We start from the raw sequence: 80,901 nt of genomic DNA on the forward strand, positions 1-80,901 counted from the left end.
ACTTTAGTATTATTAATATTAAATCCGGCCGCTTGTTCGCCTGTCGCAGGGTAATTGGTGTTGACATGGGATGCATCCCGTACAAACCCGCGCGGCCTGTTTTAGAATTATTTGATTATAATTTCATTCTTATTTTACGATTGCTTTTACAGCTTCTTCGCCTTCGATAGCTACAACTACTACACCGGCAGGTGCAGCGATTACAGCGTCGCTTGAAGTAATGACTGTGTTAGCGATTGTCTGGCCCAAGATGTTCGTGATAACAACCTTCTTGCCTTCAGCGTTAGCGATTCTTACAGCACCCTGTTGAGCGATAACTGTTACTTCAGAAGTAGCAATTTGTTCGTTGTCAGTAGCCATATCATCTTTGTTACCCATTTCAACGTTGAAGATCAGCGCATCGTCAGCACCGGTAATCTGGTCGAATGTAGATTCCGAACCTGGCAGAGAACCGGACAATACGATACAGCCGTTCTGCATCTTCAGCCATTCACCTGTAGTCGGAGCGATTTCGCGATCGATACCCTGAGATTCCATCAAGAATGCACGGTCTTCTTCTGCTTCGTTTGCAGCATTTTCAGGATCAACAAAACGCATTGACCATGTTACAAGTTTATGTTCGTCACCTTGCAGGTCTACAATATACTCTTCAGCATATTTCTTGTCCTTAACAGCTTTGTGGATTGCAGCAGTGTCGAAAGTAGCAGGAGTTACATCAGCAAACTGACCAGTCAGGATATACAGGCTATCACCCATGTGAACAGCTTTCACGAAACCGGCACGTGTATAACCCTTCCAACCGTAATCAGCACTCTTAGCAGCATGATCTACAGAATCAGCGAAGTTAACCAGGTATTTACCATAATGGAAGCCAGCTGTTGCCGGAGTTGCATGTGAACAAGACCATTTGTCAAGCGGTTTGCCATCTTTGTCATAACCATGATTGTGTTCCAACGGACACGGTTCAGCGTCTTTACCCGGAGCATCGTTGCGATCGATAGAGATCAGATACTGAGGTTTGATGTTACCGCTCCAACGGTTTACGAATGCAGTGTCAACGATGAACGATTTGCCGTCTTTCGTGAAGTCCGGAGTATAGATACCTAAGAAGTCGATACCCTTAACCTTGAAGTTTTCGTTAGCTTCAACCTGCAGGTATTCTTTACGATACTTTTCTACGAAACGCAATGTATCGGCAGCATCACCTGCGTTGCCTTCCAACTTCATTGAGTTGAAACGACGGTACAGAGGAGCATCGTATTTACCGATGTTGAAAGCAGATGTTCTCTGTTCGCTCATTTTCTGGTCTTCCAGGATAGCGGAAGCGTCGATAACACCGACTTTAGTGTATGATTCAGAAGCAAGAGTACCCAGAGTTCCATCAACAGCTACCAATGCATGATAATGTTTGTTGTTTGTCAGGTCGTTTTCTTCCTTGAACAAGAAAGTAGAAGGAGTGCCGTAATCCGAAACTGTAAACATATACTTGTTTTCAGCATTCTTTGACAGGTAAAGTTTGCCCTTTGCTGTCGGAAGATATACCTGGTAAGCCTGTCTGCGTAATTGTTTCAAGCCAGCGATACGTTCTGCGATAGCAGGAGTTACTTCATAACCATAATCATAAATAGCACCTTCTGCTTCAATTACAAACGGCTGAGTTCCATCCGTAGCCTGAGCCAAAGAGTCTTTTGCAGATTTAACGATATACTTGCTGTCTGCATAGTCGTGCAGATAGTTGAATGTATAACGGTTTACCAACAGAGAGTCTGCCTCGAAGTTCTTATAACCTAACAAAGTATCTGACAGGATAGCCAGGTCTTCGATCTGAACGAATTTCAGTGAGTCGCCATCCAGACCTAATTCTGTAGAAGCTGTGTATAGGCAGCTTGCTTCGTCTTTCTGGTTCAACTGAACAGCTGCATCCTTAACACCTGTAAATTCGCGGTTTGTAATTGTAACCGTAGAAGTCTTTTTAGCTGTTTCAGAATAGATCTTATCCTTCAAAACAACCCACTGGTAAGCCGGCATATGAGCCACTTCCTGCAAACCACCGTTTACAGTTACCCATTCAGCAGCAGAAGTTGTTCCGTTTGTAGTGTTATAGATAGGAGCAGCCAGGAACTGACCTGCTTTGTTCTTGATGTAGTACAGACCGTCTTTTACAGAAGTAGCGGTGCTTTCAACAAGTGCGCCGGATACGTAGAACGGAATATTATTATCTTGATCAGCCTTATCTAAAGTAAGAACGTTAGCATCGTTCAATTTCTGATAAGAAAGAGTGATATAATCCGCAAGAGTGCTATTTGCAGTATGCCAATAAGTCTTCTTTCCCCAAACCTCAACAAGGTTGTCTTTTTTCTCCATCAAACCTGCAGCCGGAACAGTTACGATTACACTATCTTTAAATAAGTCACGTGTAAATGTAAACTCAAATGCCTTTTGAGTAAGACCTCCTTTGCGAGCCAAAGAGTCCAAAGTAACAATTGCACCATCACCATCCTTTGTCACTTTTCCTTCTGCCACAGCAAACTCATACCATTTATTCTCATTTTCTGACACACCAGCCCAGAAAGCGGTATCAACATGAGCAAACTTGAAAGAAGGTTTATCACTTTCAATCTTATTCAAAACAACAGCACCAGATGTTGCTGCAAGTTTAGTTGAAGTTGTATTATTAGCAGCATATTGAAAATCATTTACATTAGTAGAACTTCCACCAGGAGCGAGAATATCTTGTGCTTGCCATTTTGTGTTTGCAAAGATATTGCCTTTCAATGTCTGGCCTGCATCAATAGTAAAGTACTTGTTAGCTCCTGTACCCAATACGTTCAAATCTTTAGCTGTAAGAACTATAGTTGCAGGTTGAACTGCCTGAACTTTAACTTCTGTTGCATTAGTAATTGTTGGGGTAGCTGTATTCGCATATTTTACAGCAAATACATTTCCTGTTCCCGTTACTTGATACAACTTCATTACAGAGTCCTTATGAAAATAAGCTGCAAGGCCTGTAAGTTCAGCAAGTTCTGTATTTGCATCCTTAGTCGTAACCCAGCTCCATTCTGTTTCAACATCTGTCAGTTGTGATGCATTTGTTACTGCATCAGCATTACCAACTGCTGTTGCATCCAAGGAAGCAGTAGAAACATCAATCGCATTTGCAGGATCAAAAGAAAGAGTCATACCTTCCGCCTTGTTTGTGAAGACAAAACGGTTAGCACCGGCAACAGCATTAACCTTAATGCTCCAAAGTTCCTTGTTGACAGCAGTGTTGTCAGAAGTAGTAACCTTTACATCTGCACCATCCATAGAAACCACACTTGTAGCAGCACCAGAGCGCTCAACTTTGGCAGTAGACAGCACATAATAACGAGAACCATTCGTCAACTGCTCAATCTTAGTGGCGACATCAACATTGATGCCTGTAGCATTCGCAGCAACCGAACCGACCAGCAGAGCGCCGGTCAAAAGCGTAGAAAACTTTTTGTTCATAATTTAATAATTTAATTAGTAATAAAACTTATGTGTTATATAATGTATATCACCTCGTGAATGTTAACAATTGTATTTTGACTACAAATACGTACGTTTAAATTCGTCATTTTTTGAGGGGTTCTCGGAGTTTGTCGTGAAAAGCGGTATTTTCGTCCTCGTTTAGCTATCTAATTGATAAGAAAGGACATAGAAAAAGAAAAAAACTTTAGGAAAAGGATTGCAGGTTTAAAAAGTATGCGTAAATTTGTGACGAATTTAAACGTACGTTTTTTTTCGTCATTTTGCTTTTGCCTCCTATCTTTTTTATTCCCAATTAGTTACAAGTCAAAAACAGGTCGTTTTTACCCCTAAAAAACGGGCTTTTTCGCGTTCTCCCGTCTTCACCCATATATTTCTTATTTATAATCACTTACACCCTTTTCATTTAAGTAGTGCTTGATGTGTAAATTTGTTGTTTTTGAAGGCATAGGGCGAAAAAGGGGAGAAAAGAGGGAATATTGGCTTCTGGACCAAGAAGCCAATTTCTGAAAATAAATTTGTAATATTGCAGACCATAAAAAACGAATCGCAATATGGACCTTTATACCCGTATATCCATCCCCAAAGCTCCGTTTGCATTTTCCTATACGGAACAAACGGTTTTGCTGGGTTCCTGTTTTGCCGAGAATATCGGGAAGAAGTTGGAGGAGAATAAATTCAAGACGGACCTGAACCCGTTCGGCACGCTCTACAACCCTTCCTCCATAGCCGAAGCGATCCGTATGCTGTTACATCCGGAACGTTTTACGGGCGACGATCTTTTCCGGCACGAAGGCGTTTACCATAGCTTCAGCCACCACAGCCGCTTTTCTTCCCCGTCGGAAACGGAATGCCTGGAAAACATCAACGGGAGACTGTTCAGTTCAGCCGAAATAATCAGGAAAGCACGGCGGATGATCATTACGCTCGGAACGGCTTGGGTGTACAGGCTGAGAAGCACGGGGAAAATCGTTTCCAACTGCCACAAACTGCCGGAGAAAATGTTCGATCGCCAAATGCTGTCGGTCGACGAGATTACGGCGGAATGGAAAAGCATCCTTCTCTCGCTATGGGAACAGAATCCGGAACTGAAAATACTGTTTACCGTCAGTCCGATCCGCCACTGGAAGGACGGGGCGCACGGAAACCAGTTGAGCAAAGCGACCCTGTTGTTAGCCGTCGAACAACTGCAAAAGGACTTTCCGGAACAGACTGCCTACTTCCCCGCCTACGAGATCATGATGGACGAATTGCGGGATTACCGTTTCTATGCGGACGATATGCTGCATCCCTCTCTGCAGGCGGTCGAATATATCTGGGAACGGTTCACGGAAACGATGCTCTCCCGCGAGACACAGGCAATCCTTAAAGAATGGAAGGATATACAAAAGGCCATTAATCATAAGCCTTTCCAACCGGAAAGCGAAGCCTATAAGCACTTCATCTCGCAAACTTTGTTAAAGATGGAACGACTTAACGAGAAATTCCCTTACTTTGATATGACAAATGAGATAGCAGTGATTAAAAAGAAGTTCTAAACCTAATTATAGAGATAGAAGAATGGAATACTCAATAAAAGAAATCGCCGGAATCATCGGAGCTGACGCCAAGAAGTTACATGACGACCGCATCAGCATCTTGCTTACCGATAGCCGTCGCCTTTCATTCCCGGAACAAAGTCTTTTCTTTGCCCTCCAGACTAAAAGCAACGACGGGCACAATTATATACAAGGATTATACAAACTGCGCGTACGCAACTTTGTTGTCAACGAGGTATTGCCGGAATTCGAGTCGATGCCCGAAGCAAACTTTCTTGTTGTGAAAGACACGATGAAAGCTCTCCAGAAGCTGGCAATCCACCACCGGAAACGTTTCAACATCCCGGTGATCGGCATTACCGGAAGCAACGGCAAGACGATTGTAAAAGAGTTCCTCTACCAGCTGTTGCATAATGAGTTCAACATTGTCCGTTCACCCCGCAGCTACAACTCACAGTTGGGTGTGCCGCTGTCCGTATGGCAGATGAACGACAAAAACACGTTAGGCATTTTCGAGGCGGGTATCTCGCAGCCGGACGAGATGGAACGCCTGCAACCGATTATTGCGCCGACCATCGGTGTGATCACGAATATCGGGGAGGCGCATCAGGAGAACTTCATCTCTTCCACACAGAAATGCCTGGAGAAACTCATGCTGTTCAACGATTGCGAAGCTATTATCTATGATGGAGACGACGCCTTCATAGCCAACTGTATCGAATCGGCTTGCTTGTCCCATAAGGCAATCACCTGGAGCCGGAAAGACTCGGAAGCCCCGTTATACATCGAATCGATCAAGAAGAAGGAGTCGGAAACGATTATCCGCTGCACTCTCTTAGGCTTCGACCGTACTTATACGATCCCGTTTACGGATGATGCTTCCATCGAGAATGTGATCCATTGCATGGCCGTGATGTTGTATCTGAAACCGACCAGTGTAAACGACGCCGAGAAGTTCAAGCAACTGGAACCGGTCGCCATGCGGTTGGATGTAAAGCAGGGCATCAACAACTGCCTGTTGATAAACGACACTTACAATTCGGACATCAACTCACTGGACATCGCGCTCGATTTCCAACAGAGCCGGCGCGTAGGCAAAGATATGAAATGCACGCTGATCCTTTCGGACATCCTGCAGTCGGGCACATTGCCCAAATCCCTTTATAAGAAGGTAGCGGACTTGGTAGGCCGGAAGAAGATCGACCGTATCATCGGCATCGGACGCGACCTGAAAGAATACGGGAACGTGTTCGATATAGAAAAGGAATTCTACCTCTCGACAGAGGACTTTATCCAATCCGCGTCGTTCAAGAAGTTCAAGAACGAACTGATCCTGATAAAAGGCTCCCGCCAGTTCCATTTCGAACGCATCTCCGAACTGTTGGAGAAGAAGGTGCACGAGACGATTCTGGAAGTCAACCTGGACGCCATCGTCCATAACTTCAACTATTACCGTTCGAAGCTGAAGCCGGAGACTAAAATGGTCTGCATGGTGAAAGCTTTCGGCTATGGAGCCGGCTCCTATGAGTTGGCCAAGACGTTGCAGGAGCACCGTTGCGACTATCTGGCTGTTGCCGTTGCCGACGAAGGGGCGGAGTTGCGCAAAGAGGGAATTTCTATCCCTCTTATCGTGATGAACCCGGAATTCAGCAGTTTCAATGTCCTGTTTGAGAACCAGCTCGAACCGGAGGTGTATAGTTTCCGCCTGCTCGACGCAATGATAAAGGAGACGGAGCGCAGAGGCATTACCTCCTACCCGGTCCACATCAAGATCGACACCGGCATGCACCGCCTGGGATTCCAGCCGGAAGACGTGCCCGAGATATGTGAACGCCTGAAGAAACAGAGCGGTGTTGTAGCCCGCTCGGTATTCTCGCATCTGGTGGGCAGCGATTCATATGTATTCGACGATTTCACTAAGAAGCAGTTGGAGACATTCACCAAGGCTGCGGCCGAGCTTGAAGCGGGCTTGGAATACAAGGTAATCAAACATATCCTGAACTCGGCCGGCATCGAACGCTTTACCGATTATCAGATGGATATGGTGCGCCTCGGCATCGGCCTGTACGGTGTCAGTGCGTCCGGCCAGAAAGGGTTGCGCAATGTCAGCACGCTAAAAACAACCATCCTGCAGATACAGAACGTTCCGGCGGGCGACTCGATCGGCTACAGCCGGATGAGTTACGTGAAACGCGACTCCCGCATAGCCATCATCCCGATCGGATATGCCGACGGACTGGACCGCCATTTCAGTAACGGAGGCGGAGAGGTTTCGATCAACGGGCAGCGTTGCCCGATTATCGGCAATATCTGTATGGATGCCTGCATGATAGATGTCACCGACATCGATGCGAACGAAGGCGACACCGTTATCATTTTCGGCGAGGAACTTCCGGTCAGCGAACTGTCTGACAAGCTGAAGACTATACCGTATGAGATACTGACCTCGATATCGCCCCGTGTAAAGAGGGTGTATTACAGAGAATAGTTATTTGATTCTCGCCCAAGGATATTTACGAAGGAAATCAAAGTCGACTTTACAGCAGGCAAAGCGATCGTCACCGGACTCTTGTTCAACCACCAGTTCTTCGAGGCCCGATTGCTTTGCCAGCGCAAACAAGGCATCGAAATCGACATCGCCCTTTCCCAACTCGCGACTACCGGAGTTTATCTTATGGTCAGTCGCGTGCCAGCAGGTAAAACGGCCCGGATATTTCTTCAGATAAGCGACACAATCGGCGCCAGCCTCCAAGGCATGTCCGAGGTCGAACTGGAAAAAGACAAGGGAAGGATCGGTGTTCTGGATCAGGTAATCGAAGATAACATTTCCCTCGACCGTCTTCATCTCGGCGGAATGGTTATGGTGTCCGAACTTGATGCCCGACTTCTTGCAGACTTCCCCTACCCGGTTGTAATGGTCGGCCAGTCGCTTCAGATCGTCCGTCGTTTTTGTTGCCGGCAACCAGGACTGGATGGCGCGTTTTCCTCCCGCAGCCTTCAGCTCGTCACAACATTTCTTCCAGGAGTCCCATTCTTTGGCTCCCGTATCAGCAGAAAGGATAGCCGACCCAGTATGGGTTCCGGACAGGGTCATTCCCATCCCGTCCAGGATAGAAGAGACCTCTTTCAGCCTTTTCCCTAAGAACTGGTTGCCGTCAAAACCGTATGTTTCGACAGAGGAGAAGCCGATGTCCGACAGTTTCTGCAGGCTGCCGGTGAAGTCTTTGGCAAGGTCGTCTTTGACACTGTACAGCTGTATGCCGACCCGGTTACGGTTTTTCTTCATCGATTCATTCACAACCGGCATCGCCGACAACGGCAACTTCTGCAATAAACAACAGGAAGCAAAGAGGGAAGCACCTTTCCCGATAAAATCACGTCTTTTCATGGTCTAAATAATTATTTAATATATGGATAATGTTGTATTAGAGACGACTGTACGAGTAGACAAATATAAAGAATTATTTGGAAACGCGCTTTCTCAAGCCGTCGAAATAAGGCAAACCTTTGTGTATCTTGCACATTTTGCGTACTTTTGTGCCGTAATATATAAATAAAAGGTATGAGTCATAATTTATTGAAAGGCAAGCGAGGCATCATATTCGGAGCACTGAATGACATGTCCATCGCCTGGAAGGTGGCTGAAAGAGCCGTAGAAGAAGGAGCGACAATCACGCTGAGTAACACGCCTATCGCTGTCCGCATGGGACAGGTGGACGCCTTGGCTGAAAAGTTGCACGCCGAAGTTATTCCGGCAGATGCTACGAGCGTAGAAGATCTGGAAACTGTATTCTCTAAATCAGTAGAAATATTAGGAGGTAAAGTAGATTTCGTTTTACATTCCATCGGTATGAGCCCGAACGTGCGCAAGAAACGGACGTACGACGACCTGGACTACGGAATGTTGGAAAAGACGCTGGATATCTCCGCCCTCTCTTTCCACAAGATGTTGCAGGTGGCCAAGAAGCAGGATGCCATTGCCGAATACGGTTCGGTAGTCGCCCTCTCTTATGTGGCTGCCCAGCGTACATTCTTCGGATACAACGACATGGCGGATGCAAAGAGCCTGCTGGAATCTATCGCCCGCAGCTTCGGTTACATCTACGGCCGTGAAAAGAACGTACGTATCAACACCATCTCACAGTCTCCGACGCTGACAACAGCCGGTAGCGGTGTGAAAGGCATGGATCACCTGCTGGACTTCGCCGAAAAGATGAGTCCGTTAGGTAATGCCACGGCCGACGAATGTGCGGACTATTGCGTCATGATGTTCTCCGACCTCACCCGCAAGGTAACGATGCAGAACCTCTACCACGACGGTGGCTTCTCGAGCATGGGCATGAGCCTTCGCGCCATGAACCAATACAGCAAAGGTTTAGAAGAATATACCGACGAAAACGGACACATTATTTACGGGTAAACCGTAAATGAATTGAAAATGGAAAATTGAAAATGGAAAATCAGCCTTGCTCTATCTTTCATTTTCAATTTTCAACTTTCAATTTTCAATTATAAAGCCATGCTTGTAAAAATATATCCCGAAAACCCCAACCTCAGGGAGATAGACAAGGTAGTCGGCATCCTGCGCGACGGCGGTCTTGTGATTTATCCGACCGATACGGTCTACGCCATCGGTTGCGATGCGCTCAATGTACGTGCAGTCGAAAAGATCTGCCAGATGAAAGGCGTCAATCCGCAGAAAAGCAACCTCTCCATTATCTGTTACGACCTGTCCAACCTCAGCGAATATGCCAAGGTGAGCAATGCCGCGTTCAAGCTGATGAAGAAAAACCTGCCGGGCGCTTTCACCTTCATCCTGCCTACCAGCAGCGAGCTGCCGAAGATTTACAAGAACAGGAAAGAAGTCGGAATCCGTGTGCCGGACAACAACATCATTCGCACGTTAGTGGGAGAACTGGGCAATCCGATCCTGACCATGTCCGTGCACGACGAAGATGACATCATCGAATACAGTACCGACCCGGAACTGATCGAAGAGAAATATGAGAACCAGGTGGATGTCGTGATCGACGGCGGTTACGGAGGGACAGAAGCCTCGACCGTTGTGGACTGCACAACCGACGACTTCGAAATCATCCGCCAGGGAAAAGGGGAATTAATCTATTAAGCAACAAAACAAGATGAACTGGAACCAATTACTCTCCGGCAAACGCTTCGGCATGGAGGAATATCACGAACGCAAACACGAACGTACCGACTTTCAGCGGGATTACGACCGCCTGATCTTCTCCTCCCCTTTCCGCCGCTTGCAGAACAAGACGCAGGTCTTCCCGCTACCGGGCAGTATCTTCGTGCACAACCGTCTGACGCATAGTCTCGAGGTGTCCTGCGTAGGACGTTCTTTAGGCAACAATGTAGCCAAAGGACTGATGCAGAAATACCCCGACGGGAGCGTCAACTTTCCGGAAATAGGCTCCATCGTTTCCGCCGCCTGCCTGGCGCACGACATGGGTAATCCGCCGTTCGGACACTCCGGCGAACGGGCGATCTCGGCTTACTTCTCCGAGGGAAACGGACGGAAATTAAAGGAACAGATACTTGAAGAGGGCGGGCGTTACGACGACTTCCTCCACTTCGAAGGCAACGCCAACGCCATGCGCCTGCTCACCCACCAGTTCATCGGACGCCGCAAGGGTGGTTTCGCCCTTACCTACAGCACGCTTGCTTCCATCATCAAATATCCCTATTCTTCCGTCTATGCCGGGAAGAAAGGCAAGTTCGGTTTCTTCCAGTCTGAGGAAGATGCTTATCTGCGCATCGCCGCCGAGTTGGGCATTTGCCGGAACCCGGAAGACGCCGACAAATTCGTCCGCTACCCGCTTGTCTACCTGGTGGAAGCGGCCGACGATATCTGCTATCAGATCATGGACATCGAGGATGCCTGCAAACTGCATATCCTGACAACGGAAGAGGCCATCAACCTGCTCCTGAACTTCTTCGAAAGCGAGCGGCTCGATCATATCACCCGCGTCATGAAGATGGTGGACGATACAAACGAGCAGATCGCCTATCTCCGCTCCTGCATCATCGGACTGCTGGTCGACGAATGTTCCCGTATCTTCCTGGAAAACGAAGAGGATATCCTGAACGGGACTTATAACACGCCGCTTATCGACAATATCTGCGACCAGGCGAAGAAAGCCTATCAGACCTGTTCGGACACCGCCTATAAAAAGATATACCGCGCTAAAGAAGTGTTGGACATCGAACTGGCCGGTTACCACATCTTCAGCCACCTGATCGACACCCTGACGGAAGCCGTCATGAACCAGGACCACGCCTACAGCAAACTCCTGCTCCAGCGCATTCCGGAGCAATACAACACAAAAGCACCCACCGTCTACGGCAAAGTGCAATGCGTACTCGATTATATTTCAGGTATGACGGACGTTTACGCCCTCGACTTGTATAGGAAGATCACAGGCATGAGCCTGCCGGCGGTATAAAGCCGATCAATATTCTTCCCTGTATTTGCTCTCCTGTTTATCATCCAGGATGCTCAGGTAACTCTTGTAGCGCGATTCGCTGATATAATGGTCTTCCACGGCACGCAGCACGGCACAACCCGGTTCGTGGCGGTGGGAACAGTTATTGAATTTGCAGTCGGCGGAGAATTTGAATATCTCGGGGAAGTAATGGGCGATTTCGGCACCTTCCATCTCAATCGTCCCGAAGCCTTTAATACCCGGCGTGTCGATCAGATAACCACCATCGGGCAACGGGATCATTTCGGAGAAAGTCGTCGTATGCATTCCCTTGTTATGATATTCGGAGATATCGCCGGTACGAAGGTTGACGCCCGGCACTAATTTGTTGATAATCGTTGATTTCCCTACGCCGGAATGGCCGGACAGAAGGGTTATCTTTCCTTGCAGGTCGGCTTTCAGCGCATCCAGTCCTTCTTCCGAACGGGCACAAAGATTCGAGCAGGGATAACCGATCGTCGTATAAAGATTGGTCAACGCAGCCAGCAACTCCATATCCTCAGTATTGTAACGGTCTATCTTGTTGAATACCAGTTTTACGGGGACACGATAGGCTTCGGCGGTCGCCAGAAAGCGGTCGATGAAGACAGTGGTGGTAATCGGATAATTGACAGTCACGATCAGCATGGCCTGGTCCACATTGGCGGCAATGATATGCGACTGCTTGGAAAGATTGGAGGCACGGCGGATGATGTAATTCTTCCGGTCCTCGATCTCGGTAATGAAAGCGGTCCCTTCCTGATTAATGTCGATATCGACCCGGTCTCCGACCGCGACAGGATTGGTTGTTCGAATATCTTTGAGACGGAAATTCCCCTTGATCTTACTTTCAACATCGCGGCCGTCATCGGTGCGAACGGTATACCAGCTACCGGTATTCTTAACAACCAATCCTCTCATGCTATTACTATACGGTCATTATTTCTTTTTCTTTAGCTGCGTAGAGTTCATCTACTTTCTTGATATATTTGTCATGGATCTTCTGCACTTCCGCTTCTGCATCTTTTTCTACATCTTCGGGAGTACCATCGGTCTTGATGCTCTTCTTCAACTGTTCGATTGCATCGCGACGGGCGTTACGGACGCTGATCTTGGCAGCTTCGGCTTCCTGCTTGGACTGTTTAGCCAGCTGGCGGCGACGTTCTTCCGTCAAAGGAGGAATACCTAAACGAATCACTTCGCCATTGTTTTCAGGCGTGATGCCGACATCAGAATCCATGATTCCTTTCTCAATGTCTTTGATGATCTTCTTCTCCCAAGGAGTGATCATGATCGTCCTTGCATCCGGAATCGTTACGGTAGCTACATTTGTCAGAGGAACAGGAGCACCGTAATACATAACTCTCACGCAATCCAAAATCTTCGGATTTGCCTTACCGGCACGGATATGAGACAACTGCTCGTCGAGATACTCGATTGCAAACGTCATCTTCTCTTCTGCCGCCTTTACATACTCTTTTATATCTGCCATAAGTGATTGTATATTTTTGTTTTCTGTTTTTTGGATAAACAAAAGTAGTAAAGTTTTCTTATTCAGCAAAGAGTTTGCGGGATTATGACTTTATAATTGATGATTTATCGGTGTGTCGCTATGTTTATATTACCGGACGCAGATTTCGCAGACGACGCAGACGAACGCAGATCATTTATTGTTTTAAAAGAAAATAAGTCTGCGTTCCTCTGCGTAATCTGCGCCCGTCTGCGTCCGGTAAATACGAGCAAACACACCGATAAATCAGCATTTAACAGACTCTAATACCGTCTCAACTTCGGAAACAGAAGAAGCAAATAAAGCACTCCTACAGCCAGAACCAACAGGGCGCCCGTCTGCGAATGGAGCGCATCGGAAGCAACACCCATCAGCAACGGGAAGACCGTTCCGCCGAACAAGCCCATGATCATCAGGCCGGAGACTTCGTTCTGCCGCTGCGGCATCGAAAGCAACGCCTGCGAGAACAGAATGGAGAACACATTCGAGTTGCCGTAGCCGACCAAGGCGATGCTGACGTACAACAGGACTTTGGAATCGAACAACAGGAATCCCGCCATCGACGCAACCATCAACACGACACTGACAACAAAGAACTTCTTAGGCGACCAGTGCGCCAGGATCAGCGAACCGGTCAGGCAACCGATCGTACGGAAGATAAAGTACAAGCTGGTGGCAAACGACGCCGCATGTATGTCCATTCCCAACCGCTCCATCAGAATCTTCGGCGCCGTCGTATTCGTACCGACGTCGATCCCGACATGGCACATGATGCCGATGAACATCAGCAAGATGAACGGATTACCTAACAAGGCAATACATTCGGCAAAAGTAGACGGTTTCCCTTCCGGCGCCTCCTCCTTAATAGAGGTTGCTCCCAGCAGGAAAATCGCAATCACGGCAACCACCATATAGACCGGGAAAAGCACACGCCACCCCATTCCTAACGAAGGAATCGCCTGCGTCGCCCCCCACATCGCAATATAAGGAGCCAGGAAAGAAGCGATCGCCTTGACAAACTGCCCGAAGGTCAGGCTGCTCGCCAACTTATCCCCGGTGATAATATTCGACAAAAGCGGATTCAGGGAAGTCTGCATCAACGCATTCCCGATCCCCAACAGGGAGAAGGATGCCAGCATCACCACATAGCCATCGCCGAAACAAGGGATCAACAGCGACACGAAAGTGACGATCAGACTCAACATAACCGTCTTCTTACGCCCGATCTTATTCATCAGCATCCCTGTCGGGACAGAGAAAATCAGGAACCAGAAGAACACTAAGGAAGGAAAGATATTGGCTTCCGAATCAGTCAGCCCTAAATCCAGCTTCACATAGTTGGAAGCGATCCCCACCAAATCCACAAATCCCATCGTGAAGAACACAAGCATCACCGGGATTAACTTCAGATATAAACTCTTCTCTTTCATATCAGTTCTTATTTGGATAGGCTGGCCATGCACCCTCTTTCGTACAGACGAAAGCCGCCGTCTCGACAGCGATCTGATGGGCTTCGCGCAAGGATTTGCCGGTTAATATGGAATAAACGAATGCACCGGAGAAGGAGTCGCCCGCTCCGACCGTATCGGCGACTTCCACCTTCGGAGTAAGGATAGTCGACTGTTCATCGGGCGAATAGATCGAACTGAATGCCGATCCGGCAGTCAGGATTACATATTTCAGGTTATATTTCCGGAGCATCTGGCGGCAAACTGCCTCATCCGAGCCATCCAGGTCGCACATTCCGCGCAGCAAGACCAGTTCCTCATCGTTTACCTTAAACACATTGGCCTTGTGCAGCAATGTCTCGATCAGGTCCTTTGAATAATAGGACTGGCGGATGTTGATGTCGAAAAAGCGCAACGCATCTTCGCGGGCATACGACAGGAGGGTAAGAATCGTCCCCCTCGAACCTTGCGCACGCAAAGCCAACGTCCCGTAACAAACCGCATCCGCTTTCTTCACTAACTCTATCGCCTCCTGCGTCAAAGGGATGTGATCCCAGGCGACGCCTTCGATGATCGTGTAGGTGGGAATGCCGTCTTTCAGCTCCACCATCACGTTTCCAGTAGGATATTCGACCGTTCCCAACGAATGGCAGATGCCGTTCTTGTCCAGTTCCTGAACTATTTCCGCCCCGAACACGTCGTTTCCGACCGCACTGATCGCATATCCTTCCGCTCCCAACCGGGTGGCATGATATACAAAATTGATTGGAGCACCTCCGGCACGCTTCCCGGTGGGCAACACATCCCACAGGAGTTCCCCGATGCCGACAACTACTGGTTTCTTATTTTCCATGATATATTGATTTTATTGTTATAAATATAATTATTCCTTTAAGTATCTCTTCATAAACATAGCTTGTTCTTAAAAGTTTCATGCCGGGGAAACAAAAGTTTCTCCACGACGGAACAAAAGTTCCATGCCGATGAAACTAAAGTTTCACGCCCGAGAATATTTGGAACAAAAGTTTCACGTTTTTCTTGGAGTGAAACTTTTCACAGTTTCCCTTTCCTACAAGCCTAATGCGTACAGCTTGCAAGCGTTGACCTTTGTCGAACCGTTCCGACTGTAGAAAGACAGGCTGTTGTACGGTTCATTCGGGAATACGAGGTTTGTCATGGCTACCTTTCCGCCGTCCAGGAAGATTTCGATGGAGCATTTATCGACGAACAGCTGCAACCGATGTTGCTTGTCTTTGGAAAGCGGGCCCCAAGTGGCAAGGGCGAAGTCGTCCACATAGTTGATGGAGTTCTTCACGCGGTTGTCGTGCGCTTCCTTCTCGTGCGGGATGGCGTTTTTGCCGAAGTCGACTATTCCGCTGTGTACGCGGTCCATCACCAGCTTGCCTTCTTTCATATCTAAATAGATGTCGACATATTCGCCTTTGCTGTTCATCAGTTTGAAGCCGGAGCAGTTGGCATTGGTCGTCAGGTCTATGTTCATCTCGAAAGCGCCGTCGCCTCCGTCAAACAGGGTTTCGATAGTAAATTCCTTTCCGTTATCGACCGTAAAGGCGGGGATTTCTTTCGTTTCCTTCCGCAAAGCCTCCAGTTCTTTTACCGGGTTGACGGCCATATAGATGTCTTTTCCTTCGGAATACATCGTCAGTTCGCGGGGCAGGGCGTTGGCGCTGCGGTATTGCTGGGTCGGGATGATATTGGCGTACTGCCAGTTGCTCATCCAGGGCACGGCAATCACACGTTCGCCGGTGTTCGAGAAACAAACCGTTGCGTAGTGGTCTTTGCCCCAGTCCATCCATTTGACGACTTCGGGCTTCGTGTCGCAAGTGAAGTTCGTGCCGTCGAAGTCTCCTATAAAATATTGTGTGGCGGAACCGCCGAACAGGCAACCGGGATTGATATTGACGATCAGCGCCCACTTCTTATGATTCCCGTCGCCATCGACTGCGAGCTGCACCATATCCGGACATTCGAACTGGCTCGGCTGCATGCCGTAACCTTTGCCGAAAGCGCTCATGTAGGTCCAATCCTTCAGGTCTTTGGAAGAGAAGAAACGCATCTCCTTATCGGCGGATACGATCATCACCCACTTCTGCTGGGGTTCGTACCAGAAGACTTTCGGGTCACGGAAATCCTTCAGCCCGTCGAACGGGGTCAGGACGGGGTTCTTTTCATACTTGGTGAATGTCCGGCCGTTGTCTTTGCTATACGCCATACATTCGATCTGTCCGTTCCGGTCGCTGGCGGAGGTGTAGAAAGAGACGATCGTGCCGTCGCCATATCCTGCCGTATTCGTCAGGTCTACAACCGAGCTGCCGGAGAAGATATGTCCCATCGTGTCGCGCGCCAAGGCTACCGGAAGATGTTCCCAATGAACGAGGTCGCGGCTGACGGAATGCCCCCAATGCATATTGCCCCATACGGAGCCGTAAGGATTGTATTGGAAGTAGAGATGATATTCGCCGTCTTTATACACCAGCCCGTTGGCGTCGTTCATCCAGCCGTAGAGCGGCGTATGGTGATAGAGAGGGCGGAACTTGTCGCGGTTTGCCGTGTCGAACGTATCGGACAACTGAATCCGGCTCCAGCAAACGGCGTCCTTCGGTGTCTTGCGGATGCGTACAAGCGCTTTCTTTGCGCCCGCAGGCAATTCGAACGGCACGAAATAGTCGACACGCTGCTTTGCCAGGCGGACATCCATATCCGTATCGGCGGCATCGCCTGTCACGAGGCAGACTTGTCCTTCCGGTGTCTTCTCCTCGACCGGAAGCAACAGATATTTGGTCGGATTCGTAATGTGGACAAGCGTCAGGGTGTCGCCCTGCTGTTCCAGTTTAAACTCACTCTTGCCGGACGGCTGGCAGGATACCAGACCGAATGAAACGGCTGCACTCATGACGAGGCTCTTGCTGATGTTTGAAATCGATGCTTTCATATTATGTAATAGTCTTTATTGTTAAAAAGTAATTGTTGCACTGAACTCCACTGTGAACGGGCGGATATAGCTGCCGGCCATCCACGCCCCGTTGTACTTGTCGGCATCTTTCTTCTCGACCAGTTCGGCGCCGGAGATGCTGCCCTTCGCACCGGTCTGGTTCAGGAAGTTGATGACCGTTCCGCTCAACGCCAGATGCTTGTTGACCTGCCAGTTCAGTCCGCCGAAGGTTTCCCACCGTCCGTTGAAGTAATAGGCATCGTTGATGTTGGCATACGTCTTGCTAAAGTAACGGAAACTTGCCCAGACTTTCAAATCTTTCGTAATCATATAGCTCGGATCGAGTTCAATCAGGACCTTCGGTATTTCGGCCACGATATTGCCTGTCGCATTGATGCTGGAGACGCTTCCGTCGGGGAATGTGACGCCTGTCTCATACTTCTTGTACTTCGGGACCTGGTAGGTAAACAGGAAGTGGAAGTCGAAACCCTTGAACGGCTTGAAGACCGCATCCGTTGTCCATCCCATCGTCTTGATGTCGTAACTCAGCGGAGCCGCCTTGATGTCCTTGCCTGTCGGGTCGTTCGGATTGATCAGGTTCAACGTCGAGTTGTTGTTTGTCTTGGCAATGTAGGAGAACAGGGAAGTCAGGCTCACCCAATCCGTGTTATAATACAGTCCGGCACGTCCTAAAGGTACGGTTATTTTATCTACATTCGGCATATCCGCCGGAGAGAAATTCGACAGGTTCGGACGCTGTGTGATATAGGTGAAGTCACCGGTCAGGCCGAACTGCCCGGTCATCTTATAGGTCAGGGCGGCAGTCAGGGCCATGTTCAGCCAGTCGTAGCTGAAGTTACGCGGTGCGATCACCGTCCCGTCGGCAGCGACAGCGCCGATATGGTAATCGTTGAAACGTCCAACCGCATTCCCCTCGGCATTGTAGACGGCGAGGTTCTCCCCTTCCAGGCGTTGGTATTCGAGGCGGGCGCCGTAATAGGCGTTCAGCTTGTCCGTGATATCCCAGTCGTGCGTGGCATAAAGCGCCAGTTTGTTTTCATGCCCCTTATAATATTCGGAGGCGTTCTGGTTGAAGTTATAATAGGGCGTATCGCCGTAATAGTGCACCTTGTCGGAGCCTGTGTTATAGAGCATCTGTGGGTAAGCCTCGACCGTGTGGTCGTACATCGTCGTGTTGGAAGCATAATCCACATCGTAATACCATTCGTTCAGCCCGATGCGCCAGGTCTGGTTGCCATACTTGCGCGACAGTTCGGTCGTGAAGAACACCTCGTCTATCTTGCCCCGGTTGAAGCAGGACATACGGCTCTGCACGTATCCGCTGTAAGGCTGGAACGCACCGTCGGCCTGACGGGTCTGATAGCCGGCGGAGGCATCCTGTTCTTTCATGTCCATCGGCGTCTGGTAGAGGTATGAGCCTTGCGAGTGGTCGTACTTCATATTGACCTTCCATTCCAGCCCGTTATCCCATTTGTAGGAATGGAGGAGCGTCACCTGGTTGCCCCGGCTGGCGGTCGCATCATAGAGGTTGACGTTCCCGACTTTTCCCGTCCGGATATCCAGGTAAGGGATTGTGCCGACATTGGGCAGGTAGGAAGAAGTTCCGAGGCTGAAGCCGGGAATCTCTTTCACGCTTCCGTCGCCGACATAGATGAAGGGAGCGCCGGTGGTCGCGTTAGACAGCCAGTGACTGTTGCTGTAATGGTAGATGACGGAGAACTGTCCGCGCCCTTCGTTGTAGCGCTTGCTCAGGGCGAACTTATAGATTTCCGTCCGGTCCTGATACTGGGCGAAGCGCAACTTGAACGAGCCCGGGTCGAAATTCTGGTAGATGCTTCCGCTGTAGAACCAGCCTTTCCCCAACCCTCCGTTCAGGTTCAGGTCGAACTGCTGCCGGCCGAAATGGTTGGTATTGTAGTTCAGCGTGCCGTTGAAGGCTTTCTTTCCGTCGAGTCCCAGTTGGGTGAACGAGTTGACGGCATAGCCGATGTTACCGGTCGTGATGGCTGTCTCGGATATCTTCATCAGTCCGATATGCGAGAGGCTGCCGTCGCCGCGCCAATGCGTGTTTACGTTATGGGGATTCGAATTATAGACGACCGGAAGGCCGTTCTCGAGTACGTTGACATCTCCGCCGGGCAGGCCGATCGAGATCTCGCGGGGACCATTAGCACTTGCTGCGTTCAGCATGACGTTACGGCTGTTCGTCTCCCCCTTCTTTTCGCTACCGGAAGGGATCGTATCCTTTACAGCTTCTTGTGCATAAAGAGCAGATGTAAGGAAACAGCCGGCAAGGGACGCGATAAAATACCTTTTCATGGCAACAGTTTTCATATAGATTGTTTTAAAATGTTTTCGAGGCAATGCGTTTTACGGAGGCAAAAGTAGGGTGCTCCGGACAGGCGGGCGATAACAAATGAAGCAGGAAGTATGACAAATGTCTCATGCCATAAAAAAGTTTCGGGTCTTGTCAAATCCGTCCTGTTTATGTGACAAATGTAATAGGCCGTATTGCTTCTAAGCAATAGGGTACATATGGTTCTAAGCAATCAGTCGTATTGGTTCTAAGCAATAGGGTACCTGTGGTTCTAAGCAATAGGTCGTATTGGTTCTAAGCAATCGGGTACGATTAGTTATAAGTAATCGGGTATGTGTCCTTACCAGTAATCGGATGCGATTAATTATAAGCAATCGGGTGCGATTAATTTCCCTGGTATTCGGTAGGCGTCACGTTGTAGGCCGCCTTGAAGCATTTGGCGAAATAGGCGGAGGAGGAAAAGCCGGTCTGGTAGGCGATTTCGCTTACGTTATATTGCCTCTGTTTCAACAGGACGGCGGCTTTCTTCAGGCGGTAGTTGCGGAGGAAGTCGACGGGGCTCGTACCCGTCAGGTCTTTGATCTTCCGGTGAAGATGCCCGCGGGAGAGTCCGAGCGTGTCGCTCAGCCGTTCGATGTTATATTCGGGGTCGGCATAAACCTGTTCAATCTGGGTCAGGAACTTACGCAGGAAGAAGTCGTCCATGTTCTCGACCTTCTCCGGCTCGCCCATCAGCAGGTTGCTGCTTTGCAGCTTTTGCAACAGCGTCTCGCGGAGCTTCTTGCGTTCTTCGAGGATACGGATGATGCGGAGCTTGACGAAGTCCATCCGGAAGGGTTTCTGTATATAGCCGTCCGCACCGCCGGAGATGCCGTACATACGCTGGCGTTCGTCGGTCAGTGCCGTCAGGAGGATAAGCGGGATATGGCTGGTGGCGAGGTTTGTCTTGACAGCCTTGCAGAGTTCGAAGCCATTCATTTCGGGCATCATGACGTCGCTCAGGACAAGGGATATCTCTTCCGTGTTCAGCAGCTCGAACGCGACCTTCCCGTTGACGGCTGTCAAGCATCGGAAGTTGGCGGACAGTTCCCGGCAGAGGAACGTGCGGACCTCGTCATCGTCCTCGACAACCAGAACGGTGTAGGGATATTCTTTCGCGAGCAACTCCTTCTGTCCGGAATCGTCGAGGCAGGAGGCGTCGTAGGCAAGGGGCGAAACGGGTATCTCGGTGATGTATTCGCCTTTCAGCTGCGTCTTGTCGCGATGGAGGCTGAACGTAAAGGCGCTGCCTTTGCCGGGCGTGCTCTCCACGTCTATCCGGCCGTTGTGCATCCGGATGTATTCGTTCACCAGATGGAGGCCGATGCCCGTCCCCGTCCGGCTGTTTTCGGAATAGAAGCGGTTGAACAGATACGGGATGTTTTCAGGCTGGATGCCGGAGCCGTTATCCTCGACGACAATCGTCACCCACGCTTCGGAGACGGAAAGCTTCACCGCGATGCGCCCTCCTTCCGGCGTGAACTTGAAGGCGTTGGAGAGCAGGTTGACAATCACCTTCTCGATCATATCGGGGTCGAGCCAGACACGGCATTCTTTCGTATCGGCGGTAAAGAGATAGTCGATGTTGCGTACCTTCGCCATGCTGTTGAAATAGGATTTCACTTCGCCGGTGAAGGAGACGATCTCCGTCTCGCGTATCTTCAGTTTCTCCTGCTTGTTCTCGACCTTGCGGAAGTCGAGTATCTGGTTGATCACCCGGAGCAGGCGACCGGCATTCTTATGGACCAGCTCGAGGTCCGGCAGGTAGGGCGAGTCGTGGAGCAGGCCGATCAGCTTGTCCAGCGGTCCCAGGATCAGGGTGAGCGGCGTACGTACCTCGTGGGAGATGTTCGTGAAGAACTGGAGCTTGGAGGCGGTCACCTCTTCTATCTCGGCATTGAGGGAGATCAGCTTGCGGCGCTGTTCCTCCTCTTTCTTGTTTATCTCACGCAGTTCGCGGTTGGCGAGCCGTATCTTCCGGTTGATATAAAAGACGTAGACCGACAGGGAGATAAAGCCGATCATCAGCAACGTAATCACCCAGACGGAGCTCCGGAGGAAGAGGAAACGGTTCAGCAGCTCGTCCATACGGGTGCGCTGCGTCTCGATACGCTGCTGGTAATTCAGCAACCGTTCGGTTTGCAACAGGAGGCTACGGGCGGCTTCCTTGTCGACGATGCCGCTATGCAAGGGGATAAAGGGGTCGACCGTTTCGCCGTTGATCAGTCGCATGGCGGTACGTACAACCTGTTCGCCTCCGGTCGGATAGAGGAAAGAGGCGTCGATGCGTCCGTCGGCGATGGCTTGCAAACCGGCTTCGGCTACGGCGTCCATACCGATAACCGGCAGGCGTTTCCCTTGGGCGGAGTCTGTCGAGAGGAAATACTCGCGGGCGGCGATCGCCATGACATCGTTATGGGCAAACACAAAGTCGACGGGTTGGGTAAGTTTCATCTCCCGGAGACGTCCGGCGGCTATATCCTGTTTCCATTCGCCTTCCACCGGGACGAAAGTCAGGTCCTTGCGCTCCGAGAGGGCATCCCGGAAACCGTTGTGACGCTCCTGTGCGGGGGAAGAGCCTTTCGCACCCCATATTTCGAGGATTGTGGCATTTGGCGGCAGGTAGCGGGCGGCATATTTCCCGGCGGTCACCCCTAATTCGTAGTTGTTGGCTCCCACAAAAGTGGTGTATTGGCTGGTGTTGACTTTCCGGTCGGTAATGATTGTCGGGATACCGGCGCGGTAGGCCTCTTCGGCAACTGCCGTCAGCGGGGCTGATTCCAGGGGGGAGATGACCAGGACGTCGACCTTCTGCCTGATCAGTTCACGTATCTGTTCGATCTGGCGATCGTTGTTGCTGTCGGCATCTTTAATAATGACTTTCAGATTATCATAGTTGGATGCCTCGATCCCTACTTCGCGGATCATGGCTTGCCGCCAATCATCGTCGGTCATACATTGCGAAATACCTATCACATAATCCTTTTCCTTCCCGCCACAGGCAGAAAGGAGTAAAGAGAGAAGGAGCGCTATGTAATAGGTGTGTTTCATGTATTTGCTGATATGAACCTGTTTATATTATCATGGAACACGGGATGACACCGATAAAACAGATGACCGCAGATTTGTTTTTAACAAATAGATCTGTGGTCATCCGCCCAATCCATGTGATCTGTGTTCCATGACAATATTATGGTTCATTATTTCTTAATTATGCACCAGCGTCCCGATGTTCTCACCGCTCATGACCTTTTTCAGGTTGCCGTTGGTGTCCATGTCGAAGACGATGATCGGGAGGTTGTTTTCCTTGCACATCGTTGTGGCTGTCAGGTCCATGACCTTCAGGCCGCGTGTATAGATTTCGTCATAGGTGATGTCGGAGAACTTGGTTGCCGTCGGGTCTTTCTCCGGATCGGCCGTGTAGATACCGTCGACGCGGGTTCCTTTCAACATCACGTCCGCTTCGATCTCGATACCCCGCAGAGAAGAGCCTGTATCGGTCGTAAAGAACGGGTTGCCTGTTCCGCCGGACATAATCACGACATTGCCCTGCTCCAGCAGCTCGATGGCCCGCCATTTATTGTAGAACTCGCCGATCGGTTCCATGCGGATAGCCGTCAGCACTTTCGCCTTCACCCCCTGGGCAACGAGCGCAGAACTCAAGGCAAGGCTATTGATAACGGTAGCCAACATCCCCATCTGATCGCCCTTCACCCGGTCGAAGCCTTTGGAAGCCCCGCTCAGACCCCGGAATATATTACCGCCGCCGATCACAATACCGATCTGGACACCCATTTCGGCAATCTCCTTGATCTGTGCCGCATATTCATTCAGACGCACTTCGTCTATACCATATTGTTTTCCTCCCATAAGCGACTCACCGCTTAACTTTAACAGGATACGTTTGTACTGAGCCATAATTATCTTTATCGTTTGATTGTTATACCCACAAAAATACAGCATTTAAATGATCCTACAATACTCGTTCCCTGTTTTAGTAAAAGATTTTAATATTACTGTATACCGATTGTAACAGCTTTGTAACATTGCAGCCCTACCTTTGTTATTTACCAGGACCTTATTCCTAACTTTTATGCGGCAACCCTCTTTCAGCGGAAAGAAACGGGTTGCCGTATATTTTTCCTAAACAATGCCGCAATACTTATAAATACTTTAAAAACCGCAACAATACGGATTCGCCCCTTGTTTTCAATGCACGAAACTAAATTGTAGTAATCATTTAAAATGTATTCAGTATGAAAGATTTATTAATCGGTATGGTAGTCGGAGTGGTAACAGGTTATGTACTCCGCAAAATGGAAGACGACGGGAAATTCCACTGCATGCACGAACATATGCACAAATTTGCATCGAAAATGAAAGACGAAGCCGAAAGCCTGAAAGATGCGGGCCTGAATAAAGTCGAATATGTAGCCGACCGTGTCCACCAGGCAGCCGAACAGGAAAAGAGCAAAAAGAATTAAAGTTCGCCATTACGACCGTCTTAATCTTTGCGAGGTGCCGAGTGCATACCCCATTAGGACGGTCGTAATGGCGATTACGACCGTCCTAATGCCTAAAAACCACGAAAGGCAGACATCAGGTACGATTTTAAAATGGAGTTGAAATAAGTATATTATTTCTTTAAAATCGTATATTTGTGCCATTATGATAAAGGATTCTATTATTTACATCGGGTTATGCCTGCTTCTTTGTGTTTCCGGCAAGGCACAGATCAGTCATGGCGGACAGCCATTGCCTCTTTCTGCCACAAAAAGCCTGACGGACGAGATGTTCATACAAATGCCGGAATTCGACCTATCGGAACAACTCCGCCTCGATTCGCTTGAAGCGACCGACCTACGCAGCGGCTATCGTTTCGCCTATAAGTTTATGACAGATTATACCCCCGATAATTCAGGCATTCATTTTACCCTACCTGACGGCACGAAAGTCTGGAGGCTCGGAATCCGTTCCCGTAACGCTCTTTCCATTAATATAATGTTTAGCGAATACCACCTACCCGAAAGCAGCCGCCTGTTTCTCTACAACAGCGACCAGACGGAAGTATTGGGTTCTTTCAATCATCTGAATAACTCCGAGTTGGGATTATTGCCAGTCGCCCCGATTACGGGCGACGAACTGATCGTCGAATATCAGGAACCGGCCGATGCCGCTTTTCCCGGCAGACTCACCGTCGGCGAAGTGAATCACGGCTATCGCGACTTCCGGGTGTCCGAACCGATACCCGACCAGCCTTCCTATTGGTGCATGCCGCCTGTAGCCTGCTATCAGGATACGACAACACGATACGATGATATCGAGCGCAGCGTCCTCCTGCTGATCATCAACGGGACAATAGGGTGCACCGGCACACTCGTCAACAATACGGCAAACGACGGAAAGCCCTACCTGCTCACGGCGTCTCATTGCCTGAACAATCAGTTCAGTATAGAAAACCCCGATTATGAGGAGGTTGCCGGCAACATCGTCTGCTATTTCAACTACAACAGCCCACAATGCGATCCGGTAGAGCCGGGGCGCACCGACCAGACTTTGACGTCGGCCCATTTCCGGGCGGTGAATGAAAAGACCGACATGGCATTGCTGGAATTGTTGGATACGCCTCCCACCGACTACCGGGCTTACTATGCCGGTTGGAATGCACAGGATGCGGGCGTAGCTCCTTACGTATGCATCCACCATCCGGGCGGATCGCTGAAACGGTTGAATCTCGTGGAGGGAGACGTGGAACTTACAACCTATAAGATACCCGTTACCGAATTTAACGAGAATACCCATTGGAAAGTAAACCGTTGGGCGACCGGTTGTACTGCCGGAGGTTCGTCGGGCTCTCCCCTCTTCGACGGAGGCAACCTTCTCATCGGAGGGCTGACCGGAGGGGCATCGCAATGCGGGAAGCCGGTCGAAGACTATTTCTTCTCCATACAAAAAAGCTGGTCCGATCCGGAAGACAGCAGCCGGCAGCTCAAATACTGGCTCGATCCCATCGGACTCGACTCTCCTATCTGCGAAGGATTGGACCCGAACAATACGGGAACAGCCAATGAGCGGATAAAGGCTGAAAGCGGTGTAATCCTGTTTGCCGACAAGTACCACCGGACAATCCGCATCGACTTTGCAACGCCTGTAAGCCATGCTTCGCTTGCCCTGGTCTCGTTCGACGGAAGGACTGTCAGACAGTACCCGCTCGACGGACAACAAACAACCCTGAAAATAGGTTCCATCCCTGCCGGAGCGTACATTGCGAAAGTTGTTTATAATAACAAACTTTATACTCAAAAGGTGCTGTTTTGATTAAAATTTGACAATAGCCCCTGCCTGAATAGCAGAAAGATTGCAGTCATAACAGAGCGGTCAAAAGGTATATTTGCATAAGAGATTTTACTCGAACAACCGCATTTAGCCCAATTTATCGTATATTTAGGTTGCTAAAACCGCTAAACGATCCTCATAATTCATTAATAAGTATTAATTAGAAAGATTTTATTTCTTCTTTGCTCTTCATAACAAAAAAATGCTTTAGTTTTGCACTTTGATGGCTAAGGAATGATTGAAAGTGAATATATAAACATAGTAACATTTTAAACTTACATCAAATTATGAACAAAAAGTATTTATTGCCTTTCCTTGTATTGGCAGCAATTCTGACTTTTTCTTCTTGTTCTAACAAGTTGAAACCGTTAGCTGAAGAGTACATCAAAGCTGAACCGCAGCCGCTTGAGGCCATCGGAGGCAAAGTTCCTGTGACTATTAATGCCACATTCCCTGCAAAATGGTTCAACAAGAAAGCAACTGTAACCGTAACTCCGGTTCTGCGTTATGCCGGTGGTGAAGCATGGGGAACATCTTACACTTACCAAGGTGAAAAAGTAAAGGGAAACAACCAGGTTATCCCGCAGAAAGAAGGTGCTAACGTAACCATGAAATCTGCTTTCACTTACAAACCGGAAATGAAGAAATCCGAACTGTATCTGACTTTCGATGCAAAGATCAAGAACAAAACAGTTAAATTGCCGGATGTAAAAATCGGCGAAGGCGTGATCGCTACTTCCGAATTGGCTGATGCAGCTACTGCTAACGCAGCTATCGCAGCAGACAAATTCCAGCGTATCATCAAAGAAGCTCACGATGCTAACATCATGTTCCTTATCCAGCAGGCTAACCTGCGTGCACAAGAGTTGAACTCTGACGCTATCAAAGAATGGAAAGAACTTGTTAAGAATGCTGACGAAGCTCCTAACCAGAATGTAGCAATCGAAATTTCTGCTTACGCTTCTCCTGACGGTGGTGTTAAGCTGAACACTGGCCTGGCTGAAAATCGTGAAGGCAACACAAGCAAATATCTGTCTAAAGAGTTGAAGAAAATGAAAGTTGACGCTCCGGTTGACGCTCGTTACACAGCTCAGGACTGGGAAGGTTTCAAAGAATTGGTACAGGCTTCCAATCTGCAGGATAAAGACCTCGTGCTGAGAGTTCTCTCTATGTACCAGGATCCTGAAACAAGAGAAAAAGAAATCAAAAACATCTCTGCTGTTTACTCTGACTTGGCTGAAACAATCCTGCCGCAACTTCGTCGTTCTCGTTTGACTGCCAATATCGAAATCATCGGTAAGTCTGACGACGAAATCAGCGCTTTGGCTAAGAGCAATCCTAAAGAACTGAACATCGAAGAAATTCTGTACGCTGCTACTCTGACTAACAACGACGCAGAAAAGATGGCTATCTATACAAAAGCTTCTGAACTGTATCCGAACTGCTACCGTGCTTGGAACAACGTAGGTATGATGGCATTCCGCGCTGGTGACCTGGCTAAGGCAGAACAGATGTTCAACAAATCAAACTCTGTAAAAGCTAATCCGGAAGCTAACATGAACTTAGGTTTGATCGCTCTGACTAAGGGTGACCAGGCTAAGGCTCAGCAATTGTTCGGTAGCGCATCAGGCGTTGCTGAATTAGGCGAAGCTCTGGGTGTTCTGTATCTGGAACAGGGCGAATGGGCTAAGGCTGCCAACTCTTTCGGTTCAGTTAAGTCTAACAACGCTGCTCTGGCTCAGATCCTGACAAAGGATTACAGCAAAGCATCTCAGACTTTGAACGCAGTTGCTAAACCTGACGCAACAACTTCTTACCTGAAAGCTGTCGTAGCTGCTCGTACAAACGATGCTAACGGTGTTATCAGCAACCTGAAAGCTGCTATCGCCGCCGACAAATCTATGGCTAAAGAAGCTGCTATCGATCTGGAATTTGCTAAATATGCAACTAACAGCGAATTTGCATCTTTGGTTAAGTAATAACAAACTTATTCCATATACTTTAAAAGCCGCCTCCGTAAAAAGAGGCGGCTTTTTTTGTTATATCCAAAACAATACGTATCTTTCGGAGCACATTATAACACAATGTAATATGACAAAGAATATACTGTATCTCCTTATTCTTTACTTATTGCCGGCTTGTTCAGGTAAGCAACAAGAGCAAAGCGAACCCGCTCCGCAGAAAGAAGACAAGACCGAATTGCCGGTATTGGATCTGGCAAGTGTTATCGACAAGCAAATGCCGGATACGTTTACATGGAACAGCCTTGCTAAAAACATCCGCCTCGTCCCTATTTCGACTAATAGCCGTACTTTAATGGGCATCTCCAGAGAGTTGATTTATTGGGGTGATAACTTCTATATTGCAGCAGAATTCCAAACCCAGACCATCTACAAAATAGATAAAGACGGTACTATCTTGAAAGCATTCCGCCATGTCGGAAACGTCCCCGGCGAATATGTATATCTCTCACGTATCGACTACAGTCCGCAAGACTCACTGATTCAGGTTTTCGACAATGGAAACAGAAAATGGATTTTTTACAACACAGATGGAAAGTTGATTAAAGAAATATCTTTTTCGGAATCTGAAATAAGCTATCCCCTCCTGTTCAAAGAGGATTATGTAATCTGCCGGGGGACTTCGGAAGCTCCCAACCAGTTATATATTACAGATAAGAACTTAAACATTCTTCAACGATTATGTCCGTTCGACACATCATGGACAATTAGGGAAAAAGCAGTCACTATATTACAAACAAGTCGGTGCAAAAACCGGGATATACTATTGTTTAACCATGCTACCTCAGACAGTGTCTTTTCCGTAACAGACAAAGGACTTATCCCGCAGTTTATCCTGAACAAAGGGAAAAATACGATTCCAGCCGATGAAGTAAAGAAATTCTTAGAACTGTTACAACAGGGAAGCCCCTACATCCTGCAATTGAATATCTACTCCTTACCCGGCTACTATCTGATTAGTTATGCCCGGAATAAACAAGGGATCGAAGAGATCTGGAGCAAATCAGACAACCGGCTCGTCTCCCGGTTCTTCAATACAAAAGAGGAAGTTGGCATTCCTTTCATACTCCCTTCCGGTAAAAAGATACGAATCGCGGATTATTCCCTATACGCCAACGGGAACCGTATCGCCTTGTTCATCCCGGCAGAAGACCTGGTCGGAGATATCGAAGGGGTGAAAGAAGATGATAATCCGGTTTTATTACTCATTGAGACATAAGATAAGACACAGAAATTCTAAATTTAATAGATTGAATTATGAAAACAGTTCTATACATATTATCAACCTGTTTACTCAGTATGGTATTCACGTTGTCCGTACACGCCCAGGGAGGCGAATCGGAATATCTGTTCAAAGACTTCCAGCAAAGCCTGGTCTATTACAAGGATGGCAGGGTGTTCAAAGTAAAACTCAACTACAGCTTGGCAAGGAATGCTTTTATGTTTATTGACGAGAACGATAAGAATAATGTCAAGCTTTTTGCCGAACCGGAGATGGTACGGGTACTGAAGATAGACAACCGTACCTTCCAGTTAACACCAAAAGGACTGGCACAGGAACATCTAAACCAGGATCCTTACCTGGCAGTCACCTATAGAGGAAGATCCCGCCCACAAGGGAAGCAGGTCGGCTACGGAGGACGTTCGGAAACAGCTTCCGTCGATTCCTATTCCAGCATCCAATCAGCCGGACATATATTCAAGCTCGAAACGGAGAAAATCATCATTGCCGATGTCCAAAAGCGGTACACAACAAAGAGAAACGGAAAAGAAAAAGCATTTGAGACAAGTAAGCAGTTCCTCAAACTATATCCGAAAGAGCAACAAGAAACAATACAGAAATATATCAAAGCGCAAAAGACGAACTTCGACGATCCGCAACAGGTTCTCGAGCTGGTCAAATATGCAGAGGCTTTATAAACGCCCTCCATATTAGCCAAATATCTATAGAAATCCGACAAAAAGCACATTTGCATATCCGTTACTTTTCCTATTTTTGGACATCTCTGGAAATAAGAAGAACAAACATATGCAAAAACAAATGAAATCGCTGATTCTCGCCTTTGCGTGCATGGTCTTACCGGTTATGGCGCAAAAGACCGATTTGGTAAACCCAATCATCGGAACAAACGGAATGGGACATACATTTCCCGGCGCTTGTGCCCCTTTTGGGATTGTACAGGTTAGTCCGGACACTGATACCATTCCCCACAACATCGATGGTGTATATCAACCCCGTGCCTACGAATATTGTGCCGGATACCAGCATAAGGATAGCTCCATTGTTGGTTTCAGCCATACCCATTTCAGCGGTACAGGCCATTCCGACCTGGGGGATATCCTCCTGATGCCTTTCACCGGGAAATTACAGCTAAATCCGGGCACAGCCGACAATCCGGATAGCGGCTATCGTTCCCGTTTCAGCCATAACACGGAAATATCCCGTCCAGGCTATTACGAAGTATTCCTGGCCGACGACCGGATCAAAGTCCAGCTGACGGCGACCGAGCGGACCGGTATCCACAAATATACCTACCCCGCCGACCAGAAAAAACAATTGATACTCGACCTCAATCATAGCATTTATAATTACGACGGCAAAGTACTGTGGGCAAACCTCCGGGTCGAAAACGACACGTTGCTGACCGGTTACCGTATTACCAACGGATGGAGCCGTGTGAACTACACCTATTTTGCGATTTCGTTCTCACAACCGATTACACATTATGGCTACACGGACCGGGAGAAAGTCAATTATCCGGGAGGTTTCCGCCGTTTCAACACAGCCGAGAACTTCCCTGAGATCGGCGGCCGTAAAGTGGTTTCTTACTTTGAATTCAAGGAAGGCGCAGCCCCGCTCGAAATCAAGGTGGCTCTTTCGGCTGTCGGGACAGACGGAGCCGTGAAGAACCTGCAGGCGGAAGCAAGCGGCAAATCGTTCGATTCGATCCGCGGCGAGACAAACGGCAAATGGGAAAAGGCCCTTTCCGTAATCGATGCCGAAGGAAGCAACGACCAGCTGACAATGCTCTACACCTCGTTATACCATACCATGATCAACCCGTCCGTTTATATGGATGTGGACGGCAAGTACAGAGGAATCGACCATAATATCCACCAGGCAGACGGATTTACCAACTATACGGTATTCTCGGTCTGGGATACTTACCGGGCTTTACATCCGTTGTTTAACATCATCAAACGGGATGTCAGTGCGAATATAGTCAAATCGATGCTCGCCCATTATAACCAAAGCGTGCATCATCTGCTGCCGGTCTGGTCGCATATGGGAAATGAGAACTGGTGCATGATCGGATACCATTCCGTTTCCGTCCTTGCCGATGCCATTGCCAAAGGTTTGCCGATCGACAGGCAAGAGGCTGTCAAAGCCATGATCAGCAGTTCGAACGTTCCTTACTACGACCATACGGACGAGTACAAACAATTGGGTTATGTGCCTTTTGATAATTCCCCGATATCGGCATCCATCACGTTAGAAAATGCCTATGAAGACTGGACGATCTACCACACGGCCCTTTTGACAGGAGACAAGCAAACGGCAGAGACATACCGGAAGCGTGCCCTCTCCTACCGGAACGTATTCAAACCGGGCTTGGGTTTTGCCTGCCCCCGTTATAAAGACGGTAGCTGGAAAGAAGATATCGATCTGTTGAGCACCCACGGACAAGGTTTTATCGAAGGAAATGCCTGGAACTATTCGTTCTATGTACCGCAGGCACCATCCGACCTGCTCCGCCTGATGGGTGGTAACCGCAGCTTTATCAACAAGCTGGACTCCCTGTTCACCATGCATCTCCCGGATGAATTCTTTGCCCAGACGGAAGATGTCACCCGCGAAGGTTTGCTCGGCACATACGTACACGGGAACGAACCCAGCCATCACATTCCTTACTTATATACCTGGACTTCCGAGCCCTGGAAAACACAATATTGGGTTCGTGAAATCATGAACCGTATGTACCGGAACAACATCGACGGCTTGTGCGGAAACGACGATTGCGGTCAGATGTCCGCCTGGTATATCTTCTCGGCAATGGGTTTCTACCCGGTATGTCCCGGAACAGACCAGTATGTAATCGGAACTCCCTATCTTCCATACATGAAAGTAAACCTGGAAAACGGGAAAACGTTTGTAATCAAAGCAGACAAGGCCAACGACAAGAACCGCTATATCAAATCCGTTATCCTGAACGGTAAGCCCTATAAAAAGGCTTACATCACCCAGCAGGACATCATGAACGGTGGCGAACTCGTCTTCCAAATGACCTCAACCCCCAACAAGAAAAGGCTGTTCACGGAGGAGGAAAAGCCTTATTCGTTAACATCAGCAGAATAAAAAAAACAACACACCATGAGATCACTTATAATTAACTATCTCTCAATCCTTTTATGTGCACAGGCTTTTTTTGCCTGTGCACCCAATGTACAAAAGACTTCCGAACGCACGTTCAGGATCATTCATAACAATGATGGTTCCGACCTTTTAGGGAACCGTTGGTTCAAACAGCGTCCACTGACACTGGCCGACCTGGATTCGTGTGTGGATATGGTCGCAAACTCGCAGGTCACGACTTACATGATGTGCTCCGGAAGCGACTTCTTCTATGTACGCTCCAAATACGGGCATGTAATGGGGGACGACCTGAACGGCACACTGGATTGCGGCTGTGATACCGCCCAATATAATTCGTTCCGCAAGTATTACCGCAATCACCTGAATCTGGAAAAAGAGGGGACCGATCTCGTTGCCCACACACTTACGCGGGCAAAAGAGAAGGGGATGGAAGCCTTTATCACTTACCGGATGAATGACCTGCATTTCAATGACACAACCACTCATTGCCCGATCTGGTACACCGACTTCTGGATCAAGCATCCCGAATACTGGCTGAACGACACGACACAAGGCTATAACAGCGGAGGTGCCCTGGACTTCGCCATCAAGGAGGTACGCGACCGTAAGCTGGCGATTATCACCGAACAACTCGAAAGGTATGACATGATAGACGGTTACGACCTGGACTTCATGCGTTTTATAGTCTATTTCAAATCGGGTACAGGGCCGCAGAACGCACCGCTTATGACCCAGTTGGTAAAAGATATCCGCAAAAAGGTAGACGAAGTATCGGCCAAACGGGGGAAAAAGATCCTGCTATCGGCGCGTGTGGCCCCGACAGTTGAACAAAATATGATGAAGGGTCTGGATATACGCGAATGGCTCCGCTTAGGGTTACTGGATTTTATCAGTACGGGTGTCCACTGGCGGGGAGATCCGGCAATGCCCGTAGCCAAATTCCGGGAAGAGTTGGGAGACGACCTGAACATACCATTCTACAGTTCCATTGACGACGGCGGCTATCGTCCGAGAGAATTCTGGTCGCATGGCATGCACCGGGGCATGTGCTCGCATATACTCTCGCAGGGGGCAGACGGCATTTATTTGTTCAATTACTATTTCGGCGAGTACTATTCCGATTATGACGGAAAACTGCACTTGGAAGACGGGGGACAGGTCTGCCGTGTCAGAATACCCGAATTGCTCCAGGAATTAGGTTCTCTGGAAACATTGAAAGGCCGGAACAAAGTATATGCTTTATCGGACGGTGTTGTCCAGTATAATATAAAGCCAGACTCTCCCCTCCCTCTCAAAATCAACAAGGAGGAACGGAAAGAGGCGAATATCTATATCGGCGATGCCGTAGAAGAAGGCTATCCGGAGGAAGCAATCCTGTTTATCCGCACCAGCCGCCCGGCAACCTGCCGGCTGACAATCAACGGACAGACAATCGAAAAAGAAATGCCGTCTTATACCCACCTCTACGACAAAGAACGTGGCTTGGAGGGGGACGAGAAGGAGTATGCTTTCATTCTGCCTGCAAATGTCCTCAAACAGGGTTATAACAGCATCGGTTTCCAATCTGAAGACAAAGATGCGTTTACGGTTAAACGGGTAGAAGTCGCGCTAAAGTACGGGGATGTAGAAACACACGGATACTTCTGATTTGAAATAGACCTAAATAAAATATTTAAAGATAGGAAAGCTCATAAAATATTTCCTATCTTTGCTTTTGGTATAACTAAATTCATTGGCTATGAGAAAAAGACAGAATGTAAATTTTCATCTGCTACCGATTAAGGAAGAGAGTATAAGCATCCCGAAAGAGGTTGCAAGGTATTTATTGGATATATCCAAGTTGATTATCGGAGGTGCTGTTATCACGGCGGCACTGGATATGATTCCCGATAAAATAACAGTGATATATATAGCTGGAGTAGCGGCTACTGTGATAGCCATTGGTGCTTTTATTACATTAATAACTTATAAAAAATAATGACAATGAGTGCAGCAATTTTATTATACAGTATTTTAGGTGGATTAGGCTTAGCCTATCTTATCTTTATTCTGACCCCGGCCGGAAAACGTTGGATAAGATCTTGGGATAAATAAACGTAAGTTTCTCAAATAAAAAGCGTACGTCTTTCGGGGAAAAGACGTACGCTTTTTTTCATAACTTTCCGCATAACCCAACAAGGCACTTTTCAATATAACAAAACTATAGTTCAGTATATTTCATGTACAAAATAGTGTATAGTGCGGAATATGCAGAAAGGATCCTTATTTCTTTATATTCGTCGATTTGTAAGCATGGATATTTTCTTTCTTCCCGGCAGACGGTTCCGTGACCTTGATCTTTGTAAATGTGCCGTTGTTCACATCATCCAACACGATAGCCAGACGATAGTCTTTCTTTAAGGCTGTCAACTTCACATTCTTGAATGTGACCCCATCTGCATGGCGTACATAAAATCCCCAGGCAGGTAACTCTTTATGCTGGGAAAATTCAGGATAAGCCTTCGGCATTTCAGGCACTTTGTCCAACTCGTCCAGACCAACCTTCGCATACAAAGGATTACCACCGCCCGGATATACGATCTCTACATTCTCGATCGAGACATTGGTAATCTTATTATCCTTCAAACCAACAATCCCGGAGGGAGAGATATTACGGGGATTATCTTCCGTCGGTCCTTCATACTCATATCCGGCATCCGGCTTTGTGGCAGGGACCTCCGCGTAGACATTCGAGATATGTACGTTATCCATCCGGCTACGGCGGCCCTCACGGCGCTCCCCTACAACCAGGTAAATAGGATTACCCGTATTGATGGAACGCAGGCTATCCACTATCACATTTTCAACCAGCCCACCATCGACCGCTTGGATCGTTATAGCCGAACGGAACGTATCAAACACCGTATTATTGATAATCTTTATATTCTTAAAACCGCCTGTAGAGGCTGTCCCAAACTTGATACCGCTCGCACTGGAACAAGCCGTATTGTTGCGTACCTCGATATTCTGGCAGATTGCGTCAGCGCTATGTGACTTCAAACAAATCGCGTCGTCAGTAGCATCCACATAGCAGTTCTGGATCAGGGCGCCGTTACAATCGACGATATCCATACCGTCATTGTTCCAATAAGCGCGGCTGTGGACGGTAATACCATCGATCAACAGGTTCTCGCACTGGTCGTAGGTCTGCGTCCAGAAAGCCGGATTCATCAATGTAATCCCTTTTATCTCCACGTTCTTGCACTCGCGGAAGTAAACTAATTTCGGACGGTTGGCGACACGTCCCAACTGTAATTTGTCATTAATGACACCGGAATAGACCTGGTTGACGTAATTATTAGCAAGCTCACGTCCTCGTCCGTCGATCACGCCTTTGCCGGTAATCCCGATATTATCCTGTTTATTCGCCAGAATCAGACCATACCAGGCATTCAACTCCATATCATAATCGTACGGATTAGTGGAACCGACCAGCACTGCCCCTTCTCCCAGATGAATGGTCACATTCGACTTCATGTGGATACTTCCGGTCAGATAACGTCCGACACTAAACACAAGTCGTCCGCCTCCATTCTCAGAGATAAAATCAATCGCCTTCTGTATGGAACGGGTGTTCATGGTAGTCCCATCCGATTTAATCCCGAACATGGTCATCTGATAATCCTTTGCCCAAACCGGAACCACAGCCCCGATCAAAAAGCACATCATCACAATCTTCTTCAATATCTTCATATCTTCTTTATTTTTCAACTTTTAATTTTCAACTTTCAACTCTATACATAGTGACCGGTCCGACCAATCCCGCCGGCTGGATAACATCCTGCCTCCGGGTCCATGCCTGAGCAATCTTATTATCCGTCAGTGTCTTCATGTAATTACCCATAACGGTTACCACATGTATTTCAATTGTATTTCCCCCCTGTTTTAATTGGGCGGCTATCGGATGAATACGGCGACCATACCATTTGACGCCACAATTCTGCCCGTTTACGAATACTTCCGACACGCCATGCACCAATCCGAGATTTAGCGTCATGCCGGCTGGCGAGGAAACATTGATTTTCTTCTTATAAACAGCCGTTCCGCAGAAGTTCACATAGTCCGTTTCCTTCAAATCCTTCAGTTTGTCGAAATGTGCATTCTGCACCGTATTCTCACGGCTGTGGCGGAACTCGACATCCCAGTCGGACGAGAAGTCTTTCAAGTCTGTACCGGAGACAGGTAGCGGTTTATAGTCATTTCCTCTTTTTTGCTTATCGAATACGATCAGGAGAGAATCGGCAGGCCCAAAATTAAACAAGTAACTATTGTTCGCATCCAACGGCAGACGATAACGTTCGCCCGTTTCCAGATCCCATACCCATCCCTGGCGACCTTTCGCGATCTCGTTGCTGAAAGTGATGCGCGTCTGGTGGGAATCGTAGCGATGGGCATAACTAAAGAAGAATATTTCTTCCTTATTATCACCCTGATAACGGTTTTGCATCAGATAAAGATCTGGCTTTTCGATTGTCAGATAAGGTGCCAGGCCATACTCTTTCTGCACACCCTGATACCAGCCGACAAAGTCTTTCTCCGGTTTATGGAGCAGCACAAAACGGCCGTCCATCTGTTTCATCTTTTCGACATATTCCTGTACTTCCCTGTCGTGCTTGTCATGGTCCCGCAGTCCGACTGACTTATGCGGATAGGCTTCGATACAGAAGATACGGCCACCACATGCCACAAAGTCGTATAGTTTGCGGGCTGTTGCAGATTCCATGCTTTCTACTTCGATCAGGAACAGCGTCTTATATTTACGAGGCCCGTAACACAGATATCCGTCTTTCATCTCGGCATCCCGGATAATCGATTCGGACAGGTAATCACAACCACTGCCGTTCTTATTGATCGCTTCCCATACCAACGTCTTATACTTCACATTGGTCGTAGCGGGGAACGGTTCATTCTGCATACCCAACGTGCTCCACATATCGGCTGTCGGATTCAGGATAGCAATATCCGCATACATGGTTCCATGCTGCAGGGCGGAAGCCAGACGGCCCTTATAAGCCGTATAATATTTGAAATAGGGCCACCAGTTATTATTCTCATTGTAATAAGCCCCGTAACGTATCCATCCGGGGAACGGCGCCTCTTTCGGAGAATAGTTGAAGCCGTGGAAGATAGAATGTGTCACTCCTGAGATAGCGGTCTGGTCACCGCCGATCTTCAGCAGTTCCAGTGTCATATTGAAGACCGTATAGGTATTCGTCATCTCTTCGCAGCTTATCAGGCGTTTACCCCGCAGGTGGGCGGCAGAGGAGACATATTTATTGACCATCGTATAAGCACGGCCCCGACGGTAATCTTCTTCCGACATTTCTTCACCCAGACGGTGGCGCAGCCAGGTCATGGTCCACGATTCACATTCGGGAATATCATAATCTAAGCTACTTTCAAGCGGGAAGAAACCACGCCCGTAAGCTTGTGCACGCGATTTCACGTTCAGGCTCTTGCACCAGTCCAGATAGGTCTGCGTAAAGCGTTCACGCAGCAGTTCGGCTTTCGTGTATTCAAAGTCATACCGCACGCGCTGGATCGTATCGTCGAGTTCAGGAGTAAACTCGACTTTCGGTTCATAGGTCAGTACATTCCCCATACTACCCATCTTAAAGAGGATGAAAGGCAGGTAAGGCTGCACGTCATACCCCCGGCGTTTCTTGAATTCCTCCGCCATGTCGTACGACCAGTTCGAGCCTTCCAGCTCCATACTGTCGGTGAAAAGGCTGCGGATATTACCGGACAACGGGCCTAAGCGGTTCTGTATCTTGTCGGACATATTATTCAAGTATTTCTGCACGGCCGGCTTATTGAAGTGGTTCAACACAGGACCGGTCGCACCGGGAGCTCCATTGATTACCTCGAGGAAACCACGTATCTTGACAAGGGCAAACAGAACATACTTGCCATCGGGCACTTTAAATTTGAACGTTCCGTCCACCTCATTCTTCATCAGATCGATCGCCTGGTCAAGGCTGCCGAAAGGTTCAGGGACCAATTGCAGGGAAACCAGCTCCATTTTCTTACCCAAGAAAGGGGAACTGATAGCCGGATCGGCCGCACAGAACAGACCATCGCGGGAAACCTCATAGTCGATCGGCCCGCTGAGCTTCTCGGAATAGTTCACCACCACATCCGCCCGCTCGTCTCCTGTCAGAAACTCCGCCCCGAAAGGCCATCCTGAGCCGACAATCAGGTCGCAAGTCATATCAAGAGATTTTGCCTCATCGAAAGTCACCTGCAACATGTCGATCCATTCGTCGCTCAACCAGTGCAGGGATTTCTTTCCCAGGTCGTCCGTATCATTTCCCGGAAACTTAACAGGGTTTATTTCCACTCCGCCTATACCGGCATCCTTCAATAAGTGCAGCTCACGCTTCAACTCGTCGGCCTCAACCTTATCGCCGTTCCACCACCAACGGACAAACGGGCGATAGATGGATTGCGGATTACGGAACAACTTATATAATTCGCCGGAACGCAATGTTGCGCCCGTCGCTTCATCAGTCCCACTGACAGCACCCCAGAGTGGCATACGGCTACCTACCGCACATCCGGCTGTCCACAAAACACTTTGCTTGATAAAAGATCTCCTTTGCATATTTTTCCTCCCTTTTATTTATCGGTCGAGACAGCTTTGCCGTCCGGTGTAAGACAATTAGTAAATGTTAGATTTCGGGATGTACCGGCTGTTTGCAACGGCTCCACCACCATATTAAAATAGCAATCAGTCATCTTCATGCCGTCGCAGCCGGAGATAGAGACCGCATTACTCTCCGAAGTCTGTGCGTTTACAACCACCTTGTCGATTGTCACATTCCGGCAATCTTTATAAATCCCGGCCGTATTGCAAGCATCCTGAAGCGTGATCTGTTCAACCTTCACATCCTCGCAACCGTCCAGACAGATAAGGGCCGGGGCATAATCGGATACATCCCCTTTGATATGTCCTTTCTGCAACTGTTCTTCTATACTGGCTCTGAGCGCTTTGTTACGACCTTCGATAATACCTTTCCCTCCGATCCCGATATTCTTCTGCTTATCGGCATAGATCAGAGCATTACAACCGTTAGTCCCTTTAAAATCATATACGAAAGGAACAGCGACCAACGCCGCGCCCTCTTCGAGGCGTATCGTCACATTCGATTTCAACTCGATCGAACCGGTCAGGTAACGACCAACGTAAAAGACCAGCCGGCCACCTCCCTGCTCACTGATATAATCGACGGCCCGTTGAATGGAACGAGTGTTAAGCGTCACTCCGTCCGACTTGATGCCGAACATAGAGACTTGATAATCTTTCGCCGAAAGGCTCGCCACAAAAACCAGCAAACCGATCACACTTGCAAATAATTTATTTCTATTCATCTTGTTATCCTGTTCTTTTATTTTAATCCTGTCTGTTTCACTTCTGATTTATAGGGGAATATCTGCTGCTTCCCCTCACTTTCCGGCTCTATGAACCTGACATCTTTAAACGTCACCCCCTGCGCATCGTCGGTAACAATTGCCGGACGGTAATCCTTCTTCAAAGCCTTGAATGTCACATTATCGAAAGTGATACCTTCCGCATGGCGGATATAAAAACCCCAGGCAGGCAGTTCCTTGAACTGCGAAAACTCCGGATAGGATGTAACCATTTCGGGAATGCTATCCAACTCGGCCGGGGTCAGTCCACGATACGCGTAGTAGGGATTGCCGCCGCCAGGAGAAACGATCTCTATATTCTGGAGCGTCACGTTCTGAATCTTATAGTCCGGCAGCCCGACGATACTGGCCGGAGAAATATTACGGGGAAGGTCTTCGATCGGACCTTCATAGTTATAACCTGCATCCGGCTTATCCATCGGGATTTCGGCATAGACGTTCTTTATCGTAATATTTTTCATGACCGGTCTCTTCCCTGCACTCCAACGGTCGCCGATGCGGAGATAAATCACATTGCCGGTATGAATGGAACGTACGCCGTCTACTTCGATATTCTCGATCAGAGCCCCATCGACTGCCGCAAATGTAATGGCCGAACGATAGGTATCGTATATTTTGATATCCTTCACCTTGAAATTGCGGAATCCGCCTCGGGACACCGTTCCGAACTTCAACCCGCTGGCGCTCGACCGACCGACGCAGTTCTCCACCACCACGTTCTGGCACATACTGTTCGCATCGTGCGATTTGAAACAAAGTGCATCATCCGCCGCATCGATAAAGGAGTTTTTCAGCACGACACCGTCACAGTCGACTATATCGATCCCGTCGTTATTCCAATAGGATTTACTGTCGACATGAATCCCGTCGACATAGAGGTTCTTACATTGGTCGTACGTCTGGTTCCAGCTTGCCGGGTCCCTTAGCGTTATATCTTTGATTGTCACATTCTCGCACTCGCGGAAGTAGATGTTCTGCGGACGGTTTGTCTCATTCGGTCGACTCAATTTCAACGGGTCTTCATAGATGCCCCGTTGGATATAGTCCACCATATTATTGGCAGTCTGAAAACCGCGTCCGTTAATCGTCCCCTTTCCCGTGATACCGATATTCTGCTGTTTGACTGCAAAGATCATAGACATCCAGCGAATATACGAATCTTTTTCATAATCCCAGGGATTGGTCGACCCTAACAACGTAGCCCCTTCTTCAAGATGAAGCGTCACATTCGATTTCAGGTAGATCGTCCCGGTCAGGTAGTTGCCTGTGGTAAAAACCAAACGGCCTCCCCCCTGTTCGTTCACAAAGTCGATCCCTTTCTGGATGGAGTTCGTATTCAGTGTCTTACCATCCGCTTTTACACCAAAGTCTGTCGCATAATAATCCTTGGCCGACAGGTGCATACCACACAACAGGCCAACACACAAAAAGAAAAATTTATATCTGTTCATCATAATACGGTATTTACAAAAATAAGATTAATCCATGTTTCCATGTGTCTTTCATGTTGGACAAAAATATTGATGTTCACATATACTTTACCTATGCTTTTGATATTTATAATTAAAAATTTGGCAAAAAGAAAAGATATATGCCGAAGACTGATTACTTCACAGTAATATTTATCTCTTTCGAGTATCTTAACGTTTTTGCGATCTCATGCTCACTCACCTCAACCTTTTTCACCATCAATTCCGGAATATTATATGAAAACATCAACTGCTTATAATACACCAACGGATTTTCCTGAGGAAGTAAAAATGGTTTGTGAGCTTTCCCTTTTTCATCAATATAAGTAATAAAAGGCCTGGTATATAATCCGTTTGTCCTTCTACTGCTGAATACCATCCAACGGCTATTCTCACTCCAGGAATGATAGCTATCCACATCATCCGAATTAGCTTCGGACAGAGGATAAACTTGCTTTGTCTGCAGATTAACCATGTATAAATCCGCATCTTTATGCCAAATGGAAAAGTTACCAAATTCATGTAACGTAAATGCCAAGAACTTTCCATCGGGCGATATGCGTGGAAACGATACGCTTTTCCCATTTAAAGGGGCATTGTACAAAGTATCCACCTTATCTCCGAAAGTCATATCCTCTGGATTGAAATCTATTCTCAAAAGACTATATTTCACTTTTTTATAACTCTGCGGCATCGAGTCGACAGCATGAGCAGAACAATAATACAAACTCCGCCCATCCGGCGAAAACGTAGGAAAAGTCTCAAATGCCTGATTCGATTTAGTCAGTGGAGAGTATGTGATTTGATGTGTATGGACATTATAGACAACGACATCCGAGGCTAAATCATATACCTCTACACGATTGGGATGGTGATTAAAAAAACTTTGCTTCGTCTTATTGACCGAAAATGCGATATAATCTCCCGATGGATGCCAATAGGGGTAAACCAAAGCACTCATCGTCGAATCTGTTTTCGTATTCAACTTCTCAATAACTTTGTCCCGGATCAATATCGTACCTCCGAACTCCGCCCTTGCATGAAACATCATTTTATCCGGATTCCGATTACAGTAAGAATGGCAATTCACGCAATTACCATTCGTCAATTTGTTCTCATAAATAGCTGTTTGCGTATAATTTTCCAAATTACGTTGATAAAGACCCATTTCTTTCCAACCTTCATATCCGGGAGGAATTAAGCGGTATGAAAGATAAGCGTCTATAGGCTCCGGTGCGACATGTATGAAAAAAGATTTATAACCGACCCATTCATTCCCTGTCTGAATAGCAACCACCAGTTCAATCGTCCTGCCTTTATTACGTTCCATCAGTTTCTTCCAAGCAGAACCGGAAAAAGAAAAAAGCCCATTCTTTCCTTCTATCTGCATCTCATCGTCCACTCCTGCTACAATCAGGCGACACGCCTCTTTCCCCATATAGGAAAAATTCAGAGGCGCTATATTATAAGGGACTGTCACATCCTTATAATCCGGGAATATTACAGGAACTTCGTCTATTGTTCTTGATATTTTTATATCATTCTTTCCACAAGTAATGCAACAGAACACAAGACTTAACACCCATATATATTTGTAGATCTTCTTCATATTATATTTGTACAAAAAGTAAATAATGCCAAAACGTATTTTTATATTGAGTCAGAGATTGTGCAGATTGGCTCTGCCGAACCTTCCCATACGCCTCTTTAAAGATTGCAAAGCGGTCAAACGTTTCTTGCGTTACTCCGTGATTTTTACAATAGTCCAGATCCACACGCTGATAATCGGCCAATTGCTCTTTAGTTATGCCATGTTGCACGGCATAAGCTTCATCCAACGTATGGTAATAGTCATAAAAGAAAACCAGGGCTTCCTGTGCCGGCACGGGTAATGACTTCAGCCCGGGTGTTCCGTAATACTTTTCAATAAATTCCTTCGTGTGATTAATATCTTTTGCCAGCAACAAGTAAGAGATCGCGTATTGCATAGCTTTTACATCACTTGGATTAGTATCAAGTATTTTATACAAATCATCCATTGGCGAATCGAACAGGACAAACGCTTCCTCATTCGGGAAATCCCTCCTTCCGGTTCCTAAAACGGGATCTTGCTCTACCTGTTCATCGTTAAACAAGAACTTTCTTTGTGAAGTCGCCCATTCTGAGTAATGTAATGTCTTTTCCAATAGTTCTATATATTTCAATGCAACAGCATAAGAGCCACGCATCAAATCGATTTGCAATATCATTTTTAACATGGTCGGATTATAACCGTTCAAAGACTGACAGGCATTAAATGCAACATTCTGTGCAGCCCCCATATTTCCCATAGCAAACAATATATGGGCAAGTCTCACATCGGGTGTTTTATCTTTCGGTATATAAACAAGAGAAGCCGGTCCAAACTGCGGATAAAGGAATAAATTTTCCGCAAGTACTCCTTTTTGTATTAAAGAGAAATTCAGATAATTTGCACCATTATAATTCCGCATATTCTTTGCGCTGACAGCTGTCAACTCATCCCATTCCTCATTTACCGTATAGTATTCATACTGATAAAAAGCGCTAAGGTTTGCATTCATATTCAAATGATAACTCTTCCAGAAAGACCAGAATCCGGTAATTACAATAACCAGGCAAACCACAGTTTGCAAATAACGGCTCCTTTCTGCAAAGTAGCCGACAAGCCCGGTTATCAACATACAGGCCGGTAATGTTATCCAACCGATATAATGGACAAACGGAGCTGTAACCGTTGCCTCATAATAACATAACGGGGTATAAGCATAAGTATATATCCCCAACCAACCGCCTTGTACGGCGACGAAACCCATGGCAAAAGCAAATATCACATATAAAGAAGAAAGTAAAGCCCACTCCCGCTTTTTCAGACAATCAAACAAAAAAGCACTAATCGCAAACAAAAGCGCCACCGACCCGGCCAGATAAAATAAAACAATTGTGAATATACAACCCAGAACCAACCTCAGACGCTTATTTCGCTTAAAAACCGTACTATATATGAACAGAAACAACAGCATCAAAAGATAAGCCGTTACACCCTCATAATGATAATTATTATCGAGCAGTGATGCCGCAAAAAACAAACCGGGAATGAAAGAGAGCGGGAATGCATACCAATAATCTCCTATCTTGCGAAGGATAAGCCAAACGGATAAAGTTATCAAAGCCAGAAGAAGTGTGGTAAGAACAATACTCGACCAAAGCGAGTAGAAGAATTGGACAAGAAACCTGGCCATTAGAATAGCAAAGCCTCCGGGTTGCCTAAAAAGCTCTCCTATATAAATCAAATCAAACAAAAATAACTGTTGTTGCTCCCGATAAAATAAAGCATACTGCTGAGTCTCTTTGATATAACATCCTAATACAAAGAATAATATAAAACCTATTCCCAAAAGTACACTATTTTTATTTCTGAAGCCCATGATCCTAATACTATTACAATTTAAGAACTATATTAAATGACAAGAAAGGACGGTATAAGTACCGTCCTTCCCATATGATTAAAATACATTCTATTAATAACCGTGATTTTGTGGATATTCTACGCCACTATTAGACTGAATAACCTGAATAGGAATCGGATATTGATAGTTATATGGTGCAAAGTTCGGAATATACCTCTGTTCAGCCTCACTCCATTCACGTACCTGGTTAGATCCTGATAAGTTTTCGTATCCGAAACCATATTTACGAACACGATCATACATCGTATTACCGGTTTGTTCATCCTGAATCGGATGGCAATCACTGATATAAGTCGCATTCGGGTTAACCGACAGACGGTTTAATGTAACCCAACGATGTTCCTCGCCCAATAACTCACGTGTACGTTCATCCAGGATATAATCGATGTTGATATCAGCAGCAGAGCAAAGCGGTGCATTCGCACGATCGCGCAAAACGTTGATATCATCGGCTGCTTTACCCTTATCACCCAATGCCAGATAAGCTTCGGCACGGATAAGGTAGGTTTCAGCAACACGAAGCATATACCAGTCGCAATCGTAAGCTCTATTATCCCCATTAGGATGCTTGTCATCCGTAAATTTCCACAAACGCGGGAAAATAGAAATTGTATCACTTGCCGTGATTCGAAGATTTTCTTCGTCCGGTGTACCGACTGCAGCGGCAGCTCTTGCATAAGCTGCAGCTTTTTCATCCAACCAACGGGTTCCTCCGGGAGTATACCAATTCTTCTGGATCATCGTTTCGGAACCACGGAAATCTTCTCTGCTACCCTGCTTGGAATTATCCCACAAACCATTATATACATATCGTGTCGGATACATAATATTACCAATATAAGGGACATTGCCTCCTATAGAGTCACGCGCAATATTGGCTTCATAGCGTCCATTTGCATCCGGGACTGTAGAAACGGCACTACCTACGACACCGTCTGCGAAACAAGCAGTATTTACACCAAATAAATAAACCTGAGTTCCGTCGGCCAAGGTACGTCTTGTATTGTTCATACGAACTGTGTTACACAACCAGTTGGCTTCAGTCGTACAACTTTGCACACGCCACCATTCGTCACCACCACCACCGGTAGAATACGTATTATAATTAAACTGGCATACCCAGATAGCCTCTTTGTTATCAGGAGAATTCTGGTTACCGCCTTCGCGGAACAAGTCCCAGTATGCACCAGCAGGAGCAGCCAAAGAATTACCATAACGGTCGGTCGCTTCAGCAGCACGGGAGCCAAAACGAGTTGTCATGACATGATAATCACCGTCTGTTCCGTTAAGGACACGGGTTGCAGCCTCTACCGCACCATTGAAGTCACCTAATGCCAGATTGATTTCTGCCAGATAATGGTCGGCAGCAGCCCGAACAATTTGTCCGGGTTTATCGACTTTAATTGGTAGATTTTGTGCCGCATACGTAAAGTCTTGCTTACAAAACTCCCAAACAGCTTGGCGGTTACTCGGTTCATAACCGGTTTGGATTTCTGTAGCATGATGCTCCAGAATAGGCACATTTCCATACATACTTGCCAATACACGATAAGCCCAACCTCTGAAGAAAACAGCCGTAGCACGAAGTTCTGCTTTCCTTGTCTCTGAAGAATAAGTAATGCTCGTACGCTCATCCATCATATCAATCACCGTATTTGCACGGTTAATCAACGTGTACAAATTATCATACCAGTGACGGGTAAAACCATTACTCGAATTCAAGTTGGCCCAGTTTCCAAAGTCGCCATTACCATTAGTCGGCGCATAAGTATCAAGCCCCAAGCCTTCAATCATCCAGGAGTGCCCACCGTGAGTCTGTCCCATCATTAATGACTGAATCTGCCGATAACACGAGTTCAATCCCATCTCCATATCCGATTCAGAAGTATAGAACGTCTGATCGTTAAAAGTATAAGAGTGTTCGGTCAAGAATTTATCTTCACTTTGGCACCCGGTGAAACCCGCAGCAAGAGAGGCACCGGCAAGCATAGCTAATAAATATTTACTGAATTTCATATTTACTCCTTTTTAATAATGTTATTAGAATGATAAGTTAACACCCAATGAGAACGTTCTATAAGTACCATTACGTCCATAACGGCTTGAAGCAGCGCCGGAAGCAATCGTACCGCCGTCTTCCGGATCAAGTCCGGACCATCCGGTAATTGTAAAGAGATCCGTACCAGACAGGTAAACACGCAAAGAAGAAATGTCTAACTTCTGCAAGAATCTTGGATCCACATTATAAGAGAGCACAAGGTCTTTCAACTTCAAGAATGACCGACTATTCCAATACAAGTAATTCAACGAGTTGTCATAACCGTAACGCGGATATTTGTCTGTATGGTTCGTCTCGGTCCATGGTTCAATTGCATCCAGCTGAGCACCACCGCCCATACTTGTACCGAATGCATTAGGGTCGAATCCTAAGAAATGAGTATCGCTACCCTGCATCCAACGGAAATTGAAATACAAAGAGAAGTTCTTCCAGCTCAACGTATTACCGAAATTAACCGTGAACAACGGATCCATATCTCCGATCCAATGTCTGTCATCTCCGGTAATCTTGCCATCTCCATTGTAATCTTCGAATTTCAAGTCACCCGGAACAGCATTCGGCTGAATCATATTACCTTTGGAATCTACATAATTATTGATTTCTTCCTGGCTCTGGAAAACGCCCAACTTCTTCAGATCATAGGCAGAACCGATTGCATGTCCGATTTGAAGAGCATAATAGGAATCGAAGCCATAAGCAACAGCATTAGCCACATCATCAGCCTCTTCTCCTTTATAATCTTTGCCGTACAAGCTCTTAACCGTGTTCCTATTAAGGTCGAATACCAGATTAGAAGTCCAGCGGAGTTTGTCTTTACCATCACCATCGATATTCACTGAATTCAAGGAAATCTCAATACCTTTATTCGTTACTTTTCCGGCATTGTCAAAGGCTTCCTGAAAACCGGTAGGATAAGGAACAGAACGTTTCATCAACATATCAGTCGTCTTACCCACATAGGCATCTACGCTACCATCCAAACGGCCGTTCAATACGCTGAAATCAAGACCTAAATTATATTTCTCCACTGTTGCCCATGTCAAAGCTTTATTCGGAAGGGAAGCAGGAGAGATACCAAATGCACTACCTGAGCTTGTATCGCCAAACCAAGTGTAAGTCGTACTTACGCTTGCTACCGTAGCATACGGATCTACGGAACGGCTACCATTTTGTCCCCAAGAAAGACGGAGTTTCAAATAATCCAACCAATTGGCATTATCTTTAATAAAGCTTTCATTACTCAGAACCCATGCGGCAGATGCACCATAGAAGTTACCCCATTTACGACCTGCTGCAAATGCTGAATAACCGTCACGACGGTAGTTGAAAGTTGCATAATATTTGCCATTAAAGTTATAATTAATACGGCCTAAATAAGCAATAGAAGAACTGCTTGTACGTTCACGTCTAACTGTAACAGTACCGGCCAAATCCTGTTTGTAGACACCCAGAATAGTCGGGACAGAGAAGTTTTCAAAGTCCGTTCTATGGTATTCGTTATTATAGGCTTCACGTGTATATCCAAACAACGCATCGATATGATGATTTTTAATATCCTTTGTATAAGTAAAGATATTATCAACGTTCCATGTTGCTGAACGGGAAGAATAAGAATAACCTCCGGCATTTGCTCCGAACTGTGAAGGATCATCCATCTGAGCCGTATTATCAGTATTTACCCAAATACGGGGATCGTTAAATAAATCACGCGTACCGGTATTACGTTGACCGTTCAATGTGATGCGATAAGACAGCCCTTCCAAAAATGGAAAATCTACTTGAGTATAAAATACTCCGTTAACATTATAGCCACGATCTTGTTTATCCGTCCACAGATATGAGTCATCCGAACCGGTACCCCAAAATGGACTGACTACGTTGCCATCAGGATGAGAGTTATACCAATCTTCATACCCTGGCTGGCGTGCATGCGTATAAGAATAAGGAGTCATCCAAGTCGCATTCTGGATACGAGCCGGAACGCCCCAACTCTTAGTACTCAAAAAATTCCCCTTTAAACCAAAGGTCAACCATTCTTTTGCCTTAATATCCAATTTGGAAAGGACGTTGTATTTTTCATAATCATTACCTTTCATAATACCTTCTTGGCGATAATAGTCACCGGAAATATAATAGTTGACAGCTTTCGATTTACCGGAAACACTGACATCATACTTCTGCGCAACACCGACGCGTGATACTTCATCAATCCAATCCGTGTACATTCCTTCGTTGTAAGCATCCAATTCAACCGTATTCAGCAGCTGTGCTTTGTCGTAATCCATAGACCAAACAGCATCTCCAGGAATGTCACCGCTTGCCTGTTTTGAGTAGAAACGATTTCTAAAGAATTTCTCTTCATTTGAAACCATTTTGGGCTGACGAGTCCAATCTGAAAAACTCCAGTTCGTATTAACATTAATAACAGGCTTTTCACTTTGCCCTCTCTTCGTCGTAATAATGATCACACCATTAGCGGCACGAGAACCGTAGATAGCAGCAGCAGAGGCATCCTTCAACACATCGATACTTTGAATATCATTTGTGTTGATTTCATTGATCGAACCAAAAGAGATAACGCCATCGACAATAAGCAACGGGGCATTGACTCCCTGTTTATCAGACGTTGCAGCAGTAGGAATCGCATTTTTACCACGAAGGGTCATAGATCCCATATTGTCACCTCCGGCGCTGTTCGTCGGAGCATACTTCATACCGGCTACTTTACTTGACAATGCAGCAATTGCATTCGGGTTCGGTAACGCAGTAATTTCACTATCCGAAAATCTTACATTAGAAATGGCACCGGACACATCTCGTTTACGTGCAGTACCATAACCGACAACGACAACCTCATCAAGTTGTTCTGTGTCTTCCAGAAGTGTCACATTAATAATTTTTTGATTGCCGACTTCCACCTCTTGAGTTTTAAACCCGACAAATGAAAATACCAAAACAGCCTTACTACCTCCCGGAACATTCGGAAGTATAAATGTACCATCAGCACCTGTCATCGTACCGATTGTCTGACCCTTAACCGCGATATTTACGCCCGGAAGTTCCAAACCTTCAGCATCAACCACCTTTCCTGAAATAGAAATCTGGGCAAATGCTTGCAATCCTACGCATAGGAAACATAGCAATAATAGAATTCGATTCCTCATAATCTCCAAACTTTATTAGGTTAAACGATATTTATTTTCACAAATATCCGCCTTTGTTATCTTTAAAATCATGAAAAAATGATATTTTTCCCTCGGTTTTTGACAGATACAATAATTTTAGTATAATTGTGCCCCCCTGAAAATATCTGTTCAACTTGATTAGTAGACAATATTATATATGTATAAAAACTCAGTTTACATAATGCCATTCTATGATTTACTAAAATGACCGCAAATGTTAAGGGAAGGAAATCAAGAGTGGCAATATCCCCGACTGCCATATCCTACAAAACAAGTTAAATTTACAATAACCCCCTATCCCTTCTATTTTTCTATTTCGTCCGAAATCTTGGTCGATTTTGAATTGACTCTTTTCACGGTTTAAGATCTTCTGGCTGACAACAGACGGAATGAGGTGCCGAGCCCGTTCTGGGATGCATGCAATTTGATTATCGAAAACCGGAAATAGCAGCAAAGTGATAAACCTTAACTCCCGGAGAATCGAATATTTGAAAATAAAACGGACGGCGTTCCGAATATCCCAAGGAAATTCAGGGGCTTTTTTGCCCTAAAGACGGTCCTCTTTCCAATTACGACCGTCCTAATCGCCATTACGACCGTCCTAATCTTCGCGAGGTGCCGAGTGCACTACACATTAGCACGGTCGTAATGGCAAAAAGGACGGTCGTAATTGCTGGAAACGCTCAAAAAAGGCGAAAAAGTCCCTTTTTGAGGCCCAAAAAACAGATTAACATTTGTTTGGTTTCGGAGACCTTTTGAGTCTAAAAAATGCGTTTTATACAATAAGTCCCAGGAAATAAAAAAATGACATTCCTGATATACGCTGGTTTGAACATAAGATTCTCTATTATTTCCAAAAGCGACTATTGGAGAAATTCAATCGAATATCAAATCCTGTTTTTCAGGGATTTCTTTACGAAACAAAAAATCTTACAAACAAGTATATTGCTAAAAAAACAAACAAGTAGCAAAGGAAATTGAAAAATAAATATTATGTTTGCGTGATTAGGATACACTATATATAGTATGATCTTTGCGAGTAAGATGCAAATTTCACATAATAAAATTTCATTCTATAACTTCAAAAAAGCACCAAATGGATTTTGACCGTAGCAAACATAATGTCATAAAATACTTACCGACAAATAATGATGAAAACATCTGGAGCATGTCTATTAGCGGAATTGGATTTCAATCTATTGACTCAAAAGACAGCTACCCTCTTAAAGGACATCCGATCGGATATACATTCAACCCTGAAAGAGGTAGAATTATCGATGAATTTGCATTAGTCTATATAATAAAAGGAGAAGGGACCTTTTCTTCTATAACCTGTCCGGAAAAGAGACTCTCCAAAGGAGACGCTTTTTTCATTTTCCCGGGGCAATGGCATAGTTATCAACCCAAACCCAATATCGGATGGGATGAATATTACGTTACATTTCACGGAGATTATTTTGAATATTTATTAAACAAGATTGTGAATAACGCAAACCCTATATTTCATATCGGCATAAACGATCAAATAGTCAAGCATTTCGGGGAAATGCTTGACTGTGCCAGGGCACAGAGGACTGGATTCCAGGCAGTGTTAGCCGGAATCGTCATGCACACCATAGGTTTAATCTATTCCATCAGCAAAAATCAAGACTCCGGTTCGGCATCCATGCAGAAAATACAGGAAGCTTGTGTCCTGATGCGGGAGAATATCTATGACAAGTTTACTCCCGAGGATGTTGCGGAATCGATTAACATGAGCTATTCCAATTTCAGAAAATCATTCAAACAATATACGGGAATCGCCCCACACCAATACATGTTGCAGCTGAAGCTCAGCAAAATCAAAGATTTGCTAAGTAGCACGGATATGTCCATACAAGACATCGCCATGAAACTGAATTTCGAATCGGCAGATTATTTTTCCTACTTCTTCAGGAGTAAAACGGGAATAAACCCGCTTTCTTATCGAAAAGAAATCGAGAAGCAGCGCGAAAAAGCTCAAAAGAATTTACACTAAGGGATTCCATTCAGAATCCCCGCCCGAACTTATGCCAGAGCTCTCCTTCCATCTCTTCCCAGCAACGAAGGGTGGAATAGATAAAGTCGGACGAATAGCGGGTGAGATAGGCTTTGGCTTCCTCTTCTTTACCTTCTTTAATCAGGGCCGATACTTTATTTTCGATCAAAGGCATCTCGTCTGCCGCTTTTTGCTCAAAAGAAAGAACGGCCGGTTCGATCAACTTACGCCCATGCCCCCAGCTAACCTGGGCCAACCGGTTTGTGCGGCGGTATGTCCACAGAGCTGCATCCGGCCGGTAACGTTTATGCCCGCAAACCTTAAAGCTCTCGGGAACATCCGTCATCCCGGCAAACAACGGAACGCGGGGACTTTCTCCCGGATTATCTTCCGACCACCAACAAACACCTCCTATCGCATCCGGCAACCAATCACGACATTGTATCACAAATGAATAAGAGCACCAGACGACAGATATCGTACGTTGTTTCTCGATCTTCCTTTCTTCACCCCGCTGCGCATTCAGGAATTCTAACATGTCGTTCGTCATCCAGTTTTGCGCCAGAGGGCTTTTATAAGTGGTATCACGTTCTATTCCATCTTTATCTTTGATCTTTTTTGTGATCATTATATCTTTTGTCATATCCCACTCCGTACCTTCGTATGTTTCACGCAGCAGGCGGTTGATGTCTGCCAATGACACTTGCCGGTCCGGTTTGACAGACAGAGGAAGTTCCTCCATATCCATCGTCAGATCCAGAGAAGGCGCCAGTGTTTTCAAGACAAAGAAATCACGAATCGTAAAAGGCTTTTTTCCTGTTTCATGGATAACTTTCCAGAATTTGAACGGTTCTTTCCCATCCCAATATCCCAATTTAAGAGCTTTTTCTTTCAGCCCTTTGCTATACATAAAATTATCTTTATCCTTAAAATCCACATCCGAGATACGGGGCGTATTGGCAGACACCGTCACATGATCGTCCGGTATGCGCCGGGCGACCCATAATGCACTCGGATCATCCGGTCCCGCACCGGTAATCTCAAAAAACCAAAGTTCTTTTTTATCGGTAACTGTCAGACATTCGCCTCCATCGCGGTAGCCGTATTGTTCAGCCAAGCGTCCCATCAACAGGACGGCTTCACGCGCAGTGCTACAACGTTGCAAGGCTATTCCTTGTAAATCTTCTATATGGAAAAGTCCCTTCGGGTTACGCAGTTCTTTACGTCCTACAATTGTCGTTTCACCCATTGCCAACTGCTTCTCATTCATACAAGGATAGCCAGTGTTCAGATAAGCAAACGTATGAGGGACTTGAGGTATGGAGCCTTTCAAAATTACTCCCAAACGGTCGTTTTTACTTTCGGTATGGCGGAGATCCCAATAGATGTCAACCTTCGCCGTATCCGGCCAATCATGAGCAGGTACAACTTCCATCCAAGTCCGTGAAGTTCCATCACAGGTTTGGGATGTCATAACCGAACCATCGGCTGTAGCCAACTTTCCGGCAGCAATACTTGTACAACTTTCATCCGGATTTGTCAATTCGACTACACGGTCCTGAGCAGAAAGAGATGTAAAGACACAACAGAGGCACACAACTGCCTTAAATACATTTTTCATCATCATTAATTAGCAAAGCTTATCATTTCGGATGGCAAATATAAGATATTCTACGGAAAATCTATTTACGACAACGCCGTGTATATTTTCGACGATGCCAAAAATATTCATGGCAATGTCAAAAACATACACGGCGCCGCCGAAAACAGATTTCTCTTACATTATTGCTTATCTTCCCTGACGCTTACGCTCCAGTTCATCCAAAATGATCTTACGCATACGCATACTGTTCGGCGTAATTTCCACGTATTCATCACCTTTGATATATTCCAGAGCATCTTCCAAACTAAAGACAGTAGGAGGAGCCAAAGATACTTTATCGTCGGAACCGGAAGCACGCATGTTTGTCAGCTTCTTGGACTTCGTTACGTTTACAACCAAATCATTGTCTTTTGTATGTTCGCCAACAACCTGTCCGGCGTAAACCTCTTCCTGTGGAGCGATGAAGAAACGTCCGCGAGACTGCAGGTTATTCAGGGCATAAGCATAAGCCGTGCCTGTCTCCATGGCTATAATGGAACCGTTCGTACGACGTTCGATTTCGCCCTTCCACGGTTGGTATTCAAGGAAGCGGTGCGCCATGATCGCTTCACCGGCAGAAGCAGTCAGGACTGCATTATTCAAACCGATGATACCACGTGAAGGAATCGTAAATTCCAAATGCATACGGTCGTTCTTGCTTTCCATCATCGTCATTTCACCTTTACGCTTGGTTACCATATCGATGATACGGCTGGAACACTCTTCCGGCAGGTTGACTGTCAATTGTTCAACCGGCTCGCATTTCACACCGTCGATCTCCTTAATGATTACCTGCGGCTGGCCGACCTGTAACTCGTAGCCTTCACGTCGCATAGTTTCGATCAACACAGACAAGTGGAGCACACCACGTCCGTAAACCAACCAGGCATCGGCTGAATCTGTCGGAACAACACGCAATGCGAGGTTCTTATCCAGCTCCTTCATCAAACGATCGTAGATATGGCGGGATGTCACAAACTTACCGTCTTTTCCGAAGAACGGAGAGTTATTGATGGTAAAGAGCATAGACATTGTCGGCTCGTCGATAGCAATTGTCGGCAACGCTTCCGGCTCGTTTGCATCGGCAATCGTTTCACCGATCTCAAAGCCTTCTACACCGATAACGGCGCAGATATCACCGGACTGGACCGCATCCACCTTTGTACGTCCCAAACCTTCAAATACGTCGATTTCCTTAATCTTGGATTTCACCATCGAACCGTCACGTTTACACAACATGATATCCTGACCTTCGCGCAGTTCACCACGATGTACGCGGCCTACAGCGATACGGCCTACATATTTGGAATAGTCTAATGAAGTAATCAACATCTGTGAAGCTCCTTCCAGAACCGTAGGTTCCGGTATATACTTAATGATAGCATCAAGCACTGCCGTAATATCTTCTTTCGGTTCTCTCCAGTCTTCCGACATCCAACCCTGCTTTGCAGAACCGTAAATAGTCGGGAAATCGAGCTGTTCTTCCGTTGCGTCGAGACTGAACATCAGGTCGAACACCATTTCCTGTACTTCTTCCGGACGGCAGTTCGGCTTGTCTACCTTATTAATCACAACAATCGGTTTCAGTCCGAGCTGGATAGCTTTCTGAAGCACGAAGCGCGTCTGCGGCATCGGGCCTTCAAAAGCATCGACCAACAACAGACAGCCATCGGCCATGTTCAATACGCGTTCCACTTCACCTCCAAAGTCGGCGTGGCCCGGAGTATCGATAATGTTGATTTTATAACCTTTATAATTAATAGAGACATTCTTGGCGAGGATCGTGATCCCTCGTTCGCGTTCCAGGTCGTTGTTATCCAGGAACTGATCCGGCTCTGCCTGTCCTTCACGGAAAAGCTTACCAGCTAATAACATCTTATCCACGAGCGTTGTCTTACCGTGGTCTACGTGCGCGATAATCGCGATGTTTCTAATCTTTTGCATTGAAAACTAATTTATTGGCGACAAAATTACAATAAATTTGCGAGAAGTATATGACAATGGCGCTTCAAAATAAAAAAAGATACTGAAAAAGATTGGTCAATCAAAAAGGAATACCTACCTTTGTCCCCGCTTAGATAACATAGTATTAATTTATTAAAGTACAAAAGAATCATGTTTTTAGATTCAGCAAAGAAAAAAGAACTTTTCGAAAAGTATGGCAAATCTGCTACAAACACAGGTTCAGCAGAAAGCCAGATCGCACTGTTTACAGTACGTATCGCACATTTAACAGAACATCTGAAGGTTAATCACAAAGACCATAGCTCTGAAAGAGCTCTGAAGATGTTGGTAGGTAAACGTCGCCGTTTACTGGACTACCTGATCAAGACTGATATCGAAAGATATCGTACTATCATCAAAGAGCTTGGTATCAGAAAGTAAGAAACAATTTCTTCGCAAGAAGTTACAGAAAAGGATGGTCTCTACGGAGGGCATCCTTTTTTTCTTTTACAAAAGGACTTTGATTAATAAAAAATTAATGTAATTTTGCGCCGTTCAGTTACAAATTAAAAGAATCAACAAACAATAAACGAATAATACTCATGGGAAACAACAAAATCATCGGAGCGAAAATCAAAAGCATCCGTGAATCCAAACAACTTTCTATCGAGGAAGTATCCGAACGCTCAGGCTTAGGCATTGATCAAATAGAACGCATCGAGGGCAACATCGACTTCCCGTCTCTGGCCCCGTTAATCAAGATAGCCCGCGTATTGGGCGTCCGCCTGGGTACATTCCTGGACGATCAGGCCGAACTCGGTCCTGTTATTTGCCGTAAAAAAGACAGCAACGATGCGAACAGTATCGGCTTCAGCAATAACGACAGCAAAGCACGCAAGCACATGGAATATCACTCCTTGTCGCAGGATAAATCCGGACGCCACATGGAGCCGTTCCTGATCGACGTTGCGCCGACAAAAGAAGGTGTCGATTTTGTCCTGTCTACTCACGAAGGGGAAGAGTTCATCTACGTACTGGAAGGCATTCTCGAAATCAACTATGGCAAAAACACTTACATTCTGGAAGAAGGCGATAGCATCTACTATGATTCGATCGTGGCCCACCATGTACACGCCGCCGCCGACAATACGGCAAAAATACTCGGAGTCGTTTACACCCCCTATTAATCCGCTGCCTTTATGGAAATACAATTACAAGATAAAACACTCGGCCAATGGATGGAACACTGGGCCGAGACAACGCCGGACAGGGAATACCTGGTATATTCAGACCGCGACTTGCGTTTCACCTGGAAAGAATTTAACGAACGTGTAGACCGGATGGCAAAGGGCATGCTCTCGATCGGGATCAAGCATGGTACGCATGTCGGCATCTGGGCAACAAATGTTCCGGACTGGCTGACTTTCCTGTATGCAGCAGCCAAGATAGGCGCAGTGGCCGTTACTGTCAATACAAACTATAAGCAAAGCGAGTTGGAGTTTTTAGTTGAAAACGCCGATATCCATACAATGTGTATTACCGATGGCGTATTCGACGGCAGCTATGTCGACATGATGTACACGATGCTTCCGGAGCTGAAGGAATCGCAACGCGGTTACCTGAAAAGCAAGCGTTTTCCAGTCCTGAAGAATGTCGTTTACATCGGACAGGAAAAGTACAGAGGGATGTATAACACACCCGAATTGCTGCTCTTAGGAGAAAATGTAAGTGACGAGACTTTAATTGAAGCCAAAAAGTTGGTAACACCGCACGATGTTGTCAATATGCAATACACATCCGGTACAACCGGTTTCCCGAAAGGGGTCATGTTGACTCACTATAACATTGCCAATAATGGTTTGCTGACGGGCGAGCATATGAAATTCACGGGAGAAGACAAACTCTGCTGCTGTGTTCCGCTGTTCCACTGCTTCGGTGTCGTACTGGCATCCATGAATGTCTTGACACACGGCTGCACGCAAGTTATGGTCGAGAAGTTCGATCCGCTGGTTGTGTTGGCGTCTATCCATAAAGAACGTTGTACGGCGCTATATGGCGTACCGACCATGTTCATTGCCGAACTGAACCATCCGATGTTCAGCATGTTCGACCTGACTTCCCTGCGTACAGGCATCATGGCAGGTTCTCTCTGTCCTGTCGAGTTGATGAAACAGGTGGAAGAGAAAATGTATATGCGTGTAACAAGCGTGTACGGATTGACCGAGACATCGCCCGGCATGACGCATTCCCGTATCGAAGATCCGGCAGAAGTGCGCTATAATACGGTCGGACACGACTACGAGTTTACTGAAGTACGCGTGATTGACCCCGAAACCGGAGAAGAATGTCCGGTTGGCGTACAGGGCGAAATGTGTAACCGGGGCTATAATAACATGAAAGGTTACTATAATAACCCGCAGGCAACCGCTGAAGTGATCGACAAGAACGGCTTCCTCCATAGCGGTGATCTGGGCGTGAAAGACGAAAGCGGCAACTACCGGATCACCGGCCGTATCAAAGATATGATTATTCGCGGAGGTGAGAACATCTATCCGCGTGAACTGGAAGAATTCCTTTACCACCTGGAAGGCGTGAAAGATGTACAAGTTGCAGCCGTCCCATCGAAGAAATACGGGGAAGAGGTTGGCGCTTTCATCATTCTGCATGACGGCGTCACAATGACGGAAGATATCGTCAAGGATTTCTGCCGCGGAAAAATCGCCCGCCACAAAATCCCGAAATATATCTTCTTCGTCGATACTTTCCCTATGACCGGTAGCGGAAAGATTCAGAAATTCAAATTGAAAGACTTAGGATTAAAGTTATTGGCAGAGCAAGGGATTACGCCTGTATAAGTTTTTTTACTACCTTTGCAGCATTAACATTTTAGTATCAATTTATGTCACAATTATTTCCAACTAATCTGCCTTATAAAGTAGCAGATATGAGTTTGGCAGAATTCGGTCGCAAGGAAATCGAAATCGCCGAACACGAAATGCCGGGACTTATGGCACTCCGCAAGAAGTACGCCGACCAGAAACCCCTGAAAGGGGCTCGTATCACCGGCTCACTGCACATGACGATTCAGACCGCAGTGTTAATCGAAACATTAGTTGCGTTGGGAGCAGATGTTCGCTGGGCAAGCTGTAACATCTTCTCCACACAGGACCACGCTGCCGCAGCAATCGCTGCCGATGGTGTTCCCGTTTTCGCCTGGAAAGGTGAAACACTGGAAGAATACTGGTGGTGTACCGACATGGCGCTCCGTTTCCCCGACGGTAAAGGTCCGCAGATGATTGTGGATGACGGTGGTGACGCTTCCCTGCTGGTTCACATGGGTTACCGTGCAGAGAACGATGCCGAAACAATCAACCGCAAAGGTAGCAACCATGAAGAACAGGTGATCCTGGATACATTAAACCGTATCCTGGCTGAAGACAATACCCGCTGGCATCGTACAGTAGCCGAAATGAAAGGTGTTTCCGAAGAAACGACAACCGGCGTACACCGCTTGTACCAGATGATGGAAAGAGGCGAGTTGCTGGTTCCGGCTATCAACGTCAATGACTCCGTTACGAAATCCAAATTCGACAACCTGTATGGTTGCCGCGAATCACTGGCTGACGGTATCAAGCGTGCTACGGATGTAATGATCGCCGGTAAAGTGGTAGTAGTTGCCGGATATGGCGATGTCGGTAAAGGTTGCGCCCATTCCATGCGTTCATACGGCGCCCGTGTCCTGGTTACGGAAATCGACCCGATCTGTGCTTTACAGGCTGCGATGGAAGGTTTCGAAGTAACAACAATGGAAGAAGCGGTTAAGGAAGGTAACGTATTTGTTACAACTACCGGCAACTGCGATATCCTGACTATCGAGCATATGGCTCAGATGAAAGACCAGGCTATCGTATGTAACATCGGCCACTTCGACAACGAAATCCAGGTAGACAAGCTGGTAAGCTATCCGAATATCAAGCACACTAACATCAAACCGCAGGTAGACAAATATACTTTCCCGACAGGAAACTCCATCTTCCTGCTGGCAGAAGGCCGTCTGGTCAATTTAGGTTGTGCAACAGGCCATCCGTCTTTCGTCATGAGTAACTCATTCACGAATCAGGTTCTGGCTCAGATGGATTTGTGGACAATGCCTTATGAAATCGGTGTTTACCGCCTGCCCAAACGTTTGGACGAAGAAGTAGCCCGCCTCCACCTGGAACGTATCGGTGTCAAGCTGTCCAAGTTGACACAGAAGCAAGCTGATTATATCGGCGTACCGGTTGAAGGACCGTACAAAGCTGAACATTACAGATATTAATATCTCTCCGGAAGGAATCTTGTTTAAATCAAGGATTCCTTCCGGATTTCTATTTTGTAGACATGCAAACAAGACACGCAGACAGACAATTATATTTCAAGGAACAAAGTATTACTACGCAAAAATATGTAATACCGTTTATCGAAAAACATCGACAGATTACTGCCGAATCCAATATTCTCGAAATAGGTTGTGGCGAAGGCGGCAATATTAAACCGTTCTTAGATCTCGGTTGTAAAGTGACAGGTATCGACATCAACGGAGGTCAGATCGCCATTGCAAAAGATATTTACAGTACACACCCCAACAATAAAAACCTGACACTGATCTGTGAGGATATCTACAAAGTAACAGAACTAAACAACACATTTGATATCATCATTATCCGGGATGTGATAGAACACATCCCAAACCAAGAATTATTCTTGCCTTTTATTAAAAGATTCTTGAATCCTTACGGTATCATTTTTGTTGCTTTTCCTCCCTGGCAGAATCCATTCGGCGGACATCAACAAATATGCGGCAACAAGCTTCTCAGCCATTCACCCTGGATCCATCTATTGCCCCGTCCTGTCTATAAGAAAGTTTTGGAATGGGGTAACGTTAATCCGGACGGACTGTTGGAGATCAAAGATACCGGCATTTCACTGGAACGTTTTCTTTCAATCGTGCATAAAGAGAACTACCAGATACTCGAAGAAGTCCTTTATTTCATCAATCCGAACTACGAAACAAAATTCAATCTCCGTCCCCGGAAACTATGGGGCATATTGAATATCCCTTATATCCGTAATTTCTATACGACCTGCGGATATTACATTTTAAAGAATTCATAGATATGGCAACATCCCATTTATCCCTGATTATCCCTGTCTACAACCGCCCGAATGAGGTGGAGGAGCTGCTGGACAGTCTTACACGGCAAAGCGAAACAAACTTCGAAGTCGTCATCGTTGAAGATGGCTCCAAAGAGACTTGTGAACATGTTGTCGATGCTTTTAAGGATAAATTGGCTATTTCCTATTACTATATTCCCAACGGAGGCCCCGGAAATGCCCGTAACTACGGAGCAAAACAAAGTAAAGGCGATTATCTGATCGTTCTTGATTCGGATTGTATCCTCCCCCCCGATTACATCAAATCGGTAAACAAAGAATTGCAGGAAACCGGGGCGGACGCTTTCGGAGGACCGGACAAGGCCTCAGACAGCTTTACGGATGTTCAAAAAGCCATCAACTACTCCATGACTTCCTTCTTCACCACAGGAGGCATCCGGGGAGGCAAGAAGAAAATGGACAAGTTCTATCCTCGCAGCTTCAATATGGGAATCCGTAAAAGCACATACGAGGCGCTCAACGGCTTTTCCGCCATGCGCTTTGGAGAAGATATCGATTTCAGCATCCGCCTCTTTAAAAACGGATATAAAGTATGCCTGTTCCCATCTGCATGGGTCTATCACAAACGGCGCACAGACTGGCGCAAGTTTTTCCGCCAGGTCTACAATTCGGGTATTGCCCGAATCAATCTGTATAAGAAATATCCGGATTCACTTAAACTGGTCCACCTACTGCCGGCAATCTTTACTTTAGGCGTATTATTCTTCCTGATCGGCAGTATCTTCTGTGCATGGAGTTTATTGCCGCTCGGCCTATTCTGCCTGCTGATTTTTGCAGATTCCACCATACAGAATAAAAGCATCAAGATCGGCTTCCTGTCGATCATTGCATCGTTTATCCAGCTGTTAGGATACGGCTGCGGTTTCCTGGATGCCACATGGAACCGGTTAATCCTAAAAAAAGAGGAGTTTTCGGCATTTCAAAAGACATTCTACAAATAAGGGCGAGAAAACCTCGCCCCTACCATTTCCTTATTCTTTATTCTTTTTCCAATACTGCCACCCCGACCAACCGACTGCTGCAATCAACAGCAATAAGATCAGGAATGAGCTATAGGAGGCAACATAAGCAGCCGTGACATAACCTTGCGGTCTGAAGTCGAACACAATCGTATGCTCGCCTGCCGGAACACGCATCCCTCGCAAGATCCAGTCTGCACGGAAATGCGGCACTTCTTTACCGTCAATCGTTGCCGTCCATCCCGGCTGATAATAGACTTCAGAAAAGACAGCCAATTGTTCCTTATCTGCTTTACTCTTATATGTCAAACGGTTCGGACGGTATTCTTCCAACACGATTGTCGCTGTTGAATCTTTCTGCGGTACAAATCCTTCCAAATCTTTCTGGAAACGCTTATCGACAACAGCCGTCACTAACGGATTAATTGTATTCAACGCCTCGATCTCGGCATCCGCATTCTCCACAATATCCAGTTTATCTACGAACCACGCATTTCCAAACGCATACGGATTTCTCAACGGCTGCTGCTCCGGATTATAAATAATATAGCGGGTATTCAGCATATTCAAAGAAGGACAAGCCGCCAATGCGGACATCACATCATCTGCCGTCTGTGCTTTCTGTAAAGCCCCGATAATGCCACGCAATTCTCCATCCAGACGATGGTCGATCAGTTCCTGATAACGGCGCAGCTTGACAGCATGATAACCGCCAATCGAATGATGATAATAGGAAGTATTCGTCTCCTGCCAGGGATTATTGATATTCAGGACACGGAAAGTCGAATCCGTATCTTTCAGGATTTCCTTATCGGCCACTGTTTCCTTATACATTTCACTCGGCTGCTGTTTTACAAAATTGCTGTCATTCAAATAGCGGCGGTCCACCGTCCAAAGGTCAGCCAAAATCAGAACTGCCACACCTGCACTCACTACCGTAGCAGCCGTTTTCTTATTCTTCGCTTTCCAGAACCAGACAAGTAAACCGGCTCCCAACAGAATAAAGATCAAAGAGCGCAGTGCATCAGCCGAAGCCAATGAAGCACGGTCCATCAGCAAAGCCGTATAATACCATTCCGGAACCTGATTCTGGAACTGGGCATCATAAGCAGACTGGAAATTCAACAACAAAGACGGCATCAACCAAAGAATTACACAAATACCACCCGTCAAGCCCAACGACCAAAGGAACCCTTTCTTCAATCGGGCCTCGTCCACTTTCTGTGCCAGGATTTCCCGCAGCCCCCAAATACCGATAATCGGGAATACCAATCCCGGTATCACCAACGCCATTTCAACTGTACGGAACTTATTATACATCGGCAGATAATGGAACATCAAATCGTTGAAAGCATCGAAGTTACGCCCCAATGCCAGGAAAGTCAGAAAGACAGAACCGGCAAATAGCCACCATTTCATCCGATTCCGGACCACAAACATCCCTAAAACGAACAAGAAACAAACCAACGCCCCGAAATAAACCGGCCCGGAAGTAAAAATCTTATCCCCCCAATATGTGTAAGTCCGCAGCTCTTTCCCTACCTGCGCCCCGTTTTTCTTCAATTCTTTATACAATTCGGAAGAACTGTCCAACGTACCGCCGGAACTTCCGCCATATGTGTTCGGCACAAGAACCGTCAGCAGTTCCTTCCATCCATAACTCCACTGGAAAGCATAATCCTTATCCAGACCGGTAGAAACCTTTTCCACCTTTCCCGAAGCATCAGGCTTAGGCGTCAATTCCGTTGCACCACGAGTCGAATGCTGGCTCAAATCCCAGTTGGAATACATACCTTGCGCATTAGGCAATACCGCCAAAATAACGCAAGCAACCATAATCAACGAGGTCTTCAGCCATTCTCCATAGGCTTTCTCCCGGATTTTCTTAATCACATATCCTATATAGATAAACAGGCAAAGCAATACCAAATAATAGGTAATCTGAATATGCCCGTTCGCTAAAGACAAAGCTACCCCCAACAAGAACAGGACAGCCCCCCACAGGTAAGAACGCCTGAACAGCAAAGCCATCCCCGCCAACGTTACCGGCATATATCCAATCACATAAGCCTTCACAATATGCCCGGCCTCTATTATGATGATATTATACGAAGCAAAAGCAAAGGCAATCGCCCCGGCAATGGCCAGCCACCAGTTCACCCCCATGATACACATCAGAAGATAGAAACTAACCAAACCGACAAAAACCATAGCCGCATCACCATAACCGACCTTTTTCAACCAACCGTCTACAATCGTGTAAGAAGGCATACTCGGCGCAGGCTGTCCATATCCGGCCACATACGGCATTCCCCCGAACATAGCGTCCGACCAGGCACTGAACTCGCCGGGTTGTGCAGTCTTGGCATACTGATCCATCTGGCTATGTCCCATTCCGACAGCCTTGATATTATCACCCTGCATAACCACTTTCCCGTCAAACACCGCCGGTGAAAAATAGACCATCACCAGACCTAAAAACAAGATCAGGGCAACAATGTGTTTTCCCCACTGCTTTAGCAAATCCTTCATATATATGTCATTAAAATTCATACTATCAAACGCGCCCTTTCAGTAGTTTGGCTGTGTAGAAACGGACAGCAAACCACCCATGAAGCAAAACCGTAGCAAAAGTACCATAATATTTGCACATAATCGCATATCGTTCTCGCAATGATGCTTTTCTTTGCATCGTACTCGTCCCTCCATCCAGAAAATTGGACAGGGTGAGATGCGTATTATACAACACCCCGGCCTGCTTCATGCAACGGATACACCAGTCAAAATCGGCAGAATAGCGATATTGTAAATCATATAACGGAGCAATCGTGCGTTTTGTTATAAACGACTGGTGGCAAACCAACATCCCCATCCGAAAACTCTTCCACGAAAGCTTCCGGGGAGCCTTAAGCCGCCTGAGGCCTAACGACCGGCCTTCCTCATCCACGATATTCGTTTCGCCATAGACCACATCCGGCAAAGCCTTCCTCTTTTGTATCAGGGAAGCTACCCGCTGGACCGTATCCGCCGTACATAAAGAATCACCGGCATTGATAAACCAGACATAATCGCCCGTCGCCTTTTGAAGCCCCTTATTCATCGCATCATAAATACCCTTATCCGGTTCGCTCACCCAATAGGCAAACCCCGATTCATACCGTTTGATAATATCGACAGTCCCATCCGTAGACCCGCCGTCTATCACGATATACTCGATATGTGGATACGACTGGCTCAACACGTTCAGAAAAGTCTGTTCCGCCCAACGTGATGCGTTATATGTAATTGTTATAATTGAGAATAAAGGTTGCTGCATATAGACTTAGTGATCTATTTTTGTTTCTGTGCAAAGATAAGAAAGATATTCAAGAGTCAAACAAAACAGGTGTAGGCTTACGCTTTGTCGTGAACTGGAACAAGGAAAAGAATCGCTCCGGTTGGATAAAGTGAACCAGGTCCTTTGCTTATTTGGAAGTGAAGTAGGCGTCGTACCAAGTTAACAGGGATGAACGCCAACTAACTTACTAACTAACTTACTAACTAACTTACTAACTAACTTACTAACTAACTTACTAACTAACTTACTAACTACTCTTTACCTGAAAATTGCTCTTTCTTAAGTATTTCAAGGTAGCGCGAGCCTTTTTCCGTAATTCGATAGCCTTGATTAGGATCTTGCAAATTTTCCTTGGTCATTTCTATTAGTCCATAACCTAACAATGTACTTATATATTTCGTTTTATTATAATAATTATCAGAAACATGAATGAACTCCAATATTTCCCCTCTCTTTGCATTATGAGATGCCAGAAAAGACAATACACTTTGATACTTCTGTAAATACTTATATTCAAACCGGATATTGGCTAATTCCTCACGATCTATTTCTCTCATTTCAGGTTCTATAAAATCTTTATGGCAAGGTATTTCGACCAGAAAATAAGTTCGTTCTTCATCCGTTTCAAAAACAGCTCTTTCGGAACGATTGGATTGTAATTCTTTCTGTATAGTAGGAATACCGGTTCCCCGTCCCTCAGTCAAATCCAACTCCTTCAAATAATCTCCCAACTTCCGGTTGCGATATCTACGAGCCCGTATATTATTTCCCGCTTTCAAATCAGAAATATGGATTGACCGATCAGGACCATTATAGCTGATTATCTCTATTTTATCAGGATTAATTACGATTTCAACAGGTTCTCTTTCTTGGTAATTCCTATGATAAAGAGCATTCACAACTGCCTCTTCCAACGCCTGATACGGATAATTATAAAACTTTATTGCTTCCGCCTGATTTGGAACTTTTTTAATTTTCTCTTTAATCACATTCGTCTTCAGATAATTCAACGCTTCTGCAATCATCAAATGCACTGGTCCTTTTATCGAAGGTATCTCAATTATACTCGAAGGATTTTCCATTTTGCCTTCCGGGTAAATTACAATATCAATTTGTGTATAAGGGAAAAATCGATACGGTTCATAATTAAAAAGCATCAAAGCTACATTCTTCGGCAAAACTCTTTCCTGTGGGCCGACTATGAGATCCATCCGAGCAAGGATATCCGATAAACTCATACTTTCCAATTGATCCACCAACTTACTTTTTGTTCGGATTAAAAAATCCCGGACCAACGTCCCTGAAATATCATTTATCGTAGCACTCTGATTAACTCTGTCATCGAAAGGTATTTGATTACATAAACTTATCAATTCCTGCTCATTTTCTCCTTTTGCAATAATTGATGAAGAATTATAACGGATATAATAATTATAGGTTTTATTTTTTGCCTTCACATCATCCGGAACCTTATAAGGTCGATTTGAGCCACCTGGGACCCAGATCAAAAGGACTTTACGATCATCAATCTCTTCAATTGAAACTTTCGGGAAATATACTGGTTCTATCAAATTATTAAACTGCAATATCTCTCTTTGGATCTTATCAATTTGTTCCTCTTCCAACCCACATACAGGACGGGCAGCAATACCGTCTTTCTCTCTGATACCAATAACGATATATCCTCCTCCGATATTGTCAAAATCATTTGCAAAAGCACATATCGTCCGATAGATAGGAGCAGGATTCCACCCTTCTTTAAATTCAATGCGATTGCTTTCTATTGTCCGAGTAGATAGTAGCTGTTCTATATTAATATGCAAGGCCATCCATTTTTAATTATATTATTCAACAATTTTGACTAAACCAGTCCTTTCCATAGATACAGAACAAATATAAGAATTATTAAGTATTCTATATCCTTCCTTTCTGAAATTCAACTTATTTGTCGTTATTTTTCTTTATTTGCGCATAAAACCTTTTTCCATTTAGCCGATTAACATTCATGATAAACTAAAAACACCTATGCTTTGATGACAAAACATAGGTGTTTTTAGTTCAATAGATCCTCCACAAACGTCTTACTTTACTTTCCAAAATCCATTCTTTCGAGTCCCACTCTTTCAATAAACATTCCGTCCTTCAAATGTTTTACGATCTTACGAATATATTGCTCTGTCAAGTCCAACTACGCAGCCAAATCCGATTGACGTATATGCGGATTCAGGCAAATCAGATCTTATACTCATAAACAGGAGCGGGTAATCCTTCTTTTATACATGTGTCGATAATCCGTTGCGTCCCTCTCCCCCAACTTTCGATAAAACCAGCTTTATAAAAGACATCGGCAATCAGTTTATTATGTGGCCTTGAAGGATAGGATCTGGATAAATCCTCTACCGTGATATCCTGCAAACGAGCTTCGTTACCAATCACCAACTTATCATCATAAACCCGTATCTGTACTTTCTTACACAGGCATCCCTTTTTCGATCATATTTACTAAATTGATTGGAGGAAGGATAATTGCATTCAAAACTGTACCTTCGGTTTTCGCATGGATGATGCCACGCACTGTGCCCGTGACAATAGTCGCCATATAACGAAGAAAATCTACCGGTATTTCATGTTCTTTGCGCAACTGCTCTATTCCTTCCGGAGCTATATCAAAAAAACATTGCGTTTCCGATGTAAGAAGAAGTTCCTCTTTTTGCAAAAAGGAAAATGCAGCCGTACAACGAATACTGTCTAATGTCACACTATGTCCAAATGAGAAAGAAGCATGGATTTGGACCTCTTCACCATTAATATATTTATCCGGGAAAATGGCAAATTGTGAAATCTTAATCTGACCAATCTTATAAGGAATTGTCTGCATAATCAAGCTGCTGTTATATAATCATCAATCTCTCTGTTTGAATAAACGACACTCGTATAGCTACCCGATGAGACGGTACTGACATAAGGCGAATTTTCGCTTTCAATATATTCGTCCACATCTATAAAACTAAACTCCGGTATTTTTCCGATAGCCAAAGACAACTCAACGAATTTACTAATCTTATGATCATAATCACCGGAAAGAAGCTGTGTCACATACCCCTTCGAACAACCGAGATATTCTGCCAACTGTGTCTTATTCATGCCCCGCTTTTGCATAAATACATTTATCTGGCGGTATAATTCCATCTGAAGAGCTGTTGTCCAATATACCGGATTCTTTAATAATTCATCTCGTTTCATCGTTACTTATTTTTCTTGTTGTTCTTTTGATCTTATATATTCATCTTTCAGTCTTCGAAAGTAACTTTCATCTTTCTTTTGATTAGCCTTTGTACCACCCGTTATTACAATTTTTCCGCCAGGCTGTTCAATACCATAAACACGAAGATGTTTACTTTTAAATTCAAACTCCCGATATCCCCCTTTTGCGTTATCATAAAAATGAAATTTCGCAAAAGGTACAGATTTCAAACTGGCAACCTCATTCATGACAGCATATATCCCAACCAGTTCAGACTTGTAACAAGTTTCTATTTCTTCTTCAAATCTATCAAATGGGCAATCTCCGTCAACAATCAGTTTGTCAAATTGCTGCTTCCCATTCACTCCTTCTATATTTTCAAGAACAAAAGTAGGCATAATATAGTTTAGTTGTAACTAAATTCTCATATAAAAATACTTTATTCTCTATATTTTACCTTCCACCGCCTATTCTTACGTACTTGCATGCTCACATTCTTTCAATAAAACCCACGTTTATGAATCGGAATTTTTCTGTAACAATTTTTCGTACAATGCAATATACTGTTTAGCAACCACCTCTTCTGTGTAGCTCTCTTGTACTTTCTTCACGCAGGCGTCCGAAAGTGTTTGAGGATTTGGGTTGTTTAAAATCCATTGGATACCATTAGCTAAATCATTGGCATTCTTATATTCTGCTAAATATCCATTTATCTTATGGTCTATAATATCAGTTTGTCCGCTATTATTAAAACTAACAGCAGGGCAGCCACAAGCCATTGCCTCTATAATCGTTTGACCAAATGTTTCATAGAAAGAGGGCACAACCGTAACATCTGCTGCCGAATACAATTCTGCAATTTGATAACTATCACTTAACAGTCCCAACGATAAATACGGAATGACCAAACCGTCAAAAAAGGACTTATCGTTTTTAATTGCTCCGAACAAAACCAACAACAGGTCATCTCGACTCAAAAATAAAATACTCAAAGCTTCTTTCAGAAACTGGAAACCTTTAATCGGATCATCTAACCGAGCGGCTCCCATCAATACAATTTTCTTATCCAACGGGAAAGATAGTTTTTTACGTATTCCAATTTTTTCTTTTTTAGAAAAAACAGAAATATCAATTGCATTAGGTATGACTACAACATCCAAGTCTTTAGTCAAAGAACTTTTTCTTGCCTGTTCAGCCAACCAAGAACTTACAGCGACCAACTGAATACCAGAAGTTTTAAGAAAGTACTTCTTTCTCCAAACATAATGTGACAAATCACGCTGCTTATTTGACTTTAGAAAGGGACATTTCCCACATTCATCATGAAAGCGTTCACATCCCCAAGAATAATGACAAATTGCAGTACACGGCCACATATCATGCATTGTCCAAACAATTGGTTTACCACATCCCGTCAATATTTCAATTCCTTTCAAAGAAAGAAATCCTTGATTAATCCAATGAAAATGAATAACATCCGCTTTCTTAATCAAAGAATAGAAGTAAACTGGCTCTCCTACATTGGCGATAGAAACCGTAAACAATTTTGCCCTACTCAAATGATTTGACAAAAATATAATTAGTCTCTCCCAATAAAATCGAAACCTATTTAACCATGTATTCCTTCGAATAAGTTTACTCACCAGAATCCCGGTCTGCCTTAAAGCTCCCTCCAAACGGCTAGCTGCCACAGCAGCTCCCCCTACTCGTTCGGAAGTATTTAAAAAAACAACTTTCATCTTTCAAACGTTATTTTTCGATATCCACTATTCCGTTACAAATATCCCCAACAAATGTGCCCACATTTAATCAATCAACTAAATTTATTCCTTTAAGGGACTAAGTATTTTACCCTATTGACAATAATACCGTAGCTATTGATTCAGAACAAAGCTCCAAATTATATTGTTTTTCCGCTAACAATCGCGCTTTTCGTCCCATTTGTGCCACAATATCAGGATGAGCAGAAAAATAATTAATTGCATCAATCCATGCATTTACATCCCCATAAGGGACTTTTATACCGATACCTTCTTTTTCCACATCAATAGGAAATGTTGGATTATCAGTTGTAATAATAGCTTTACCCAAAGCTAAAGCCTCTACTAATGTTGTCAATCCAACAGTATAAGGATAGTCCAAACATGCGATAACTACCGCATAAGAATCATTTACAAAATGTGCGCACTCATCCAAAGACCAATCACCAAAATGTAAATTAATGTTCGAAGATAAATTTTTTAATTCAAAATATGCAGATAAATTCTTTTCTTCCCTTGCTCTAATATACAAACTACATGAATTTAAAACCATCTTACTATCGAATGCTTTCAGCAAAGTAAAAAAATCTCGATTTTCTGCTCCTGTCGAGATAAAACCATTTACATTCTTTTTACCCAAAAACATCTCATTATAATAAGACAAATCTGCTCCCCATGAAACAACAATCGCATTTTCTGGTTTAACTTTTGCTGTACGAATAGATCTTTCTCTTAACTCTTCACTAAAGAAAAACATTTTATCTATTCCTTTATAAAAAAGAGCTGAAGCGAGCCTTCTTAATCTATTTTTAGGAATAATAACAGCTGAATGATGCCATATAACAATGGGCTTTCGGAATAACCCTAATGCACGTAAAAGAATAACAAGTTCTAGTCCTCTAAAAGTAACAGCATATATTAAATCATATTTACGTATAGAAAATAAAGACTTAATTAGAACATATATCATCAAACGAATACGCTTATGATAAGGATCAAATGGAATAACCTGAAATATTGACTCTATGCCATATTTTTCTAAATGAGTTAGTCCATACAAAAGATGGCCTGGACATTTTTTGTTTTTCCAGTGTCGATATGTTTCACTAATGGGAATTAAATGATAAAAATATATTTTCTTCACAATAATCGTTTCTTTATTTTCTTATACTGATCATGTATCCAAGTATATTTTAGCCACTTAGCTAATAAACCTCCATTTATCTTATTTTGGAACTTTCGATGATTCTTTAGCAATAACTCATTATATCCATCAAAAGGAATAAATCGAGTAGATTGGTTTCTTGTATCTAATTTAGGTTTTACCCACCAAGCTTTTTTATTACCACAATGCTCACCCGTACCATCGAATCCCCAATTTTGAGTTTTAGAAACAACAGGAAAAACAGAACACATATTATGCTGGAACATGTGATAATAAACACGCAAATCATCTGCAACAATCTCTTTCCGAGAATCTGCTTGGAGAATTCCTTTTATATAAAAACCTATAGAAGTAAATATTCTATATTTTTGCTTATCTTTTTTTAGCTCTGAATAACGATCAAAATAATCATGATTTACAGAAAACCATCTATTTTTCCAACAAGCAAACCCCCATGGAGAACTACAAGAATAAAAATACACATCTTCCAAATAATCTTTCGGTATTCTAAATGGTAAGCTAAAACCACAAATAGAAAAGATTCGTTCATTATTCTCATAAAAGCGAAGTCCTTCATTCATATAATTAAGAAAATTAGACGAAACAACGATATCATCTTCCAGAAAAATAAATGTGTCATTATCTCTCAAAACATCATTTACTGCAGTTAAAATAGAATTATGAGCACCCATATTTTCTTTACGAAACAAGAGCTTGACATCCTTAAACCCTTTAATTTCACGAGCATATTCGCGAATGCTTTCAATTTGTTTTACATGCTCTTTTTTATACGCTGCATCAGAAACAACATATAGAACTGACATTTTTGCTTCTTTATTTGACAATAAAGAAGAAATACATCGTTGTAAATGTTCAAGACGATCATATACAGGAACTATTATAGGAGCATATTTTTGTACTTTCATATCCATTTCTTCAGGCTTTTACTTCTATCTCTTATTCTTCTCACAGGAATCCCTGCATATACTCCCCATGAATCCAAACTTCTATTAACAAAACTCATTGCTCCAACAACGCTTCCTTCTGAAATAGTTAAATTAGGCAAGACAACACAAGAGGCCCCAATTTGAGTATACTTTTTCAAAACAACAGGCCCACCCATTACATTAGTTGTTTCAACAGAGCACATTGGTCCGATCAAATACTCACCACCAAAATCATCAATAGCACTATATACAATAGTTTTAGCAGATACTCCTGAATAATCCTGAAGAGTTATACCCTTAGCACCATACAAAGCAACATATGCTGAAATATGTACAAACGAACCAATAGAAATAGAACCTGATAATATACAGAAATCATCAATTCGTACATTATTACCTATCGAAATAGTAGAAGCAGAGTATACACTAACTTTACGACTCAATAAAACATTTTTACCAATAGAAGCAAAACCTATTCGTTCTAATTCAGCCTCTGTATAAAAAGAATTTTCCATTATTTAACTATTTGACTTATCACTCTTTCTACATCTAATTCACTCAAATTATGATGCATCGGTAAACAGATTACTTCATCAGCCATCTTATAAGCTATTGGCAAATTTTCTCTCTTGGCAGAATCTAATCCTTTATATGTTGAAAAAGTAGTAATCAAAGGATAAAAATATCTCCTCCCATATATTCCTTCCAATTTCATCTTTTCATATAGTGTATCACGGCTCATTCCATAATCTTTCTCATTAACAAATATCGGAAAATAAGAATAATTATGTTTCACATTAGGAATGTCCTGAAAAAAAGATATCCCAGGTACTAATTTAAAAGCTTCTCTATAATGTATCGCAATCTGTTGACGTTTTTTTATAGCATCATCCACAAATCGCAAACTTAATAATCCATAAGCAGAACGCACTTCGTCCAACTTCCCATTGATACCTGGCGCAACAACAGTTGTTTCATTAGCAAAACCAAAATTTTTAATAAAATCAATACGCTGTTTTGTTTGTGCATCATGACAAACCAATGCTCCACCTTCAATTGTATTATAAACTTTAGTAGCATGAAAACTCAGTGTTGCCATATCTCCTGCATTAATAATAGACGTTCCATCTTTCTCCACCCCAAAAGCATGAGCCGCATCATAAATGACTTTTAACCCATATGTATTTGCGATTTCCTGAATACGTTCTATATTACAAGGTTGTCCATAAACATGAACAGGCATAATTGCTGTCGTTTTTGGAGTTATCGCAGCTTCAATTTTCTCAGGATCAATATTTCCTGTTTTAGGATCAATATCAACAAAAACAGGTTTAATACCATTCCACCACAATGAATGAGTTGTCGCAACGAAACTATATGGTGTTGTAATAACTTCTCCTGTAATCCGAAGTGCTTGCAAAGCACAAATCAAAGGAATGGTTCCATTAGTAAATAAACTTATAAAAGGAACCTTTAAAAAATCACAAAGTGCTTTTTCAAGTTCTTGATGATAATAGCCATTATTTGTCAACCATTTTCTTTCCCAAATATCTTTTAAATAAGGGATAAACTCCTCTATGGGAGGGATCAATGGAGAAGACACAGTTATCAATTGATTCATATTAGAACATTTTATAAATAACTCTTTTCAACTTTAATGTCATTTCTTCAAAATGATCCTTACAATAAGAATCGTATGGATAAATCTCTATTTCAACATTCTTTTGTAAAGACAAATTTACATATCTATCCAGATAGGATTTAATGAAGGGGAATATATTATACTGATATAATACTCTCTCTCTTGCCTCTTTAATATAAGGTAATTTTTCTTGATAATATTCATCTATATTATCAAGAATATCCCGTATACGGGATATCGAAGTCGTAACATCAGCAATATCAATCACAACTAAAGACTCTTCACTGAAATATTTAGTAATATTTTTACATCCATAATATATTGGCACAGTATACCCCAAAAAAGCATCAGCAATTTTCTCTGTCCAATAATCTTTTATACAGGAATTTTCAATACAAATAGAAAATTTATATGGTAACAAAGCATCTTTTTTATCCTCAATTGCACATATGCCTCTACCAAAGTAATCAAGTCCATCCTTTACTTCATTCTGTAAAACATTTAACCATTTTATTCGTTTTTTATGTCCTGGAAGAAATGTTCTATTCGATGTTACAAATGATATTTTATTTAATTTAGCAGGGACTTCTAATTTCTCAATTTGATCATAAGTCAAAGAAGGAGACGAGGTATGAAAATTATACCCAAAATACCAAGGCAAAGCTTGCTGATCACTATGATTATTTTTTCTTTTTAATGCATGGGAGGAGATTATATGATCAAATATATTTAAAAAACTAGAAGAATAAGCCTTCACAATAGAAGGTTCACCCGATATAAAAAACAATCCTCCAGATCTATATCTTAATTTATATTTTTCTGTTATATTTTCATATATCACAACAGCATCCCAAATTATATCTTCTTTAGAATTAAAGAAAAATTCGTATCCCTCTAAAAGCCATTTAGAAGAGAGTTGCTTCTTAAAGAGATCAGCTATTGGTGAAATAATATTTATTTGGATATATTTATTTCTCATATCAATTTTAATTCTTGAAAAACAGACTTCCATAAAAATCCGACTTGCGTTATATCATAGTTTTTCACAAGCTCTTGAGCACGATTTGCCATTTTTTCTCTTTTTTCATCATTAATAGCTAATTGGATTATACGTTTTGCGTATAACTCAAAATCAAAAGCTGGAACAATAAATCCTGTTTCATTATCATGAATAAGATCGTATATGGCAGAAAATGTATTAAAACCGATGATGACAGTTTTTAATTCCATTGCTTCAAGAAAAACAGTCGGCAATCCTTCTACATTTGATGTTAAACACAAAATACTTGCTTCTTTGATATAAGGAATAGACTTTTGATATCCTACAAAATGGATTCTATCCAAACTTAACTTATTAGATAATGATAAGCACCTATTACGATCTGGCCCATCACCAACTATTATAAGTTCCCAATCAGTAAGAACAAGATAGACCTTCTTCCAAATATATAATAATCGATGAACTCCTTTTTCTTCCGAAAGTCTGCCAACATACAATATTTGCTTTTTCTTTTTTATTAGAATATTATCGTTTAATACAGGTTTAGGATTAGGTATCGCCACCACTTTTGGAGAACTTTCTAAGCCTGCTAAATTCAAATATTCTATCACATACTTATCGGATAATACGACAATTCTGTCATACATTTTCAATGCATATCTAATTCTCACTTTCACAATCTGCTTTAATATAAATAAATAAACACTTTGAAAACGCCATTTAAGAAAATCCTGAAAAGAAATTATACTATGCCAATCCTTTTCTCTTAATAATATTTTTTTATTTTGAACAACCAAATTTGGTGTACTATGCAAAAGTTCAAATATATATATTTGAACTTTTCGTTTCTTTATATAATAGAGAAACCGTCTCAAATAATTAACAGGAATATTTAAATTAAAAATTACATCTATATTCTTTTGTTCTAAAAAAGAAATTACATCTTTAATATTTCTATCAGTATTATAAGTTCCAAAATCTTTCACCTTTAGTCCTTCCACCAAATCATTGCAATCTTCTACGTCTGATTTCCAATAAATATTAAACAAATTACATGCAATACCATTTGATTTAAAATAATGAGACAGTTGATTATAGAAAACAAACCAACCGTCATTTTTTCTCATTTGTGTTCCTGTAAGTAATAATATATTCATCTCCGATATTTCAACAGACACAACAAGCGAACGTCAAGAAAAATTATACTTTTTATATTTATACAGACTATTCACTCCTTTTCAATCCCTAAACATATAATTCAATCTAATAACTCCCAAACAATCTCAAACCATTAATTAAAAAACTATTACCCAGTACTACAATGATCTTATTAAGCACATTCCACAATTATTTTATCTTTCTTGCAATTAAAAAACAAGTTGTAGAAATATTCTTTCCATTAAGCTTCTCAAACGGATATATACATTTCATTAATTTCCAGATTCTTTTAATAACCTTCGCAAAAAAATTCTGCACTTTAGGTTGATCAGAATCTGTCCAAAAATCCATTCCCCCTATCCATCCACATGAAAGATATTCAAATTCAAAACCATTTTGATCAAGAATTTCCTTCCAATAAAAAGGGTCCATATTTTTTATTACATGTCTTTTTAAATTGGGGGTATCAAACAAGAGATGGAATAAATATTGCATTTTCCCTTTAAAATTAGGTGTCTCCAATACCAAATAACCTCCATCAGATAAAAGAGAAACATGCTTCAATAATACTTCTTCTAAATTTGTAAAATGCTCTATAAAACCAAAAGAAGAAACAATATCATATTTTCGAGATGATGTCATAGACAGAAAATCTTGACAATAAATATCATCAACTACATATCCATATTTTTCTAAAGTTGATTTTATTTGAGTTACTTTTGGATTAAGATCAATCCCATTCAATCTATATCCAATCTCTCCAAAAACAGTAAGAAATCGGCCAGGGAAGCATCCAATTTCTATGGCATCTCCCCCCTTAGATGGAGGTATAAATTGTTCCAAATACAAACGGATAGGATCTTTTGCATTAATTTTCGCGATCTCTGTATAAACATAAATTTGATCCCAATATCGTTGATCTACTATATTTGCCATACTATAATTTTAACATACTATCTAAACAAATACCTTTACTCTGATTTCTTATCACAAAAAACGGCTTCAAAAATAAACGGATTTTTAATCTTAACGGAATTTGAGGAAAACTATCCACATAATTCCGCAAGCAAATAATACCTGCTTTTATTACATCAAAAAAAGTACAACTAGACATCAGGTCTATGACTCTATATGTATCCTCTGATAATCCCCTAATATCCTTCATTCGTTTATAAAAAATCTGAACGTTTTTTCTTTTGTTAATATCAAACCATGAAAAAATCGCTTTAAGAACCCCTATATAATCATCAAATATCCTCAATTTATGTAGGCGAGGGGAAAAAGATGATGCTTTAGGATGTCTCCTCCAAGAGACAAGCATTTCATCTAAATAAACAACATTTTTATTATCTCCTCTAAATGCAAGAATAGGTAATAGGGAATCAAACCAAATATGTTTAGATAACCCACAAACATCATTTGAATACAAAATATCCCTTTTGAAAAGGAGTTGATGTCCCCATACGATCAGATCTAATATAGACACGATTTCTGAAACTAAAATTTCTTTTGTTATTAATGGAGCCACATATTTACCATCCTGATCACAAATAGCCGAGTTAGAATAGATTAAATTCTTTTCTCCTATTGCACTTAATAACTTTTCAATCTTATTAGAGATCCATATATCATCTTGATCGGAATAGGCTATATAATCACCTTGAGCCATATAAAAACCACTAAGAATATTACTAGTAATTCCCATATTTATATCATTTTTAACAAGATGAACAATAGGATAAGTTTCAGTATATTCTTTTACTATCGCCACTGTATTATCAGTCGATCCATCATCTTTGACTATCACTTCATAAATTGGATATGTCTGATTCAATATCGAATCTAATTGCTCTTTGATAAACTGTTCTCCATTATATGTCGCAACAACCACGGATACTTTCAACATAAACTTCTATTTTTTATAACACACAAACACTCTTTTAATATTTTAGACCCTAATAATCTCAACAACAAAATATACAAAATAACAGATAAACAAATCTTTCCGAATAATAAAAGATACAGGTTAGTCACTCCATTTAATATGCAATCTACTATAATAAAAGTCAATATACTAATAATCAAATACGGCGCAATATCCCTACTTATAGTAATTAAACCTATTGGTAATTCCTTCTTTACAGAATGATGCCAAAAAAGAATACTAAGAAAGTAAATTCCAATATATCCAATCACCATATTAAATATACCAAAAGGATATAGTATCCACACTACCAATATTTGAAGTAGTCCAATAAAAACCATACCAAACAAGTAGATATCAGACCGAGAATACGTCATTAACAGGTTCACATATAGCTGAGATAAATACCCCATTGCCCCCCAAAGGCAAAATAATTGAAGGAAAGGAACACTATCTAACCATTTTTCGCCTAATAGAATCCATATAAATTCTTTTGCCACAAAAGCCAATCCCAACATTACAGGGAAAGATATAAATGCTCCAAAACGAACCATTTTTCTAAAAACAAGAACTTGCCTTTCTTTATCATCCATTACCTGAACTAATATAGGCTGTGCTACCCCATTAATCATTCCTCCTATCAATTGATACCCCATCACCATCCATTTCTGTCCCTGTGAATAAAACCCCAATTGCTGAGGACTATAAAATTTCCCCAAAACAACAGAAAAAATATTATTACTTATCTGTGTAAATATATTTGTCAATATCAATTTCGAGCTAAAGCCAAACATTGATTTTAGTGGATGCAAATTTATTTGGAATACAGGTTTCCATGGAGCATAAATGAATTTCAATAATGATCCCATTCCTATATACGTTGTCGTTTGTATCGCCAACCCATAATAAGTAAATCCATTCAAAGCCAAAATCACCCCTATAGTCCCTGAGCAGATTAATGATATGATATCGATTTTTGCTCGCTCTTTGACCATCAAAGTCTTAAACAAATAAGCATTTGAGGCTATGCCAAAGCCGCCAAACAAAAAACCTAAAAAGACAACACGAGACAAACCGATCAGCTCAGGTTTATCATAAAACTTCGCAATCAACGGTGCACAAAAGAAAAGAATCAAATAAAAGACAACTCCGGTCAATGTACTAAACCAAAAAACAGCATTGTAATCTTCGTGACGGATTTCTTTTTGATTGGTTAAGGCAGCAGTAAAACCGCTCTCTTGAATAGTAGAAGCTACAGCACTAAAAATAGCAAGCATTCCGACCATTCCATAATCAGAGGCATTCAATATACGAGCCAAAACAAGACCGAACACCAAGTTTAGTACTTGCTGCGCTCCATTACTCAGCCCTCCCCAAAAGAGTCCCTTAGCTGTCTTTTCTTTCAGCGTTTGCTCTGCCATCTATTCTTTCTCTCCGTTTGCAGTATTCAATCTTAACCCCGTTTTTGTATTAAGTGGAGAAATCACCGAATGCCCCAAGTCGCTTTCCAATTGCTTCCGGGCCGCTTCGGCAGCTTTTCCGCCTTGTTGGGCAATTAATGCGTGTTCCTAAAATATTGAGGATCCTTTTCTTTTGACAACTCCGTGGTAGCAGCTTCTGCCAACATATTGAGGGCAAGTTCGGTATTCGTCATATTATCACGGAGATGTTACCGGACCACGTTTTGTAAATAATATCTGTCAGGGTAGCGAACTGCACACCTTCTTGTAGGCCGTGTCGTTTCCATTCGTCCGTCAGGTCTTTACGGATTTCGATGCTTTTGAACCGTTGGTTAATCCAATTATCTGAATAACCTAAGGCTTTATATTCCATTATTGCCCGATCGATCGTCAGCTCCGGGTCTTGCATCTCGTCCAAACGTTCTTTGGCGACCTGCGCCATCCAGAATTTAAACGGCTCGGCTTTGGGAGATGGGATGGACTGGATCAGGCGAAATAACTGCTCCGTTGTGGCGACATCGGTTTTATAATATTTACCGTCTACTGATGGTAATTTCAGTTGTACGATTTGAGCGTACAACTGACTTCCTTCTACTGATAACTTCCGTTTTAAGTCACTCCAATACCTACGTGGGTTCTCACTATCCGTCAGTACACCCACTACATCAACAATGGAGAAATACCATTCTTCCGTCTCGTCGTCCCAGACTGTACGGACCTTTTTCTCTTCGAATATTTTAATTGCATCTTTCTTTGTCATTCCCTTGTTCCTTCAACCGCCTATCAAGATGTTCTATTTGTTCCATGCCCATGAAACTATTGTTTCGTCATCAGGTTTACTTTACGAGCGTAGAAAAGAGCTTCCTTGACAGATTTGCATTTTGTTATGATTTCCACATAATGTCGCCAAGGTATAGGAAATATAATTGCCGGTAGTTTCAATTCTCCACCAGCTTGGTGGAGAATTATATCTTCCTGTGAATAAAACAGATACCACTTCTTTATATTTGACCTACAGTTTCAATACGAAAGAACTTTTTTAGGGTCATCGCTTTTTTACCACCCAACGCCCCGTCCGCTTATTTCCTCCAATACGTTCAATATAACCTTTCTCGCGTAGTTTACGCAAGTATTCTTTGACTGTATCAAGCCCCATTTCCAAGCGTTCGGCCATTTGAGTACGGGACAAAGTGGCTTCGGCTGACAAGAGAGTCAAAAAACGTTCTTCCAGTTCCGTCAAATCACTCTCAACTGGGGGGGTGGC

General features: G+C 44.1%; 58 protein-coding genes and 1 pseudogene. 20 read left to right on the top strand and 39 right to left on the bottom strand.

Features of this window, described 5'->3' with window-relative positions:
* Positions 1–129 precede the first annotated feature (129 nt).
* A complete protein-coding gene (locus DWW90_RS16285; RefSeq protein WP_122345723.1) occupies positions 130–3,489 on the bottom strand; it encodes a DUF6383 domain-containing protein in 3,360 nt (1,119 codons plus the stop codon).
* 575 nt (positions 3,490–4,064) lie between these two features.
* Between DWW90_RS16285 and DWW90_RS16290 the strand changes: the two genes are divergently transcribed.
* On the top strand, positions 4,065–5,048 hold the full coding sequence (locus DWW90_RS16290; RefSeq protein ID WP_122345724.1) for a GSCFA domain-containing protein: 984 nt from the start codon (positions 4,065–4,067) through the stop codon (positions 5,046–5,048).
* Positions 5,049–5,070: 22 nt separating this feature from the next.
* Positions 5,071–7,536: a bifunctional UDP-N-acetylmuramoyl-tripeptide:D-alanyl-D-alanine ligase/alanine racemase gene (locus DWW90_RS16295; protein WP_122345725.1), complete on the top strand. Its 2,466-nt coding sequence runs from the start codon at positions 5,071–5,073 to the stop codon at positions 7,534–7,536.
* Here the strand turns inward: DWW90_RS16295 and DWW90_RS16300 are convergent, their stop codons facing one another.
* On the bottom strand, positions 7,537–8,436 hold the full coding sequence (locus DWW90_RS16300; RefSeq protein WP_122345726.1) for a sugar phosphate isomerase/epimerase: 900 nt from the start codon (positions 8,434–8,436) through the stop codon (positions 7,537–7,539).
* Between the two features lie 174 nt (positions 8,437–8,610).
* On the opposite strand from DWW90_RS16300, the gene DWW90_RS16305 reads away from it, so the two are divergent.
* The 3 genes from DWW90_RS16305 (at position 8,611) to dgt (ending at position 11,515) form a co-directional block, all read left to right on the top strand.
* Positions 8,611–9,468, top strand: coding sequence for an enoyl-ACP reductase (locus DWW90_RS16305; RefSeq protein ID WP_115500348.1), 858 nt, complete (start codon positions 8,611–8,613; stop codon positions 9,466–9,468).
* 99 nt (positions 9,469–9,567) lie between these two features.
* Positions 9,568–10,176, top strand: a complete 609-nt coding sequence (locus DWW90_RS16310; protein ID WP_115500349.1) for an L-threonylcarbamoyladenylate synthase — start codon at positions 9,568–9,570, stop codon at positions 10,174–10,176.
* 13 nt (positions 10,177–10,189) lie between these two features.
* Complete coding sequence (dgt, locus tag DWW90_RS16315; RefSeq protein ID WP_122345727.1) at positions 10,190–11,515, top strand: dGTP triphosphohydrolase; 1,326 nt, start codon at positions 10,190–10,192, stop codon at positions 11,513–11,515.
* A 6-nt stretch (positions 11,516–11,521) separates the two neighbouring features.
* On the opposite strand, the gene rsgA is transcribed toward dgt, so the two are convergent.
* From rsgA to pyrH, 8 genes are all read right to left on the bottom strand, one after another.
* A complete protein-coding gene (rsgA, locus tag DWW90_RS16320; protein ID WP_122345728.1) occupies positions 11,522–12,454 on the bottom strand; it encodes a ribosome small subunit-dependent GTPase A in 933 nt (310 codons plus the stop codon).
* Positions 12,455–12,461: 7 nt separating this feature from the next.
* Complete coding sequence (gene frr, locus DWW90_RS16325; RefSeq protein WP_115500352.1) at positions 12,462–13,025, bottom strand: ribosome recycling factor; 564 nt, start codon at positions 13,023–13,025, stop codon at positions 12,462–12,464.
* A gap of 281 nt (positions 13,026–13,306) precedes the next feature.
* Complete coding sequence (locus DWW90_RS16335; protein WP_122345730.1) at positions 13,307–14,473, bottom strand: MFS transporter; 1,167 nt, start codon at positions 14,471–14,473, stop codon at positions 13,307–13,309.
* Between the two features lies 1 nt (position 14,474).
* A complete protein-coding gene (locus DWW90_RS16340) occupies positions 14,475–15,344 on the bottom strand; it encodes a carbohydrate kinase (RefSeq protein ID WP_122345731.1) in 870 nt (289 codons plus the stop codon).
* A 216-nt stretch (positions 15,345–15,560) separates the two neighbouring features.
* Entirely contained in the window at positions 15,561–17,444 is a 1,884-nt protein-coding gene (locus tag DWW90_RS16345) for a DUF4980 domain-containing protein (RefSeq protein ID WP_122345732.1), read from the bottom strand.
* Between the two features lie 21 nt (positions 17,445–17,465).
* Positions 17,466–19,784, bottom strand: a complete 2,319-nt coding sequence (locus DWW90_RS16350) for a TonB-dependent receptor (RefSeq protein ID WP_233547783.1) — start codon at positions 19,782–19,784, stop codon at positions 17,466–17,468.
* 382 nt (positions 19,785–20,166) lie between these two features.
* On the bottom strand, positions 20,167–22,872 hold the full coding sequence (locus DWW90_RS16355) for a substrate-binding domain-containing protein (RefSeq protein ID WP_122345734.1): 2,706 nt from the start codon (positions 22,870–22,872) through the stop codon (positions 20,167–20,169).
* 156 nt (positions 22,873–23,028) lie between these two features.
* The gene (gene pyrH / locus DWW90_RS16360; RefSeq protein WP_005867363.1) at positions 23,029–23,739 is read right to left on the bottom strand and encodes a UMP kinase; all 711 of its coding nucleotides are present in this window, start codon (positions 23,737–23,739) and stop codon (positions 23,029–23,031) included.
* Between the two features lie 338 nt (positions 23,740–24,077).
* Here pyrH and DWW90_RS16365 point away from each other — a divergent pair, with 338 nt between their 5' ends.
* From DWW90_RS16365 to DWW90_RS16400, 8 genes are all read left to right on the top strand, one after another.
* Positions 24,078–24,305, top strand: a complete 228-nt coding sequence (locus tag DWW90_RS16365; RefSeq protein ID WP_122345735.1) for a hypothetical protein — start codon at positions 24,078–24,080, stop codon at positions 24,303–24,305.
* Positions 24,306–24,489: 184 nt separating this feature from the next.
* Positions 24,490–26,139 (top strand): trypsin-like peptidase domain-containing protein, encoded by a 1,650-nt coding sequence (locus DWW90_RS16370; protein ID WP_122345736.1) that lies wholly within the window; start codon positions 24,490–24,492, stop codon positions 26,137–26,139.
* Positions 26,140–26,444: 305 nt separating this feature from the next.
* Positions 26,445–28,136 (top strand): hypothetical protein, encoded by a 1,692-nt coding sequence (locus DWW90_RS16375; RefSeq protein ID WP_115500360.1) that lies wholly within the window; start codon positions 26,445–26,447, stop codon positions 28,134–28,136.
* Between the two features lie 112 nt (positions 28,137–28,248).
* Positions 28,249–29,397, top strand: a complete 1,149-nt coding sequence (locus DWW90_RS16380; RefSeq protein WP_158582856.1) for a 6-bladed beta-propeller — start codon at positions 28,249–28,251, stop codon at positions 29,395–29,397.
* Positions 29,398–29,435: 38 nt separating this feature from the next.
* Positions 29,436–30,098, top strand: a complete 663-nt coding sequence (locus DWW90_RS16385) for a hypothetical protein (protein WP_147292122.1) — start codon at positions 29,436–29,438, stop codon at positions 30,096–30,098.
* A 109-nt stretch (positions 30,099–30,207) separates the two neighbouring features.
* Positions 30,208–32,535, top strand: a complete 2,328-nt coding sequence (locus DWW90_RS16390) for a GH92 family glycosyl hydrolase (protein ID WP_122345760.1) — start codon at positions 30,208–30,210, stop codon at positions 32,533–32,535.
* Positions 32,536–32,550: 15 nt separating this feature from the next.
* Positions 32,551–34,200 carry a hypothetical protein gene (locus tag DWW90_RS16395; RefSeq protein ID WP_122345738.1) on the top strand — a complete coding sequence of 550 codons (1,650 nt, stop codon included), beginning with the start codon at positions 32,551–32,553 and terminating at the stop codon, positions 34,198–34,200.
* 91 nt (positions 34,201–34,291) lie between these two features.
* The gene (locus DWW90_RS16400; RefSeq protein WP_115500364.1) at positions 34,292–34,531 is read left to right on the top strand and encodes a DUF6722 family protein; all 240 of its coding nucleotides are present in this window, start codon (positions 34,292–34,294) and stop codon (positions 34,529–34,531) included.
* Positions 34,532–34,815: 284 nt separating this feature from the next.
* On the opposite strand, the gene DWW90_RS16405 is transcribed toward DWW90_RS16400, so the two are convergent.
* The 8 genes from DWW90_RS16405 to DWW90_RS16440 all read right to left on the bottom strand — a co-directional run bounded on the left by DWW90_RS16405 (position 34,816) and on the right by DWW90_RS16440 (position 50,203).
* A complete protein-coding gene (locus DWW90_RS16405; RefSeq protein ID WP_122345761.1) occupies positions 34,816–36,285 on the bottom strand; it encodes a glycoside hydrolase family 28 protein in 1,470 nt (489 codons plus the stop codon).
* Positions 36,286–36,313: 28 nt separating this feature from the next.
* The gene (locus DWW90_RS16410) at positions 36,314–39,196 is read right to left on the bottom strand and encodes a glycosyl hydrolase (protein WP_122345739.1); all 2,883 of its coding nucleotides are present in this window, start codon (positions 39,194–39,196) and stop codon (positions 36,314–36,316) included.
* Positions 39,197–39,210: 14 nt separating this feature from the next.
* Complete coding sequence (locus tag DWW90_RS16415) at positions 39,211–39,963, bottom strand: glycosyl hydrolase family 28 protein (RefSeq protein ID WP_122332845.1); 753 nt, start codon at positions 39,961–39,963, stop codon at positions 39,211–39,213.
* Between the two features lie 17 nt (positions 39,964–39,980).
* A complete protein-coding gene (locus DWW90_RS16420) occupies positions 39,981–41,474 on the bottom strand; it encodes a glycoside hydrolase family 28 protein (protein WP_122345762.1) in 1,494 nt (497 codons plus the stop codon).
* Between the two features lie 154 nt (positions 41,475–41,628).
* On the bottom strand, positions 41,629–43,101 hold the full coding sequence (locus tag DWW90_RS16425) for a PD40 domain-containing protein (RefSeq protein WP_122345740.1): 1,473 nt from the start codon (positions 43,099–43,101) through the stop codon (positions 41,629–41,631).
* 1 nt (position 43,102) lies between these two features.
* The gene (locus tag DWW90_RS16430) at positions 43,103–44,938 is read right to left on the bottom strand and encodes a DUF6057 family protein (protein ID WP_233547784.1); all 1,836 of its coding nucleotides are present in this window, start codon (positions 44,936–44,938) and stop codon (positions 43,103–43,105) included.
* A 93-nt stretch (positions 44,939–45,031) separates the two neighbouring features.
* The gene (locus DWW90_RS16435; RefSeq protein WP_122345742.1) at positions 45,032–46,996 is read right to left on the bottom strand and encodes a RagB/SusD family nutrient uptake outer membrane protein; all 1,965 of its coding nucleotides are present in this window, start codon (positions 46,994–46,996) and stop codon (positions 45,032–45,034) included.
* A gap of 24 nt (positions 46,997–47,020) precedes the next feature.
* On the bottom strand, positions 47,021–50,203 hold the full coding sequence (locus tag DWW90_RS16440; RefSeq protein WP_122345763.1) for a TonB-dependent receptor: 3,183 nt from the start codon (positions 50,201–50,203) through the stop codon (positions 47,021–47,023).
* 1,117 nt (positions 50,204–51,320) lie between these two features.
* On the opposite strand from DWW90_RS16440, the gene DWW90_RS16450 reads away from it, so the two are divergent.
* Entirely contained in the window at positions 51,321–52,241 is a 921-nt protein-coding gene (locus tag DWW90_RS16450; RefSeq protein ID WP_122345744.1) for an AraC family transcriptional regulator, read from the top strand.
* Between the two features lie 10 nt (positions 52,242–52,251).
* Here DWW90_RS16450 and DWW90_RS16455 read toward each other — a convergent pair whose 3' ends face one another.
* Both DWW90_RS16455 and typA read right to left on the bottom strand, forming a co-directional pair.
* Positions 52,252–53,865, bottom strand: coding sequence for a dipeptidase (locus DWW90_RS16455; protein WP_122345764.1), 1,614 nt, complete (start codon positions 53,863–53,865; stop codon positions 52,252–52,254).
* A gap of 165 nt (positions 53,866–54,030) precedes the next feature.
* Entirely contained in the window at positions 54,031–55,827 is a 1,797-nt protein-coding gene (gene typA, locus DWW90_RS16460; RefSeq protein WP_115498369.1) for a translational GTPase TypA, read from the bottom strand.
* Positions 55,828–55,998: 171 nt separating this feature from the next.
* Here typA and rpsO point away from each other — a divergent pair, with 171 nt between their 5' ends.
* The 6 genes from rpsO (at position 55,999) to DWW90_RS16490 (ending at position 61,982) form a co-directional block, all read left to right on the top strand.
* Complete coding sequence (rpsO, locus tag DWW90_RS16465) at positions 55,999–56,268, top strand: 30S ribosomal protein S15 (RefSeq protein ID WP_115498368.1); 270 nt, start codon at positions 55,999–56,001, stop codon at positions 56,266–56,268.
* A gap of 161 nt (positions 56,269–56,429) precedes the next feature.
* Positions 56,430–57,014 carry a helix-turn-helix domain-containing protein gene (locus DWW90_RS16470; protein ID WP_115498367.1) on the top strand — a complete coding sequence of 195 codons (585 nt, stop codon included), beginning with the start codon at positions 56,430–56,432 and terminating at the stop codon, positions 57,012–57,014.
* 12 nt (positions 57,015–57,026) lie between these two features.
* Positions 57,027–58,682 (top strand): AMP-binding protein, encoded by a 1,656-nt coding sequence (locus tag DWW90_RS16475; RefSeq protein WP_115498366.1) that lies wholly within the window; start codon positions 57,027–57,029, stop codon positions 58,680–58,682.
* Between the two features lie 44 nt (positions 58,683–58,726).
* Complete coding sequence (gene ahcY / locus DWW90_RS16480) at positions 58,727–60,145, top strand: adenosylhomocysteinase (protein ID WP_115498365.1); 1,419 nt, start codon at positions 58,727–58,729, stop codon at positions 60,143–60,145.
* Positions 60,146–60,207: 62 nt separating this feature from the next.
* On the top strand, positions 60,208–60,981 hold the full coding sequence (locus tag DWW90_RS16485; protein WP_115498364.1) for a bifunctional 2-polyprenyl-6-hydroxyphenol methylase/3-demethylubiquinol 3-O-methyltransferase UbiG: 774 nt from the start codon (positions 60,208–60,210) through the stop codon (positions 60,979–60,981).
* 2 nt (positions 60,982–60,983) lie between these two features.
* A complete protein-coding gene (locus DWW90_RS16490) occupies positions 60,984–61,982 on the top strand; it encodes a glycosyltransferase family 2 protein (protein WP_122332853.1) in 999 nt (332 codons plus the stop codon).
* 30 nt (positions 61,983–62,012) lie between these two features.
* On the opposite strand, the gene DWW90_RS16495 is transcribed toward DWW90_RS16490, so the two are convergent.
* The 19 genes and pseudogenes from DWW90_RS16495 to DWW90_RS16590 form a co-directional block, all read right to left on the bottom strand.
* On the bottom strand, positions 62,013–64,532 hold the full coding sequence (locus tag DWW90_RS16495; RefSeq protein ID WP_122345765.1) for a YfhO family protein: 2,520 nt from the start codon (positions 64,530–64,532) through the stop codon (positions 62,013–62,015).
* Between the two features lie 25 nt (positions 64,533–64,557).
* A complete protein-coding gene (locus tag DWW90_RS16500) occupies positions 64,558–65,316 on the bottom strand; it encodes a glycosyltransferase family 2 protein (RefSeq protein WP_122345745.1) in 759 nt (252 codons plus the stop codon).
* A 272-nt stretch (positions 65,317–65,588) separates the two neighbouring features.
* Positions 65,589–67,166 (bottom strand): RNA-binding domain-containing protein, encoded by a 1,578-nt coding sequence (locus DWW90_RS16510; RefSeq protein ID WP_122345746.1) that lies wholly within the window; start codon positions 67,164–67,166, stop codon positions 65,589–65,591.
* Positions 67,167–67,569: 403 nt separating this feature from the next.
* Positions 67,570–67,773, bottom strand: coding sequence for an ATP-binding protein (locus tag DWW90_RS20860; protein ID WP_233547786.1), 204 nt, complete (start codon positions 67,771–67,773; stop codon positions 67,570–67,572).
* Positions 67,774–67,807: 34 nt separating this feature from the next.
* Positions 67,808–68,215 carry a hypothetical protein gene (locus tag DWW90_RS16520; RefSeq protein WP_122345747.1) on the bottom strand — a complete coding sequence of 136 codons (408 nt, stop codon included), beginning with the start codon at positions 68,213–68,215 and terminating at the stop codon, positions 67,808–67,810.
* 2 nt (positions 68,216–68,217) lie between these two features.
* Entirely contained in the window at positions 68,218–68,580 is a 363-nt protein-coding gene (locus DWW90_RS16525; protein ID WP_122345748.1) for a helix-turn-helix transcriptional regulator, read from the bottom strand.
* 6 nt (positions 68,581–68,586) lie between these two features.
* Positions 68,587–68,979 (bottom strand): hypothetical protein, encoded by a 393-nt coding sequence (locus DWW90_RS16530; protein WP_122345749.1) that lies wholly within the window; start codon positions 68,977–68,979, stop codon positions 68,587–68,589.
* Between the two features lie 117 nt (positions 68,980–69,096).
* Positions 69,097–70,320 (bottom strand): glycosyltransferase, encoded by a 1,224-nt coding sequence (locus DWW90_RS16535; RefSeq protein ID WP_122345750.1) that lies wholly within the window; start codon positions 70,318–70,320, stop codon positions 69,097–69,099.
* Between the two features lie 109 nt (positions 70,321–70,429).
* The gene (locus DWW90_RS16540; RefSeq protein ID WP_233547787.1) at positions 70,430–71,485 is read right to left on the bottom strand and encodes a glycosyltransferase family 4 protein; all 1,056 of its coding nucleotides are present in this window, start codon (positions 71,483–71,485) and stop codon (positions 70,430–70,432) included.
* Positions 71,482–72,438, bottom strand: coding sequence for a glycosyltransferase family 2 protein (locus DWW90_RS16545; RefSeq protein ID WP_233547788.1), 957 nt, complete (start codon positions 72,436–72,438; stop codon positions 71,482–71,484). Before DWW90_RS16545 ends, DWW90_RS16540 begins: the two co-directional genes overlap by 4 nt.
* Positions 72,429–72,968: an acyltransferase gene (locus DWW90_RS16550; protein WP_122345752.1), complete on the bottom strand. Its 540-nt coding sequence runs from the start codon at positions 72,966–72,968 to the stop codon at positions 72,429–72,431. Before DWW90_RS16550 ends, DWW90_RS16545 begins: the two co-directional genes overlap by 10 nt.
* Positions 72,968–74,074: a DegT/DnrJ/EryC1/StrS aminotransferase family protein gene (locus DWW90_RS16555; protein WP_122345753.1), complete on the bottom strand. Its 1,107-nt coding sequence runs from the start codon at positions 74,072–74,074 to the stop codon at positions 72,968–72,970. The genes DWW90_RS16550 and DWW90_RS16555 overlap by 1 nt, the downstream gene beginning before the upstream one ends.
* A 1-nt stretch (position 74,075) precedes the next feature.
* Complete coding sequence (locus DWW90_RS16560; protein WP_158582858.1) at positions 74,076–75,074, bottom strand: glycosyltransferase family 10; 999 nt, start codon at positions 75,072–75,074, stop codon at positions 74,076–74,078.
* The gene (locus DWW90_RS16565) at positions 75,071–76,252 is read right to left on the bottom strand and encodes a glycosyltransferase (protein WP_122345755.1); all 1,182 of its coding nucleotides are present in this window, start codon (positions 76,250–76,252) and stop codon (positions 75,071–75,073) included. Before DWW90_RS16565 ends, DWW90_RS16560 begins: the two co-directional genes overlap by 4 nt.
* 190 nt (positions 76,253–76,442) lie before the next feature.
* The gene (locus tag DWW90_RS16570; protein ID WP_122345756.1) at positions 76,443–77,189 is read right to left on the bottom strand and encodes a bifunctional 2-polyprenyl-6-hydroxyphenol methylase/3-demethylubiquinol 3-O-methyltransferase UbiG; all 747 of its coding nucleotides are present in this window, start codon (positions 77,187–77,189) and stop codon (positions 76,443–76,445) included.
* A gap of 1 nt (position 77,190) precedes the next feature.
* Complete coding sequence (locus tag DWW90_RS16575) at positions 77,191–78,159, bottom strand: glycosyltransferase (protein WP_122345757.1); 969 nt, start codon at positions 78,157–78,159, stop codon at positions 77,191–77,193.
* Positions 78,153–79,598, bottom strand: a complete 1,446-nt coding sequence (locus DWW90_RS16580) for a lipopolysaccharide biosynthesis protein (protein WP_122345758.1) — start codon at positions 79,596–79,598, stop codon at positions 78,153–78,155. Before DWW90_RS16580 ends, DWW90_RS16575 begins: the two co-directional genes overlap by 7 nt.
* A pseudogene (locus tag DWW90_RS16585) lies at positions 79,599–80,397 on the bottom strand (Bro-N domain-containing protein).
* Between the two features lie 285 nt (positions 80,398–80,682).
* A partial coding sequence (locus DWW90_RS16590; protein ID WP_147382443.1) for an Lrp/AsnC family transcriptional regulator occupies positions 80,683–80,901 on the bottom strand: 219 nt, incomplete at its 5' end.

Source organism: Parabacteroides sp. AF17-28 (assembly GCF_003479205.1).
Lineage (GTDB): Bacteria > Bacteroidota > Bacteroidia > Bacteroidales > Tannerellaceae > Parabacteroides > Parabacteroides acidifaciens.

Bases quoted from the DNA above. Each gene is read 5' to 3' on its own strand.
- DWW90_RS16500 (WP_122345745.1), bottom strand. From the start codon at position 65,316: ATGCAGCAACCTTTATTCTCAATTATAACAATTACATATAACGCATCA.
- DWW90_RS16285 (WP_122345723.1), bottom strand. From the start codon at position 3,489: ATGAACAAAAAGTTTTCTACGCTTTTGACCGGCGCTCTGCTGGTCGGT.
- DWW90_RS16450 (WP_122345744.1), top strand. From the start codon at position 51,321: ATGGATTTTGACCGTAGCAAACATAATGTCATAAAATACTTACCGACA.
- DWW90_RS16485 (WP_115498364.1), top strand. From the start codon at position 60,208: ATGCAAACAAGACACGCAGACAGACAATTATATTTCAAGGAACAAAGT.
- DWW90_RS16470 (WP_115498367.1), top strand. From the start codon at position 56,430: ATGGGAAACAACAAAATCATCGGAGCGAAAATCAAAAGCATCCGTGAA.
- DWW90_RS16570 (WP_122345756.1), bottom strand. From the start codon at position 77,189: ATGGCAAATATAGTAGATCAACGATATTGGGATCAAATTTATGTTTAT.
- DWW90_RS16310 (WP_115500349.1), top strand. From the start codon at position 9,568: ATGCTTGTAAAAATATATCCCGAAAACCCCAACCTCAGGGAGATAGAC.
- DWW90_RS16295 (WP_122345725.1), top strand. From the start codon at position 5,071: ATGGAATACTCAATAAAAGAAATCGCCGGAATCATCGGAGCTGACGCC.
- frr (WP_115500352.1), bottom strand. From the start codon at position 13,025: ATGGCAGATATAAAAGAGTATGTAAAGGCGGCAGAAGAGAAGATGACG.
- DWW90_RS16290 (WP_122345724.1), top strand. From the start codon at position 4,065: ATGGACCTTTATACCCGTATATCCATCCCCAAAGCTCCGTTTGCATTT.
- DWW90_RS16335 (WP_122345730.1), bottom strand. From the start codon at position 14,473: ATGAAAGAGAAGAGTTTATATCTGAAGTTAATCCCGGTGATGCTTGTG.
- typA (WP_115498369.1), bottom strand. From the start codon at position 55,827: ATGCAAAAGATTAGAAACATCGCGATTATCGCGCACGTAGACCACGGT.
- DWW90_RS16395 (WP_122345738.1), top strand. From the start codon at position 32,551: ATGAGATCACTTATAATTAACTATCTCTCAATCCTTTTATGTGCACAG.
- DWW90_RS16555 (WP_122345753.1), bottom strand. From the start codon at position 74,074: ATGAATCAATTGATAACTGTGTCTTCTCCATTGATCCCTCCCATAGAG.
- DWW90_RS16580 (WP_122345758.1), bottom strand. From the start codon at position 79,598: ATGGCAGAGCAAACGCTGAAAGAAAAGACAGCTAAGGGACTCTTTTGG.
- DWW90_RS16475 (WP_115498366.1), top strand. From the start codon at position 57,027: ATGGAAATACAATTACAAGATAAAACACTCGGCCAATGGATGGAACAC.
- DWW90_RS16365 (WP_122345735.1), top strand. From the start codon at position 24,078: ATGAAAGATTTATTAATCGGTATGGTAGTCGGAGTGGTAACAGGTTAT.
- DWW90_RS16305 (WP_115500348.1), top strand. From the start codon at position 8,611: ATGAGTCATAATTTATTGAAAGGCAAGCGAGGCATCATATTCGGAGCA.
- DWW90_RS16535 (WP_122345750.1), bottom strand. From the start codon at position 70,320: ATGAAAGTTGTTTTTTTAAATACTTCCGAACGAGTAGGGGGAGCTGCT.
- DWW90_RS16350 (WP_233547783.1), bottom strand. From the start codon at position 19,784: ATGAAAAGGTATTTTATCGCGTCCCTTGCCGGCTGTTTCCTTACATCT.
- DWW90_RS16490 (WP_122332853.1), top strand. From the start codon at position 60,984: ATGGCAACATCCCATTTATCCCTGATTATCCCTGTCTACAACCGCCCG.
- DWW90_RS16560 (WP_158582858.1), bottom strand. From the start codon at position 75,074: ATGAGAAATAAATATATCCAAATAAATATTATTTCACCAATAGCTGAT.
- DWW90_RS16355 (WP_122345734.1), bottom strand. From the start codon at position 22,872: ATGAAACACACCTATTACATAGCGCTCCTTCTCTCTTTACTCCTTTCT.
- ahcY (WP_115498365.1), top strand. From the start codon at position 58,727: ATGTCACAATTATTTCCAACTAATCTGCCTTATAAAGTAGCAGATATG.
- DWW90_RS16385 (WP_147292122.1), top strand. From the start codon at position 29,436: ATGAAAACAGTTCTATACATATTATCAACCTGTTTACTCAGTATGGTA.
- DWW90_RS16550 (WP_122345752.1), bottom strand. From the start codon at position 72,968: ATGGAAAATTCTTTTTATACAGAGGCTGAATTAGAACGAATAGGTTTT.
- DWW90_RS16340 (WP_122345731.1), bottom strand. From the start codon at position 15,344: ATGGAAAATAAGAAACCAGTAGTTGTCGGCATCGGGGAACTCCTGTGG.
- DWW90_RS16410 (WP_122345739.1), bottom strand. From the start codon at position 39,196: ATGCAAAGGAGATCTTTTATCAAGCAAAGTGTTTTGTGGACAGCCGGA.
- pyrH (WP_005867363.1), bottom strand. From the start codon at position 23,739: ATGGCTCAGTACAAACGTATCCTGTTAAAGTTAAGCGGTGAGTCGCTT.
- DWW90_RS16405 (WP_122345761.1), bottom strand. From the start codon at position 36,285: ATGAAGATATTGAAGAAGATTGTGATGATGTGCTTTTTGATCGGGGCT.
- DWW90_RS16495 (WP_122345765.1), bottom strand. From the start codon at position 64,532: ATGAAGGATTTGCTAAAGCAGTGGGGAAAACACATTGTTGCCCTGATC.
- DWW90_RS16425 (WP_122345740.1), bottom strand. From the start codon at position 43,101: ATGAAGAAGATCTACAAATATATATGGGTGTTAAGTCTTGTGTTCTGT.
- DWW90_RS16420 (WP_122345762.1), bottom strand. From the start codon at position 41,474: ATGAACAGATATAAATTTTTCTTTTTGTGTGTTGGCCTGTTGTGTGGT.
- DWW90_RS16390 (WP_122345760.1), top strand. From the start codon at position 30,208: ATGCAAAAACAAATGAAATCGCTGATTCTCGCCTTTGCGTGCATGGTC.
- DWW90_RS16370 (WP_122345736.1), top strand. From the start codon at position 24,490: ATGATAAAGGATTCTATTATTTACATCGGGTTATGCCTGCTTCTTTGT.
- DWW90_RS16440 (WP_122345763.1), bottom strand. From the start codon at position 50,203: ATGAGGAATCGAATTCTATTATTGCTATGTTTCCTATGCGTAGGATTG.
- DWW90_RS16530 (WP_122345749.1), bottom strand. From the start codon at position 68,979: ATGCCTACTTTTGTTCTTGAAAATATAGAAGGAGTGAATGGGAAGCAG.
- DWW90_RS16345 (WP_122345732.1), bottom strand. From the start codon at position 17,444: ATGAAAGCATCGATTTCAAACATCAGCAAGAGCCTCGTCATGAGTGCA.
- rsgA (WP_122345728.1), bottom strand. From the start codon at position 12,454: ATGAGAGGATTGGTTGTTAAGAATACCGGTAGCTGGTATACCGTTCGC.
- DWW90_RS16545 (WP_233547788.1), bottom strand. From the start codon at position 72,438: ATGGATATGAAAGTACAAAAATATGCTCCTATAATAGTTCCTGTATAT.
- DWW90_RS16520 (WP_122345747.1), bottom strand. From the start codon at position 68,215: ATGCAGACAATTCCTTATAAGATTGGTCAGATTAAGATTTCACAATTT.
- DWW90_RS16300 (WP_122345726.1), bottom strand. From the start codon at position 8,436: ATGAAAAGACGTGATTTTATCGGGAAAGGTGCTTCCCTCTTTGCTTCC.
- DWW90_RS16510 (WP_122345746.1), bottom strand. From the start codon at position 67,166: ATGGCCTTGCATATTAATATAGAACAGCTACTATCTACTCGGACAATA.
- DWW90_RS16525 (WP_122345748.1), bottom strand. From the start codon at position 68,580: ATGAAACGAGATGAATTATTAAAGAATCCGGTATATTGGACAACAGCT.
- DWW90_RS16375 (WP_115500360.1), top strand. From the start codon at position 26,445: ATGAACAAAAAGTATTTATTGCCTTTCCTTGTATTGGCAGCAATTCTG.
- DWW90_RS16575 (WP_122345757.1), bottom strand. From the start codon at position 78,159: ATGTTGAAAGTATCCGTGGTTGTTGCGACATATAATGGAGAACAGTTT.
- DWW90_RS16455 (WP_122345764.1), bottom strand. From the start codon at position 53,865: ATGATGAAAAATGTATTTAAGGCAGTTGTGTGCCTCTGTTGTGTCTTT.
- DWW90_RS16565 (WP_122345755.1), bottom strand. From the start codon at position 76,252: ATGAATATATTATTACTTACAGGAACACAAATGAGAAAAAATGACGGT.
- DWW90_RS16430 (WP_233547784.1), bottom strand. From the start codon at position 44,938: ATGGGCTTCAGAAATAAAAATAGTGTACTTTTGGGAATAGGTTTTATA.
- DWW90_RS16380 (WP_158582856.1), top strand. From the start codon at position 28,249: ATGACAAAGAATATACTGTATCTCCTTATTCTTTACTTATTGCCGGCT.
- DWW90_RS16400 (WP_115500364.1), top strand. From the start codon at position 34,292: ATGAGAAAAAGACAGAATGTAAATTTTCATCTGCTACCGATTAAGGAA.
- DWW90_RS16415 (WP_122332845.1), bottom strand. From the start codon at position 39,963: ATGAATAGAAATAAATTATTTGCAAGTGTGATCGGTTTGCTGGTTTTT.
- rpsO (WP_115498368.1), top strand. From the start codon at position 55,999: ATGTTTTTAGATTCAGCAAAGAAAAAAGAACTTTTCGAAAAGTATGGC.
- DWW90_RS16435 (WP_122345742.1), bottom strand. From the start codon at position 46,996: ATGAAATTCAGTAAATATTTATTAGCTATGCTTGCCGGTGCCTCTCTT.
- dgt (WP_122345727.1), top strand. From the start codon at position 10,190: ATGAACTGGAACCAATTACTCTCCGGCAAACGCTTCGGCATGGAGGAA.